Consider the following 115343-nt stretch of genomic DNA (forward strand, 5'->3'; position numbering starts at 1 on the left):
GAACCCGACCAGGATCCGAACTCCGGGGCTTCCATCTCGTATGCCTTCAAGCTATCAAGCCGCTTGACCGCCAGCAAATCGCGCCGTTACCAGCACTTGACCTGCGACCCAGCAACCCACTAGCATTTAGGCCGCCCCGTCTCCAGGGCAACCCCTCTAACTTAGACCAGCGAGTCCCACTTGGCAAGCGAGACCTGGTAGATCTTTTAGAGGGGATCGACGGCACGTCTGGCCGCACCCACGCGTCATCCACCCGGAGGGGATGTGCGGTGGGAAGTGGCCGGTCGATGCCGACACCAAAAGATTAGCAGCCCCCGAGAGCACCGGCGCACACTCCGCGACGACCCCACAGCGGATGCCCGCCTCGGCCGGACCACCCCACGGTCCTCGCTACAAAGGGGCGGCCTCGCGTCAGACCAGATGAGGGCGGGGGGGCGTCCTAGACTCGGCCAGGTGAGCAGCGACACGCCTCCCGTGGCGAAGAAGGTTCCGGCCGAACGTACTCATCACGGCGACACCGTGATCGACGAGTACGCATGGCTGACGAACAAGGACGATCCTGACACGGTCGCGTACCTGGAGGCCGAGAACGCCTTCACCCAGGACCAGACCGGCCACCTCAAGGACCTGCAGGAAGCGGTCTTCCAGGAGATCAAGGCCCGCACCCTGGAGACCGATCTCTCCGTCCCCACGCGCAAGGGCGGCTGGTGGTACTACTCGCGGACCGAGGAGGGCAAGCAGTACGGCGTCCAGTGCCGCCTTCGCTCCGAGGGCGACACGCCGCCCGAGCTGAAGGCCGGCGAGCCGCTGCCGGGTGAGCAGGTGCTGCTGGACGGCAACGTGCTGGCCGGCGACAGCCCGTTCTTCGCCATGGGCACCTCGGCCGTCAGCCCGGACGGTTCGACGCTCGCGTACTCGACCGACTTCAGCGGCAACGAGCGCTTCACGCTGCGGTTCAAGAGGCTGGACACCGGCGAGGTGCTGGCCGACGAGATCCCGAACATCTTCTACGGCGGCGCGTGGGCGACCGACGGTTCGGCGTTCTTCTACACGACCGTGGACGACGCGTGGCGTCCTTACCGCGTGTACCGCCACATGATCGGGACGTCGGCCGACGAGGACGTCCTGGTCTACGAGGAGTCCGACGAGCGGTTCTGGGTCGGCATCGGCCTGACCCGCAGCGAGCGCTACGTCGTCCTGAGCGCGGGCAGCAAGATCACCAGTGAGGTGCGCGTTCTCGACGCCGAGTACCCCACCGGGGAGTTCGCGGTCATCCGTCCCCGCCAGACCGGGGTGGAGTACACCATCGACCACGCGGGCGACCAGTTCTTGATCCTGCACAACGAGGGCGCGCGGAACTTCGAGATCGCCGCCGCGCCGATCGACGACCCCGCCACGTGGACGCCGCTGGTCCCCCACCGGGAGGACACACGGCTGCTGGACGTCGACGCCTTCTCCGACCACCTGGTGGTGCACTTCCGCCGTGACGGCCTCACGGGCATCCGGGTGCTGCCCGAGGACGGCGAGCCGTACGAGATCTCCTTCCCGGAGCCGATCCACACCGCCGAGCCCGCCGGGAACCCGGAGTTCCACACCGGCAGGCTGCGTCTGGCGTACGCCTCGATGGTGACGCCGCCCTCGGTGTACGACTACGACCTCACCTCACGTGAGCTGATCCTGCTGAAGCGGCGGCCGGTGCTCGGCGGGTACGAGCCCGAGGACTACGAGCAGTTCCGCGAGTGGGCGGTCGCGGAGGACGGGACGCGCATCCCGGTCTCCATCGTGACGAAGAAGGGGACGTCCCGTCCCGCGCCCACGGTGCTGTACGGCTACGGCAGCTACGAGACCTCGATCGACCCGTCGTTCTCGGTGGCGCGGCTGAGCCTGCTGGACCGGGGCATGGTGTTCGCCGTCGCGCACGTCAGGGGCGGCGGCGAGATGGGACGCCGCTGGTACGAGGAGGGCAGGCTCACCAGCAAGAAGAACACCTTCAGCGACTTCGTCGCGGTCGCGCGGCATCTGAAGCGCTCGGGCTGGTCGAGCGAGATCGTGGCGCGGGGCGGCTCGGCCGGCGGCCTGCTGATGGGCGCCGCGGTGAACCTCGCGCCCGAGGAGTTCTCGGGCGTGGTGGCCGAGGTCCCGTTCGTGGACGCGCTGAACACGATCCTTGATCCGTCGTTGCCGCTCACGGTCATCGAGTGGGACGAGTGGGGCGATCCACTGCACAACCCGGACGTATACGCCTACATGAAGTCGTACACCCCGTATGAGAACATCGACGACCGGACGTATCCACCCATTCTCGCGATCACCAGCCTCAACGACACCCGCGTCCTGTTCCACGAGCCCGCCAAATGGATCGCCAGGCTCCGCGCCACCGCCGCCGGAGGCCCCTTCCTGTTGAAGACGGAGATGGGCGCCGGCCACGGGGGCAGGAGCGGGCGGTACGACGCGTGGCGCGAGGAGGCGTTCACCCTGTCGTGGATCCTCGACCGGGCCGCTACGGGCGCAACAGAAGACACCGAGGAGAAGAAGTGACGTATTCGGCATCGAGCGACCGTTACGAGCGGCAGCCCTACAACCGGTCCGGCAGGAGCGGCCTGAAGCTTCCCGCGGTGTCGCTCGGGCTCTGGCACAACTTCGGGGACGACAAACCGATCGAGACCCAGAGGGCCACCCTGCGCAGGGCCTTCGATCTCGGCGTGACGCACTTCGACCTGGCCAACAACTACGGCCCCCCGGCCGGCTCGGCCGAGCGGAACTTCGGCCACATCTTCGCGCAGGACTTCCGCCCGTACCGCGACGAGCTGATCATCTCGACCAAGGCCGGGTACGACATGTGGCCGGGGCCGTACGGCGAGTGGGGCTCGCGCAAGTACGTGCTGGCGAGCCTCGACCAGTCCCTCGCGCGCATGGGCCTGGACTACGTCGACATCTTCTACAGCCACCGTCCGGACCCGGACACCCCGCTCGAAGAGACCATGGGCGCGCTGGACACGGCCGTCCGGTCGGGCCGGGCGCTGTACGCGGGGATCTCCAACTACAGCCCCGAGCAGACGCGCCGCGCCGCCGAGATCCTGCGGCAGCTCGGCACGCCGCTGCTCATCCACCAGCCCAACTACTCGATGTTCGACCGCTGGATCGAGGACGGCCTGCTGGACACGCTGGAGGCCGAGGGCGTCGGCTGTATCCCGTTCTCGCCGCTGTCGCAGGGCATCCTCACCAACAGGTACCTCGACGGCATCCCCGACGGCTCGCGCGCCTCCAAGGAACGGTTCCTGCGGCCCAGCCACCTCACCGACGACGTGCTGCGCCGCGTCCGCGCGCTGAACGACATCGCCGCGGGCCGTGGCCAGTCCCTCGCGCAGATGGCGCTGGCCTGGGGGCTGCGCGACGCGCGGATCACCTCGGTGCTGATCGGCGCGAGCAGCGTGAAGCAGCTTGAGGACAACGTCGCGGCGGTGGACAACCTGGCGTTCTCCGCCGAGGAGCTCGCCGCGATCGAGAAGCAGATCGCCGAGCCGGGCGGGAAGATCGTTTAGCCCGCAGGGCAAACCCGGCGAAGCCGGATAGACCAGCTAGAGGGCGTCGTGCCGCTGGAGCCAGGCGAACGACGCCCACCCCGGCAGGACGGGCAGCCAGAACGTCAGCAGCCGGAACAGCAGGACGGCGGACGTCGCGACGGTGCCGGGGAGCCCGGACAGCGTCAGGCCGAGTGAGAGGGACGCTTCGACCGCGCCCAGGCCTCCAGGGGTGGGTGCGGCGGAGCCGATGGCGTTGCCTGCCAGGAACACCACGGCGACGGACGTGAAGCTGAGCGAGCCGCCGAAGGCGCGGACGCAGGCGTCCAGGCAGACGATGAACGCCAGGGTCAGCAGAAGCGTGCCGCTGACGCCCTCAAGGATCTTGCGGGGCGACTGCAGCACGTCCAGCAACCTGGGGATGACCCCGGAGAACAGCGGCCGCAGGCGTTTGGTGACCAGGCGCCGCAGTTGCGGGACGGCCAGCACGAGCAGGACGACCACACCGGCGGAGAGCAGGCCGATGACGATGCCCCGGGACGGGCTCACCGATGGGGCGGCCTTGGTGCCCGTCATGTAGCCGAACAACAGCAGCAGGATCACGTGGAATCCGAGGCCGACGAGCTGGGAGGCGCCCACGCTGGCCACCGCGAGGCCGGGTGCGATGCCGCGTTTCTGCAGGTAGCGGGTATTGATCGCCACACCGCTGACCGCCGCGGGCGCGACGAGCTTCACGAACGAGCCCGCGAACTGCGCCAGAACCGTACGCCCGAGGGGCAGCGTCTCGGGGACGAAGCCGCGCATCATGAGCGCGGCGGCGACGTAGCTGATGCCGGCCGCGGCGAGCGCCACGCCGCCCCAGCCCCACTTGGCCGAGGTGACCACGTCCACGAGGTTCACCCGGCTGAGCTGGGAGAGCAGGAAGTACGCGGCCAGGGCGCTGGCGATGATCGTGACGACGGTGCGCGGCCGGAACCGCTCCAGGCGGACCTCGTCGACCTCGACCTGCGGGGTGAGGGCGACGATGTGCTCCCGCAGCGCGGGCAGAAGTTCCTTGTTCTTGCCGACCTCGGCCCGCGTGCCCCGGGTGAGGGCGATGCGCTGGAGCAGCGGCAGGGCCCCGGCGAGCGCCTGCTTGGGCATGACCTTGGACGCCGACACCACCGAGCGCTCGGGGCCCACCCGCAGCGCGAGGTAGGTGAGCAGCTGGGCGACGTCCAGGCGGAGCAGCAGGTCTCCGGCCGCGATCTCGCCGCTGCGGGCGTCCGTCAGCACGACCTCGTCACCGTACAGGTGGATGCTGTCGCCGGTGAGACGGCGGTGGGCGAGCCGCTGCGCCTGGAGCAGCTCGACCTGCTTCCAGATCTTGACCAGCAGTTCGTCGGTGAGCTCGTCGTCGGCGACGTCCTCCAGCGCGCGGGTCTCCAGGTGCTCGTACGCCAGCAGGGCGGCGTCGGTGCCGATCTCGCTGGTACCGACCAGGCGCGGGGTGTTGGCCCCGGCGGCCTGGGCGGCGTACGCCATGAGGGCCTCGCGCTCCAGCTCGGCCCGCAACGAGCGGATCGCCCGGCGGCGGGTCTCGGAGTTGAGCCGGATGCGCCGCCACAGCCGGTAGATGACGCCGGACACTTGCCGGTCGCGGTCGAGGACGGTGACGTCGAGGCGGCGCTCGTCGGACATCGTCACGGCGTAGCGGCGGCTGCCCTGCGGGTCGTCGTTGATGCGCCGCGCCTTGACGGGGGCGAATCCGAGGCGGCGCAGCGCGGCGATGACCGTGCTGCCGGGCGGGCGGGTGTTGGGGCTGCCGATGACGTACAGCGTGGCGTACCCGACCGCGAGGCCGACGAGGTAGGTGACGAAGACGCCGAGCGCGGTCGCCTCCGCACCGGTGAACAGGGCGAAGACGTCGAGGGCGATGGCCATCCACATCACCGCGCGCCAGGTGGGGCGGCGGGCGAGGCGGACGGCGGTGGCGTAGGCGACGACGGAGGTGAGCAGGGTGTTGATCGGCTCGACCGAGCGGCCGCCCGTGAGGAGCTGGCGCAGGTCGCCGGGGCCGGCCACGGCCAGCCACTCGCCGAGCACGAACGAGGCGAGCATGCCGGTGATGGCCGCGATCAGGCCCTCGGCGACGCGCAGCCCGTCCCGGTGGAAGACCCGTTCGACGGCGTAGGCGGCGGGCACGGCGAGGACCGCGGTGCCCGCGAGGAAGGCGGCCACGCCGATCAGCAGGTCGGGGGCACGGCTCGTGCCGTCGGTGACGTCCTTCTCCAGCCCGTCGAGCGTCTGCTTGGCGACGAGCGCGAGGAGGATCACGGCGGCCAGTGCGGCCAGGGTGGCGAGGAAGCGGAGGGCGTCCGACGGGCGGCGGATGCGCTGGGGCAGCAGCGGCTCGACGACGAGCACGAGAGCGTCGCGGGAGCCGTCGGCGCCCGGGGTGCCCTCCTGGGCTCCGGAGTGGGCGCCGGGGCCGGCGGCGAGGACGGGTGCGGCGTCCGCATGGACTCCCGCGTCGCGCCCCGGCTCACGCGCGGGCTCGTACCCCGGATCGTGCCCAGGATCGTGCGCGGTCATGTCGGCATCGGCCATGGAGGACCCTTCCCCCGCGGCCTCCTCCGCCTCGTCACGTTGCCTGATTTCGGTCACCGCCGACGTCTGCACTCGTCTCGCGTCATATGATCTTCCTAGCCGTAGTTCGCGTCGATCGCGCGGGGCCGACGGAAAACGGCGGCCCTACGTTAGGGCGTACTTGTCGCGCGCCCCGGCAGGCCGCCGGAGTTCGGTCGCCCCCGGCCATTCGGTGACACTCTACGGCGCGTCCGCCGGTGGGGGATCAGCCGGACGAGACATGATCGATGGTGACGGTGCGGACACTGCACGGGGTCCCATGGTTTGGTAATGACCGCCCAGGTAGCGTTCATTCATGACACGTGAGCTGAACGTGCTGGGGGCGTGTCCGCTGGACTGTCCCGACACCTGTTCGTGGGTGGTGACCGTCAAGGACGGCGAGGCGGTGGGCCTGCGGGGAAACCGGGACCAGCCGTACACGCGCGGCGCCCTCTGCGTGAAGGTGAATCGTTATCTTGAGCACACCAAGGCCGCCGACCGCATCCTGCATCCGATGCGCCGGGTCGGGCCGAAGGGGTCGGGGCGGTTCGAGCGAATCTCGTGGGACGAGGCGCTGGACGAGATCGCGACCAGGCTGACGGCGATCGTCGACGAGTTCGGCGGCGAGGCGATATGGCCGTACCAGGGGACGGGGACGCTCGGGTACATCCAGGGCGAGTCCGGACTTGCCGGGCGGCGGTTGTGGAACGCGCTGGGGGCGTCGCGGCACGACCTGAACATCTGCTCCCGCGCGGGGAACCTCGGGCTGGCGCGCACGAACGGCACTCCGGGCGGGATGGACCCCGAGACGTTCGCGCTGTCGAAGCTGATCCTGCTGTGGGGCACGAACACGCTGACGAGCGGCCACCACCTGTGGAAGTTCATCCAGGAGGCGCGGGCGAACGGCGCGCATGTGGTCGCGATCGACCCGATCAGGACCCGCACGGCCGACCAGGCCGACGAACACCTGGCGATCCGGCCGGGGACGGACGCGGCGCTGGCGCTGGCCCTGATGCACGTCGTCCTGGACGAGGGGGCCGAGGACCGCGACTACCTGGAGCACCACACCAAGGGCTGGGAGGACTTCGAGCGAGAAATCCGCAAATATCCGCCAAAGGTGGCCGCCGAGATCACCGGCATCCCCGAGAAGGACATTCGCGCCCTCGGCGTACGCCTGGCGCACACCCGCCCCACCGGGATCCGCGCCACGATGGGCGTCCAGCGCCACCAGGGCGGCGGCACGGCCATGCGCACCATCGCCTGCATCCCCGGCGTCACCGGCGACTGGAAGTACCCCGGCGGCGGCGTGGCGTACTCCACCAGCGCCTACGTGCCGCTGCGTGTCGACCCCCGCCGCGAGCTGCTGCCGAGGCCCGTGCGCACGCTCACGATGACCCGCCTCGCCGAGGGACTCGCGGACACCGAGAAGCCCGTCAAGTGCCTGTGGGTCTACGCGGCCAACCCGATGGGCAGCACGTCGGACCAGAACCGCATCCGCGAGGGCCTGCTCAGGGAGGACCTGTTCACGGTCGTGATGGAGCAGTTCCCCACCGACACCGTCGACTACGCCGACATCGTGCTGCCCGCGACCATGCAGTTCGAGCACATGGACCTGCACCACGGGTACGGCCACATGTACCTGATGTGGAACGAGCCCGCGGTCGCGCCCGCCGGGGAGTGCGCCTCCACCACCGAGACCTTTCGCCGGCTGGCCCGCCGCCTCGGCCTGACCGAGCCGTCCCTCTACGACTCCGACCTCCAGATCGCCGAGGAGCTGCTGTCGGCGGACCACCCGGCGCTGGCCGGCATCACGGTCGAGGGGCTCCGCGAGAGGGGCTGGGCACGGCTCGGCTACCCCGACCCCTTCGTGCCGTTCACCGACGGGTTCCCGACGCCCTCGCGCAGGCTGCGGTTCGTCCCCGAGGGCAAGGGGTACGTCCCGCCCGCCACGGCCCGCGCCGACGGGCCGTACAAGCTCGCGATGATCACCCCGGCGTCGCACGTGTTCCTCAACACGGTGTTCGGCAACAACCCCGAGCTGGCCCGGCGGGCGGGCGCGCCGAAGGTGCTGGTGAACGAGAAGGACGCCGCCGACCGCGGCCTGACCCACGGGCAGCGGGTGCGGGTGTTCAACGACAACGGCGGGATGACCGCCGAGGTGGAGATCACCGACAGGGTCGCCCCGGGCGTGGTCGCCACGCCCAAGGGGAGCTGGCCCAAGCTGAGCCCCGGAGGGACGAACGTCAACGCCCTGGTGGAGGAGCGCGACGCCGACATGGGCAGGGGCGCGGTCTACCACGACAACCTCGTGGAGATCGGCCCGCTCCCCTAGGGGCCACCGGAGGGCCTCAGAGGGCCAGCTTGAAGCCCACGTGGGAGTCGACGAAGCCGAGTGAGGTGTAGAAGCGGTGGGCGTCGGGACGGGCCTTGTCGCTGGTGAGCTGCACCATGCGGCAGCCGCGCTCGCGCGCCCTGTCGACGGCCCACCGGATCATCGCGCGCCCGAGCCCCTGACCGCGCGCGGACGCGCCGACGCGGACGGCCTCGATCAGCGCCCGCTCCCCGCCCCTACGGGACAGTCCGGGGATGTAGGTGACCTGCATCGTGCCCACCACCCGGCCGTCCGCCTCGGCGACGACCAACTCCTGGCGAGGGTCGCGGTCGATGGCCTCGAAGGCGGTCATGTAGACCTCGTCCTGGGGGTCGCCTTCCCTGGCCGCCGCGATGGGGTCGTCGGCGAGCATGGCCACGATGAGGGGGACGTCCTCCCGGCGTGCGGGACGGAAGATCACAGACATGCACCAAAGGTAGCCGGTGAGGCTCAGGCCGGCCGGGCGCACGGGCGGTCAGAGGGAGGAACCGGGGGTCAGGGGAGGATCAGGGTTCTCCCCCGATGTACCGGAGGCGTCACACAGGGCAGTCTTGGTGCCATGAACGAACTGACTCGGCGCGACGAGATGTCGCTCGCCGGCGCCGCCCTGCGGGGCGCGCCTTGGAAGACCGCGGCGATCACCGGTGTGGCGTCCGCGGCGATCAGCTTCACGATGGGGGTCATCCTCCCCGGCCCCGCCGACCTGACCTGGGCCCTGTGCCTCGGCATCAGCCTCTTCAGCCTCGTGGCCGCCGTCGGCGCCGTGCGCAGGCCCGACGTCCCGGACAGGGTGACCCGTCAGGCGCGGCTGTGGTCGCTGCGGCACCCGTGGAGGTTCTCGCTGTACCCGGGCATCGGCGCCGCCGTCCTGATGTACCCGATCCAGCTCATCTTCGACCGGGAAGGCGTGTTCGGCGCCGCCTGGGACGCGCTGTGGGGCGGCGCACTGGTCTACCTGATCGCGGGCCTCGGCACGCTGTCGCTCAAGGGGAAGGCCCAGTCCGCCCGCTGAGCCGGCCGGCGGGGGCCTCGGCCCCCGCGCCGTGCCCCCGGCTGCCATCGGGGCCGGGTCAGCCGGTGGCGTCGCGCTCGGCCTCGCCGCGGCACACACAGAACTCGTTGCCCTCCGGGTCGAGCATGGTGACCCAGCCGGTCCCGTCGCTGTAGCGGTGGTCCTCGTACACCGTCGCGCCGAGGCCGATCAGCCGCCGGACCTCCTCGTCCCGCGTCCCGTCGCCGTGCGGCCTCAGGTCGATGTGCAGGCGGTTCTTGACGGACTTGCCCTCCGGGACGCGGATGAACAGCAGGTGGGGCTCGTTCGGGCCCACGAGCATGATCTCGTCGTCGTCCTTGTCGGTCTCGTCGTCGAAGGGCCACCCGAGCACTTCGTGCCACCATTGGGCGAGTTCGTACGGCTCGTCGCTGTCGACCGTGACCGTGTGGATGCCAATCATGCGGGTCAGCTAAGCGCAACACCGGCAAAAGCGTCAAGCCGGTTTCTCAATGCCGGCGGCCGGGTCCCCGCCGAGGGTCACGCGGGCCAGGCTCACCGCCGAGACCAGGGCCCAGACGCCTTCCAGCAGCAGGAATCCCCAGTCGCGGTTCGCCAGCGCCACCCAGGTGAGCACAGCGGAGCCGACGAGGTTCAGCGTCAGGTAGACGGCCGAGCGCGGCCGGAGGATCTTGAACTGCGCGAGGACGAAGGCGGTCAGGACGGCGATCGCGCCGACGATCTGAATCATCTGTTCCATGTTGATGCGCGCGCCGTCTTCGCTGGGCCGGGTACGGCGTGCCACTCGTCCGGGAGACCCCGGAACGGGGCCTCTGACACCGAAGCTAGCAAATCTCACACACGCCGAACCCGCTTGGTGAGAAACCTCACCACAGCCCGGGTTCCCCCGGCGCCACATCTCCTCGGACGCTCCGGACAGGGTGAGGTTCGTCCCGTTTTCTAGGGGTTACTCGCGGGTAGCATTGGCGGTAAGGTTACTGACCAGTAGTTCTTATGCCGGTTCGAGGAGACGCGCAGCATGGGCCACTACAAGAGCAACGTCCGCGACCTGGAGTTCAACCTCTTCGAGGTGTTCGGCCGTCGTGAGATCCTCGGAACCGGGCGGTTCGCCGAGGTCGACGAGGGCACCGTGCGGAGCCTCCTGGACGAGGTCGACCGCATGGCCACCGGCGTGCTGGCCGACTCCTTCGAGGAGGGGGACCGCACGCCCCCCGTTTTCGACCCCGCCACCAGCACGGTGACGATGCCGCCGCGTTTCCGCAGGTCCTTCGAGACCTTCCGCGACGCGGGCTGGACCAACCTCGACCTGCCCGAGGAACTGGGCGGTCCCGGCGTCCCCCGGTCGGTCGCCTGGGCCATGGCCGAGATGATCCTGGGCTCCAACCCCGCCATCTGGATGTACAGCAGCGGCCCCGCCTTCGCCCACGTGCTCGACGTCATCGGCACCGAGGAGCAGAAGCGCTTCGCCGCGCACGCCATCGAGCGGCAGTGGGGCGCCACGATGGTGCTGACCGAGCCGGACGCGGGCTCCGACGTCGGCGCGGGCCGTACGCGGGCCGTCGAGCAGCCGGACGGCACCTGGCACATCGAGGGCGTCAAGCGGTTCATCACCAGCGCCGAGCATGACATGGCCGAGAACATCTTCCACCTCGTGCTCGCCCGCCCCGAGGGCGCCGGCCCGGGCACCAAGGGCCTGTCGATGTTCCTCGTGCCGAAGTTCCTCGTGGACGAGGAGACGGGAGAGCCCGGCGCGCGCAACGGCGTGTACGTGACCAACGTCGAGCACAAGATGGGCCTCAAGGCGTCCACGACCTGCGAGCTGACCTTCGGCGAGAAGCACCCGGCCGTCGGCACGCTGGTCGGCGGGGTGCACGAGGGCATCAAGCAGATGTTCATGATCATCGAGCACGCCCGCATGATGGTCGGCACCAAGGCGATCGCCACGCTGTCCACCGGCTACCTCAACGCCCTGGAGTACGCCAAGCAGCGGGTGCAGGGCGCCGACCTGACCCGCATGGCGGACAAGTCCGCCCCGAGGGTGGCCATCACCCACCATCCGGACGTCCGCCGCGAGCTCATGCTGCAGAAGGCGTACGCCGAGGGCATGCGCGCGCTGGTCCTCTACACGGCGACCTTCCAGGACGCGGTGCAGATCGCCGCGTTCGAGGGCACCAAGGACGCCGCCGCCGAGGCGATGAACGACCTGCTGTTGCCGCTGGTCAAGGGCGTCGGCTCCGAGCGCTCGTACGAGATGCTCGCCCGGTCGCTGCAGACGCTGGGCGGCTCGGGCTACCTGCAGGACTACCCGATCGAGCAGTACATCAGGGACGCGAAGATCGACTCCCTGTACGAGGGCACCACGGCGATCCAGGGCCAGGACCTGTTCTTCCGCAAGGTCCTGCGCAACCAGGGCGCCGCGCTCGGCGCGCTGCTCGCCGGCATCAAGGAGTTCGCCGCCTCCGAGGCCGGGAACGGCAGGATGAAGGAGGAGCGCCGACTGCTGGACGGCGCCGCCGACGACATCAAGGCGATGGCCGACACCATGGCCGCGTGGGCGATCGCTTCGCTGGAGGACCCCAAGGAGGTCTACAAGGTCGGCCTCAACACCACCCGGTTCCTGCTGGGCCTCGGCGACCTGGTGATCGGCTGGCTGCTGCTGCGCCAGGCCGAGATCGCGCTGAAGTCCCTCGGCGAGTCCGACCGCGACCAGGCTTTCTACCAGGGCAAGGTGGCCGCGGCCTCGTTCTTCGCCCACACCGTGCTGCCCCGGCTCTCCGCCGAGTCGCGCACGCTGTCCGCCACCGACCAGAGCCTGATGGAACTGCCCGAGGAAGCCTTCTGACAGATGGTCCCGCCCGGCGGGACGGCTATATCTGGCCTCTCCGGATGAATCGGTGATCGAGCGCCTTGTGGTGGGTATGACCCTGCCGCGAGGCGCTCTTTACCGTTCTGAGTTCCGTCGAACCCGGAGGTCTAGATGGGCATCGGGGTCAGTCTCTTCCTCCTGACCGTCGGGGCGATTCTCAAGTTCGCCATCGATCCGGACGTGCTGGGCACGTCCGTGCACATCGATGTCATCGGCGTGATCTTCATGGTCGTGGGCGCCGCGGGACTGCTGATCAGCTTCCTGCTGATGTCCCGGCGCGGCCGGACGTCCGAGGACCGCCTGCTGGACCACGAGCAGAACCCGCCCACGATCTGAACCGCACGTGGTCAGTAGCCGTCACGTGGTCAGTAGCTGTACTGCACCGCGACGCGGTTGGCGACGATCGGGGTGATGGTGTCGTCGATCACGGCGCGGTGCGCGGGGTGGTCGCGGTACACGACGTAGCCGTCCACGGAGTCGAAGTCGGCCACGACGGCGAACTCGTAGTTGCCCGGGTTGACGCCGGCGTCGCCGCCGATGTTGTAGGCGCGGATCTCCGGGATCACGCCGGGAAGCTCCTTCAGACTGGCCTCGACGGTGGCCTTCTGCTCCTCGGTGGCGTCCGCGATCCAGGTGAACAGCACGACGTGCCGGAACATGATCTCTCCTTCGCTAGCCTGCGCCGCCAGCGTACGGCCTGAGCCCGCGCCGGGATCACGCACACCGGCGACGGCTTCCGAGGCGTTTGCGAGCGGCCGGGAAACGCCGACCACCGGCCGATCTCGGTGTGTGTCGCGGGATGGCTTCAATGCCGGAGAAAACGGATTTCCGGCGAACGACCCGATGCCCCTCGTGATCGACGTTCGCCGGCCGCCACCATCGTCATTTATCTGAGTTGATGGTTACCGTGAGAGCGTAAACTTGCGCAACGACCGTCGTCAACTGTGATTTCCGAGCCCGAAAGCACCCGTCCACGCCAGCTCATGGACCGGTATGCTCGATTTCACCGGCCCCACATCTGGGGAAGGGGCCGGTCGCATGGAGGCGCAGATGCCCGACACCGCTCCAGGGGACGAGCGGACCCTCGCCGCGAAGCTGAACCACCTTTTCCGTACGATCCACCCCCGTACCGGCGGTGAGTACAGCTTCGAGGAGGTCGCCACGGCCATACGCGACCGCGGGGGGCCCACCATCTCCGCCACGTACATCTGGCAGCTTCGCAAGGGCATCCGCGACAACCCGACCAAACGGCACCTGGAGGCCCTCGCCGGGTTCTTCGGCGTCCCTCCCGCCTACTTCTTCGACGACGCCGCCGCCAAGCGCATCGACGCCGAGCTCGCGCTGCTCAGCGCGCTGCGCGACGCGTCGGTCCGGCAGATCGCGCTGCGCGCCGCGGGCCTGTCCCCGAAGTCCTTGGACGCCATCACCGAGATGGTCGAACGCGTCCGCGAGCTCGAAGGGCTGCCAGGCAATCCTCCCGTGCAAGGAGCCTGACCGTGTCATTCCCCCCCTCGCGGACCACCACCCGGGGGCCCCGCTGATGCGCCGGGCGCGGAGCCTCAGGGCGCTGCGCCGCCGCTGCGAGGCCCGGCTGCGGGAGCTCCCGCTCCCCGCCCCCTTCGACGTGCGGGAGCTGTGCGCGGCGATCGCCGAGCAGCGGGGGCGGCCGATCCGGCTGTTACCCATGACCGGGCAGGCCGGCCTGTGGGGGCTGTGGGTGGCGACCGACACGGCCGACTTCATCCTGTACGAGCAGGCCACCACGCCGCCCCACCAGGAGCACATCATCCTGCACGAGCTGAGCCACCTGCTCTGCGACCACTACGGGGCGTCCTTCCCCGCGGGGGACGGCGGCCGGGAGCTGCTGCCGAGCCTGGACCCCCGGATGGTCCACACCGTGCTGGGGCGCAGCGCCTACTCCGCGGTCGAGGAACAGGAGGCCGAGCTGCTCGCCTCCCTCATCCAGCAACGGGCACGCCGGCCGTCCTCGGCACCCGGCCCGTCCGGCCAGAGCGGCGTGCTCAACCGCCTGCTCGCGGCGCTGGACTGGACGCAGGCCGGCCCGCCCGACCCGCCGCGCTGAGGACCCGATGGGCGACTGGCTGCGCTTCTACGGTCCCCCGCTGCTCGGATGGGCGCTGCTGCTCTCGCTGCTGCCGCACGCGTATCTGCGCCCGCCCGACCTCGCCCGGCGGATGCTCGCCGAGATCCTGCTGGCGGTGACCATCTCGCTGACGGTGCTCACCCCCGCGGTCTACTCCGCGATCGGCCAGTACAGCGGCGTCCCCAACCTCGCCCGGCCGCTCGGCCACGCGAGCATGCTCACGGCGGCCTGGTCGGCCCAGACGCTGCTGCGCCTGCTCAGCGCCCCTCCCTCCCGCCTCACCACGCGGCAGAGGTACGCCCATCTATGGGTGCTGGTCCCGGCCTTCGCGATCCTCGGCGTGCTGTTCGCGCTCGCGCCGACGCCGGTGGACGACGTCCGCTTCGCGGGCCGTTACGCCGCCGCGCCGTGGGTGTTCGAGTACTGGATGGTCTACCTGGCGTTCCTGACGCCGGCGTTCGGCAACCTCGTGCGCTTCGCGTCGCGGTACGCCCGGATGGCCGCCAACTCGACGCTGAGCCTCGGCCTTCGTCTGGCCGCGATCGGCGCGGTGTGCGGGCTGGCCTACCACGTGCACAAGGCGTTCGTCTTCGGCGCCGCGCGGTTCGGGTTCCAGTACCTTCCGCAGGCCGAGAGCCATGTGCTGGACGCGGTGCTGCCGCTCGCCGGGCACGTCCTGTTCCTGGCCGGGGCCACCATGCCGACCTGGGGGCCGCTGCTCGGCCTGCCCGCGCTGCTGGACTGGTTCCAGCGCTACCACACCTACCTGGCGCTGCGCCCGCTCTGGCTCGCGCTCTACAGGGCCAGCCCGCAGATCGCGCTGTCCCCTCCCGCCTCGGCCCCGGCCGACCTGTTGACCGTCCGTGACCTGGGCCTTCGCCTGTACCGGCGGGTCATCGAGATCCGCGACGGCCGGATGACCCTCCAGCCGTACCTCGACCCCGGCGTGGCCGCCGCCGCCCGCGCCGCCGCCGTACGGGCGGGGATGGGCGGGCAGCGGCTGGAGGCGGTCGTGGAGGCCGCCACGCTGGCCGCCGCCCTGCGGGCCAAGGCGCGCGGCGCGGCGGCGGTCGCGCACCCGCCCGCGACGGCGATCCCCGGCGGGGGCGACCTGAACAGCGACATCGCCTTCCTGCTCGACGTCGCGCGGGCCTACCGGCGGCACCGGCCGCGGGTGTCGGTCTCGCGCCCGACCTCGGCGGCGGGCGCGGGACGCTGAAGGCCCGGGGAAACGATCCCCCGGGCCTTCGGGAACGGCGGGTCAGCTCCAGGCGAGCATCCGCAGCGGGTCCTCCAGCATGGCGCCGACGTCGCGCAGGACGTAGGAGCCAAGCTCGCCGTCGATGACGCGGTGGTCGAACGACAGCGCCAGCGTGGTGACCTTGCGCGGCACGATCTGGCCGTCCACCACCCACGGAAGGTCGCGGACCTGGCCGAACGCCAGGATCGCGACCTCGCCGGGGTTGATGATGGGCGTTCCCGCGTCGATGCCGAAGACGCCGACGTTGGTGATGGTGATCGTGCCCCCGGTGAGGTCGGCGGGCTGCGACCTGCCCGCCCGCGCCGTCTCGGTGAGCACCGCCAGGGCCCGGGCGAGGTCCGGGAGCGTCAGCGCCTGCGCGTCCTTGACATTCGGGACGATCAGCCCGCGCTGGGTCGCGGCGGCGATGCCGAGGTTCACGTAGTGCTTGACCACGATCTCGTCGCCGGCCCAGCTGGAGTTGATCATCGGGTAGCGCCTGGCGGCCGTGAGCAGCGCCTTGGCCACGAGCAGCAGCGGCGACACCTTGACCTCGGCGAAGTCGGGCATCTGGCGCAGCCGGCGCACGGCGTCCATGGTGGCGGTGACGTCGACCTGGAGGAACTCGGTGACGTGCGGGGCGGTGAAGGCGGAGGCCACCATGGCCGCCGCCGTTGCCTTGCGCACGCCCTTGACCGGGACGCGCTCCTCCCTGACCCCGGCCGGGACCGCGGCGGCGGGCGCCGCCTCGGAGGCGACGGCGGCGTGCACGTCCTCACGGGTGATCGAGCCGTTCGGGCCCGTCCCGGCGATGGCGGCGAGGTCGACGCCGAGATCCTTGGCCAGCTTGCGCACGGGCGGCTTGGCCAGCACCGCGACCCTGCCGGCCTCGGCGACGGGCGCCGCGGCGGGGGGCGGGGCCTGGACGGGGGCCGAAGCGGCCTGGGCGGGAGCCGGCGCCGAAGCCTGGGCGTCCGCGGGAGCCCGGCCCTTGCGGGGTCGGCGGGTGGTGGCGCCCAGCTTGACGCCGTACCCGACCAGCACCGGCTGGCGCTCGGGCTTGGCCTCGGTGGCCTCGGGCGGGGGCGCGGGCACCATGTCGTCGGCCAGCGCCGTCTCCCTGGTGGTGTCCGCCCCTTCGCCGGTGTCGACGGCGATGATCGGCTTGCCGACGTCCACCGTCTCGCCCTCGGCGGCCATCAGCGAGGCGACCACGCCCTCGTACGGGCACGGCAGCTCGACCACGGCCTTGGCGGTCTCGATCTCGACGATGGTCTGGTTGATCGTCACCTTCTCACCGACGGCGACGTGCCACTTGACGATCTCGGCCTCGGTCAGGCCTTCGCCGACGTCGGGGAGCTTGAACTCGCGAAGCACAGCCCCTCCTAGAAGGTGAAGGTGCGGTCGACGGCGTCGAGCACGCGGTCGAGGTCGGGCAGGTAGTGGTCCTCCAGCCGGGACGGCGGGTACGGGGTCGAGAACCCGCCGACGCGCAGGACCGGAGCCTCCAGGTTATAGAAGCACGCCTCGGTGACCCGGGCGGCGATCTCCGCGCCGAGTCCCGAGTAGACGGGCGCCTCGTGGGCGACCACGCAGCGCCCGGTCCTGCGGACCGACTCGAAGATCAGGTCGGTGTCCAGCGGCGAGAGGGAGCGCAGGTCGACGACCTCCAGCGAGCGCCCCTCCTCGGCGGCCGCCGTCGCGGCCTCCAGGCAGGTCTTGACCATCGGCCCGTAGGCGAGGACGGTGACGTCGGTGCCCGGCCGCACGACCTGACCGCGGTCGAACGGCAGCGGGGTGACGTTCCTGTCGACCTCGGCCTTGTCCCAGTAGCGGCGCTTGGGCTCGAAGAAGATCACCGGGTCGTCGCTGCGGATCGCCTGGCGGATCATGTGGTAGCCGTCGGAGGGGTTCGAGCAGACGGCCACGCGCAGGCCGGACGTGTGCGTGAAATACGCCTCGGGGGACTCGCTGTGGTGCTCGACCGCGCCGATGCCACCGCCGAAGGGGATGCGCACCACGATGGGCAGCTTGATCTTGCCGAGGGAGCGCAGGGGCATCTTGGCGAGCTGGGTGATGATCTGGTCGGCCGCGGGGAAGACGAACCCGTCGAACTGGATCTCGCACACGGGGCGGTAGCCGCGCAGCGCGAGGCCGATCGCCGTGCCGATGATGCCGGACTCGGCGAGCGGGGTGTCGATGACGCGGTCCTCGCCGAAGTCCTTCTGCAGGCCGTCGGTGACACGGAAGACGCCGCCGAGCTTGCCGACGTCCTCTCCCATGATGAGGACCTTCGGGTCGTCCTCCATGGCGGTCCGCAGACCTTCGTTGATCGCCTTGGCCAGCGCCAGGGTGGTCATTTGCCGCCTCCCTCGAAGGTGGAGAGGTAGGCGGCGTACTGCTCCCGCTCTTCTTTGAGCAGGGTGTGCGGCTCGGCATACACGTGATCGAAGATTTCCAATGGATGGGGATCGGGCATTTCCAGACAACGCTTGCGCACGTCACGGCCGAGGTCCGCGGCCTCGGCGTCGACCTTCTCGAAGAACTCCTGGTCGGCGAGCTGGTTCTTGAACAGGTACGCCTTCACGCGCTCGATCGGGTCCTTCAGCTTCCACGCCTCCAGCTCGCCCGCCACCCGGTAGCGCGTCGGATCGTCGGAGGTGGTGTGGGCGCCCATACGGTAGGTGAACGCCTCGATCAGCGTGGGGCCCTGACCCTCGCGCGCGTTCTTGAGCGCCTGGCGGGTCACGGCGAGGCACGCGAAGACGTCGTTGCCGTCCACGCGGACGCCCGGGAAGCCGAAGCCGCTGGCCCGCCGGTACAGCGGAATCCGGGACTGCTTCTCCAGCGGCTCGGAGATGGCCCACTGGTTGTTCTGGCAGAAGAACACGACCGGCGCGTTGAACACCGACGCCCAGATGAACGACTCGTTGACGTCGCCCTGGGAGGTCGCGCCGTCGCCGAAGTAGACGATGGAGGCCGCCTCGGCGCCGTCGCGCTGGATGCCCATGGCGTACCCGACCGCGTGCAGGGTCTGGCTGCCGATGACGATCGTGTACAGGTGGAAGTTGTGCTCGGCGGGGTCCCAGCCTCCGTGGTTGACGCCGCGGAACAGCCCGAGGAGGTTGACGGGGTCGACGCCGCGGCACCAGGCGACGCCGTGCTCACGGTAGGTGGGGAAGGCCATGTCGGCGTCGGTCAGGGCCCGTCCAGAGCCGATCTGGGCGGCTTCCTGTCCCAGCAGAGATGCCCAGATGCCGAGTTCTCCCTGCCGCTGGAGGGCCACGGCCTCCATGTCGACGCGACGCACGAGCACGAGGTCGCGGTACAGGGCGCGCACCTCTTCGGCGGTGAGGTCGATGTCGTAGGCGGGGTGCTCCACGCGCTCACCTTCGGGGGTGAGCAGTTGTACGAGCTCGAAGGGTGCCTCGGCACCAGAGGCGTATGTCACGTGCCGCTCCTGTGCGTTCGGGGCCGTGCCGATGGGGTCGCCATCCACGTTCGGCCAGTTGACACGCTTACGGACCTTCTGGTGGTGGTACGTATGCGTCTGGGGACATCGTGGCAGAACCCACAGGCCATTGCGCAAGGCGGTGAAACGCTCTCATCCACACTCTTATCCACACTTCTCCCGTTCCCGGGTGCGCCTCGACGCACACTCGTCACGCCGGCGGCGCCCAGGGGACGGACGCCCGGCCGGCCACCGTTAGGCTGGTCACGCCTGCCCGGCCGGGCGGCACGAACAGGGAGGAACACGTGGCACGCGTCATCGTCGACGTCATGCTCAAGCCGGAGATCCTCGATCCGCAGGGGCAGGCGATCGCCCGGGCGCTGCCCCGCCTTGGCTTCTCCGGCGTGACCGAGGTGAGGCAGGGCAAGCGGTTCGAGGTCGAGCTCGACGGCCCTGCCGACGAGGCCGCTCTTGCGGACGTCCGAAAGATGGCCGAAACCCTGCTGGCCAACACGGTGATCGAGGACTACGCTGTGCGCGTCGAGCCCTAGGACGGCCCGCGCCGACGCCTCCGAGACTTCGCAAATCACCGCAAAAGTAACTTTGGGCGGACCAGAAAGCAAGCGTCTGACCAACGCTAAATAACAACAGCGTGATTTTGCGGTTAGCCCTGATTCATCGGGGAAACCTCTCCAACGTGACTTTCGGCACCTCGGAGGGGTCCGGTGGATATTGAGTTCTCGTTGGCCTTGCCTCGGGATGCGATCGGCATTCCGATGGTCCGGCGGGTGCTTGGGGACACCCTTCGCTGCATCGGCGTCAGCGAGGACTGCGTATCGGACGTGCTCCTGGCGACCTCCGAGGCCTGCGCCAACGCCGTCCGGCACGGCGGCCCCGCCAAGCGCTACGAGGTGACCGCCGCGATCGGCCAGGGCCGGTGTGAGCTGCGGGTCGTCGACGGCGGCCTCGGCATCGGCGCCGTCCCCCGGCAGTACCCTCCCGGCGACGCCGAGCACGGGCGCGGCATCCTGATCATGCAGTCGGTCGTCGACGAGATCTTCTTCGACATCACCCCTGGCAGCGGCACCACCGTCCTGCTGCGCAAGGAGCTCGACTGGGACGAGGAGTTCCTCGCCCGCCACGATCGCGAGCTGGCGGCCGTCTGACCGCGCTGACAGCCCCGCGCGCCGCCGGTCCCGCATCGAAGTTCCCCCTCGCCTTCCGGCCTATGGCAGAAATCACCCCTCGCGCCGTCCCGGGTCGGTGCCGCCCGTCCGTGACCCGGTCCTCCCCGGGCCGGTCGGCAGGTAGCCTGAATGTACCGCCGCGAGACCGCCGTCCGATCTTGTGTGAGACGTCGGCGCGGCGTTCGCATGTGGAGGGGTACGAGAGCCATGGGTGCTGCCCGCGTGGGCGTGGTCACTTTTCCGGGAACTCTTGACGATCAGGACGCCGCCAGGGCCGTCCGGCACGCGGGCGGGGAGGCCGTCCCCCTCTGGCACGCCGATCATGATCTCAGGGGCGTGGACGCGGTTTTCCTGCCCGGAGGTTTCTCCTACGGCGACTACCTGCGCTGCGGGGCGATCTCCCGCTTCGCGCCGCTGATGGAGGAGCTGATCCCGGCGGCGCGCGCCGGGCTTCCCGTGCTCGGCACCTGCAACGGCTTCCAGATCCTGTGCGAGGCCCACCTGCTGCCGGGCGCGCTCACCCGCAACCAGGGGCTGCACTACGTCTGCCGCGACCAGCGCGTCCGCGTCGAGAACGCGACGACCGCCTGGACGGCCGACTACGCCCCCGGCCAGGAGCTGCTGCTGCCCGTCAAGCACGGCGAGGGCCGTTACGTCGCCGACGCCGCCACGATCGCCGCGCTGGAGTCCGGCGGCCAGGTCGTCTTCCGCTACCTCGGCGCCAACCCGAACGGCTCGATCAACGACATCGCGGGCATCAGCAACGAGGCGGGCAACGTCGTCGGCCTCATGCCCCACCCCGAGCACGCCGTCGAGGAGCTCACCGGAGCGCCCAGCGTGGACGGCCGGGGCTTCTTCACCTCGATCCTGAAGAGGTTCGTCAACCTGTGACCGACGCCACGAGCGCGCCGCGAGGAGCACACATGATCGACTCAGTCGAGCGGGCCGGCCAGACGCCCGACGAGCCGCAGCCGTACGCCGAGCTCGGCATGAAGGCCGACGAGTACGACCGGGTGCGGGCCATCCTGGGCCGCCGGCCCACGTCGTCCGAGCTCGCCATCTACTCGGTCATGTGGAGCGAGCACTGCTCCTACAAGTCCTCCAAGGTGCACCTGCGCCAGTTCGGCACCAAGGCCCCGAAGTCGGACGCCCTGCTGGTCGGCATGGGCGAGAACGCCGGCGTCGTCGACATCGGCGACGGCTGGGCCGCCACCTTCAAGATCGAGTCGCACAACCACCCGTCGTACGTCGAGCCCCACCAGGGCGCGGCGACCGGCGTCGGCGGCATCGTCCGCGACATCATGTCGATGGGCGCCCGGCCGATCGCCGTCATGGACTCCCTGCGGTTCGGCGCCCTGGACGCCCCCGACACCCGGCGGGTGCTGCCGGGCGTCGTCGAGGGCATCAGCTCCTACGGCAACTGCCTGGGCCTGCCCAACATCGGCGGCGAGGTCGTCTTCGACCCCTGCTACCTCGGCAACCCGCTGGTCAACGCGCTGTGCGTGGGCCTGCTGCGCAAGGATCAGATCAAGCTCGCCACCGCGCCCGGCCCGGGCAACAAGGTCGTGCTGTTCGGCGCGCGCACCGGTCCGGACGGCATCGGCGGCGCCTCGGTGCTCGCCTCGGCGACGTTCGAGGACGAGTCACACGCCAAGCGGCCCGCCGTGCAGGTGGGCGACCCGTTCATGGAGAAGCTCCTCATCGAGTGCTGCCTGGAGCTGTTCGAGGCCGACGTCGTCGTCGGCATCCAGGACCTCGGCGCGGCCGGGGTGTCCTGCGCGACGACCGAGCTGGCGGCCAAGGGCACGGGCGGCATGCGCGTCGACCTCGGCCTCGTCCCGCTGCGCGACCCCTCGCTCCTCCCCGAGGAGATCCTGATGAGCGAGTCGCAGGAGCGCATGATGGCCGTCGTGACGCCCGAGGACATCGACGCGTTCATGGCGATCTGCGCCCGCTGGGACGTCCCGGCCACGGTGATCGGCGAGGTCACCGACACCGGGCGGCTGGTGATGACCTGGAAGGACGAGGTCATCGTAGACATCCCGCCGGGCACCGCGGCCGACGAGGGCCCGGTGTACGAGCGGCCGTTCCACGAGCCCGCGGGCCAGGCGGCGCTGAACGCCGACGACGCCGCGCGCCTGCCGCGCCCTGCGGACCTGCGCGCCACACTGCTCCAGCTCCTCGGGTCGGCGAACCTCGCCTCCAAGGAGTGGGTCACCTCCCAGTACGACCGCTATGTCCGGGGCAACACCGTGCTCGCCATGCCGGCCGACGCCGGGGTGCTGCGCGTCGGCGAGGTCATGCCCGGCGCCGAGCAGACCGACCGCGGCCTCGCCCTGGCCACCGACGGCAACGGCAGGTACGCCCGCCTCGACCCGTACGCGGGGGCGCAGCTCGCGCTCGCCGAGGCCTACCGCAACGTGGCCGTCACGGGCGCGCGCCCGCTGGCCGTCACCAACTGCCTCAACTTCGGCTCCCCGGAGGACCCCGAGGTGATGTGGCAGTTCGCCGAGGCCGTGCGCGGGCTCGCGGACGCCTGCAAGACGCTCGGCGTACCGGTGACCGGCGGCAACGTCTCGTTCTACAACCAGACCGGCTCGACGGCGATCCACCCGACCCCCGTGGTGGGCGTGCTCGGCGTGCTGGACGATGTGCGCAGGCGGGTGCCGCACGGCTTCACCGCGCCCGGCCTGAAGATCGTCCTGCTGGGGGACACCGGCGAGGAGTTCGGCGGCTCCGAGTGGGCGCACGTCGCCCATGGGCACCTCGGCGGCCTGCCCCCGGTCGTCGACCTGGAGGCCGAGCGCGCGCTGGCCACCGTCCTGGCCGAGGCGGCCGGGCGCGGGCTGGCGGAGGGCTCGCACGACGTGTCCGACGGCGGCCTGGCCGTCGCCCTGGCCGAGGCCACGCTGGCGCGCGGGGTCGGCGCGACCGTCCGGCTCCCCCTGGAGGACGCCTTCACCGCGCTGTTCAGCGAGTCCACGGCCCGCGCCCTGGTCACCGTACGGCCGGAGGCGTTCGAGGAGCTGGCCGAGCTGTGCGCCCGGCACGAGGTCCCCTGCTACGGGCTCGGCACGACCGGTGGCACGGCGCTGACGGTCGAGGACGTGCTGGAGGTCCCGGTGGACGAGCTGCGCGCGGTGCAGGAAGCGCCGCTTCCGGCGGTCTTCGGGGCCTGAGCGCCGGCGTCGGCCGGGCGTCGGAGTCCGCCTTCGCAAAAGGCGGTGGATCCCCCCACAGATCCACCGCCTTCCGAAACGGGCGTCCGGTATTGGCATTTATCCGGCCGTGCCTGACAAAGTAACGGATGTTTCGGTCGCCCGTTAACGACCGGGCCGCAGGCGTGCAGCCCGCCAGGGCCGCGACTCCGGCGGGGGGACGCTAGTCGCAGGACCTCGACCCGGTGGCGGCGAGTTCGTAGGCCTTTCTCGACGAGGGTCGCCACGGCGCCGCCGTCGTCGCCTGGTTGACGGTGGCGACACAGACGGCAAGTGACAGATCACGCGGTAGGGTCGGCGCGGCAGCGACGCACGCCGCCACGTATCCGTACGAGAACGGCACGATGGACGGTACGGGAGGACTGCCCGTGGACCTCATGGTCTCTATCGTCATCGGCGTGACGATGGTCGTCATAATCGCCGGATTCGCCATGGCGGCCCGGCGGCTGCTCAACCTGCGGTTCGGCTTGTTCCGGGCGTTCCTGGCCGGAGCGCTGGCCTTCCTGCTGGCGGGCCCGCTCGCGCAGGCGCTGGCCGGGTCGGTGTCGCCGGACGACGCCGCCATCACCCCTCTGTGGTTCCTGATCCTGGCCGTGGCCTGCGCCCTGCTCGCGTCGATGGTGTTCCTCGCGGTCGCCGAGGCGCTCGTCCCCACCGGCTCGCTGCCCGGACCCGTCGAGTTCGTCAGGTCGCTGCGCGGCAGGATCGTCCGGTCACGCCGCTACTTCGCGATCATCCGCATCCTGGCTCGCCACGGCCTCGGACCGTACCTGCGCGGGCGCCGGCCGGACGTCGACGCCGCGTCCGGGCGGGCACGGCTCGCGCGGTCGCTGCGCCGGGCTCTGGACGAGGCGGGCGTCACCTTCGTGAAGATGGGACAGATCCTTTCCACCCGGCCCGACGTGCTGCCCGCCGAATTCGTGGACGAGCTGGCCCTGCTCCAGGACAAGGTGGCGCCCGCGCCGTGGGCCGAGGTCGAGCGCGTGCTCGCCGCCGAGCTGTCGGGGCCGGTCGAGGAGGTGTTCGCCGAGTTCGACCGGCAGCCGCTCGCGTCCGCGTCCATCGCCCAGGTGTACGCCGCGCGGCTGCACTCGGGCGCCCGGGTGGTGGTGAAGGTGCGGCGTCCCGGGATCACCGAGGTGGTCGAGCGCGACCTCGACATCGTGGCCAGGCTCGCCCGGACGCTCGACGTCCGTACGCGATGGGGGCGGGCGATCGGCGTCCGCGACCTGGCGCGCGGGTTCGCCGAGGCGCTGCGCGAGGAGCTCGACTTCCGGGTGGAGGCCGCGAACATGGCCGCCGTCGCCACGGGCTCGCGCGACGCGGCGGTTCACGTGCCCTCCTTGTACCCCTCCCTGTGCGGGCGCCGGGTGCTCGTGATGGAACGGCTGGACGGAGCGCCCCTGGGCGCCGCCTCAGTGCCGGGCGAGACCGCACAAGACAAGGCGGATCAGCCGGGGCGCGGGGATCAAGCGGTCCCGATCGATGGGACGGATCGGGCGGCGCTGGCGCGCACGCTGCTGGACGCGCTGCTCCGGCAGATCATGCTGGACGGCGTCTTCCACGCCGACCCGCACCCCGGGAACATCATGCTGCTCGCCGACGGGCGCCTCGGCCTGCTCGACTTCGGTTCGGTCGGGCGGCTGGACGCCTCGCTGCGCGCCTCCCTCCAGCGGCTGCTGCTGGCGATGGACCGGGGAGACCCTCTCGCCGTGTCGGACGCCCTGCTTGAGGTCGTGCCGCGCCCCGACGAGATCGACGAGCGGCGGCTCGAACGCGAGCTGGGGCGGTTCATGGCCCGTCACATGAGCGGCGGCGGGGGGCTGGACGGCGCCCGGATGTTCACCGACCTGTTCCGCATCGTCTCCGGTCACGGCCTGTCCGTCCCGCCGGAAGTGGCCGCCGTCTTCCGCACCCTGGCGACGGTGGAGGGCACGCTGACCCGGCTCGCACCCGGGTTCGACCTGGTCGCCGAGGCGCGGGCGTTCGCCGCACGCCACTTCGCCGAGCAGCGGGACGCCGCGACGCTCAGGCGGGCCGTCACCGACGAGATGGCGGCGCTCCTGCCCATGCTCCGCAGGTTGCCGCGCCGGGTGGAGCGCATCATCGGCGCGGCCGAGCACGGGCGGCTCAGCGTCAACGTGCGGTTGTTCGCCGACGAGCGGGACCGCACGCACGTCACCGGCATGCTGCACCAGGTGCTGCTGACGGTGCTGGCCGCCACCACCGGGATCATGGCGGTGCTGCTCCTCGGCATCGACAGCGGGCCGAAGGTCACCGACCAGGTCACGCTGTACCAGCTCTTCGCCTACAACCTCCTGGTGGTCGCCTCGGTGCTGGCCCTGCGCGTCCTCGTGCTGATCTTCCGCCGCGACCCCTGACCCGCCGCCCGCCGTGAGACGTGCCTCCACCCGCCGCGTCACATGCCTGGTCTCGAATTGGCGGGCGCTCAGGCGGAGTCCCTTCCCTGAGCACCGTAGTAGTGCCCCGCGAGAAAGGTGGTGCGGCCGTCGCTCCGGGTCCTGCGGCGAGCGGGATAATCGCCACATCCGGCAGAACTCGACCGGCTGATGCGGAGGAGAACCGTGCCGTCGACCGATCACGCGGAGGTGTCCCCGACAGGCCACGCGGCCGGGGCTCCCCTCGAGGGCCCCGCGGACGATCCGTATCTGCCACCCGCCACCCAGCCGGTGCGCGGCGTCGTCTGGGCGCTCCACCTGGCGTTCCCGCTGCTCGGGCTGTGGCTGCTGCTGACCTACCCTGACCCGCTGAACATCCGCTGGCAGCACCCGCCGAGCCACTTCCTGCTGATCGTCGCCGTCGCGGGCGTCAACGTGGTCCTCGGCCTGATGATCAGCCAGGCGGCCGCCCGCCGCCAGGACGCCCGGCTGCTGCTCGTCTCGCTCGTCTTCCTCGGCAGCGCCGGGTTCTTCCTGCTGCACGGCCTGGCGACGCCCACGATCATCTTGGAGCGTGGCAGTTACGGCTTCGACATCGGCCAGCCGGTCGGCCTGACGTTCGCCTCGGTCCTGGCGTTCGTCTCCTCCCTGCCGCTCGGCGAGCGGGCGGCGGCCGCGATCCTCGCCAGGGCCGACCTGCTGCGCGCCGGCCTGGTCGTGATCCTGGTCGCCTGGGGCTGGGCCTCGCTGGTCGAGGGCCTGACGCCGCTCAGCGACGTGCCTCCCCCCGGTGGGGCGACCATCGGCTTCTTCTCCTGGATCGGCGCCGCGCTCTACGCCCTGTCCGCCGCGCTGATGTTCCGCATCCACCGCAGCCGCCCCTCGGCCATGCTCGTCAGCCTCGTCACCGCGTACGCGCTGCTGGGCGAGGCGATGGTCGCCGGGTTCTTCCGCCCCAACTGGCTGATGTCGTGGTGGGAGTGGCACCTGCTGCTGACGCTGGCGTTCGTGTTCGTCGCCTACAGCGCCTACATCCAGTTCCGGCGCGAGGGCTCCAGCCAGGGCCTGTTCGACTCGGTGGCGCTGGCGGCGACGATCCGCCGCATCCAGGCGCGGTACGACGAGGCGCTGGAGGAACTCGTCGGCCACCTGCGGCGCATGGGGGAGAGCGGGTCGTCCTCGGGCCCGCCGGTGGCCACCCGGCTGGCGGGCAAGTTCCGCCTGAACGAGGGCCAGGCCGCCGTGCTGGACCGCGCGGGGCAGGCCCTGGCCGCCGAGCGCGAGCTGTCGGCGCGGCTCGGCGCGCTGGTCGACGTCGGACGCCGCGCGCGGGTCGGCCTGGGCGAGGAGGAACTGCTGGCCGGGTCGCTGGAGCGGGTCCGGCAGGCGTACGGGGACGTGCGCATCGGGCTGGTGTCGAACGGGCAGGTGACGGTCGGCGAGCGGCGGTTCGGCGTGGACGACTTCAAGGAGGCCGAGGTGATCAGCGGCGACGGGGCCGTCGTCCACCCGCTGACCGTGAAGGGCGTGCTGGCCGGGGCCCTGGAGGTGCCCGTCGGCACCACCCGCCAGGACGAGGCGCTCGCCGCCACGCTGGCGAGCCAGCTCTCCATCGCGCTGGAGAACGCCCGGCTGTACCGCGAACTGGAGACGCTCTTCCGGCAGTACATGTCGCCGGACGTCGCCGCGTCGCTGCTGGCCGACCCCGACCAGGCCGCGCTCGGCGGGTCGCTGGTCGAGCTGACCGCGTTGTTCGCCGACCTGAAGGGTTTCACGACGTTCTCCGAGCGCGTCGAGCCGGGCGAGATCGTCGAGATGCTGAACCGCTACCACGGGGCCGCCGTGCCGTGCGTGCTTGAGCACGGCGGGACGATCGTGCAGTTCGTCGGCGACGCCCTGCTCGCCCTGTTCAACGCCCCGGCGGCGCAGGAGATGCACGCCGCCCAGGCGGCGCGGGCGGGCCTCGCCATGCAGGCGGCCGCGGAGGAGATCGCGGCGGGCAACCCCGGGTACCCGAGGTTCCGCATCGGCATCAACACCGGCCTGGCGCTCGTGGGCAACATCGGCGCCCCCGAGCTGCGCGGGTTCAACGCGATGGGGGACGCCGTCAACGTCGCCGCGCGCCTGGAGTCCATGGCCGAGCCGGGGACGGTGGTCATCGGGGCCACGACCCATGCGCAGCTCGGCCCTGGCGCCCAGGTCCGTCCTCTGGGGGCGCTGACGCTCAAGGGCAAGGAGCAGAGTGTCGAGGCGTTCGTCCTCACCGCGCTCGACTGAGGGTGCGGTGCGCGTGGTCGCCCACGGGCGGAGGAGGCGGTTTTCCACAGGCTGGGGACGCGGCGCGCGTCCGAACGCGTAGTTGTCCACAGGCGGGAATACGACGTCTCCGCGCGTGAGACCAGCCGGGATAATCGGGAACGTTCCCTCGCCGCGTTCTTTGGAGAACCGATGACGCCCCACCCCTCCCCCGAGCCGGGGGAGTTTCTCTCCCTGCTCACCGCGGACGAGATCGCCGACCTCACGGCCGCGGGCCGTAAGCGCCGGTGGGATCGCGGCGCCACCGTGATGGCCGAGGGCGACACCGCCGACTGGGTGCTCGTGCTGACCTCGGGCCGGGTCAAGGTCTCCTCGCACACCGCCGGGGGCACCGAGGTCGTGCTCGCCATCCGGGGCCCGGGCGCGCTCCTCGGCGAGATGTCCGGCATCAGCGACGAGCCCCGCTCGGGCACGGTCACCGCGCTGGAGCCCGTCGAGGGCGTCGTGGTCCGCGACTTCGCGGCCTTCCTGCACGAGCACGGCCGCGTCGCCGTCCTGCTCCTGCGCCTCCTCGTCGGCCGCCTGCGCGACTCCGACCGCAAGCGCATCGAGTACGGCGCGTTCGACACCACCGGCCGGGTGGCCACGCGCCTGGTCGAGCTGGCCGAGCGCTTCGGCGAGCCGACCAACGGCGGCGTCAAGGTCGCGCTCCCGCTCTCGCAGGACGAGCTGGCGGGGTGGACGGGCGCGTCCCGCGAGGCGGTCAGCAAGGCCCTGCGCTCGCTGCGCGACCGCGGCCTGATCGAGACGGGCCGCCGGCGCGTGGTCATCTACGACCTCGAAGGCCTGCGCAGGCGCGCCCGCTGACCTCTCCGCCCGGTGCGCGGAGCCCAGTGCGCGGAGCCCAGTGCGCGGAGCCCAGTGCGCGGAGCCCAGTGCGCGGAGCCCAGTGGGCGGGCTCAGTGGGCCGAGTCAGTGCGCGGAGTTCAATGAGCCGAGTTCAGGAAGTCAGAGACGTCGAGGCGATCGGGTTCCCCGCTGGTCGCGAGGGGAGGCGGCGTCGCGCGCGGCCTGACCTAGGGAAGGTTTCACCCGCTGCCCCGGGACACGGGTGTGCTGACGTTATATACAGATCGTTGCCCCTATATCTAAGCAATTAGCCGACAAATACGGACGTAAGGCTTACATCAGACTAGGGGCATGGTCGCCCATCCGCTCGAACAGGCCACTCCCCTCGTGCCCGGAACACCCGAGTACGCGAAGAAGCTCCGATACGCCTGGCGGGTGTGCTCGGTCACCAGCCTCGGCCTCGTCCTCATCGGCATCAACGCGAGCACGCTGAACGTCGCCCTCCCGGCCGTCGTGCGGCACTTCGAGGCCGACGCGCTGGCCTCGTCCTGGATCCTGCTGTCGTACCTGCTGATCAACACGGCGACGCTGGTCTTCTTCGGGCGCGTGGCGGACCTGCTCGGGCGGCGCGAGGTCTACCTCGCCGGTTTCGCGCTGTTCATCGTCGCCTCGCTGCTGGCCGGGCTGTCGCCGAACGTCGGCTTCCTGATCGTCATGCGCGGCCTGCAGGCGCTCGGCGCCGCGATGATCCTCGCCAACGGCACGGTCATCATCACCGGCGCCTTCCCGCCGGACCGCCTCAGCCAGGGCATGGGCGTGTACATCGGCACGCTGTCGGTGGCCCAGCTCGCCGGGCCCACCCTCGGCGGCCTGATCGCCGAGGCCGCCGGCTGGCAGTGGGTGTTCTGGGTCAACGTCCCGGCCGGGGTCGTCGGGCTCGTCTGGGGCTGGGCGACGCTGCGCCGCGTCCCCGCGGGCCCGCGCACGCCGGTGGACGCGGCCGGCAACCTCATCGTCTTCGCCGCGCTGTCGGCGGTCCTCATCGCCCTCTCCGACGCCGGCGCGAACGGCCCGGCGAGCCCGGTCTTCCTCACCGGGACACTGATCTTCCTGGTCCTCGTCCCCGTGCTGGTCGTCGTCGAGCGCCGGGCCTCGCACCCGGTGCTCGACGTCCGCCTCTTCGGCGAGCGCATGCTGACGTTCGCCAACCTCGCGTCCTTCTGCGCGGCGCTGTCCCGCTCGGCGCTCGTCCTGCTGGTCGCCCTGTACTTCCAGGCCGCGCGCGGGATGGACGCGTTCACGGCCGCGATGGGCGTGCTCCCGGTGCCCATCGGCATGGCGCTCGCCTCCCCGATCGCGGGCGCCCTCGGACGGCGCGTCTCGCCGTACGTCCTGTCCGTCGGCGGCTGCCTGCTCAACTTCGGCGGCCTGGCCTGCCTGACGCTGTCGGTGGACGCCGCCACGCCGTACTGGATCATCGGCACGGGCCTGTTCCTCTCGGGGTGCGGCAACGGGACGTTCCTCACCGGCAACACGACGCAGGTGATGAGCGCGCTGCCGCCGGGCAGCCTCGGCGTGGTGAACGGCTTCCGGCTCATGATCATGAACGTCGGCATCGTGCTCAGCGTCGCGACCACGCTGAGCGTGCTGACCAGCGCGCTCTCCCCCGCCCTCAGGAACCTGGTGTACGCCGGCACGCTGTCGCGGCTGTCCCCCGTGGCGGTCCAGCACCTCATGTCGGGTTTCCAGCGGACGTACCTCGTGCTCACGACGGTCGCGCTCGCGGGTGTCGTCACGGCCGCCTGCGCCCGCCCGAGCGCGAAGCGCGCCGCGTCCGGCTAGACCTGTTTCACTCCCGGCACCGCGCCAGGGCCTCGACGCCCTCCATCATCAGGTCGACGCCGAACGCGAAGTAGTGGTCGAGGTCGGGCGGCGCGCCCAGCGTGGCGCCGTACTCGACCATGTGCGGGTAGCGGTCGCGCGGCATCGACTCCAGGTGCAGCCTGCGCAGCCGCAGCATCTCGGCCTGCTCGGCCTCCGGCATGCCGACCGGGCACCCCGGCTGGTACTTGACCAGGGCGATCGAGGCGTTGAGCAGGTAGGACGAGATGTAGTAGCCCTCGCTCAGGGTGAACCCGGCCGTGGTGAGCGCGTCCAGGGCCGCCTCGGTCGCGCGCTTGAAGCTCTCCACGTCGCGCTTGTCCTCGACCGCGGTGAGGAAGGCGGGCAGGGAGGGATGCTCGCGCATCGTCCGGACGAGCGCCTCGACCATGCGGCGCAGCCGCTTCTGCCAGGGGTCGCCCGGGGAGACGTCCGCCGTCACGCCGGCGAGCAGATGCTCGGCGAGCGCCCACACCAGCTCGTCCTTGTTCTTGAAATGCCAGTACAGCGCCATGGGAGTGACGCCCAGACGGCCCGCCAGCCGCCGGATCGTCAGCGACTCGACGCCTTCCTCGTTGGCGAGCTCCAAGGCCCGTTCGACCACGCTGTCGCGGGTCAGTTTCTCTGCGGCCACTTGACAACTATACGGGGTACAGGATCTCCTGTACGACGTACATGTACGACGTACAAGTACAGCGTAGAGGAGATTTTCTGTGAATCGCAGATGGTGGGCTCTGGTGGCGGTCTCGCTCGCCACCTTCATGACTTACCTGGACAACAACGTCGTCAACGTGGCCCTGCCGACCATCCAGCGGGACCTCGGGCTGACGATCTCGGGGCTTGAGTGGATCGTCAGCGGCTACATGCTGGTGTTCGCCGGGCTGCTGATGGCCGGCGGGCGGCTCGCCGACGTGTTCGGCCAGCGGCGCGTCTTCCTGACCGGCCTCGCCGTCTTCACGCTGGCCTCGGCGGCGGCCGGCCTGTCGGGGGACGGGACGACGCTGATACTCAGCCGTGGGTTGCAGGGCGTCGGCGCCGCGCTGCTGACCCCCACAGCGCTCGCACTGATCCCCCAGCTCTTCCCCGACCCGCGCGAGCGGGGCACGGCGGTCGGCATCTGGAGCGCCATCGGCGGCCTCGCGCTCGCCCTCGGCCCTCTGACCGGCGGGTTCATCAGCGAGAACTGGCACTGGGGCTGGATCTACCTGATCAACGTCCCGATCGGCCTCATCACCTTCGCGCTCGCCGCCTGGGCCATGCGCGGGTCGAGCCCCACCGTCCGCCACCGCCTGGACGTCCCCGGCCTGCTGGCCTCCTCGCTCGGGCTGTTCGCGCTGACGTACGCGCTCATCGAGGGCGAGAGCCGGGGCTGGACGTCCGCGGTCATCCTCGGGTCCTTCGCGGCGGCGGCGGTCGCGGCGGCGGCATTCGTCCTGATCGAGACCCGCGCCAAGGAGCCGATGATCGACCTGTCGCTGTTCCGGGAACGCGTCTTCAGCGGCGGGCTGCTCTCCATGGGGCTGTGGGCGTTCGGCATCTTCGGCATCTACTTCTTCACCGCCCTGTGGCTCCAGAACGTCCTCGGCTTCACCCCGACCCAGGCCGGCGCGGCGTTCGTCCCCATGGCCCTGCTGATGGCCGCGCTCGCGACCGTCTCACCCCGCATCGCCGGCCGCCTCGGCACCGGCCCGACCGTCGCCCTCGGCCTCGGCCTGATGGCCGTCGCCGTGGTCGCGCTGAGCTTCGTCGGCGAGGGCGGCACGTACGTGCAGATCTTCCCCTGGCTGATGGTGTACGGCGTGGGGGCGGGCCTGCTCGTGCCCCTCACCAACGCGATCCTCGGAGCACTGCCGGAGGGCCGCGGGGGCGTCGCGTCCGGCGTGCTGAACGTCTCCCGGGAGGTGTTCGGCCTGCTCGGGGTCACCCTGCTCGGCGCGATCCTCAGCGCCCGCCAGAGCTCGTCCGCGGCCGGTGGCGCGGGTCCCCTCACGGCGTTCTTGGACGGGTACCAACTCGCGCTCGTCGTCGCGGCCGCGATCGTCGCGCTCGGCGTGCCGGTCAGCCTCATCTCCCTGCGCGCCCGGCGCGCCGCACCGCCCACCCCCGCGGACGCCCCGAAGATCCCCGAGCCCGTGGCCTGAACCTGACGCCGCCCCAGGGGCGAGTGCCGCCCACCCACAGCCGACGCTCGCCTTGACCGGCACGATGTGCACGGTCAGTGATTTGCCGATAACTTACCGTCATGCCTACTGCGCCGCATGAGGCATTGCACAGGATCTTCCAACGACGTACCGACCTGCTCGCTCGCGTCCTACGGAAAGAACTGGGCATGCCCCTGCCCGACCCGGTCAAGGTCGACATCATGAATGTCGACCTCACCGACCTGGAACCCGTCCCCCGCTGGGTCGACACCCTGGTGATGCTCCACTTTCCCGATACCCAGGTGATCGTCGCCGTCGAATCCCAGACCAAGAAGTCGGAGGAGAAACGCCGCCGCTGGGCGCGCTACCTGGCCCACCTGCACGACACCCACAGATGCGACGTGCTGCTGATCGTCACCAGCCGCAACGCCGCCACCGCGCGCTGGGCCCGCGATCCCTATGTGGTCGGCCTGCCCGAGTGGCCCGCCCTGACCGTCCGCCCCCTGGTGCTCGGCCCCGACAATGTCCCGGCCATCACCGACAAGGACAAGGCGGCCGATGACGTCTACTTCGCCATCCTGTCGGCAGTCGTACACGCGAGGTCACGAAACGTTGATGCGATACTGGACGTGCTGTCCGACGCACTTCGCGAAATCGACAAGCAAGAGGCCGCGGACCTGGCCGAGTTCACCGAGTCCGGTCTCGGCAAGGGACACGCACGGGACGTATGGAGGACGCTGATGGACACCAAAACCCACCCCTACATCTCCGAACTCCGCGCCAAAGGCCGCCAGGAAGGCCGCGAGGAAGGCCGCGAGGAAGGACTTGTCAAGGGGGAGGCCAAGTCCGTTCTGCTGGTGTTGGAGGGGCGGGGGCTCGCCGTCACCGACGTGCAGCGCGAGCGCATCTCCTCGTGCACCGACATCGGTCAGCTCGAACAGTGGCTTCGTCGCGCAGGTACCGTCGCGACCACCGACGAGTTGCTCGCCTGACGACCGTCCAGTCCTGACGACCGTCCAGTCCTGACGACCGTCCAGTCCTGACGACCGTCAGGGCCTTCCCTCACCCACGTCTCCATAAGTCCCCTCACCCCACGTCTCCGTAAGACCGCGCCGCCTTCCAGATGGTTCCGGGAGGCGGCGCGGGTGGGTCAGGAGCCGATCTTCTTGCCCTGCTTGTGCCAGGCGACGGCCACGGAGGGGCGGGGCTGGCCGGTGCCGCCGTCGGGCCAGTGGCTGGCGGGGTTGTCCGGGGTGGCGCCGGTGATCTCGCCCGGGTGCTGGACGGCGACGAACACGCTGAGCTGGTCCGGGGTGATCAGCGGGCCGCAGGTCTCGGCGCCGTAGGGCACCGTCAGGAACTGGCGGACGTGACCCCGGTCGGGGCCGGACAGCGGCATCGCGAACAGGCCGTCGTTCTTGCCGAGCGCGTTGCCGTCCGTGGCGATCCAGAGGTTGCCCTCGCGGTCGAAGGTGACGTTGTCCGGGCAGGAGATCGGCGAAACCTGGGTCTTGTCGAACCCGGCGAAGTACGTCGAGGGGTCGTTGGGGTCGCCGCAGACGAGCGGCAGCGCCCAGCGGAAGACCGTCGCGCCGGCGTCGTTCCCGTCCTCGGCGATCTCCAGGATGTGGCCGTGCCTGTTGGAGGCCCGCGGGTTGGCCTCGTCCGCGTTGGCGACGGCCCGGTTGCTGTTGTTGGTCAGCGCGGCGTAGATGTTGCCGTTGACCGGGTTGCGCTCGATGTCCTCCGGGCGGTCCATCTTGGTCGCGCCCACCTTGTCGGCGGCGATGCGCGTGTAGACCAGGACCTCCTGGGCGGTCATCCCGTCGACGAACGACCTGCTCCCGCTGACCAGGGGGACCCACTTGCCGGTGCCGTCGAAGGCGCCGTCGGCGGGGAGCTTGCCGGTGCCGTCGATCTCGGTGGCGGGGCTGTCACCGGTGAAGATCGCCACGTACAGGGTGCCCTCGTCGAGCAGGCCCCGGTTGTGCCGGTCGAAGCCGGGGATGTAGCGGTCCTTGGACACGAACTTGTAGATGTACTCGAACCGCCCGTCGTCGCCCATGTAGACGGCGACGCGGCGGTCCCGGGTCAGCGTGGTGGTGGCGGCCTCGTGCGCGAACCGGCCGAGCGCCGTGCGCTTGATCGGCGTCGAGTCGGGGTCGAACGGGTCGACCTCGACGACCCACCCGAAGCGGTTGATCTCCTGCGGGTGCTTGGCCAGGTCGAAGCGCTCCTCGACCCGGTCGAAGCGCCGGTTGCCGCTCGGGATGGCGGTGGTGGTGCTGATGCCGTACCGGGTGAGGTAGGGCTTCTGGGCGTCGGGGACGCCGTTGCCGCCGACGAAGTACTGGTTCCAGTTCTCTTCGCCGGTCAGCACGGTGTTCCACGGCGTCGTGCCGCCGCCGCAGTTGTTGAGCGTGCCGAACACCGTGGTGCCACGCGGGTCGGCCGCGGTCTTGAGCAGGGCGGACCCGGTGGCGGGGCCGCTGAACCGCATGGGGGTCTGGGCGGTGACGCGCCGGTTGTAGCGGCGGCGGCCGCGGGTGACGAGCTTCCACTCCCCGGACCAGCCGGCGCGCTCGATCTCGACGACGGAGCCACCATGGGCGGCCATGCCGATCTTGACCTGCTCCAGCGGGACGGTGTCGCCGCTGGTCCAGCCGCGGAACATGAGGTTCTCGTCGGTGTACTCGTGGTTGACCCACAGCAGGCCCCGGTCGCGGCCGAGCGGGAAGAAGGTGACGTAGTCGCAGTTGTAGCCGAACTGCTTGGCCTGCGCCGCGGCGGTCTGGTGGTCGAAGTCGAACGCTGGCGCGTCCGGCAGGACCGGGTCGCCCCAGCGGACCACCACCGAGGAGGCGTAGCCGTCGGCGACGGTCAGGGCGTCGGCGGAGTTCGGCGCCACGGGCGTGAACCGCAGGCCGCCCTTCTGGTGCCCCCAGCCGAGGGTCTGCGCGGCGGCCTCGTCGCCGGGGTCGGCGAAGGCGGGTACGGCTGCGCCCGCGACACCCGCGGTGGCGACGAGCGTGCCGAGGGCTCCGGCCCGCAGCGCCCCCCTGCGCGAGAGGGTGTTCGTCAGGATGTCGTTGAAGTAGGGGTTGTCACTGGTGTTGGACACCTCGTGAGCGCAGGCGTTTCCACACCGGAACTGGCATGTCATCGCGTCCCGGCCGCCCATACGCGGTGCCGAGAGCAAAGGCAGCATTCTGCGCGGCGACGGGTTCGCCACTGGTCCCTCCAAGATCTTGCGGTGTATTCCTCGTCGGACCGTACGGCCGTCATCACAACGTGGCATGAACATCGGCTTCCAGCGGGGTGAACGGCGTTTCGCGCCCGGTGCCGTGCACGACAAAGGTCCCGTGCCGGGCAGGATAGAGGGATGCCCGCACGCAAGATCGACCCCGAACTGCTCCGCGCCGCGCTGGACGCGCAGCTGGCCGAGCTGGGCGAGCATCCCTACGACGGCCCCGCGCAGGCCGCCCCCGCCGCGGCCGTGGAGGTCGTCCTCGGCCTGTACGGGCGCGGGCTGCGTCCGGAGAAGGACCTCGCGCGGCTCGCGGTCCGCCACCTTCTGGAGCGCCTCGCCGAGCGGGCCCCCGGGCGGACGGTCGAGGTGCGCGTCCCGCCGTACGCCGCCGTCCAGTGCGTGCCCGGCCCCCGGCACACCCGGGGCACCCCGCCCAACGTGGTGGAGACGGACCCGCGCACCTGGCTGGAGCTCGCGACCGGGCGCGTCACCTGGGAGCAGGCGATGGACGCCGGTAAGATCAGCGCGAGCGGCACCCGTGCCGATCTGTCCGAGTTCCTCCCGCTGACCTCGCCGGAGTGACCCACGTCAGGGCGACGGCGTCTGGACGTTCACGCCGAGCTTGCGCTCGACGCACTGCTGCGCCTCTGCCTGCGTCGGCAGGTTGAAGCACTCCTGGAAGTTCGAGAAGAACCAGGTGAAGCCGACGACCGCGAGGACCAGCGCGAGGCCGCTGAGCACGATGCCGGTGATCGCGCGGCCCCGGTTGGTGTTCCTGACCAGGGCGATGATGCCGAGGATGATGCCGACGATCGCCGTCAGCACGCCGAGGCCGCAGATGAACAGCAGGAACAGGCTGACGATGCCGAGGACCAGCGAGGCGGTGCCGAGCCCGCCGCCGGGGCGGGCTCCGGGCGGCCACCCCCCGGGCGGTTGCCCGTAGGGAGGGCCTCCTCCGTACGGCGGCGGGCCGTACGGAGGCTGCTCACCCCCCGGGGGCCACCCGCCCGGAGGCTGGTCCCGGGGAGGCTGATCTCCGGGAGGCGGCCACCCGTAGGGAGGCCGGCCGCCCTCCCCATGGGGAGGGCGGTCACTCGGGGGCCGCTCGCCGTAGGAGGGTCCGCCGTCGTCGCGGCGACCGTGCTGGTCGCCCCACGGGTCCGGGTTGTTCGGATCGCCAGATGTCGTCACGGTCCGCTCTCTCGACCTGGGCATGCCTGACCCCCCACTCTCCCCCGGATCGGACGGCATGCCTACAGGACACGGCGAAACGGCGGCGAACTTTGCCCGACGACCGGCGTGGGCGCGCCCACGTGTGACCACCTTGGCCCGCCCCGGACGCACCCGGGTTACCAGGTAGTCAAACCCCCAACTTAGAATGAAGCACGTGCTAAAGGGCGACGGCCGGCTAGGCCATGACCTTGACCCCCAGGACCGCGCTCCCCAGGACGCCTGCGGCGTCTTCGGAGTGTGGGCCCCTGGGGAGGACGTCTCCAAGCTCACCTACTACGGGCTGTACGCGTTGCAGCACCGCGGCCAGGAGTCCGCGGGCATCGCGGTCAGCGAAGGCAGCAGAATCCTCGTCTACAAGGACATGGGCCTCGTCGCCCAGGTCTTCGACGAGTCGGTGCTCGGCACGCTGCGCGGGCACCTGGCCATCGGCCACTGCCGGTATTCCACGACGGGTTCGAGCGTCTGGGAGAACGCGCAGCCGACGCTCAGCTCCAGCGACGGAGGCGGCCTGGCGCTCGCCCACAACGGCAACCTGATCAACACGCCCGACCTGATGGCACGCCTGCCGTCGGGCGCCACCCGGGCGACCACCGACACCGAGGTGCTCACGTCGCTGCTGGCCCGCGACCCGGGCACGTCCATCGAGGACGCCGCGGCCGACCTGCTGCCGGAGGTCAAGGGCGCCTACTCGCTGGTCTTCATGGACGAGAAGACGCTGTACGCCGCCCGCGACCCGCAGGGCATCCGCCCGCTGGTGCTCGGCCGCCTGGACCGCGGCTGGGTGGTGGCCTCCGAGACGGCCGCGCTCGACATCGTGGGCGCCGTGTTCACCCGCGAGATCGAGCCGGGCGAGCTGCTGACGATCGACGAGCGGGGCGTGCGCTCGCGCCGGTTCGCCCTCGCCGAGCCCAAGGGCTGCCTGTTCGAGTACGTCTACCTGGCCCGTCCCGACACCACGATCGCGGGGCGCGGCGTGCAGGCGACGCGCGTGGAGGTCGGCCGCAAGCTGGCCCGCGAGCACCCTGTGGAGGCCGACCTGGTCATCCCGACCCCCGAGTCGGGCACGCCCGCCGCGATCGGCTACGCGCAGGAGAGCGGCATCCCGTACGGCCAGGGCCTGGTCAAGAACTCCTACGTCGGCCGCACGTTCATCCAGCCCTCGCAGACGATCCGCCAGCTGGGCATCCGCCTCAAGCTGAACCCGCTGCGGGAGGTCATCGCGGGCAAGCGCCTGATCGTCGTGGACGACTCGATCGTGCGCGGCAACACCCAGCGCGCGATCGTCAAGATGCTCCGCGAGGCCGGCGCGACCGAGGTGCACGTGCGCATCAGCTCGCCGCCGGTGTCCTGGCCGTGCTTCTACGGCATCGACTTCGCCACGAAGGCCGAGCTGATCGCCGGGTCGCTGGAGGTCGAGCAGATCCGCGAGTCCATCGGTGCCGACTCGCTCGGGTTCATCTCGCTCGACGGGCTGACCGAGGCCACCACGCTGCCCGCCGAGCGGCTGTGCCGCGCGTGCTTCGACGGCTCGTATCCGATCCCGATCGACCGCGACAACGTGGGCAAGTTCGTCCTCGAGGCCAAGGCGTGACGGGCCAGGTGGCCGGGGGCGACTCTGGCGTGAGCAGCTACGCGGCGGCCGGCGTCGACATCGAGGCGGGCGACCGCGCGGTCGAGCTGATGAAGTCGCGGGTGGCGCGGTCGCGGCGGCCCGAGGTGGTGGACGACGCCAGCGGGTTCGCCGGCCTCTTCGACGCCTCGGCCTTCCTGCGCTACACCCGTCCCCTGCTGGCGACCTCCACCGACGGCGTCGGCACCAAGGTCATGCTGGCCCAGGCCCTGGGCAAGCACGACACGATCGGCATCGACCTGGTCGGCATGGTCGTGGACGACCTGGTGGTGTGCGGGGCCGAGCCGCTGTTCATGACCGACTACATCGCCTGCGGCAAGGTGGTGCCCGAGCGCGTCGCCGAGATCGTCGGCGGGGTCGCCGAGGGCTGCCGCCTGGCGGGGTGCGCCCTGGTGGGCGGCGAGACGGCCGAGCACCCCGGGGCCATGGGGCCGGACGAGTACGATCTGGCCGGCGCGGGCACCGGCGTGGTCGAGGCGTCCGAGCTGCTCGGGCCCGCCCGCGTGCGGCCGGGCGACGTCGTGCTGGGCCTGGCGTCGTCCGGGGTCCACTCCAACGGCTACTCGCTGGTGCGGCACGTGCTGCGCACGGCGGGCCTGGAGCTGGAGGGGTCGCTTCCCGAGCTCGATCGCACGCTGGGCGAGGAGCTTCTGGAGCCGACGCGCATCTACTCGCTCGACTGCCTGGAGCTCACGCGGCGTACGGAGGTCCACGCCTTCGCCCATATCACAGGGGGCGGGCTGGCCGCGAACCTCGCACGGTCGCTGCCCGGCTCGGTGGACGCGCTGCTCGACCGCGCGTCGTGGACGCCCCCGGCGATCTTCGAGGTCATCGGGGGGTACGGCCGGGTGCCGGCCATCGAGATGGACCGGACGTTCAACCTCGGCGTGGGCATGTGCGCGGTCGTGCCGGCCGAGTCGGCCGACCAGGCGCTCAAGGTCCTGCGCGAGCGGGGGCAGGACGCCTGGGTGCTGGGCGAGATCGTCCCGGGCACCGGCGAGGCCCGCTTCACGGGCTGACGGCCTTCGGCCCCGCCCGCATGGCCGGGGCCGTCGAGCCCATGATCAAGGTGGCAGGGGTCCAGGGCGGCGCATGGCCGCGATCTACGCGAATGTGTTCGGGCACGACGAAGAGCTCCTCGCCATCCAGGATGACAAGGAGCTCTTCAGGCGCGCGAAGGAGGCACTCGGCGAGCCATCGTTCACCGGGTGCCCTACCAGCGTCAACCCGAAAATCGCCTATCGGCGGCGGGACCTGTCGTCCTCGTCGTCATCGCCGATCTCGCTGGCGTAATCGGCGTACCGATCGGCCAGTTCGTGGTCGACGTCGTCATCATCGTGTCGGTTGGAGTCGTGATTGACTCCGAGCTCCTCGCGAAGACGGTCAAGATCGGTGCCGCCACTGTTGTACTTGAGCTGGCGAGCAACCTTCACCTGCTTGGCCTTGGCTCGGCCGCGCCCCATCGGCTCGACCCCCTCATGCGGGGTCGTGCCCGACCCCTCGTCGCTAACGCATCACGCGCTGATGCCGCCTGACTTCCGGCGTCAGCTCTCGTTCGCCTACAACCGTACCTGTTTTGCGCGCCTCTCGGTACGCCGTATGGGCGTCCACAGTCAGCGGCCCAGCCAAATACCCCTAAGCCGACCGACTTCCGACATTCTGCGCTCCGCCAGCCTATCGGCCGCCGCCGCCGGTGGAACCCCTTCCTCTTCGGCGATCGTAAAGATCTTCAACGTCGTGTCGAAGATCTGCGTCGCCTTTGCCCTGGCGCGCTCCATGTTGAAGCCTTCGATCTCGTCGGCCACCTGGATCACGCCGCCGGAGTTGACGACGTAATCCGGAGCGTAAAGGATGCCTCGCTCCGCGAGCTGCTTCTCCACGCCGGGATGGGCGAGTTGGTTGTTGGCCCCACCGCACACGATCTTGGCGTGCAGCCCGGCGACCGCCGCGTCGTCGAGCGCGCCCCCCAGCGCGCACGGCGCGTAGACGTCGATGTCGGCCCGCTTCATCGCCGCGGCGTCCGCCACGACCTCGACCTCGGGGTGCACCTTGCGGACCCGCTCGACGGCCTCGGCGCTCACGTCGCAGATCACGACCTCGGCGCCGTCCGCCAGCAGGTGGTCGACCAGCCGGTACCCGACCTTTCCGACACCTTCCACGCCGACGCGCCTGCCCCGCAGCGTGGGGGAGCCGTAGACGTGCTCGGCCGAGGCGCGCATGCCCTGGAACACGCCGTACGCCGTGAGGATGGAGGAGTCGCCGGCGCCGCCGTGCGCGGGGGTGCGCCCGGTGACGTAGGGGGTCTCCCTGGCGATGATGTCCATGTCCTCGCTGTAGGTGCCCACGTCACAGGCGGTGAAGTAGCGGCCGCCCAGCGACTGGATGAAGCGGCCGTAGGCGCGCAGCAGCGCCTCGCTCTTGTCCTTGGCCGGATCTCCGATGATCACGGCCTTGCCCCCGCCCAGGTCGAGCCCCGCCAGGGCGTTCTTGTACGCCATCGCCCGCGAGAGGTTGAGCACGTCGGCGAGGGCCGTCTGCTCGTCCTCGTACGGGTAGAAGCGCGTGCCCCCGAGCCCGGGGCCGAGGGCGGTGTTGTAGATGGCGATGATCGCGCGCAGACCGCTGCGGTCGTCCGCGCAGAAGACGACCTGCTCGTGCCTGGCCTGTCCGATCGAGGGGCCTGCGTCCTGGTGGGACGGCCCGAAGACGTCGGTCACTGTGGTGACTCCCGGTCATTCCCGTCCGCCGCCTCGTCGCGGCGAATCCTGGAAAACCACATTATCCATCCGGCCTCGCCGGGACCATGATCGTCCATTTGCCGGAACTTCTGTCCCACCCATCGGGCGGTGAACCCCCGCGCGCCGGTGGTCGTCCCAGGCCGCGGCGGCGCCACTGAACGTGGTCGACCTCGCTCGCTCGCGTCGGCTCGCCGCTCCATGGCACCATTCGAGATGTGCTGCCCTACGCCGCCTATCTCCGTGTCTACGAGCCGTTGTCCGCGTTCACCGAGCGCGAGCGCACCTTCTGGGCGGCGTACGCCGACTCCAAGGACCGGCCGCGCCGCGCGTTCGCCCTGGAGGCCGAGCACGCGGAGGCCGTCCGGCGGCTGCTGGGCGTGCCACCGATGCCCGCGCCCGGGGCCGAGAGCGGTAACGCCTACCTGCGGCGCATCGAGGAGACCCTCTACGTCTGCCCCTGGCAGAGCAGGCTGAGGTCCTGGCTGGCCTTCGCCCGGTTCCGGGGCGCCACGCCGATCAAGCTGGCCGACCGCTTCGTGCCGAGGGCCATCGCCGAGCAGACCGCCGACGACTTCGACCGGTACAAGCAGAAGGGCGGCTCCTCCGCGCTGCGCACGCATATCCGCACGAGCACGTGGCACGTCCCGACGTCCTGGTTCGTGCCGTTCGACTCCGCCGAGCGGTGGCTCGTCCTCGGTCACCGTGAGGAGCCGTCCGCGGAGCCGTCCACCCCCACCACACCGACCACGACGGCCCCGGCCAGGAACCTGCTGTACGTGACGTCCATGGCGCAGGCGCGCCGCAGAGTCGCGCGGGCGCTGGTCGTGATCCGCAGGCACGTGGGCGAGGTCGGGACGCTGACCGACGTGGAAGAGGTCGGGCGCTGGCTGGAGGAGTTCCACCCGCACTCGCTGGTCGAGCTGGACTACGGCGGCCTCGTCCACGTGATGGACGACGCGACGCTCCAGGCCGACCAGTCGGCGGCCGAGCTGGCGGCGGCGCTCACCGGGTTGGACACGGGTCAAGAAGAACTGGCCTACGCCATGTATCAGCGCGTGATCGTCCGCTGGAAGTCAATACAAGCCCTCGAATCGGCGAACTGAACCGCAAATCATGCACGTGACCTGCAAAAGTAGGTAACGGGAGTCACCAGCTCGCTTCTGCGAACTGAGTAGTTTGCCGTTTTCACTGCGATACCACGAAACGTGTCGCTAGAATCACCGAGCGTGACATCAACCCGTGGACAAGGCGTTGTACTTTGAGGGCTCGCCAATCGCTCTACGTGGCTGTATGGTCACATCGGGTGATACCGCATACGGTCCAGAAAAATCCGTACGAACTGGATCATTGTGGGACATCCATGACAAGCGCCAACACAAGTCGCAGGATCGCTGTCGCCGGTCCACGGAGGAGAGGCCGCACAAATGTCAGCTCGTACACCCGAGGCCGAGCCACTGCTCACCCCGGCGGAGGTCGCCACCATGTTCCGCGTCGACCCCTCGACCGTTACTCGGTGGGCGAAGGCGGGCAAGTTGACGTCCATCCGCACCCTCGGAGGTCACCGGCGTTACCGGGAGACCGAGGTCCGTGCGCTGCTCGCGGGCATCCCGCAGCAGCGATCGGAGTGAGGGCGGGACCGTCAAGGACCTAGGGGGGAGAACCGGCGCGCTCGCGTCCCGTATGTGAGCGCGTCCACCACACACCCATGGCCGCGTGGGGGCGGGCCGGGGCTGTAGCGGTGGGCCACGTTGCCTCATCGCATGCCCTGGAGCCGCGAACAAGGCCATGGGACCGGCGTGGGGAGGCGCCGCCCGCCCGGCGCCGGTCCACGGAAAGCCAGGCGGATACGTCCCGGTGGATAACGGATCTAGGGCCTCCACCGCACGGAAGCCCTATCCACCGTTCCCTGGGCGAAGATCCACGGATGTCCACCCGCGGCCACCCCGGCCGCGGCGGTACGAAGTCGTAACCGTTCCGCCACATCGGCCCCGCGCACCCTCACGGAGCGTCACCACCCGGCGGGGGCTGCCGCCCGAGATCGGCGAGCAACCGGCCGATCTGACCGTCCTGGCCGGCGGCGACCTTCAGTAACGCGACCATCTGGTCGAGCAGCAGACGTTCGAGGACCGTGCGATCGATGTCGCGTACCTCCAGCCAGTCGAGCCCGGCCGTCTCGACGCAGGCGATCCAGGACCTCAGCGTGATGCGCAGCGCCGGGCTCGGCTCGCTCACGCGCATCTGGATGAGGATCATCTTGGTCAGGCGCCTGCGGACGCCCTCGACGATCACCCCGACCTCGCCCGCCCGATTGGCCGGTCCGCCGCGCAGCAGGGCCGCGAACCCGGCCGCGTGGTCCTCCACGAAGTCGAAGTAGCGCGTGAGGCCCGCCGCCAGCTCCTCGGCCAGCGTGCCGCCCGCCACGGGACGCAGCCGCTCCTCCAGCTCCAGCGCCGCGCCGCGCAACGCGGCGACGTACAGCTCGTGCTTGCCGCCGAAGTAGTGGTAGACCAGCGCGCGAGAGGCCCCCGCCGCGGCGGCGACATCGTCGATCGAGACGTCCTCGACATCATGCTTGCTGAAGAGCTCCAGGGCGGCGGCCATCAGCTCTTCACGGCGGCGGTCGACGGTCAGCCTGCGCCGTGCCGGGCGCGCGCCGCCGGGACCGGCGTTCTCGCGCTCACCTGGGGCCCTTGATGTCGCACCCACACTGCGCACACTATCGGAGGGCGTGCCCAATAAGGGGCGGCCCAGAGGACCATGCAGCGAGGCGCACAAACACCCGTACCCTCAGCGCGACTCGATCGTTTGGTCTGACAGGTGCACATCCACTCAGCGTGGGGAGAACCATGTCAGGACCGTCCATCCAGACGACCGCCCGGTACCACTCCGAGGTCGGCACGACCGAGCCCGGCCTCGGTGACGCGCACGGGCCGCGTCCCCGGCCGACGATCCGGAACGTTGCAGAACGCGCGGGCGTCTCAAAGTCGCTGGTGTCCCTGGTGCTGCGAGGGTCCCCGCACGTCAGCGAACACCGGCGCGAGGCGGTGCTGCAGGCGGCCAGGGAACTCGGCTACCGGCCCAACGCCGTCGCGCGCAGCCTCGTCGAGGGACGTACCCATCTGGTGGGAGCACTGGTCGCCGACCTGCACAACCCGTTCTACGCCGAGTTCCTGGACGGCCTCCAGGAGAGCCTCCACGGTGACGGGCTGCGGCTGCTGATCGGAAGCGGGCGCTGGGATCCCGCCTTCGAGGAGGAAGCGGTCGAGGCGTTCCTGGAGCTCCGGGTCGACGGATTGGTGCTCCTCGGGGTCGCGCCGTCGAGCGAGACCCTGGCCGAGGCCGCGGCGTACACGCCGACGGTGGTCGTCGGCGAGCGGGACGTCGAGCTCGAAGGCGTGGACATCGTCGTGGACGACGACCAGCTCGGCGCGCGGCTTGCGGTCGATCACCTGGTCGAGCTGGGGCACAAGCGGATCGCCCACATCGAGGGCACGCCGTCGTCCTCGGCCAGGTTCCGGTGCGAGGGCTACCTCGTGGCGATGCGCCGGCACGGGCTGGCCCCGCACATCATGGTCGAGCACGGGGACTTCACCGAAGAAGGCGGGCGCAGGGCGGCACGCGCTCTGTTGGAACGTGACCCCCGTCCCACGGCGATCTTCGCGGCCAACGACGTCGTCGCGCTCGGCGTGCTGGTGGCGGCGAGCGAGCTCGGGCTGCGCGTCCCCGAAGACCTGTCGGTCGTGGGGTACGACAACACTCACTTGGCCGCCGTGCACCACATATCGCTGACCAGCCTTGACCAGCCCCGCCGCTCGATGGGCAGGTCGGCCGCCGCGCTGCTGAGCGACCGCATCGGCGACCCCGGGAAGGTCGCGCGGCTGCGGCAGGTCACGCCGAAGCTGGTCGTGCGGCACAGCACCGGCCCGGCTCCAAGTGATCCCCAAGGGTAGGTCAACCTCCACGGGATCGGCGCACCTCCCGTGTTGACTCGGAGCATGGCGCCGGCCCTCCGGCGTGCCGGACCGGACCGATCTGGAATGGTGCGCCCGCGTGTCGCGGGGGCAGCGGGTGGGCAGGCGGTGCCCGCCGGACCAGGTGGCCGGTGCCCTGACCGGGGGTTGTCATGCGTGATCCGGAACTGGTGTCGTGCGCGCAGCGCGCGGCGGCCGAGCTCGAGCGTGCGTGGGCGCACTGGCGGGCCGCCCGGGGCAAGGACGACGAGGGCGCGAGCGAGTCCGTCGCCAGCTACGTCGCCCATTCCATCGACCACCCGTGGGGACGGCCGCGCGTCGTGCTCGGCCTTGACGCCGAGGACGCCCGGGAGCTGGCCGCCCTCCTCCAGAAGCAGGACCTCGGGGAGCCCGCCTGGTGACCTCGCCTTCGTAGGGCCTGGTATGGATGGACCTGTCCCTCCTGCCTCCCTATAGACCGATCCCTCCGGCCTCCGTGTGAACGAGGCGGCCGTCGGCCCTGCCTGTGGATGAACCGGCCTCGGCCCCGCCTGTGGATGGAGCGGTCCCTTCCGGTCCTCCTGTGGATAACGTCCAGGTCACCTCGCGGGTCCGCGTAGGTTGGAGCCGAGACGTCGTATTGCGAAGGGGATCATCGTGACCAGTCGAGCACTGGCCGTCACGCTCCTGGCCTTGTGCGGGCTGGGCGCTTCGGCCTGCGGGGCCGCGGCGGGCCAGGACGCCGCCGACGCCGGCTCCGCCCGCACCGCCGAGATCAGGAGCGCGTCCGCGCGGCCCGCGTCCACGGAGGTCCGCACGGCCGGCGAGGCGACCACCCATACGGCCGCCGAGGCGGCCGCCGCCGAGGCTCCGACGCCGGCCAAGCCCCTGGCCGGCAAGGTCATCGTGATCGATCCGGGCCACAACGGCGGCAACTACCGCCACCCGGAGATCATCAACAAGAACGTCAACGTCATCACCGAGTCCAAGCCCTGCGACACGACGGGCACCGCGACCGACGACGGCTACTCCGAGGCCGCCTTCACGTGGGACGTCGCCAAGCGCATGGTGAAGGTCCTGAAGGCCAAGGGCGCCACCGTCAAGCTGACCCGCACGGACAACACCGGCGTCGGCCCGTGCATCACCCAGCGCGCCGCCATCGGGAACAAGGCGCACGCGAACGCGGCGGTCTCCGTCCACGCCGACGGCGCGCCGGCCTCGGCCAGGGGCTTCCACGTGATCATGCCGAAGAAGATCGGCGGCCCGGTCGACCCGGTGGTGGGCAAGTCCGCCAAGCTGGGCCTCGCGCTGCGTGACGCGTACAAGTCGGGCACCGGCATGCCGTACTCGACCTACATCGGCAAGAACGCGCTCGACTACCGCAGCGATCTGGGCGGCCTCAACCTGTCGACCGTCCCCAAGGTCTTCATCGAGACCGGCAACATGCGCAACCCGAGCGACGCCGCCAAGCTGAAGGACCCGGCCTTCCGCCAGCGCATCGCCGACTCCCTGGCCAAGGGCCTCCAGGACTACCTGGGCTGACCGCCACCAACCGAACCCCAGCCACCGCGAACAGCCCGCCCCGCAGACGTCGCGCGATCCATCTGGGGACTTTGGCATGATCTGTAGTTATGAGTGACCTGATCCCGCGTCCTCGCGTCGTCGAAACGGCTTCCGGCTCGTTCGAGTTCCTCCCCCGGACCTCCGTATCGGGGCCGGCCGATCTCGTGGACGCGCTGCGGGTGGCGCTGGCCGTACTCGACCTCGGGCACGCCGATCCAAGGCCCGCGACTTCCCCGGCGGTCGCGGAGGCAGGCACAGAGGGGCTCTCAGAGACACGTACCGGGCCGATCACCGTCGAGATGGACGAATCCCTCGGCGTCGAGGGATACGCCCTCACAGTGACTCCTGAGGCCGTACAGATCGTCGCGGGGGGCGCGGCGGGCGCGCTGTACGCCGGGCAGACCCTGCGGCAGATGCTGCCGGCGGAGGCGTTCCGGTCCGTGGCCGTCCCAGGCGTGCGGTGGACCGTCCCGTGCGGGCGGGTGGAGGACTCGCCCCGGTTCGCATGGCGGGGCGCCCACCTCGACGTGTCCCGACATTTCATGCCAAAGCGTGAAGTGCTCCGCATGATCGACCTGCTTGCCGCGCACAAGCTGAACCGCCTCCACCTCCACCTGGCCGACGACCAGGGCTGGCGCGTCGAGAGCCGGGCGTACCCGCTGCTCCACGAGGTCGGCTCCCACCGGGCGCGCACCACGACCAAGCCCTTCCGCGGCGAGTCCGCGTTCGACGACACCCCGCACGGCGGCTACTACACCCTGGCCGACCTCGGCGAGATCGCCGCCTACGCCCGCACCCGCGCGGTCACGCTGGTGCCCGAGATCGACGTGCCCGGCCACGCCTCGGCCGTCCTCGCGGCGTACCCGCACCTCGGCGCCGACCCCTCCCAGCGCCACGACGTGCTGGACCGCTGGGGCATCTCCCCCGCGATCCTCTCCCCGCTGCCGGAAACGGTCGACTTCCTCGCCACGGTGTTGGCGGAGATCATCGAGGCGATCGGCTCCGTGCCGTACTTCCACATCGGCGGGGACGAGTGCGTGCTCGACGCCTGGGCGTCCTCCGCCGAGATCACCGCCTACCAGCGCTCGCTGGGGCTGGACGCCCCCTCCGACCTGCACGCCTGGTTCCTGCGCGCGCTGGCCGACGTGCTGGCCGGGCTCGGCTCGCGCGCGGTGGTCTGGGACGAGGCGTTCGTCAGCGGCCGGCTCCGTCAGGACACGATCGTCATGCCCTGGCGCGGCGTCGAGGTCGGCCGCCAGGCCGCGGCGGCGGGCCACGACATCGTGGCGACCTCGGTCTTCCCCCTGTACTTCGACTACGCCGAGTCGTCCTCCCCCGAGGAGCCGGCGGCGATCGGCGACACGATCACGCTGGACGACGTCACCGCGTTCACGCCCGCGCCGCCGTCCTTCCGCCCGGAGGAGTCCGCGCACGTGCTCGGCGCGCAGTTCCAGCTCTGGACCGAGCGCATCCCCGACGCCCGCACGCTGGACTACCGCGCCTGGCCCCGCGGCTGCGCGGTCGCCCAGATCACCTGGTCCGGCGACGCCGACGGCTTCGCGTCCGCGCTACCGGCCCACCTCCGCCGCCTGGACGCCTACGGCGTCGAGTACCGCCCCCTCACCGGCCCCCTCCCCTGGCAACGCGGCGGCACCGGCGACCGCATGCACCAGCCCGGCAAGGTCCAGGTCCGCGACGTCATGCGCCACCTCGAAGAACTGACCCAAGAGGCAGACTCCACCCGCCCCAGCCTCAGCTAGCCCTTACTGAGGCACCGCCACACCCAGAAACGTCCTCGCTCAGCTCGGGCTGTTCTTCCAGGCTGAAGCATGGCTGAGCACCTGCTCGATGGCCAACTCACACCTGCAGATCCAGAGATGGCGGCCCGGTGGCCTCTCAGGGAGTTCACGCCTCGTCGGGAAAGCGGCCGTTCTGCTTGGCCCAGATGAGGAACCCACCGGGGCCGAAGGGAAGACGGTACTCGCTGGAAAGAAGATCATCGGCCAGCGCGCTTACGAGGGCGAGGGTCAGCAGTCCGTTGTCGACGGCATCGCACAGCAGGGCCAGGGTCGGACGGTACGTGATCTTGTAAGTCTCCGCGGCCTTGCGGGCGGCGCCGTCATCCACGACGGCCACACCGTTCAGTGTGTGCGCGAGCGCGAGGACACCCGCCTCGCCTCGATTGCGATCTCCTCTTACAAGCAGTTCCGAGAATCGTCCGAAGGCGACCATCTCTTCAGGACTGCACAACTCCCGGTGCTCGATCCAGTTCGCCGTCAACGCGGGCGCGATCCGGCTGTCGCGGTTCTTCCCCTGCTCCAGTTCGTCTACGACCACGTCGGGGATCACGGCCCGGCGGTCGCCGACCACGGCCTTCAGCACGCCGAGCCAGTTGTTGATGGCGAAATGGCTGAGCGGGCCCGTGTCGAAAACCAGTACCTGAGAAGCGTCCATCGGCTAGGAGACAAACTTCCAGATTGCGCTCTCCGGGAGTGGGTCGAGTGCCGGGAGATCGTCTTCGCACCAAGTATCCACGAGCAGGTCCATCGCACGGGCTGCGGAGATGGTGGTGCTCCGGTAGAGCCGCAGCACCGACTCCACGTACCGCTTCGCGAGGTGCGGAGGAGTGAGCTCTTCGGCGACGACCAGGTTGAACTCGACGATGTCGGCCTTGGTAGTGCGAACCGCGCGGATGTCGTGGGCGTTCGACGGGCTCACCAGATCGAGTTCCAGCAATCGGCGCGCCAGCGTGGACATGTCGACCTGGTACCAGCTGCCAATCTTCACTGCCGCCGCGCGCAGGTTCGCCTTCGCGTTGGCCGCGCTCCAAGCAGCTTTCAATCCCTGAGGCGGCAGCAGAAGGGCGCGGGCGAACCGATCGAGCCGTGATTCCCACGCTTCGTCCCCGTCGCGCTCGGCGACACGCCAGTCGACGGTGTACTCGTCGGCGAACAGGTAGTGCCCCAGCTCATGGGCCAGGGCGAGACGGCGGCGTCCGACCCGGAGATTGCCGTTGACGAGGGCCACGCCTCCCGTCCTCAGGAGCAGGGACGCGGCGTCGGCCGCCTCGGGGCCGAGGTCGATGCTGAAGGGGAGCAGTCCGATCTCGGAGGCGCGAATGGACAGACCGGCGCATGGTTCGCCGGTATTGAGCCCGATCAGCTTGCGGGCCTCCTGAGCCGCGAGTTCCGCGGCGGCCGCCGAGTCCGGGCGCGGGAGTTGCCGGGACTCAAGGCGTAGCTTGTCATCATGGCCGACCGTGAACTCGACGTTGCGGGCCAGATGTTCGACCAACCTGTCGATCTGGGGGCTCACCGCGCCGGGATCCTGGAGGTTGCGATGAGAGACGATCGCGGCCGGCGCTTCCTTGATGAACCACTCGATCCGCTCCCCGAGCGTGTCAGCGATACGAGACAGCTCCAGCGCGGTGACACGCCGCGAGCCGCTCTCGATCTTCGCGAGCGCGGAACGGTCGATGGAGATCGCCGCCGCGAGCTGAGCCTGCGTCAGCCCCACGCGGTGCCGGGCATCGGTGATGCGCCGCCCGATCCGGTCGCTCTCCTCTACCGCCACGCGTGCGATTCTAGAACAATGCGTTGGCCTAACTCAACGTCCCTACCGTGTACAACCTGGTCAGGGGCATATTCGCCTGATTCGCGCAGATCACCATTCATCAGTTTCGGTCGGTACTACGAACATGGCGGAATGATCGCACCCCCGGCGACAAGCGCTTTCCCGATCTGGCGGATGCCCACTGCTTCACCTATGTCCGCGACCTGACCCCCGAGCAGCTGGTGACCCGGCTTGGCGTCCGGGCCGAAGACTGCTTTCGCACGACGCTCGGCGAGGGCGACGTACAGAGCGGCCGTCCGTCGTCTCGGCGTGAGTGCCGCGACGCTGAACAAACGCTTCCGGGGCGACGAGGACTTCCGTTCCACAGCCCGCCGAACGCGGCGATGGTGGCTGATGGGCCCGCTTCCGACACCAGTTGGCATGCCACCGTTGATCGCTTCTGGGGTGACGTTAGATCAGGCGGCCGCTCAGGTCGGCAGGTCTCCGGTCACCGTTCGCACGCATCTGCGTCGGTTCGCTCGTTTACGCGACGCCGTGAACGCCGCGCTGCAGTCAGCGGGCAGGAGAGAACTTCGGTTGCCACCCGGGCCTGGGCCTTCGGTCGACGCCATGGCCGATCTTGAGAGGGAGAATCCGGGGCCGATCCGGCTGGCGTGGCATCTCGTAGACACCGGCATTCTCGCGGTTCCACTGGTCGAAGATCTTGTCCAGCGGAAGGCCACGGTCCGGCAGTGGGCCAAGATCCTCGGCCTTCCGGTCGAACCACGTGACGGCGGCCTGGTGGTCACGGTGATCAGGCACGGCGTGCGTGTCCGTATCTCGACATCGGTGGAGACGTGCCATCCGGCAGGAACTCACGCATCCGAAACTCGGTGGGAGCCGCCAGGCGGGGCATCAAGGTTTGCGCGGGCGAGGAGGTGGTCCGCGTCAGTACGTCCCGCGTTGTCGCGGTCTGGTCGGTAGTGGTCCGGAGGGGACGCGGGGGTGGCATGCTAGGCGGACGGCGATCAGGAGGAGATCCAGGATGAGCCACCCGCTCGACACGCAGGCCGCGGCGCGGCGCACCCCACTGAGTGCGGAGGAGAAAGTCCGGGCCGAGGTGAACTTCGTCCCGCTCGTCGCCCAGCATCTTGTCGAGAGCGGGCGGTTCAGGGTGACCGCCGACACTCCGGAGATGGTGGAACTCTTCCAGCGGGTCGCCCACAGGGTGAGCGCCACGCTCCAGCGACCTGTGGTCAGCTACGCCAACGGCAGAGACATCGTGATCACCTTCGGCCAGGAGCAGGCCCTCGGCCAGGAGAGGGCCCCTGGCCTCACCTCCTGAGGCGCCCGCTCACCCCAAGGGTTATCGCCTGGCGCCCTCCATGGAGCCGAACGCTCCCAGCCGGTGGCCGGCTCCGCTGGAGCCTTGGTGAACCCTTCCGCCCCTCGCCGCCCGTAGCGCGGGCCCGATCCGCTCATGGTCTTCGGTGAGGAACGTGTCAGGCGCGATCTCCGCCGCCCTGGCGTACTCGGTTCGCAGGCGATCTGTCACCGATCGGCGGGCGATGGTGAACAGCCAGGGTGTGAATCGGCCGGGTGCCCGGAGCCCGGGCAGGCCGCGGATCACGGCCGGCCAGATCTCCTGGCTCACGTCGTCGGCCCGTTCGGCATCCAGCATGCGCCGCACGTACGTCCACAGCGGCACCCTCCAGCGAGCCACCAGTTCGGCCAGCTCCGTCCGCTCGCCCAACTGGGCACGTACCACCAGCAGTTCATCGGTCATCGCGTCCTCCGTCACCCTGCACAGTCGGAGGGGAGGGGGATGGGGTTAACGGATGCCGAAAGTCGCGCACGCGCCGAAGTGAGAGGCCGACGGCACGCAGCCGGCGTCTGGAGTGAAGGGAGCCGGGTTCGAAGGAGGTCAGGCCACCTCGTAGCCGACTTCGGCTATCGCGGCGCGGATGGCCTCGTCGTCCAGAGGGGCGGTGCCGGAGACCTCGACGCGGCCCGTCGGGAGGTCGACGTCCACGGTCGTGACACCGGGGACCTCGCCGACCTCCTCCTTGACCGAGCGGACGCAGTGGTCGCAGGTCATTCCGGTGACGGTGTACGTGCTGGTGGTCATTCGCCCATCCTTCCGGCCCAAGGTACCTAGCCAGGGTATGGTACGACGGCCGTCAATCGGCGACGCGGCCGACCAGGTCCTGCACCGACTTGTACCCGTGGCGCCGCAGCCGCCGCGACAGGCCTCGGTTGATGCGCCACGCCCACAGGGGCCCCTCGTAGATCAGCCCGGTGTACCCCTGGACCAGCGTGGCGCCCGCCAGCAGGCGCTCCCACACGTCGTCGACGTCCTCGACGCCCCCGACCGACACGAGGGCGACGCGGTCGCCCACGCGGGCGCGCAGCCGTCTCAGGACCTCCAGCGAGCGGGCCTTCAGCGGCCGCCCGGACAGGCCGCCGGTCTGGGCGGCCCCCGCGGCCTCGGCCTTGGACAGGCCCTGCCTGCCGATGGTGGTGTTGGTCGCGATGATCCCCGCCAGCCCGAGCTCGACCGCCAGGTCCGCGACGGCGTCGACGTCCTCGTCTGCCAGGTCAGGGGCGATCTTCACGAGCAGCGGGGTGCGCCCGGCCGCCTGGAGCACTTCCTTCAGCAGGGGCCTGAGCAGCTCGACGGCCTGAAGGTCGCGAAGCCCCGGCGTGTTGGGAGAGCTGACGTTCACGACCAGGTAGTCGGCCAGAGGGGCGAGCTTGCGCGCGCCCGCGACGTAGTCCCGTACGGCCAGCTCCTCCGGAATGACCTTGGTCTTGCCGATGTTCACGCCGACGACCGCGGGCACGCTCCGGGGACGGCGCAGCCGGCGAGCGGCCTGGTCGGCTCCCTGGTTGTTGAAGCCCATGCGGTTGACGATCGCGTGGTCGGTCACCAGCCGGAACAGCCGGGGCCGGGGGTTGCCCGGCTGGGCGTGCGCGGTGATCGTGCCCACCTCGACATGCCCGAAGCCGAACGCGGCCAGCGCCTCCACGCAGCCCGCGTCCTTGTCGAACCCGGCCGCGAGCCCGAAGGGGCTGGGGAAATGGACGCCGAATGCCTTCACCCGCAGCGCCTCGTCCCGCGGCGCCAGCCATTGGTACAGGCGCCGCTTGGCCACGGGCGCGACCGAGAGCACCCGGAGCGCGCGGATGGTCACGTGATGCACGGTCTCGGCGTCGAAGCGGCGGAGCACCTGTGCGAAGAGCAGTCGATACATTACGGATCAGCGTAGCCGGGATCAGTTGGGGCTCTGCGCGAGGTCCGGGCACATGTGCCGCAGGCGGGTGATGCGCCAGCTCGCCTGCGCGACGTCGCCGGCGTCCTCGTCGTGGACGATCGGCAGCCCGTGGTCGAACTCCAGGAGCCTGAGCAGGCGCAGCACCCGCGCGGACGGCCGGACGATCGTGAACGTGCCCCCGTGCCCGCGTACGCAGAGGTCCAGCCAGCGCAACATGCGGGCACCCGAGCAGTCGAGGAACGTGACATCGGCCAGGTCGAGGTCGACGTGGAGGGGGTGGGCGGGGGCATGGTGGCCGGCACGGTGGCGGGCGAGCAGCACGGGCAGGTGGCGGCGCAACTCGGCGGCGCCCTCGACGTCGAGGTCGCCGTGCAGAGTCACCCTCATCGCCCCGTCCGCCGGGGGACGGTACGGCGTCACCATGATCACGATCGGCCGGTCCTTCAGCCCGGGGGCGCCTGTTCGCCCAGGATCTCGGCCGCCAGGTCGGCCACGCGGCGCCGGCTGTCACGGGCCCGCTTGCGCAGGCCGGTGAACGCCTGGGCGGCCGTGAGGTCGTGTTTGCCCATGAGGTAGCCGATCGCCCGTTCGATCACGATGCGGTAGTCGAGTGCGTACTGCAGCTGGTCGGCCAGCGCGCTCTTCTCCTCGGCCTTCACCGCCGCCGCCAGGACCTCCTCTATGACGTGGGCGTAGGCGAGCAACGCCTGAGTGTCCGACTCCTCCCAATCGTGCGGCTCGGCCTGGTAGACGTTCAGCGTGCCCACCGGGCCGTCCCCCAAGCGCACGGGCACCCCGGCGACCGCGCGCACCCTCGGGTCCAAGAGCGGGGCCAGTTCAGGCCATCGCTGGTCGTTCTGGACGTCTCTCGTGGTCACCGCATTGTTGTTGAAATATGCCGACACGCACGGCCCGCGACCCAAGGCCGCCTGCGCGTGCTCAAGGCTGCGTCCGGCCTCGTCGGTCGTCACGAGGTAGCGCAGCGTCTTCCCTTCGTCGGCGAACATCAGGCCGGCCCCGGCATAGCCGAACAGGCGGTCCACCACCTGGACGATGCGCTCCAAGTGGTGCACCACCCCGGTGGCCTCCGAGGCTTTCTGCAGGCCCCTCAGACTCGCGACGAGGGCCTCCGGATCAATACGTGTCATATTCCATTCCTCTTGCTGAACCCTCACCCCAGTGCCGGCGCGGTCATGGAGAGGCATGCGTTTCCGCCATGCTTCTGCCCGAAATCGGGCACGATAGTCCCCTTCTCGGGGGCATCCGGGGAGAGGCAAGCCGAACAGCCCGGATCGCGCGGCGTTCCGGGGGGCGAAAATCGGACACCGACGGCACCGGGCACGCCGGCCACACCGTCCGGGGAACGGCGGGGTTCGGCGAGCGCGGCCGACGATATGCGAAGCCACAGCGCGCTAGACGTGCGCTTGACATGGTCAACGCCCGTGCCAATGGCGGTGCCACCTCCGTTTGAGGAAGCTCCGCGGACACAGGGCGGAATGATCTGCGACAAAGCGTAGTGCGGCGCGATGACTGGGGCCAAGTGGTTGACCCACCTGGTCCACCCAAAGCGCGCGCCGACGGGTCGGCCGCGCTCCCGTACGGGCTCACGCGCCCGTGCGAGGAGGCACGGACGGGGCCGGACGAATCCGGACCGCCACTACATGATGAAGTTGGACGCCACGGCGGCGCACGGGGGTGCGATGCCGACGACGTGGAGAGCCCGCCTGGTCAGGGAACCGTTCGGCGATTCACCTGGCCGTGGAACTCCCTGCCAGCCTATGCCCTCGAAGCCCCTCACGGGCCCGCGGACGGTCCGTCACAGGAACAGGTCGCCCTGCGGGTCCTGGTGGCCGTCCGCGACGTGCCAGTAGTCGCGGACCTCCACCGCCAGGCCGTCCTCGCCGAAGCGGACGACGGCGCAGCCCGCCAGCGTCACCGGTTTGTCCCCTTCGCTCTCGACGAGGAAGACGCGATACTCCACGAAGGCGCGGTCCCCGTCCACGATCGGGACGCCGAAGCGGACGTCCGTGGCCCTTTCACTCGCGAAGGACCATCGGATGTAGTCCAGGACCTCCACACGGCCCCGGTGGACCGGGCGGAACGGCATCGAGCGATGGACACAGCCCTCGGCGAAGAGGGTGCCGATGAGGCCGGCGTCGTGGGCCGCCCAGCCGCTCTGCCACGTGCGCGCGAACCGCTCGGCCGCTTCCCGGGTGTCCATGCGGCCATCCTGGCCCATAGCGCTTGATCACACGCGCGCCGACCGTTGTCCACAGGTCCGGGCCTCTTTTCTGGATATCCACAGATTCGGTCCGGGCGTGCGCGCGGGGTGCCGGGGGCCGGAGATGATTGGGACGGGGCCCGCGTGCGGGGTGGGCCACGACGCAGGGAGGAGCGAGCCGTGACGAACGCAGCGACCGTCGCGAGCCCTGTGGACTTCGCCGTCCACGGGGATTACGGAGATTACAAGAGCAAGGCGCCGGCCGCCGCCGACGGGGCGTTCAACCGTCCGACGTACCGGTTCCAGGGGCGCGTCACGGCCGACGGCAGTAGCGGCTATCCGGCCGAGCCCGGCCGCTACCACCTGTACGTGTCGCTGGCCTGCCCGTGGGCGCACCGCTCCGTGATCGTCCGGGCCCTGAAGAAGCTGGAGGACGTCGTCTCGCTGTCGGTGGTCGATCCGGTCCGCGACGGGCGGGGGTGGGCGTTCCGGGAGGGGCGGGGGTTCGGCGCCGATCCGGTCAACGGGTTCACCCTGCTGAGGGAGGCGTATGAGGCCAGCGAGCCCGGGTACGACGGGCACGTGTCGGTGCCGGTGCTCTGGGACCGCGAGACGGGCCGCATCGTCAGCAACAACTTCCCCGACATCACGATCGACCTCGGCACGCAGTTCGAGCGGTGGGCCGACACGAGCGTCGACCTCTACCCCGTCGACCTGCGGCCGGAGATCGACGCGCTGAACGACCTCGTGTACCGCACGGTCAACAACGGGGTGTACCGCTGCGGGTTCGCGACGAGCCAGGAGGCCTACGAGGAGGCCGTCACGGCGCTGTTCGCGACGCTGGACGAGCTGGAGGAGCGCCTCGCCACCGGGCGCTACCTATTCGGAGACCGGCTCACCGAGGCGGACGTGCGGCTCTGGGTGACCTTGGCGCGCTTCGACGCCGTCTACGCCACCCACTTCAAGGCCAACCTGCGCCGCATCGCGGACTACCCCAACCTGTGGGCGTACGCCAGAGATCTCTACCAGCGCCCGGCCTTCGGGGGCACGACCGACTTCGATCACATCAAGCGGCACTATTACACGACGCACCCGCAGATCAACCCCACGCGTATCGTCCCGGCCGGCCCCTTACTGGACTGGAACGCCCCGCACGGCCGGGACAGGTGACCGCTGAGACGGCTTTGGCAGCAACGAGCTCACGGACCGGAGGAGGCGGGGCCGTCCGAACCGCCTCTGCGGGGGTCGCCGGGCCACCAGAAGCGGTCGCCGAGCAGGGTGACCAGTGCGGGGACGAGGACGCTGCGGACGAGCAGGGTGTCCAGCAGCACTCCGAAGCCGACGATCACGCCGATCTGGGTCAACGTGATCAGCGGCAGCACCCCGAGCACGGCGAACACGGCCGCGAGCAGTATTCCGGCGCTGGTGATCACGCCGCCGGTGACCGCGAGGGCGGTGACGATGCCCTGGCGGGTGCCGTGGCGTGACGTCTCCTCCCTCGCCCTGGTCGTGAGAAAGATGTTGTAGTCGACCCCGAGCGCGACGAGGAACAGGAAGGCGAGCAGCGGGACGGAGAGGTCGAGCGCGGGGAAGCCGAAGAAGTGGGTGAAGGCGAACCACCCGGCCCCGAACGCGGCGGCGAAGCTGGCGACCACGGTGAGCACCAGCGTGACGGCCGCCACGACCGACCGTAGGAGCACCAGCAGGACGGCGAGTACCACCGCGAGCACCAGCGGCATGATCAGCTTCTGGTCGCGGACGGCGGCGTCCCGCTCGTCCAGGTCTGCGGCGTCGGTGCCACCGACCACCGCGTCCGCGCCCGGGACGGCGTGCACGGCGGTCCGCACCTCCCTGATCGTCTGGAAGGCCGCCTCCGTACCGGGGGGCGCGGCGAGCACGACGTCGACCCGGGTGTACTCGGGCGTGCGCTCCCCCAGGATCACCCGCGTACCCGAGACGCCCGAGGCCGCGGCGCGCACCCGCTCCGCGGCGGCGGTACGGGCGATCACGACCACGGGCTGACCACCCCCGACCGAAACGGGCTGAGCACTCCCGACCGGGGTCGGCTGAGCGCTGCGAGCCGGGACGGGCCGGGCGCTCTCAGCCGGGGCCGCCTGAGGGCTGTCAGCCGGGACGGGCTGGGGGCTTTCGGACGGGACGGGCTGAGCATTGCCGGCGGGGAAGGCGCGGGTCAGGGTTTCCTGGCCGGCCATGGCCTCTACGCGCTCGCGGAACTGTTCGGTTTGGGAGAGGCCACTGTGGATGCCGGTCACGCCCAGCGTCAGCACGGCGAGTACGGCCATGCTCCCCAGGGCCATGACGAGCGGTCGGCGCGAGACGGCGGTTCCCACGCGGGACCACAGGCCGGTGCGCGCGGGATCGGGCCGGCCCAATCTCGGGGCGAACGGCCAGAACAGGGCCCTGCCGAAGATCACCATCGCGGCGGGGAGAACGAGCAGGGCGTACACGACCGCGGTCACGATGCCGACGGCGCCGGCCAGGCCGATACCGCGGTTGAACGGTGACAGCGCGAAGACGAGCGTCCCGAGCGCGAGGGTGACCGTGGCCGAGCTGGCGAGGATCGCCGGGGCGGCCGAGCGGACGGCGGCCGTCATCGCCACGTGGCGATCGTCGTGGACGCGGAGCTGCTCGCGGTAGCGGGCGATCAGAAGCAGCGCGTAGTTGGTGCCGGCACCGAAGACCAGAACGGAGGTGATGCCGAGCGTGGAGTCGTCGACGGTCAGGCCGGTGGTCCGGGTCAGGAATGCGACGATCTTGGCGGCGGCCTGGTCGGCGACCCCGATCACGGTCAGCGGCACCAGCCACAGCCAAGGGCTCCGGTAGGTGAGCAGGAGCAGGAGGGCGACCACGCTCGCCGTGACGGCGAGCAGGGTGACGTCGGCCCCGGAGAAGACGGCGGTCAGGTCCGCCTTGAAGCCGGCCCCACCCGTCACCTCCACGCGCGCGCCCGGTGGCAGGCCGGCCCGGGCCTCGGCGCGGATCCGGCCGACCGCGTCGGCCAGCCGGACGTTCGGCAGGTCGGCGGAGAGCGGGACGATCACCAGCGCCACGTCGCCGCGCGGGGAAAAGACGGGCGGCGCGACCCGCCCTTCGGGGGCGACCTCACCCTCCTCCCCACGCGCAGAGAAGGTCGGCGACGGCACCCGTCCCCCGGGACCGACCTTCCCCTCCCCGCGCGGGGGCATGACGGGCGACGGCACCCCTGTCCCAGCGGTGTCCTCCCCTGTCTGAACGCGCGGGGGCATGGCGGGTGGCGGTACTCGTTCCTTGGCAGCGAGGTCGGACAGTCGGGCGGCGTCGGTTCGGATGGCGGTCTTGTCCTCGGCGGTCAGGGTTCCCGGGCGGCTGTAGACCACCAGGGCGGGTAGGAGCCTCCCGCTTGGCAGCTTCTGTTGCAGCCGTAGGACGGTGGCCGACTCCGCGCCGTCCGGCAGGGCGGCGGCCGGATCCGTCGCCACCTTCGCGGCCCCGCCGAAGGAGAGCGCGAGACCGGAGAGCACCAGGGCCACGGCGATGGTCGCCCACTTGCCACCCGCGCTCCACAGGGCCGCCCACCTAATATGCTCGGCTCGTCTCATCGCGACTCTTTCCATCATGGAATATTTCTACGGCGGAAAGAGTAGGTCGCGACCGCGCGGTTCGGCAACATGGAGGAGGGCGACGTGCCGGCGCACCCGCCAGACGAGGACGGCGTGAGCGCGTTCGAGCTGATGACGCTGATGCGACGCCTCAACGTGGAGCTCGACCGGTTCGTCGAGCGGTTCGCCGAGGACCACGGCCTGCATCGCACCGACCTCAACGCGGTGGTCGTCATCATGGACGCGATCACGGAGGGCAGGCCGCTCACGCCCGGAGGTCTCGGGGCCGCGCTCAACCTCAGCGCGCCGGCCACCACCGCCCTGCTCAATCGGCTGGAGCGGGCGGGGCACGTCGAACGGCACCGCAGCGCCACCGACCGCCGCAAGGTGGAGCTGGCCCTGCACGATCAGGCCGTCACGCTGGCGGGACGCTTCTTCTCCCCGCTCGCCCGCCACCTGTCCGCGGCCTTCGAGGGGTTCACGGACGAGGAGCGCGTGGTGATCCGGCGTTTCCTCACCGGCAGCATCGACGCCACCATCACGGCGCGCGACGCGACCGGGACGGCGGAAGACGGCCCCACCGGCCCCTGATCGGGGTCAAGGACCCAAGTGGCGAGAGACGACCCCTCTGACCCATCCCACCCCGACCCGGAGGAAGAGGCGGGGAGGCGGCTCTCTGGCGCATCCGGTTTTCGACCGGGCTGAAGAGCGCGGAGGCAGGGAGAGGGCCCCTCTGGCCCGTCGAGCCTCCGACTCGGAGCGGGACGTCGCAGAAGCCGGAGGGTGGTCCTCTGGTTCATCCGGTCGCCGAGCAGGAGGAGGGGCGGAGATGGGGGAGATGGGGGTCTGGTCTGTCTGGGCGGTGAGGTGAGGCAAGTGTCGTGCTAGCGCGTCGCAATGTGCTTCAAGGGGGTTGAAAGCGGGGCGGGCCACACTGTGGTCATCGAGAAAGAGCACGAAAGGACCGCTCCGATGACGATCACCCGCACCCTCACCGGCCTGGCCATAGCCGCCGCCATCGTCGCGATCGCCCCCGCCGCCGCGCAGGCCGCGACCGGCGCGTCGGACGCTGTCACCGCCGGAACCGCCACCCAGAGCACCACCGCCCAGAACTCCCCCGCCCAGAGCGCCGCCGCCAAGAACTGGGGTGCGTACTACGCGCCGGGCAAGCGGGCCAAGGCGCTGGGGGTGCTGGCCTTCACGGGCGAGGACCACGAGGTCATCCCCACGGCCGACACCGTGAGGATCTCGGGCAAGGTCTACGACCTCAGCCGGTCGTCGAGCTGCGGGTGGGCGGTCTTCCGCATCACCTACCGGGACGACACGGGCAACCTGCCCTTCAAGCACCGCAGCATCCTCGACTGCTCGTACGGCTCGCCGAAGTCCTTCTCGTTCACGTCCCACGACGTGTACCAGGTGGAGCTGAAGGTCTGCTCCGAGCGCAAGGCCTCCAAGCCCTCCCTCAACTGCCTCTACGCCGGAAGCTGGAAGACCCTGTACCTGTCCAAGTGACACGCCACGGCGGCGGCGCTCCGGCGCCGCCGCCGGTGACGCACAATAATGTTCCGGTCATCGCACGCAATCATTTCGGCGATATTACCGACGTTCGTGAATGGATATAGGGTGAACGGTCGCGGACTGCAGGGCGAGGACTTCGGCGCCTTTAGTCGCGGGAAAAGCGTGGACGGTCACCCACGATCACGATAAACTCCGTGGTGACGAACTCGACCCGACCTGACGCAATGTCATCAAATATGGTCACGGCCGATCTGGCCGCCGAACGGTGAATGATAACAATGAAGCGCGTCCTCCTCATCACCGTTCTCAGGGGGCACCATGGCGCACCCGCCCGCAGCGTCCGCACCGAGCCGGAGCGGCGCCCCGGCCGGCGACACACCGCCCACCACACGAAGCCGCCGACGTAACGCGCTCCCGCCCGGGGGCTTGGGTGTCTGAGATCACCGGAATAGCCCTGGCAGGGGGCAGAGGCGTGCGCGCCCGCCCGCTGACGCTCGAAGGCCCGGGATACCTGCGCAGCAAGGCGACCGTCCCTTTCATCGGGCGTCCGCTCATCGAATGGCAGATCAACTCTTTTCACCAGCAGGGCGTCGAGAATTTCTATATCGCGGCCAACGGCCGCGAGAATCGGTATCAGGTCAAGGAGGCGCTGGGTTACGGCGAGACGCTGGGCGTCCGCGTCCAGTATTCGAGGGCCCGGGCCGACAGGTGCAACACGGGATCGGGCCAGGCCACGCTGAGCGTCGCGGAAGAGTGGAATCTCAAAGGGCTCGCCGTGGTCTTCCCCACCGACTCCCTCTTCGAGTTCGACCTGGCCGAACTCGTGGAGGGTCATCTGCGCAGCGGCGCGCTGGTCACGGTCGCCACGGTGCACCGGCCGGCCCGCGAGGTGGCGGGCACCTACGGCACGATGGTCGCCGACGACGAGGGATGGATCCGCGAGTTCGTGGAGAAGCCACCGCTCCAGGTGATCAACGCCATGGTGACCGACCCGTCCCGGGTGCCGATCAGCACCGGTCTGTACGTGATCGACTGCCGGCGGCTGCGCGAGCTGGCCGCCACACCCGCGCTCGCGGCGCTGGTCCGTCTCCGGCTGGACTGGGGCAGGGATCTGCTGCCGTGGCTGGTCTCCAACGACCATCCCGTGCGGCACAGCCCGATCGCCAAGGTCGGCGACCTGGGCAACCCGCGCGACTACCTGATGACCCTGGTGGACGCGCTGTCCGGGGGGTACCCGAGCCTGCGCGGCACCGGCACCCCCACCATCCACCCGTCCTCGCTGGCGCGCCGCGACGAGGTGAGCGGCATGACGCTGGCCGCCAAGATCGCCACCGGCCTGGTCCGGATCGGCCCGAACGTGTGGATCGGCAGGGACGTCGAGATCGGCCCGGGCGTGGTGGTGCGGGACTCGTACGTCGGCGACGGCGTCGACCTGCACGCGTGGTGCCATCTGGAGCGGGTGGCCTGCCTGGACGGGGCGATCATCGGCCCCGGTGCCCGGCTGTTCGACACCCACGTCGGGATGATGGCGTGCGTGGAGTCCTCGCTCCAGGCCGTGACGGCGCTCGACGGCTTCACGGCGCTCGGCCACGAGGCGATCGTCCAGCCGGGGACGCGCCTGACGGGCGTCACCGTCGACCCGCGGCTGACCGTCCGCAGCGGTGACGACGTGCCCGCGGGCACGCAGCTCACCACGGTCGGCGATCTCGTGGACTGACGACCCGTACCGCCGATCCCGCCGGCCTCGCCATGGCGCCTCAGCAGGCGGGACCGGCGGGCGGGGCGGCCGCCTTCACGTCAATTGTCGTCGCGCCGGGCCTTCGGCGCCGTCTCCGGCTTCCAGTCTTCCCCTCCGGGTCCGTTCGCGCGCATCCGTACGAGGGCGCCGTCAGCTACGGGCCGTGTCCTTGCCGTTGTCCGGCCACCGGGGCGTCACCCCACCGCCGTCGCCCTCTCTGCCGTCGTACCGGCCGAACTCGGTGACACCTGTGACACCTGTGTCACCGTCCTCGGCGAGGTCTCCGAGATCGTCGTCCGCCCAGGCCATGCCGATCTCGTCGTACAGCAGGTGGGTCTCCATCGCGTGGGCGTGCGGCGCGTAGCGGGTGCGCAGGCTCTGGAAGACCAGCCACGCCTCCTGCTCGTCGCGCTCGGCGGGCAGCCCGACGTTCTGCGCCGCGCGCAGGGTGTCGGAGAAGCTGCGTTCCTCGCGCCCCTGCAGGCTGACGCTGGCGCGCGGCAGCACCAGGCAGAACTCCGCGGCCAGGCGCTGCATGCACCGCGAGCCGGTGGTGAGCAGCGCCCGCGTGCAGGGCGGCGCCCAGTACGGCGCCACGGCCTCGGTGACCGCGGCGATGTCGAGGACGGTCACCGCCGCCTCCAGCCAGCACAGATCGCCGACCGGGCGGGAGAACGTCAGGGCCGGGTAGGCGACGTGGGTGGTCTCGACGTCGGTCATCCAGTCGGTCCACTGGCCGAACATCGTGTCGAGGTGGTCGCGCGAGCCGGTGCGCAGGTAGGCGACGAGCAGGGCGTCGGCGTCCTGCGGCTTGACGACGCGGCCCGCGAGCCGTGCGACGGCCCGCTCACGGCGGCCGTAGGCGTCGGTGAAGCGCATGATGTAGGTGGTGATGGCGGCGAGCAGCAGCGCCTCGGAGACCCAGACGAGCCCGGCGAGCGGACCGCCCCGCCAGCGGGCCACGTGGAATTCCGACCACGCCACCGTGCCCGTCGCCAGGCCGTGCAGCGCCCATCCGAGCAGGGAGAACCCGAGCAGGGACGCGCCGACCCAGACGCCGGCGATGCCGAACAGCGTCACCGGCGCGCACATGTCGAGGACGCGCTCGCGGGAGTCGCGGCGGGGCAGTCGCTTGGCGACGGCGAGGACGCAGGGGGCCACCACGCGGAGCGTCGCGCGGGCGACCTGTGAGGACCGTGCCCGGGGCGTGAGCACGGTACGCAGCACGCTGAGCCAGACCATCAGGACCAGGACGGCTCCGACGACACCGGCGACGATGACGATCACGTGCATCGCGCCGCCCCCGAACACGGGGTCATGCGGCGCGCGTAGGTGTTACCGGTCCCCATCAGGTGTCCCTCCCCTTACCGATCCCCAGTGTGCGCTGTGAGGAGGAGGAGTCCCAGAGAGCGTTGATGATGGCAGTGGTAGTGCCACGCAGCCCCCTCAGTCGTCCCCCAGCTCGGGGTACAGGTAGCGCGAGCGGTTCGCGACCGTCTCCTGCACCCACCTCTGGAAGTCGGCCCGCGTCATTTCGGCCCAGCGCGGGGTGTCCTCGACCTGGGCGCGTCCGATGCGGCGGCCGAGTTCGACGGTCGCGTTGCCCTCTCGGGAGCGTTCGGCGTCGTAGGCGGCCAGCACGGACTCCCAGGTGTCGTGCTCGCCGGCGATGCGTTCCAGGGCGAGGGCGTCGCGCAGCGCCTTGACGGCCCCGGCGCCGGTGTGCGGGCGGGCGACGGTACCGGCGTCCCCCATGAGCACGACCCGGCCCGAGACGTACGTGGGGGTGGTGACGTCGAAGATGGGCTGGATGGCCATGCCCGGGGTGCCGGTCCTGCGGACGAGCTCGCGCCAGCCGCCGGAGAGGCGTTCGTCGACGAGCCCGAGCAGGTGGCGGGCCAGGTCGTCGGTCACCCGTCCCGGCGGGATCCAGGCCTCGCCCTCCAGCCGGAACCAGTCGGGGAGCCCTCCGTAGACGCCCCAGTTCAGCAGGCGTCCGCCCGGAGTGGCGCCGCCCTCGAAGCCCGGGATGCGGTACAGGATGGCGTGGCCGCCGTCGAAGCACGCGGTCACGGCGCCGCGCCGGGTCAGTTCGCGCAGCACCGGGTCGGTGAGCAGGTTCTCGTCGCAGGTGCCGCGCCACAGGACGTATCCGGCGTAGCGCAGCCGAGCCTCGGGGTGGACCAGGCGGCGTAATCGCGACTGGTGGCCGTCGGCGCCGACCAGCAGGTCGAACCGCTCGGTGGATCCGTCGGCGAAGCCGAGCTCGCCGCCCTCCGCGTCCGCGCGCACGGTGGTGACGACCGTGCCGGCGCGGTAGGCGTCGTCGGGGACGCCGGCGCGCACGCCCTGCCACAGCAGACCCCAGTTGGTGAAGACGGCGGGCAGCGCCTGGCGCCAGATCAGCCTGCTTTCCCCTCCTCCCAGCTCCACCATCCAATTGCGCTCCGCATTGGAAACGAATGGTACATTTTCCAGAACGTAACCGCCCGAAACAAGCTCGTATTGCATTTCGATCGGCAGCGCAATACCCACGCCCCGGCCCCGCAACTCGCCCCGGGTCCTTTCATAGACCGTGACCTCACAGCCCATGCGGCGCAGCACCGCGGCGGCGGCGCAGCCGGCGAGGCTGCCGCCCACGATGCCCACCCGACTTCCAGCCAGAGCCAAAACTCCACCTCCGGATACCACTCGATGACGATATGCCGGTTAGTGACCTACAGTCGTAGCGACGTGCGCACGACCGGCACGTATCACGTCAGGTGCAGGGGAGATTTCGTGGCCGGCAGTAGCGAGAGAAGGCAGGAGCTCGCCCGGTTCCTACGCAACCGCCGGGCACGCATCACCCCAGAACAGGTCGGCCTTCCCGCCGGCGCCCGCAGGCGTACCCAGGGGCTGCGCAGGGAGGAGGTCGCGGTCCTCGCGGGTCTGAGCCCGACTTGGTACACCTACCTGGAGCAGGGGCGGGACATCCACCCGTCGCCGCAGGTGCTCGACAGCCTGGCGAACGTTCTGTGCCTGGAGGAGGACGAGCGGAAGTACATCCATCAGCTCGCCCTCGGCCGGACCACCGAGGTTCCGAGCGATCTCGATGACGAGGGCCGGCATCTGGTAACCCAGGTGACCCGGATCACGGGATACGGCCCCTTTCCCGTCTACGCGGCGAATCAGTACGGCGAAGTCGTCGCCTGGAACAAGGCCACGGTCGACTGGTACACCGACTTCGGGAAGCAACCGGAGGGGCGCAGGAGCATGCTGAGGTGGATGCTCACGGCGCCGGAGGCACGGGAGCGGATCATCGACTGGGCCGAGGACACCCGCGACGTCGTGGCGCGGTTGCGGGCGGCCTACGCGAGCAGGGCGGCCGACAGGAGGATGAACCAGCTCGTGCGCGAGCTGGAACGGGAGAGCCCGGAGTTCCGGCTGTGGTGGAACGAGCAGCACGTCCGCGAGCAGCACGTCCGCCCCCGCACCCTCGACGTGCCGGGGCTGGGAACCTGCACTTTCCAAATCGCGGTGCTGCGCGTCATGGACAGTCCATTCCATTCCATCGTGGTGCATCTGCCCATCGACGGTGCTCCCAATAGCTCTGTATAGCATTTGTCCCGAATCGGCGTAGGATTCCGTCATCTCTGGATTGACGCCATGATTCCGTCTGGTTGATCGTGGGACGCGCGACAACGACGACCGAGCAGTCACGGAGCCGGACGTTTCCAATGTCGTCTGCCCTGATTAACGTCCAGGCCATGAGCCGCTCGATCGGCCTTGCCGTCCCCTGGCGAGTCCGGCGTGTTAACGCGGCCTGGGGAATAAGGGGGACCACAATGCACTGGAATTTCGTGGGCCGGAATGAGCAGCTCGAAAGCATCCGCGCGTCGTTGCGCGCCCGGGTGGCCGGCCCGATCATCATCGAAGGCGAACGGGGCATGGGCCGCACGGCGCTGCTCGAGCGCGCGCTCGAGTCCGAGGAGGCCGCGTCCTTCGAGGTCGTCCGCTTCGAAACCTCGGGCCCCGCGTCAGGGGTCGCCGCCCGCATCCCGGCGAACGGGCGTGGCCTGCTCCTGGTGGTGGACGACGCTCACCTGAGCGACCACGCCACGCTGCTCAGCCTGCGGGAACTGTGCCGGCGGGGAGCTGGAACGCTCCTGGTGACCACCGCCCCCGGGGGCTCGGTCCCGCACCCGGACCCGGCCGACAGCCTGCGGTTCGAGCCGCACCGGCGGAACGTTCACCTGCCGCCGCTGGCTCTGGACGACGTGACGACGCTGCTGGCCGACGTCATCGGCGGCCACGTCCGGCACGCCACCGCCGAGGCGCTGCACGCGGCCTCGGGAGGAAACCCGGCGCTGCTGCGTGAGCTGATCACGTCGTGCGACCTCGGCGTCCATTTCGTCCGCCGTAACAACCTCTGGGAGTTCCGCGAGGTGAGCACCTGGACCTCGGGGGGCACCCGCAGGTCGCTCGAACTCCTTTCCAAGGCCACGACGCAGGCGTGGTACGAGCTCTCGCTCGAACGCACCCACGAACTGTGCAAGGCGGCCGTGTGGTGCGGCGCCGGGGAGATGGTCGCCCCGGTGCTCGCCCACCTGCTGCTGCTTCACGGGCGGGCCCAGGCAGTCGTCGGCTTCCTGGACTCGCTGCCCGACGACACCGTCGAAACGACGCCGCACCTCGCGCTGGCGAAGGCGATGGCCATGGCCTTCGGGCTCGGCCAAGCCATGGGAGCCGAGGATTTCCTGCTCAAGGCCGCGCTGCTGCGCGGTCCCCGTCCCGGCGGGCGCTATCTCGCTTACCGTTCCTGGATCCAGGCCCTCACCGGCCGCGGGTCCGACGGCTCGGCCGGCATCGGGAATGTCGACCGCGACGACAGGGAGACGGCCCTGTTCGTGCATGCCGCGCGGGCGACGGCGACGATCGCCGCCGACCCGCACGAAGCGGTGTTCCATCTGCGACGCGCGCTGGCGCTCGGCAACGGCGGCGTTGACGCCGGGCCCCCGTGGCTGTCGCCCTACATCACGGCGTGTCTCATCGACGCGCTCCTGCTCGCCGGCAGGTCCGGCGAAGCGACTCTTCTGGCGAGCGACTTCCACGGCGGCGAGCAGAACTCCGGCTGGGACGTCGCGGTCGCGATATCAACGCTGACCGGCCACGGGAGAACGAACGTCACAGGCGGAGTGGAGGCCGCATGAACACCACCCCCAGCCCTAGAGATCCCATAGCCATCATCGGCGCCGCGTGCCGGCTGCCGGGCGCGTCCAGCGTCCCAGCGTTCTGGGACGTCCTGGTCGGAGAGTGCGACACCGTCGGGGAGATCCCCGTGGACAGGTTCGCCTCCAGCGACACCAACCAGGCGACGGCGCAATGGTGGAACCGCATCGCCGCCCGTGCGGGCGGATTCCTTCAGGACATCGACCAGTTCGACGCGTCGTACTTCTCGATCTCTCCTCACGAGGCGCTGCGCATCGACCCGCAGCACCGCCTCCTCATCGAGGTGACCGCCGAGGCCATCGACGACGCGGGCATCCCCCTGCCGGACCTGGCCGGGAGCAGGACCGCCGTCTACACGAGCTGCCTGCCGTCCGACTACTGGGACATCCTGCGCAGGGCAGGCCTTTACGACATGCACGCCGCGGTGGGCGCGGGCAACTGGGGAACGCTCGCCGGACGTCTCTCCTACCTCTTCGACCTGCGCGGACCGAGCATGGGCATGGAGGCCACCTGCTCGACGTCCCTGCTCGGCGTTCACCTCGCGTGCAGGGAGCTGTGGAGCGGCAACAGCACGCTCGCCATCGTGGGCGGCGTCAACCTGCTGCTGGCCTCCGACCTCTACCTGAGCCTCGCCGACGCCGGGGTGCTCTCGCCGTCCGGCCGGTGCAGGTTCGGCGACGCCGGAGCCGACGGGTACGTGCGCAGCGAGGCGGCGGTGAGCATCGTGCTCAAGCCGCTCTCGCGCGCCCTGGCCGACGGCGACCAGGTCTACGCGACGATCATCGGGACGGCCGTCAACAGCAACGGGCGCGGGTCGGGCACCCTCATCGCGGCGGGCGTGGACGGCCAGGAGGCCATGCTGCGCGACGCCTACGAGGACGCGGGCGTGGCGCCGGGCCAGGTCGCCTACGTCGAGGCGCACGGCCCGGGAACGCCCCGGGGCGACCTGACCGAGCTGGCCGCGCTCGGCCGCGTGATGGGCGAGGGCCGCAAGGCCGGGCACGCCTGCCTGGTCGGCTCCGCGAAGTCGAACATCGGCCACGGGGAGGGCGTCGCCGGGCTGATCGGCCTCGTCAAGGCCGCCATGGCGCTCAAGCACAAGATCATCCCCGCCACGCTCCACGTGAAACAACCGCATCCGCTGTTCGACGAGCCCGGCATGCCGCTGAGGCTCGCCAGGCGCACCCAGCCCTGGCCCGAGCGGCCCGGCCCCGCCATCGCGGGCGTCAGCTCGTTCGGCCTGTCGGCGACGAACGCGCACGTCGTGCTGGCCGAGCCACCCGCGGTGTCGGAGGCACCACGGCGCAAGCCCGGCTCGGCCCCCTTCCTGCTCCCCCTGTCGGCGCGGGACTCCCAGGCGCTCCCGGAGATGGCACTGCGGTACGCCGACGCCCTCGACACCCCGGGGACCGACCTCTACGACATCTGCTACAGCGCGGGGGCGCGCAGGAGCCACCACGAGCTGCGGCTCGCCGTCGTGGGCGGCGGGCACAGGCCGGCCGCCTCGCTGCGCGCCTTCGGAGCGGGGGCCCTCCCCCAGTCGGTGGTCGGCGGGAGCTACCGGGCGTCCGGGCCGTCCCGGGTCGTGTTCGTCTTCCCGGGACAGGGCTCGCAGTGGGTCGGCATGGGCCGCGAGCTGATGGACCAGAACCGGGTCTTCGCGCGGCGCATGCGCGAGTGCGACCGGGCGATCAAGGCCGAGATGGGCTGGTCGGTCATCGACCGGCTGCGCGACGACGCCCCGCTGACGGCGACCAGCGAGGTGCAGCCCGCGCTGTGGGCGATGCAGGTCTCCCTCGCCGCGGTGTGGCAGGACTGGGGCGTCACCCCGGACCTGCTCATCGGGCACAGCATGGGCGAGGTCGCTGCGGCGACCGTCTCCGGGGCCCTGACCGTCCGCCAGGGCGCCGCGGTGATCTGCCGCAGGAGCGCGCTGCTGGACGGGCTCAGCGGCTCGGGCGCGATGTGGGTCGTCCATCTGGACGAGCAGAAGGCGCAGGAGGCGATCGGCGAGCGCTCCGGCCAGGTGTGCGTGGGCGTGGTGAACAGCTCCCGCTCGTGCGTGCTCGCGGGCGACCCGGACGCGATGGCCGAGGTGATCGAGCCGCTGCGCCGTCAGGGGGTCTTCTGCCGGCAGGTGCAGGTGGACTACGCCTCGCACGCGCCGCAGGTCGAGCCTGTGCGGACTGCCCTGCTCAACGCGCTCTCGTCCCTGCGCCCCCGGGCCGGGACGGTGCCGATGCACTCCACCCTGCTCGACCGGGTGATCGACGGCGCCGTGCTCGACGGGGACTACTGGATGGAGAACCTGCGGCGCCCGGTGCGCTTCGCCTCCGCCGTCCGCGCCGTGCTGGCCGACGCGAGCCCCACCCTGTTCGTGGAGATCAGCCCGCACCCTCTGCTCAGCGCCGTAATCGAGGACGAGATCGCGGTCTCGGGGACGGACGCCACGGCGGTGCCGTCGCTGCACCGCGAGGAACCGGAGCTGGAGTCCCTGCTGCACGGGCTCGCGCATGCCTACGTGCGGGGCTGTGATCCCGCCTGGGAGCGCATCTACCCGGGCGGGCGGTACGTCCCGCTCCCGTCCTACGCCTGGCAGCGTAAGCGCTTCTGGGTCGACCTGCCCGAGGACACGCTGCCGGCGCCGGTGTCCGAGCCGGTCTTCGAAGAGAGCGCTCACCCGGAGGCGACCTACGACGGCGCGGACCTGGCGACGTCCTCGCCGGAGGCGTTCAGCCAGTACCTGATGCTGCGGTTCGCCGAGTTCCTGGGCCTGCCGCCCGACCAGCTCGACCCGGAGGTCCCGCTGACCCTGCACGGCCTGGACTCGGTGCTCGCCGCCAAGCTCAGCGCCCGCGTCAAGACCGACCTGGCCGTGGAGGTGCGCATCGGCGAGCTGCTCAGCCCGCGGCCGCTGGGCCGCCTCGCCGGGGAGCTGTACAAGACGGTTACGGCCGTCCCCGTCGAACAGCCCTGACGGCCGCAGGCAAAGGCCCGGCGCCGGACGCTGATCGCGTCCGGCGCCGGGCCGTTTTCGGCGGACTCTCGGATGTTGTGTTACGGTCCCGCGAAACCCGCGGGCGTGCGGCGCAGAGCCAGCGTGGTGATGTCGTCGCTCTGCTCGGCGTGCCCGGCGAAGTGCCGCACCGAGGCGTCGACCTCCTCCAGCATCGTCTCCGCGTCGCTGCCCCTGTTGCTCTCCAGCAGGTCCACCAGCTTGGGCATTCCGTACAGGTGTCCCTGGATGTCGCGGGCCTCCACCACTCCGTCGGTGTAGGCGAACAGCGTGTCGCCCTGGTCGAGCTGCACGTACCCCAGGGTGTAGGAGCTGTCGGGCAGGATGCCCACCGCGGGGCCGGTCGGCGGGAGCAGCGTGCGCCTGCCGTCGGCGTGGACCACCACCGGCGGGTTGTGCCCGCCGTTGATGTACAGCACGACGCCCGAGACCGGGTCCAGGACGCCGAAGAACATGGTCGCGAAGTACCCCTGCTTGAGGTGGTTGCGGGCCATGTACCTGTTCGTCCCGAGGATGGCCTGCACCAGCGGGCCCGCCCCGAGCGACAGCAGCGGCGCGGCCGACCCGCCGGCCCCCTCGCCGTCGACCGACAGCAGGAACTCGTCCTCCACAAGCCGGGACGCGCCCGTGTGCTCGGCCGTGTGCCGCAGCAGGGTGCGGATCAGCGCCATGAACAGCGCCGCGCCGATCCCCTTGTCGCACACGTCCGCCACGACGAAGGCGAGCCTGCGGCCGTTGACGATCGTGAACACGTCGTAGAAGTCACCGGCGACCTGCTTGGCCGGGCGGAAACGCGCCCCGACCTCCCAGCCCGCCGGCACGGGAAGGTTCTCGGGCAGGAACCCCGACTGGATCTCGTGGGCGATGTGCAGCTCCCGCTCGTACTCCCGCAGGCTCGCGAGCGCCGCCATCTCCTCCACCGTGGTGGTGAGCTCCGACTTCTCCTGGCACGAGTTCATCCGGCTGCGCAGCAGGGTGCGCCGGAAGGGCGGGGTCACGTAGTCGAACCCGCCCTCGACGCACTCCTCCAGCGCGGACAGGTCGTCCTCGGGGAAGGAAATGATGGTGGGCACCCGCCCGTCGACCATGAAGTGCTGGCCGACCAGCGCCACGCGTTGCAGGCCGAGAGAGGCGGACACCATCAGCAGGTCGGGCTGCGGCGACGCCTCGGTGCGCATCGTCAGATCGTCCGGGGTGCTGAACGCGACGTCGAACCCGTCCGCGCGCAGCACCTCGTCAAGCTCGGCCACCACGTTCGGCACGGCCGACTCGGCCTCAAACACCACCAGCGCGTTCGGCATCGACTCCTCCATGAGCCTCGCCGGAGGTGGTCAGCCGCATGATCAACGTATTGCGGTTGCGCCCCCCGACGTATTGATATCTGAACTCGTCCACCTTGCCGAGCGCGAGCATCAAGCCGTACCCGCCCAGCTCACGGACGCTGGGCGGGACGGCGAGACGGGGCGCGGGGTCGTACGCCCGGGGGTCGAAGGCGGGGGCGTCGTCCTCGATGCGCAGGTACACCCCGCCCGCCTCGACGCCGCCCTCGAGATCCACCACACCGCCGCGCCCCCGATATCCGTGGATGACGATGTTGGTGGTGATCTCGTCGGCGGCCAGCCGGAGCCAGTAGGCCGGGCGTGTCGCCAGTCCGGCCCGTTCCGCCAGCGCGCCGACGAAATCGCCGACCGGCCCGGCGATGGACGCGCCCGAGCCATCGACCTTGAGCCGGCACGCGAACATCAGGCCTCCAACGTTTCCCGCATGACGATGCTGCGGTCGAAGCCCGTCAGGCGGATCGTCTCCGCGACGTCGGGCCGGGTGCCGACCAGCAGGATCTCCGTCTCTTCCGGCATTTTCTGGTGCGCGAACACCAGCGAGCGGATACCGGCCGACGACATGTACGAAAGGTCTTCGAGCAGCAGCACGAGCCTTTCCACACGCTGGTCCGCGGCCCGGACGACGAGCTCGTTGAGCTCGGGTGCCGAGCGGCCGTCGAGCTCACCTTCGAGCCTGACGGTGGCGGTGCTGCCCTCGATCCGCATTTTCGCCTTGAACGCCATCACTCCTCCTTCCCGTTGTCTCGTTGCTCCGCCTGGCCGCCGGCGCCCGCGGCGCCGTGAGCGACCAGGACGACGACGCTGCGCGGGCCCACGTCCACGCGGGACTGGTCCTGGAGCGGTGGCTCGGCGCCCGGCTCGTGCGCGTCCAGCGGCGTCGGCGCCGCGGTGTCGGCGAACACGTGCCAGACGGTGCCGGCGGGGGGCGCCGGCAGCTCCAGGCTGTGGCCCTCCCAGTGCGAGTTCGCGGCGACGTACACGCAGTCGTCCGCGCCGGCGTCGAACATGCCGGCCAGCACCCGGCAGCCCTCCGACCAGTCCGCCGTCCAGGGGCGGACGCCGTGCCAGCTCACCGCCGAGGCGGGGCCGCGCCGGAGCACCGGGTGGGCCTGGCGGAAGCGGATCGCCTTCCGCACGAAGCGCAGCAGGTCGGCGTTGCGGCCGACCAGGTCCCAGTCGAACCACGTCATCGGGCCGTCGTGGCAGTATGCGTTGTTGTTGCCCTGCTGGGTGCGCCCGACCTCGTCACCGGCGAGGATCATGGGCACGCCCTGGCTCGCCAGCAGGATCATGAGGACGTTGCGCATCTGGCGGCCGCGCAGGGCGAGCACCTCGGGGTCGTCGGTCGGCCCCTCGTGCCCGCAGTTCCACGACTGGTTGTTGTTGTCGCCGTCCCTGTTGTCCTCGCCGTTGGCGTAGTTGTGCTTCTCGTTGTAGGACACCAGGTCGTTGAGCGTGAACCCGTCGTGGCACAGGACGAAGTTGATGGTGGCGGAGGTCCCGCGCTGGGCGTACAGGTCGGGCGAGCCGACCATGCGGGTGGCCAGGTCGCCGGCCACGCCCGTGTCGCCCTTGACGAACCGGCGCACGGTGTCGCGGTAGCGGCCGTTCCACTCCGACCAGCGGCAGTAGTTGGGGAAGCTGCCGACCTGGTACAGACCCGCGGCGTCCCACGCCTCGGCGATCAGCTTGCAGTCGCGCAGCACGGGGTCGTAGGCCAGGGACTCCAGCAGCGGCGGGTTCCACAGCAGCGAGCCGTCGGGCCCGCGGCCGAGGATGGCCGCCAGGTCGAACCGGAAGCCGTCGATGTGGTACTCGGAGGCCCAGTAGCGCAGGCAGTCGAGCACGAACCCGCGGACCACGGGATTATTGCAGTTCAGCGTGTTGCCGGTGCCGCTGAAGTTGTAGTAGTGCCCGTCCGGCGTGAGCATATAGTAAGTGGCGTTGTCGAGGCCCTTGAACGAGATCGTGGGCCCGTGCTCGTTGCCCTCGGCGGTGTGGTTGAAGACCACGTCCAGGATGACCTCGATGCCGGCCTTGTGCAGGTGTTTGACGAGGTTCTTGAACTCGTCGGCCTGCATCCCGTACCGGCCCGTCGAGGCGTAGGACGCCTTGGGCGCGAAGTACGCCACCGTGTTGTAACCCCAGTAGTTGGACAGCGGCTCCCCGGTGACGGGGTGAGAGCGGGGGTTGTCGTTCTCGTCGAACTCGAATATGGGCAGGAGCTCGACGCAGTTCACGCCGAGCTCGCGCAGGTAAGGGATCTTCTCGATCAGGCCCGCGTACGTGCCCGGCGCCGAGACCCCCGAGGAGGGGTCCTTGGTGAAGCCGCGCGCGTGCAGCTCGTAGATCACGAGATCCTCGTGGGGGAGGCGCAGCGGCCTGTCGTCCTCCCAGTCGAAGTCGTCCAAGGCCACCCGTGACCGCCGCGGCCCTGTCGAGGCGTCGCTCATGAGCCGCGCGTACGGATCGGCCAGCACGACGGAGGGGTCGAACCTGTGGCCGCGCTCGGGATCGAACGGGCCGTAGGCGCGGTAGCCGTATTCGATGTCCTCGACGTCGAGGTCGAACACGGTCATGGAGTAGACGCCCCCAATGACGTAGGAGTCGGGGAAGGGCAGCTCGGCCATCGGCTCGGACTCGCCCGCCCGGTACAGCACCAGGGTCATCGCGGTCGCGTTGTTGGAGTAGACGGAGAAGTTGACGCCCCCCGGCACCGGGGTCGCGCCGAACGGCAACGGCCGCCCGGCGCGGACGGAGAACCCGCCGATCGTGCGCGTCGGATACGCGTCAATGCGTTCTATGGTCGGGCGTGCGGTCATACCGTCAACGCCTTGACGCCGTCCTCCACCGACCCCGCGACGGTGAAGAAGTCGAGGAAGCCGGTGGCCGCCATGATGTCGTGCACCTCTTCGGGCACCCCTGTGAGGGCGAGGCGCGCCCCGCCGTTCTGCGACCTGCGGTAGATCAGGAGCAGGACGCGCAGCCCGGCGCTGGACATGTAGGTCGTGCCGCTGAGGTCCAGCAGCACCAGCCCCTCTTCCGGGAACAGCGCCTCGATCTCCTGCTGGGCCTGGGGCGCCGTACGGCTGTCCAGCGAGCCTTCCAGCGCGATGACGGTGACGTCACCGCGTACCTCGGTACTGAGTCGCATGACTCCTCCTAGTTGCCGATCGGCGACAGGTGAGCGCGGACCCTCAGGGCGGTCTTCGAATCGGGGAGCTTCACGGTCAGCGCCGTGGCGTCGAAATCCTGGTAGGGCTGGCCGTCGATCTCGACCCAGTCCAGCCGCACCCGGCCGGGCGGCAGCGCGTCCGGCGCGACCCGCAGGACGCGGTCCGCGAACCCGTCGGGGTTGGGGCGGAAGTGCAGGGTGAGCGGCTCGTCGTCCAGGAGCAGGCGCTCGTACACGGTGGCGAGGAAGCACAGCTCCGCGCCGTGGTACATGCTCATGGAGTGGCTGCCCTTCGACCGCTCGTTGCCGAGCAGGTAGGGAAGCCCGTTGGCGAGGACGTTGAAGTAGACGCCGCCCTCGTCGTGGTCGAGGAAGAAGCTGTTGTAGAACGCGGCCGACTCGCGGGCCCGGCGGCGGAACTCGGCGTCCCCGGTGTGCCCGGCCAGGATCTGGTAGGCGAGGATCGCCTGCTCCTGCTGCCACCAGGCCTTGCGGTCGTGCCAGACGAACCTGTGGACCTCCTGGCCCTCCTGGAGGTGCTGCTCGACGACGTCGTACCAGCCGCCGCGCTGCGGGTCGGCGCCGACCTGCGGCATCTTCCTGCCGATGTCGACGGCGAGCTGCCGGTAGCGGTCCTTGGGGCGCACCGCCATCATCCGCATCAGGTTCCAGGCGATCTTGAGGTTGTGCCCGACGACGGCGCGGTCCTGCTGCCAGTTCCAGGAGCGGTCCGCCGACCAGTCGGCGTGGAAGCGCTCCTGCACGAACGGGCTGCCCTCCTGGGGGAAGTGCCCGACGATCAGGTCGAACGTCTCCTCCAGCATCTCCGCGTGGCGCGGGTCGCCGGTGCCGAGGTACAGGTTGGTCAGGTACGCCGGCGCGTGGTCGCCCACCGAGTTCCAGTTCTTCCTGGAGCGGTTCGGGCCGAGCGACTCGTGGTGCGGGCTGAGCAGGATCGGGTCGATGTGGGAGTACCAGCCGCCCTGCTCGGGGTCGTGGTAGAACTTCCGGAACAGGCGAAGCGTGCCCTCGGCGTCGTCGAGGATCTTCGGGTCGCCGGTGAGCCGCCAGAGCTGGATCGGCCCGGCGAGCGCGTAGATCTGCTCGTACATCGGGATGGCGTCGTAGTCGTCGCCGAACTCCGAGGTGAACAGCTTGTGCTCGGTGCCGTCGCGCACCTCGATGCCGTGGTACCAGTACACGACGTCCTCGTCGCGGTCGACGAACCGCATGTGGTCGCGCAGGTACGCGGTGCCCTGCTCGGCGACGTCGAGGAAGTCCTCGTCGCCGGTGAGCATGTAGGCCGAGGCCATGCCGTAGACGAGGCGCGAGATCGTGTCGGTCTCCTGCACGCCCTTCAGGCCCGAGGTCTTCTCGCCGCCGAGCCGCAGCGCGGTGCGGTAGTTCGTGTAGTCGATCGGCGCGCCCTCGCCGAACTGCGCCTTGCGGTAGAACTTGGCCAGCGCGCTCAGCTGGCGCACCCACCAGTCGGGACGCTCGAAGTTGTACTCGTCGGCCTGCCGGCCCAGGAACACCAGGCGCTTGGCCTCGAAGGTGTAGGCGCCGTTCTCGGGATAGTAGATGCCGTACGCGAACAGGTACCCGCCGGGCTTCAGGAGCTCGTCCAGGTGGCCGGTGGCGTCGACGTACGGCTCGCCGAGGTTGCGCAGGAACTCCGCGGAGGTCGTGGAGGTCAGCCGCGCCTGGATCGCCTTGCCCTCGTTGGTCTTGAGGTCGATCGTGTCGCTCGCGGGGTCGTAGCCGGTGATGTAGCCGGCCACGAGGTCCGAGAAGGTGAAGTCCGGCTGGTAGCCGGGGGGACGCGGCGGGGCCACCGGCTCCAGCGCGGCCGCCGCGCGGCCGTTGCCGTTGGCCGGCGGGGCGACGAGCCCGGAGATCACCGCGGTCGCGCCGTTGCCATTGCCATTGCCGTTGCCGTGCCCGTTGGAGCCGTTCCCGGCGATCTCCGGGAGGGCGCCCATCGTCGCGCCGGCCGCTCCCGCTCCCGCCGCGACGAGCTGGCGGGCCCTGGGCGCGCGGGCGGCCGCGACCAGGTCGATCATCATGCGGGCGAACTCGTGGCAGTGGTTGAAGCTGCGTCCGGTCACGAGGTCGCCGTCGACGACGACGTCCTGGTCGGTGTAGATCGCGCCCATGTTCCGCGCGTCGCCGACGAGGTTGTTGTGGCACGTGAGCCGGCGTCCCCGGACGACCTCGGGGATCGGCGCGGCGAGCCACAGGCCGTGGCAGATGATGCCCTTGAGCAGGTTGGGCCGCTCGAACGCCCGGCGCAGAAGCTGGACGGCGGGCGCGAGCTGGTTGACGTCGTCGGTGTAACGCAGGCGGTCCGACACGATGCCCGAGGGCACGATGAACATGTCGTACCCGTCGAGCTTGTCGTCGTCGACCGCTTCCAGGTCGCCGGACACCGTGAACGGGTTGCCGTACTCGTGCCCGTGGAAGGTGATCGACTCCTGGCCCCACAGGCGCGTGAGGAACTCGACCCGCGCGCCCTCCTCGGTGAACCTTCGCTGGTAGTAGTGGATCTCGGGCTCGACGAAGTCGCTCTCCATCAAGATCGCGACCGTGCTGCCGGCCAGTCGCTTTTCACTCACGTTGCACCTCACGTCATCACAAGATGGACGAGGAACGGCGCCGGGGGCGTCATCAGGTCACCAGCCGTAGCGCCGCAGGCCGGACTCCAGGACCTCGACCAGCTTCTGGCCCGAGAGGAACGAGTCGGGGGTCGAGCGTCCCGTCACGAACGGATAGTCCACGATGACCGACGTCTCTTTGCCCACGTTTCCGTGGTAGCGCCCGTCGGGGCCGGTGGCGTCGCGCAGGATGTACTCCAGCGGGTACGGCGGCGGCCCCATGTTGAAGTCGACGCCGATGAAGCCGGTGCCGTCCTTGTAGTCGTACTCCTTGCAGTGCCCGGTGACGTGCTTGCCCCAGATGACGCTCTCGCGGTTCTCCCAGTCACGGGCGAACGCGAGGCAGGCGACGCCGTAGCACTCGGCGAGGATCGGCTTGCCGGCCCGCAGGAAGGCGAGGATCAGCTCGTGCACCCGCCCGTTGTTGGCGAGGTCCACGATGGGGCCGCTGCCGCCGACGATGGTGAGGGCGTCGTAGTCCTCGATCTGCTCGTCGAGCCGGGCGATGTCCCGGTAGTACGCCTCGATCTTGCGGATGAAGCCGTCCTCGCTGAAGTACGGCCTGTCGGGGATCCACTCGGCCAGGCTCGTCGGGGTGTCCAGCCGGTCGGACTCGTCCAGCCGGCGCGCGGCCACCGCGACTTCGGGGGTGGTCACCGCACGGCCCAGCGGCGGGTCGATGTACCCGGGGTCGAGGCTCGGGGGCAGCGCCTTCGGGCGCTTTCCCGTGGCGGTGGCGAAGACGCTCTGATATCCCCGCTCGTCGAAAGCGGTCAGCGGTCCCAGGAGTTCCTCTCCCCAGTAGCCGTACTCCGAGAGAAGGATAAGAATATTTCGCGGCATCGATGGCTCCTGTCGATCGACAATCGTCCGCGACCGGATTCAAACAAATTTGGATATTTCACTACAAGACCGCCCGACCGGGCGGAGCTCACTTCCTGAAGTCGGGTTATTCCGTCAAGTCCTGAAAGTCGACGGGAGAATCTGACGATACTTCGTCATGTGTCAGAACGTCTTCTCTGAAATGCGGGTTAAAGTGACGTGGCTAGGCCGAAATCATGGCCCGCCGACGCGCGCGCGGAAACGCCCAGCCCCTCTCTGCCTTCAGCGATCGGAGACGCCCTGATGCCTGAGCCGCACCGCCCGGTCGTGCTCGCCGTGGACGACGACCCCCACGTGCTCCGAGCGATACGACGTGATCTCATCCGGGCCTACCAGGGCCGGTACAGGGTCCTCACCTCCGGGTCGGGCGCCGAGGCACTCGAGATCCTCGACTCCCTCCGCGACCGCAACGAGGAGCCCGCGCTGATCCTTTCCGACCAGCGCATGCCCGAGCTGACCGGCATCGAGCTGCTCGCCGCGTGCGCCGACCGCTTCCCCTCGGCGCGACGGGTCCTGCTCACGGCCTACGCCGACACCAGCGTGGCCATCGCCGCCATCAACGAGGTCCGCCTCGACCACTACCTCGTCAAGCCCTGGGACCCTCCGGAGGAGCGGCTGTACCCGGTGCTCGACGAGCTGCTGTCCGACTGGCAGTCCGGCTACGAGGCGCCCTACGGCGGCATCACGGTCATCGGCCAGCCCTTCGCGCCGGCCACCCACCGGGTGCGCGACTTCCTCACCCGCCACCGTCAGCCCTTCAAGTTCACCGACGCCGCCGAGGCGGCGCCGGACACGCCCGTGACCGACCTCCCGGTGGTGCAGCTTCCCGACGGACGGCGGCTCGTCCGGCCCGCCACCAGCCGGCTCGCCACCGAGCTGGGCCTCGCCATGCAGACCAGGCACCCGCACTACGACGTGGCCATCGTGGGCGCCGGCCCGGCCGGGCTGGCCGCGGCCGTCTACACCTCCTCCGAGGGCCTGTCCACGCTGCTGCTGGAGGCGTACGTCCCCGGCGGCCAGGCGGGCTCCTCCAGCAGGATCGAGAACTACCTGGGGTTCCCTTCTGGCATCTCCGGCGTGGAGCTGACCAGCCGGGCGGTGTCCCAGGCCCGCCGGTTCGGCGTCGACCTGCTCTCCCCCGTCGAGGCCGTGCGGCTGCGCAGGGACGGGCGCGCGGGCGTCCTCCACCTGGACGACGGCAAGGAGATCAGCGCATCGACGATCCTGCTGTGCCCTGGCCTGTCCTACAGCCGGTTCGACGCGACCGGCGCCGAGCGCTTCGAGGGCGCGGGCATCTACTACGGCGCCACGCTGTCGGAGACCACCCTGTGCGTCGGCCAGCACGTCTGGATCGTCGGCGGGGCCAACTCCGCCGGCCAGGCCGCGCTGCACTTCGCCAAGCACGCGCGCCACGTGACGATGCTGATCCGCGCCGACGGCCTGGAGGCGCGGATGTCGCAGTACCTGATCGACGAGATCAGGCGCAAGGACAACATCGACGTCCTGACCCGCACCATCCTCGTCGCCGCGGACGGCGGCGACCGGCTGGAGAGCATCACGCTGCGCGACCTGTCCTCCGGCGAGGAGAGGACCGAGGACGCGGAGTACGTCTTCACCTTCATCGGCGCCCGGCCGCGCACCGAGTGGCTCGACGGCACCGTGGTCCGCGACGAGCACGGCTTCCTGCTCACCGGCCCCGACCTCGGCCCCCGCAAGGGGATCGAGGGCTGGGACCTGCCGCGCGAGCCGCTGCCGCTGGAGACGAGCATGCCCGGGGTGTTCGTCGCCGGCGACGCCCGGGCCAAGTCCATCAAGCGCATCGCGTCCAGCGTCGGAGAGGGGGCGATGGCGGTGGCGATGATCCACCGCTACCGCGCCGAAGTCTGACCCCGCGTCAGCGGCAGCCTGACCAGGAACCGCGTGTCCCCCGGCACGGACGTCACGTCGATCGTGCCGCCGTGCCGGTGGGACACGATGTACCTGCTGAGGTGCAGGCCGAGGCCCGTGCCGTGCCCGGTGTCCTTGGTGGTGAAGAACGGCTGGAACAGCAGGGACAGCACGGACTGGGGGATGCCGGGACCACTGTCCCTGATCTCCACCAGCGCGTGGTGGCCCTCGACGCGGGTGCTGATGCGCAGCTCGCCGATGCCCTCCATCGCGTCCACCGCGTTGTCGATGAGGTTGGTCCACACCTGGTTCAGCTCGCTGGGATAGGCCGTGACGAGCGGGACGTCCCCGTAGTGCCTGCGCACCCGGACGCCGCTGAGCCGGGGGGCCAGCATCGCCAGCGTCGCCTCCAGCCCCTCCCACAGGTCCACGTCCCGCACGGGGGCGCGGTCGAGGTTGGTGTAGGCCTTGGTGGTGTCCACCAGCGCCTCTATGCGCCGGCCCGCCTCGGCGACGTCCTCGACCATCGTCCGGGCCTGGACGATCTGGCCGAGACAGCAGATCGCCGCCTCCAGCACCTCGGGCCGCACGCCGGCGGCGATCTCGTCCAGCGTCTCGGTGTCCAGGCCGCGGTCGACCAGCGCCGTGCCGACGTCCGAGTACTGCTCGATGCCGTGGTCGAACAGCCAGTCCATGACCGCGTCGGCGGCCTCCGCGGCCTCCAGGACGTCCAGCGGCTTCCCGGCCGGGACGGCCTCGTGCAGGCTGTCGCAGATGCGGTTGAGCAGCCGGGCCTCGGGCGGCGTCGCGACACGTCCCCAGCGCATGGAGGCCTCCGTGAGCTCCTTCACGGTCCCGCGCAGCTCGCCCGCCGCCCGCACCATCGCGGCCGTCGGGTTGTTCAGCTCGTGCGCCAGCCCGGCCGCCAGCGTGCCGAGCCCCTCCAGCATGCGGTTGCGCCCGGCCTCCAGCTCGACCGTGCGGATGCGCCAGGCCAGCACCGGCAGCAGCACCCGGCTGACCTGCGGGCAGCGGGTCAGCATGTTCAGGAACGTCTGCTTGTCGTAGGCCATGAGCTCGGTGCCGCCGGCAGAGATGGCCGTGGCGATGTACCCGCTGTCGGTGAGCAGCGGAAGCTCGCCGGTGAACTGGTGCGCCGCCCGCCGCTTGCCGTCGTACTGGACGAGCAGCGGCTCGGGGACGTGCTCGGCGATGTGCTTGGTCAGCACGTGCTCCTGGCCGCCGAACACCTTGGTGAACAGCAGCTCGCCGCCCAGCAGGACGTAGAAGCGGTTCGCGGGCTCGCCCTCGCTGAACAGGATGTCGCCGTCGGCCAGGCACATGTGCGAGCCCACCTCGGCCAGCCAGCTCAGCTGGTCGTCGGTGAGGTCGGCGAACAGCTCGATCTCCCTGAGCCGGGCGGTCAGGCCAGGCGGCGCGTCAGCCGTGGGACCCACGGGAACCTCCCGCCCGCGCGTAGGCGAGCTCGTCGTGGTCGAGCCCGCGGAGCAACCGGTAGCCGTGGGCGGCCGACACCAGCGTGACGTGGTGGTGCCAGCCGCGGAAGGACCGGCCCTCGAAGTGGCGCAGCCCGGACTCCGCGTCCATCAGGGCGAGCTGGGCGACCGCGCGGCACCGCAGGTGGATCAGGTCGGCGACCTCCGACAGGCGGGAGTCGCCGAGGTCGGTCAGCCACATGCCCTTGGGGCCGCCCTTGCCCGGCGCCCATTCGACGCTCACGAACCGCCGGGCCGGGCGTCGCGGGCGAACCTCCGGCGGGCCTGGGCCCCAGCCCGCCGCGCGCCCGCCGAACGGTGCGCTCTCGCCGACCCGGGCCACGTAGTGCAGGCCGCGTTCCTCAAGCCCTCGCAGCAGCGGCTCCACCCGCGGTGTCACCCGCGTGTCCACGACGACGGGCGCCGGAGACAGACCCCAGTCGAGGATCATCTCGTCGATCGCCTCCAGCAGGTGGTCCCACCGTGATCGGTGACGTTCGTGCGCGGGGATGCGCGTCCTCGCCCGGCGGGCGGGATCGTCGTCCCAGCTCCTCGGCAGCAGCAGCCGCCAGTTCACCGGGCACCCCCCGCTCTCGCCGACGAGCATCACCGCGAGGCCGAGCTGGCAGTTGATCAGGCGGCCCGCCGAGTGGGCGAACTGCCGGGCGACCCCTACGGAATTCGCCCCGTTCTTGGGAAAGGCGACCTCCTCGACCACCCACGCCGTCGCCCGGAAGGCCGCGGCGAGATGCCAGGCCAGCCTGCGCCGGACGGGCTGCCAGTCCCAGGGGCTCTGGTTGACGAACTGCTGGAGACACTGGTCCACCGGGCGGCCCACGACCTGGTCCGATATCCGGCGGATCGACTTTCTGCCCGGCACGGTGAGAAGCCCCTGGAGGTAAACGTCGCCCCAGCGGCGCTGGTCCGCACGCGCGAAAGAGGAGAAAAGGTCTTCACAGAACGGCGACAACCACGCGTCGCGGAACAAGAAATCGGTACTTTCCACCATCCGAGCACCCCAATGGAATTGCCGACCGTCCCGTGCGCACCGAATTCGTTCCTCTCCTGATCCCCGCGGTTCCTTGCGGATCCGCCGGGACGGGGAAGGCCGAGGCGTACGGACGGCGTCAGTGCCGGCACGTAAGTTCCGGCACCGGGGCCGGCGCCGCCGGCCGCGCCAGGTGAGGCGCGCCGACGGCGGTCGAGCGGGCGGCCGTGCGGCCGCCGTCGTGGTCCGGTGTCACACGCGCGACCACAGGCGCAGATCGGCCTCATCACGCTCCTCCAGCCGCCGCAGGAGGCGGTAGGCGAAGGCGACCGAGACGAGGGTGACGTGGTGGTGCCAGCCGCGGAACGACCGGCCTTCGAAGTGCCGCAACCCGAAGCCGTCGCCGAGCGTGGCGAGGTCGTTGTCGGCGCGGTGGCCGAGGCGCAGCAGGCTGATGAGATCGAGCAGTCGCGAGCCGCTCAGGTTGGTGAGCCAGATCGCCCGCAGGTCCGGCTGGCTGACCGGCCACTCGGCCAGCACCCGGCGCGAACCCCGGTACGGGCCTCCGGGCCCGATGTCGTACAGCCCCGCCAGCTCCGTCAGGGGCAGCGCCACGAACCGTGACGTGGTGGCGTTCAGGTCGTCCCTGCGGCTCAGCATGACGGCGTCGTGCCTGGCCCGCTGCGCGACCAGCTCGCCGAGCGTGGCCGACCACCGGGCGCGCGGCCCGCAGGCCACCCGGGTGCCCTCGGTGACCTGGACGACGTAGCGCAGGCCGCGCTCCTCCAGACCCGCCAGCAGCGGCTCGACCTGAGCCGTGTGGCAGGCGTTGACGAGGATCGGCGCGGGGGTCAGGCCCCACGTCCCGGTCATCTCGTCGAGGGCGTCCAGGAGCAGGTCCCACCGCGAGCGGTGCCGTTCGGCCGCGGGCAGGTGCGCGCGGCTGCGGCGGGCGGGGTCGTCGTCCCACGAGCGTGGCAGCAGGAGCCGCCAGTTCACCGGGATGGCGCCCGAGTCGCCCGCCAGGAACACCGCGAGCCCCATCTGGCAATTGATCATCCGTCCCATGGAGTGGGCGTACTGCTTGTCCACGCCGACGGAGCTGGATCCGTTCTTGGGCATCACCGCCTCCCGGACCACCCACGCCTTCGGCTGGATGGCCGGCATCGCGTGCTCCACGAGGCGGCGCCGCACGGGCACCCAGTCCCAGGGGCTCTGGTTCACGAACTGCTGGAGGCACTGTTCGGCCTCCCAGCCGACGACCTGCTCGGCCATGCGCCGGATGGACTTCCTGCCCTGCACCGACAGCAGCCCGCGAACGTACACCTCCCCCCAACGTCGCTGATCAGACCTGGTGAAAGAGGAGAAAAGATCCCGGCACAAGGAAGCCAGCTCCACAACGTGTGCCGGCGATGCCTCTCTAGTCGATATGGCAGTGGCTGAGGTCATTGCGTACACCCCCATCCGCTTTCGAAGCGCGTTCGCCACAAGCCTGTGGCAGCGGGACAGGGGTGGACAGAGCCTGTTTGTGGTGGCACTCCGGATGCCACTTGCGACCGTGACCAATCCTTGACCAGGACAGTACGAGCGTGAGCCGGGCAGGAGAGCCGGTGCGCGCCGCTCTCCTGCCCGGCGAACACCGGGTCAACCCCTATCTATTGAGTTAACTCGGCGCCGGCCCGGCCGCCGGGAGGTGGGTCACTCCGTGAGGTCCACCCACACCGACTTCGTCTGTGTGAAGCTCTCCATGGTCTCCGGCCCGAAGTCGCGGCCGAACCCGGACGCCTTGTACCCGCCGAACGGGATCGCCGGATCGAACTGGTTGTAGGTGTTGATCCAGCACGTGCCCGCCCGCAGCGCCCGCGCCATCCGGTGGGCGCGCTTGACGTCGGAGGTGTGCACGCCGGACGCCAGGCCGTACTGCGAGGCGTTGGCGATCTCGACGGCCTCCTGCTCGGTGTCGAACGGGATGACGGCGAGGACCGGGCCGAAGATCTCCTCCTGCGCGATGCGCATGGAGTTGGCGACGTTGCCGAAGATCGTCGGCAGGTAGTAGAACCCGTCCTCCAGCCCCTCGGGGTGGTACGGGGAGCCGCCGGCGAGCAGTTCGGCGCCCTCGCGCAGGCCGATCTCGACGTACTCCTGCACGCGGGTGTACTGGCCGCGGTGGGCGAGCGGCCCGAAGACGGTGCCCGGGTCGAGCGGGTCGCCCGGCAGGAGGTCGGCGGCCATCCGGGTGAGCCGCGCGGTGACCTCCTCGTAGATCGGGCGCTCGACGAGCAGCCGCGACCCGGCCGTGCAGATCTCGCCCTTGTTGTAGAAGATGCCGAAGAACGCGTGCTGGACGGCCTGGTCCAGGTAGGCGTCGGCGAAGATGATGTCGGCCGACTTGCCGCCGAGCTCCATCTGAAGGCGCTTGAGCGTGTCGGCGGCCGAGCGGATGATCGCCCGGCCCACGCCGGTGGACCCGGTGAAGGCGATGATGTCCACGGCGGGGTCCGCCACGAGCCTCTGGCCGAGTTCCGGGCCCGGCCCGGTCACGACGTTGAGCACGCCCTCGGGCAGTCCCGCCTCGGCGGACAGCTCCGCGATCTTCAGGGCGGACAGCGGGGTCGTCTCGGCCGGCTTGTGGACGACGGTGTTGCCCGCCGCCAGCGCGGGCGCGATCTTGGCCGTGGACAGGATCAGCGGGTAGTTGAACGGCGTGATCGCCGCGACCGTGCCGACCGGCTCGCGCAGCGTGTACGTGAACGTCGGGGTCGCCGTGCTCCGGGTCGCGCCGGACAGCTGGGAGGCGATGCCCGCGAAGTAGCGGTAGACCATCGAGACGAACGGCCCGTCCTCCTGGCGGGCGAACGCGATGGGCTTGCCCATGTCCACGGTCTCGCGGAGGGCGAGCTCCTCGGTGTCCCTCTCGATCAGGTCGGCCAGCCGGTACAGGACGCGGGCGCGCTCGTGTCCCGGCATCCGGGGCCATGGTCCGTTGTCGAAGGCCTGGCGCGCCGCCGCCACCGCGGCGTCCACGTCCGCCGGCGTCCCCCATGCGACCCGGGTGGCCTCGGAGCCGTCCGCCGGATCGACGGTCGACATGAGCCTGCCGTCCGCCGCGTCCCGCCATCGGCCGCCGATGAAGAGGCGGCCTGTGGCGATGGACGGCCGCGTGAGGGCCCGGGGGTGTGTCGGGGTGACATGCACGTCGGTTCATCTCCTCTTGGAAGGAAGGAACTCGTTGCGGGACGCCTCTAGGGCGCCTAGGACTCGGGCGCGGACGGGACGGGGGTGGCGAACGGCCGGGCGGGGACCACGGCGGTCCGCCGTGCCGCCATGGCCGAGGCGGCCAGGGCCAGGACGGCGAGCACCTCGCAGGCGGCGGCCGCGAGGGCGAGCCGGCCGGGGCCGTGGCTGAGCATGAGCCCGCCGATGACACCGGCGACGGCCTGCCCGGTGTAGAGGGCCGACGCGTTCAGCGAGAGCGCGATCGTCCCCTGCGGGCCCGCGGCCGTGAGCAGGCGCTGCTGCTGGGAGGGGTTGAACAGCCAGCCGATCACCGACCACACGGCGACGAGCCCGCCGAGGGTGACCGCCGCGGCGGTGCCGGAGATCCCGGCGCCCGCGAACACCGACAGGCCGGTGTAGACGACGGCCAGCCCGGTGATCGAGAGCAGCGCGACGCGCGTCGGGGAGGTGCGGTCGATGAGCACCCCGGCCGTGAGGTTGGACACCACCGCCAGGAGGCCGAAGACGAGGTAGATGACGGTGATGGCGCCACCGCCGACGCCGGCGCTCTGGTCGGCGAACCACGTCAGGTAGGTGTACAGCGTGAAGATGCCGCAGATCGCCAGGGAGGTGCCGAGCAGGGTGGTGGGCACCCCGGGCAGTGTGGCCACGGCGATGCGCCGGCGCAGCGACGCGACGCCCGGCGAGGGCATCGTCTCCAGGGCGCGGGCGAGACCCACGTAGGCGACCACGCCGAGGATCGCCACGAACACGAACGTCATCCGCCACTGCACCGCGTGTCCGATCAGCGTGCCGAGCGGCACGCCGAGCGCGTTGGCGACGGTGAGGCCGGCCGCCACCGCGGCGAGGGCGCGGCCCCGCTCGGACGGCGCGGCGAGCGTCGCGGCGACGCTCACGGCCACCGGGGTGTACATCGCGCCGCCTATCGCGGCGGCCACCCGGGCGATGACCATCACCGTGTAGTTGGGCGCCGCGGCGGCGAGCACATTGGCCGCGATGAACACCGCGAGGCTCAACAACAGCACCTGCCGGCGGCACATATTCCCGGTTAGTACCGCGAGTATCGGAGCGGACACCGCGTAGACGCCGGAGAACACGGTGATGAGCAGTCCGGCCACTCCGAGTGAAACGCCGAGATCGCGTCCGACCTCGTTCAGCACACCGCTGATCACGAAGGCGTCCGTGCCCAGGGCGAAGGTGCCCAGGGCCAGCAGAAGCACAGGGTGACGGGCCTCACCCCCAGGCAGCACGGCCGCGATCGATCGAGCTCGCATGGGCGGTCTCCCTCGTTAACGGACATTCACCTACGCGCCGAGGCTATGGGGACCCGTATCGGCGGGAGAACCGGATTCACGGAAACGCAAGGGCACTGTGTCAAGTCACCGCGCGGCACTACGTGCATTGATCCGAGTGCGCTCCCGCTTTTCTGTCGGGACGCCCCAAAGGCGCAATTCCGACTTAATAATCAAATTCCGTTCTAATCAAGGGAGTGGCATAATGCCAGCCAATCAGTTCGCGCTGGACGCGGAGACCGCCGAGTTCGCGCGGCAGTGGTTCGACCGGCTGAGCGCCCACGAGCCGGTCGAAAGGCTGCTTCCCCTGGTCGTCGACCGGGACCTCGAGATGGCCTTCCCCGAGCGCACGCTACGCAGCCACGACGACTTCCGCGACTGGTACGCCGTCGTCGGCGAGTCCTTCACCGATCAGACCCACGTGGTCGAGCGGCTCGACGCCCGTGACGACGGCGACACGGTCCACGTCGACGTCCAGGTCGTCTGGACGGCCACCTCGACCTCCGACGGGAGCCGCAGCAGCTTCCGCGTCACCCAGGTCTGGGAGCTGGCGAAGACGCCGGACGGCCTGGCCATCGTCAAGTACTACGTCGGCGCGCTGAACCCGCTGTCGCCGGCGGAGAAGTGAGGTAGCGACGTGACGACCTACGACTACATCGTGGTGGGCGCGGGCGCGTCCGGCTCGGTGATCGCCAACAGGCTCAGCGAGACGCGGGACGCGACGGTCCTGCTGCTGGAGGCCGGCTCGGACACCATCCCCACCACGGTCGACATTCCATACCGCTGGGCCGAGCACCACTTCACCCCCATCGACTGGGTGTACTGGACCACCGAGCAGGAAGCGCTCGGCGGGCGCAAGGTCTACCAGGCCGCCGGCAAGGGCATCGGCGGCTCCAGCAACCTATACCACATGATCCATCTGCGTGGTCACCAGATGGACTACGACAACTGGGCCTACCACGGCGCCACCGGCTGGTCCTGGAAGGAGGTCCTCCCGTTCTTCCAGAAGCTGGAGAACCAGGAGGACCGGACCAACCCGACCGCCGGCACCGGCGGCCCCGTCAACGTCATCAACGCGGGCAGGCACGGCCCCAACCCGCTGTCGCAGACGTTCCTCGACGCGGCCGCCGAGCTCGGCCACCCGTCCACCGAGGACTTCAACGCCGACCTGACCGGCGCCGGGTGGCACCACCTGGACATCAAGGACGGCAAGCGGTTCGGCGTGCGCCAGGCGTACCTGCTGCCCGCCCTCGGACGCCCCAACCTGACCCTCAGCGCCGACTCGCGCGCCACCAGGCTCATCTTCGAGGGCGACCGCGCGGTCGGCGTCGAGTACGTGCGCGGCGGCGAGACCGTACAGGCCCGCGCGAACTCCGAGGTCATCCTCTGCGCCAACGGCCTGGAGACCCCCAAGCTCCTCATGCTGTCCGGAATCGGCCAGGAGAGCCACCTCAAGCAGTTCGGCATCGACGTCCGCCTGAACCTTCCGGGCGTCGGCGAGAACTACCACGACCACGTGCTGATCGTCGCGCCGGTCAACATGACCGACCGGGCCGCGCCCGACCCCGCGATGAACATGTCCGAGGTCTGCCTGTTCGCCAACTCCGGCGGCTGGCCCCTGCCGGACCTGCAGATCGGCTTCGTCCACAGGGCGCAGTTCCAGCCCGAGCCGAACCCGCAGCTCGTCACCATGATCCCGGGCCTGGTCCGCCCTCTGGCGCGCGGCACGCTGCGGCTGGCGAGCGACGACCCGCTCGCCGCCCCCCTCGCCGACCCCCGCTACCTGTCGCACCCCTCGGACCGGGAGCGCATGGTCGACGCGTTCGAGCTCGCGCGCGACCTGTTCCGCACGCGCGCGTTCGCCGAGTGGGGCGTCAAGGAGGTCACCCCCGGCGACTCCGTGTCCAGCCGCGAGGACGTCACCGAGTTCGTCAAGCAGAACCTCGGCTCGTACTACCACTACGTCGGCGCCTGCAAGATGGGCACCGACGAGCTCGCGGTCGTCGACCCCGAGCTGCGCGTGTACGGCGTCGAAGGGCTGCGCATCGCCGACGCCTCCGTCATGCCCGAGGTCACCACCGGCAACTGCCACACCGCCGTGGTCATGGTCGCCGAGCGGGCCGCCGACTTCATCAAGCGGGACGCGGGAGCATGAGCGGGGACGCGTACGACTACATCGTCGTCGGCGCCGGCTCGGCCGGAGCCGCCCTCGCCAACCGGCTGGTCACCGGCAGTGACGCCACGGTGCTGCTGATCGAGGCCGGAGGCCCCGACGACAGGCCGGAGATCCACGACGAGAAGGTGCCCTCCACCGTCTCCCTCTGGGGCCCGAGCGAGATCGACTGGGGCTACGTCACCGCCCCGCAGCCGGCGCTCCACGACCGTACGGTGCCCATCGCGCGCGGCAAGGTGTGGGGCGGCTCCAGCTCGCTCAACGCCATGCTGTACGTGCGGGGCAGCCGCCTCGACTACGACAACTGGGCCGCGCTCGGAAACGAGGGCTGGTCGTACCAGGAGCTGCTGCCGTACTTCAAGAGGCTGGAGGACTTCGAGGACGGCCCCTCGGAGTACCGCGGCGCCGGCGGCCCGATCAGCGTCCTGTACCACAACCGCCCCAGCCCGGTCTCCACCCGGCTCTTCGCCGCCGGGAGCGAGGTCGGCCTCAAGGACAAGGGACCGCGGTTCGACTACAACGCCGCCGCCGACCAGGACGACACGATCTTCTACTACCAGACCAGCAAGACCCACGACCTCCAGCGGTCGAGCACGGCCACCGGCTACATCCGGCCCGTCCTCGGCCACGAGCGGTTCACGATGAGCAGCGACAGCCTCGTCACCAGGGTCCTGGTCGAGAACGGCCGCGCCGCCGGCGTCGAGTACGTGACCGGGGGGACGACGCGGCAGGCGTACGCCGGCAGTGAGGTGATCCTCTGCGGCGGCGCGTTCAACTCCCCGCAGATCCTCATGCTCTCGGGCATCGGCCCGGCCGCGCGGCTGCGCGAGCACGGCATCGAGGTCGTCTCCGACCTCTCCGGAGTCGGCCAGAACCTCCAGGACCACATGGTCGTCGGGGTCTGCTACCTCAGCAGGAAAGAGCACCCGTTCGTCCCCACGCTGATCGCCGAATCCGGCTTCTTCACCCACACCGGCGGACAGCCGAGCGAGCGCCCGCCGGACCTGCAGATGGCGTTCGGCAGCATCAAGTTCGTCTCCCCCGCGTACGACCGCGAGGGGCCGGGCTTCACCTTCGCCCCGGTCATCATCCAGCCGCGCAGCACGGGAACCGTGTCGCTGAGGTCCGGCGACCCGTCCGAGCTGCCGATCGTCCAGCCCGGCTACCTGACCGACCCGGCCGACCTCGAGTGCTTCCTGGAAGCCATCGAGCTGTCCCGGGCGCTCGCCGCCACCAGCGCCATGTCCGGGCTGGTCAAGGAGGAGATCGCCCCCGGGCCCGGGGTCACGGGACGGGCCGAGCTGGCCGAATACGTCCGCCGGAACGCCGGGACGCTCTGGCACCCCACCGGCACCTGCCGGATGGGCTCCGGCGACGGCGCCGTGGTCGACGACCAGCTGCGCGTCTACGGCGTGGAGGGGCTGCGCGTCGCCGACGCCTCGATCATGCCGCAGATCGTCGCGGGCAACACGAACGCGCCGTGCATCATGATCGGCGAGAAGGCCGCCGACCTCGTGCTCGGCAGGACGGAGTCGGCATGAGCGAGCTTCTCTACCAGCGTTTCGCGCAGCTCTTCAACGCGCGGGAACTCGACCGGCTCGACGAGGTGATGACCGAGGACTTCGTCGACCACCACCCCGGGCTCGTCGACGTCGAGGGACTGTCGATCTACCAGGCGAACCTCGGCGCGGTGATCGACGCCCTGCAGATGGTCGCCCACCCCGAGGAGATCGTCGCCACCGGGGACCGCGTCTTCACCCGGATCCGGCTCACCGGCCGCCACGTGGGCGACTTCCTCGGCGTCGCCGCCACCGGCAACGCCCTGGAGTGGTACACCCACGAGCTCTGGCGCGTGGAGGACGGCCGCTTCGCCGAACGCTGGGCGGTCGACGACCTGCTCACCCTGCTCCGCCAGATCGACGTCCCTCTCCCCACCTGGGTGCAGGACAGCGCCCCCGTCTCCTGAGGGAACACCGTGGAAACCAGAGAAGTGATCACCCGTTACTACGAGCTCGCCAACGCCGGCGAGTGGGACACCTGGTGCGACCTGTTCGCGCCCGACCAGGTGATGGACGAGCAGCTCGCCGGGCACGTCGAGGGCCGCGAGACCCTGCGCGGCATGATGAAGGGCTTCCCCGAGACGTACGCCTCCTTCGCCAACAAGCCCGTCCACGTCGTCGTGGAGGGGGAGCAGGCGGCCGTCGTCTCCCACATCTCAGCCATGACGGTCGGCGGGGAGTCCATCGAGGCCGGAGTCTGCAACTACTTCGTCGTCACCGACGGCCTCATCTCCTACATGTCCAACTTCCACGACAGCGTGCCGTTCGCGCCCATCCTCGGCAAGTGAGGCGGTGACCATGCCCGATATGGCGCCCGACACGCCGCCCGGCACGATGCGCTGGTCGCACGTGGGACTGAACTGCCGCGACCAGAAGGCCACGGAGGAGTTCTACACCCGCTACTTCGGGTTCCGGCGGGCCAGGGTCGCGGACGCGGAGGGCACGCGCATCATCTTCCTGCGCCGCGGGGAGGCCCTGCTCGAACTGTTCCCCTCCGCGGCCGCCCCCGCCCCCGAGGCGGAGAACGACGGCCCGGCGACTCCGGGTGTCGCCCGCCACCTGGCGTTCCAGGTGGACGACGTGGACACCTTCCTCGCCCTCGCCGGCGACGACGCCCACATCACCCTGGGCCCCCTGAAGTTCGACGAGTACATCCCCGGCTGGAAGACCGTCTGGGTCCGCGACCCCGACGGCGTCATCCTCGAGGTAAGCCAGGGCTACGTGGACCAAACCCCCGAAGAACTCGAACAGTACGCCTGACGATCGACCACGGCGGGGGAGGAACCACCTCCCCCGCCTTGTCATAGGCGAAGCCGTGAAGGCAATGAGCGGCCCTGAGTACTTCCCTGTTCGTGAGCAGGCCAGGCTCGCTTTCCCGCCCCGGAGACCCTCGTCTGAGCGCTCGGTTCGCTACCGTGAACGGTTTCCGGCGGCGGCGGAGGGGCCATGGCAGGTACGTACGAGGACAGGGGCGCGGGCGTCGAGGAGGCGCTGGCCGGGGACGGTGTCACGCAGGGCATCGTGCGCGTGGCGGGGACCGTCCGGCGCCCGGTCCGGCCCTTCACGGCGACGGTCCAGGCATACCTGGCGCACCTGCGCGCGGCGGGCTTCGCGGACGCCCCCCAGCCGCTGGGCTACGACGACCAGGGACGCGAGGTGCTCTCGTTCGTCCCCGGAGACGTCCCCCGGGAGCCCCTCACGGAGGACACCGCGCGCGAGGAGGTCCTGGTGGAGCTGGCCCGGCTCGTCCGCCGGCTCCACGACGCCGCGCAGGGGTGGACGCCGCCCGGGGACGCCGTCTGGGGAGGAACTCCCGGGAGGCGCAACACCAACGCCACCTCCGACGGGGAGCCCCAGGTGGTCGGGCACCGCGACTACTGCCCCGGCAACGTCGTCTTCCGCGGCGGGCTGCCCGCGGCGCTGATCGACTTCGACCTCGCCAAGCCGACGAGCAGGGTCGACGACCTGGCCAATGCCCTCTACTACTGGGCGCCGCTGCTCGACCCGCTCGACAGGTCGCCCGCGTACGCGGACCTCGACGTCCCCCGCCGCGTCGCCCTGTTCGCCGACGCCTACGGCATGACCGGGCGTCAGCGCGAGGTGCTGGTGCCGGCGGCGGCTCGTATGATCGGCCGGTTCCACGTGAACATGCGGGCCGCCGCCGAGGTGGACCCGGTCTTCCGGCGGTTCTGGGACGAGGGCGCGAAGGACCGGCTGCCGAGGGCCGAGGCCTGGATCCATGAGCACGGGCCCGCCATCACCGCGCGGCTCGTCGCCTGACACCGAACGTCCCAGCGGGACGCGACGGGGAGGCACGCCTAGGCTTAAGGAATGACCGATCATGCGTTCCAGATCGTATGTGAGATCGAGCCTCCCACCCGGCCGGACCTGATGCACGTCCGGCACCAGATCGGCACTCTGAGCAAGGTCGCGGACACCTTCCTCGTGCCCGACAACCACATCGGGCGTGCCACGGTGTCCAGCGTGGCGGTCGCGCACGAGGTCGGGGCGATGGGAGGGCGCAGCATCGCGTGCCTCAACGCGCGGGACCGCAATTTGCTCGGCTTCCGGCGCGACCTGCTCACCGCGGCGGCCTACGGGGTCGACCGGTTCCTGTTCGTCTACGGCGACAAGCCGGCCGCGGGCGGCAGGACGGGCGAGCTGAGCGTACGGGCGATGATCGACGAGGTGCGCGGGCTGCCGGACGATCCCGCGTTCGCGGGCATCGCGCCCTTCCAGGCCGGGGCGGCGGCGGGCCTGCGGACGCTGCCGGCGTGGAAGCGCAGCGCCGACTTCCTGTTCGTGCAGGTCAGCTACTCGCTGGAGGCGTTGCTGCGGTGGCGCGAGGCCAATCCGGTGGACGTTCCCGTGTACGCGGGGGTGATGGTCCTCGCCAGCGAGGCGCACGCGCGACGTCTGGCGGCGGCGATCCCCGACATCGACATCCCGGACGATCTTGTGCGTAAGGTCGCCGCCGACCGGCTCGCCGGAGTCGAGGCCACCTGCGAGCACATCCTGGCCATCCGTGACTCCGGGGCCTTCGACGGGGTACATCTGGTCCCCGTGTCCCGGTACCGCGAGGTCGCCGCCCGCCTGGAGCCCCTGCTCGCCTGACGGGTCCTCGGTGTTCTGCCGTGGGACCCCCAGCGTGGGCGACATGTCTGGAATGTCATGATGCGTAGTGGATTGGGAGGCTTGGTTTCATGGACAAGCGTGTTCTCGGTGACGGCGGACCCGAACTGTCGGTGGTCGGCGTCGGGTGCAACAACTTCGGGTCCCGTCTCGACGCGGACGCCGCCGCCGCGGTCGTGCACGCGGCCCTGGACGCCGGCATCACCCACTTCGACACCGCCGAGATCTACGGCGGCGGCAGGTCGGAGGAGTACCTCGGCGCCGCCCTCGCCTCCCGCCGCGACGACGTCGTGATCGCCACCAAGTTCCCGCCCCGGGAGGGCCAGTACCGGCCGGGGGCGCTCGCGGACCATATCCGCAGGTCGGCGGAGGGCAGCCTGCGCCGCCTCGGCACCGACCGCATCGACCTCTACTACCAGCACTTCCCCGACCCTGACGCGCCGATCGAGGAAGTGCTGGAGACGCTGGACGAGCTGGTGCGCGCGGGCAAGGTCCTGCACGTCGCGTCCTCGAACTTCTCGGCCCGGCAGATCCAGCGGGCGCAGGACGTGGCCACCGGCAAGGGATGGACGCGGTTCACCGGCACCCAGATCCACTGGAGCCTGCTGTCCCGCGACGTGGAGGAGTCGGTCGTGCCGGCGGCCACGGCGGCCGGCGTCGGGGTCGTCCCGTACTTCCCGCTGGCCTCGGGGATGCTGACCGGCAAGTACCGCCGTGGTGAGGAGCTTCCGGCCGGCAGCCGCCTCGCGGGCAACGCCGACCGCGCCGCCCGCCTCGCGACCGGCGAGAACTTCACCAAGGTCGAGGCCTTCGAGGCGTTCGCCGCCGAGCGCGGGCACACGGTGGTCGAGCTGGCGATCGGCTGGCTGCTGGCCCAGCCGTCCGTGGCCTCGGTCATCGCGGGCGCCACCAGTCCGGAGCAGATCACTGCGAACGCGGGCAGGGTCTGGACGATGACCTCCGAGGAGGCCGGCGCCATCTCCTCCCTCGCCGGCTGACGCCCCCCGGCGTGGGCCCGGTGGTCCGGGCCCACGCCGGTCCGCGTCTCAGCCGCGCGGCGCGTACATGATGACGAGGACGCCGAGCACGCAGACGGCCGCTCCGATCACGTCCCAGCGGTCGGGCCGGAACCCGTCCACGACCACGCCCCAGACGAGCGACCCCGCCACGAAGACGCCTCCGTAGGCGGCGAGGATGCGCCCGAAGTGGGCGTCCGGCTGAAAGGTGGCCACCAGCCCGTACAGCCCGAGCGCGACGAACCCGGCGCCTGCCCACAACAGCCCGCGATGCTCCCGCACCCCCTGCCAGACCAGCCATGCCCCGCCGATCTCGGCAACGGCGGCCACCAGGAACAACAGAAGCGAACGCGCGACGGTCACCGGCAGACTCTAGACCAGCCGGCAAGGGATCCGACGGGGCTCAGGGCTTCCAGGAGCGCGGGCTGATGCCGTAGAGCTGGCCCGCGGAGCTTCTGATGGTGATGCTCGTGTAGTAGTCGACGCCCCGGACGATCCGCGCCGTCGACCGGCTCCTCCCCCGGGTCGACGCGCGTCTCGCCGCCGGATGACACGCGGCGGACGCCTTCGCCGGACGACACGGGCGGTCGCAGCCGGTCACGAGAGCGTCCCGGCCCGTCTGACCGCCGCAGGAGCACGGCGTGGGATCCGGGACGTGGAGTGATCGTCTGCATGATAATTCCCCCGTGGGCTGGTACTCCAGGCGGGTTTTCCTCCAGGTCAGCGGGGTCGCGGCTGTTGGAGGGCTGCTCTCGGGGCGGTCCTCGGCAGAGCCGCGGGCCGCGGGGGGCGTGCCGGACGGCGCGTTCGAGCTGTTGCGGCGTCGGTGGCGGGAGGTCAGTGCGGGGACGGGGTTCGACGCGGCCCGGGAGCCGTACCGGAGCAGGCTGGCGGAGATCGGGGCCAGGGCGGCGGCGTACCGGGACGCCATGGAGCCGGGGGCCGGGTTCCTCTGGCGTGACCAGCCGTTCCCCTCGTTCGTCGCCACACCGGGGCGGTTGCGGGCCATGGCCCGCGCGTACGTCCTGCCGGGGACCGGGGTGACCGGTGACGCGACGCTGGCGGCGGCCGTGGCGACCGGGGTCGACCATTACCGGCGGCGGGTGTACGCGGCCGGCGCGGAGCCGTACGGGAACTGGTGGCACTGGCGGATCGGCGTCCCCGGGAAGCTCCTCGACGCGGTCCTGCTCATCGGCCCGCACCTGTCGGACCGGCGGCGCGACGCATTGCGGGACGCGGTCGACCACTTCGTCCCCGAAAGCGTCCTCGACCGCTACAGCGACAGGAGCACCGGCGCCAACCGCGTGGACCTGTGCGTGGTGACGCTGCTGCGCGCCATGCTCACCTCCGACCCCGGCAAGGCCGCGCTGGCCGTCTCCGCGCTCTCCCCCGTCTTCCCGTACGTCACCGAGGGCGACGGGTTCTACCAGGACGGCTCGTTCATCCAGCACACGACCGTCCCCTACCAGGGCGCGTACGGCGTGTCGCTGCTGTCGGGCGTCGCGAAGCTGCTCGCGGTACTGCGCGGCACGCCCTGGCAGGTCACCGACCCGCACCGGCAGGTCGTCTTCGACGCCGTCGAGCGGTCGTTCGCCCCGTTCGTCCACGACGGCTTCTGCATGGACCTGGTACGCGGCCGGGGACTCTCCCGGGCCCCGTACGGCGACCACGAGAGGGGACGCGAGATCGCCGCCGCGGTCCTGCTGCTCGGGGACACGGCCTCCGCCGCCGAGCGGGCCCGCTGGCGGGGCATCGTGAAGGGGTGGGCGCTGCGGGACACCGACCTCCCGATGCTCGCGGCCGCCGAGTCCACCGACCTGGCGTTCCACGCCCGCCTGGCCGCGATCCTGGACGACGGCGCCGTCCCCGCGTCCGCCGAGCCCACCGGGCACCGGCTGCTCACGATGAGCGCCCGCGCCGTCCACCGCCGGCCGCGCTGGTGCGCGGCGCTCAGCATGGCCTCGCACCGGATCGGCCACTACGAGCACGGCAACGGCGAGAACCTGCGCGGCTGGCACACCGGCTCGGGGATGCTCTACTGGTGGGCCGAGGGGCACGGCGCGCAGTACTCCGACTCCTTCTGGACCACCGTCGACCCGTACCGCCTGCCCGGCACGACCGTCTCCACCCTGCGGCTGCCCGACGGCGCCGGCGAGGGGTGGGGTGACACGTGCCCGCCCGGCCGCTGGGTGGGCGGCGCGACCGACGGCGTGTACGCGGCCGTCGGCCAGCACCTGAACGGCCTCGAAAGCACGATGGAGGCCTTCAAGTCGTGGTTCTTCCTGGACGACGCGGTGGTCTGCCTGGGGGCGGGGATCACCGGCGCGGACGGCGTGCCCGTGGAGACCATCGTGGACAACCGCAGGACCGGCGCGCTGCTCACCGTGGACGAACGGGAGGGGTGGGCGCATCTGGACGGGCACGGCGGCTACGTCCTGCTCGCGTGCCCGGGCCTGCGCACCCTGCGCGAGGAACGCACCGAACCCGCCCCTGTGACGCCACCGGAGCAGCGCCCCGGCCCCGGCCGCGTCACCCGGAGCTATGCCACGCTCTGGCTGGACCACGGCGTCGATCCGGTGTCCGCGAGCTACGCGTACGTCCTGCTGCCGGGCGCCGGGCGGGCCGAGACCCGGGCCCGCGCCACCACCGGCGGCTGGGTGCGCGTGCTGGACAACACCGCCCGGCGGCAGGGCGTCCACGTGCCGTCGCTCGGGATCACGGCGGTCAACTTCTGGAACGGCGGCGCCACCGGGGCCCTGACCGCGTCCGCCCCGTGCGCCGTCCTCGTCCGGGAGTACGGCGACGGCACCGCCACGATCACCGTGTCCGACCCCCGCCGCACCCTCGACGAGCTGACCGTCACCTGGCACCGCCCCGTGGCCGCTGTCCTCCTGCGAAGCCCCAACCTCACCACCGCCACGACCGGCCGCGCCCTGAGCCTCACCTTCGAGAACCTGGCAGACCGGTCCGGCCTCGCACAGACCGTCACCGTCCGCCTCGGTTAGGCGAGCGGAGCACCGGTCGCGCGCGCGTACCGGGCCGTGATGTCGCGCATGTGCTCGACCAGTTCGGGCGGATCGGTGACCTGGAAGTCCAGGTCGAGCATGCCGAGGTACACGGCGATGGTGTGCAGGCTGTCCGCGCCCGTGTCCAGCACGCAGGTGTGCGCGTCGACGGCCTCCACCACGCCGACCGCGGGGTTGATCCGCTCGGTCACGACCTCGGCGGGCGCGTGCACCAGGACGCGGGTCCGGTAGCGCCACGCCGCCGCCGAGACTCCCCGGGCGACGTGCGCGGCCGCGCCGCCCTCCGGCGGGTCCCGGGGCGGGAAACGCGGGCCGGTGGGCGTGCGCGGTTCGACGCGGTCCGCCCGGAAGGTACGCCAGTCCTGCCGGTCGACGTCCCATGCGACGAGATACCAGCGGCGGCCCCAGGACACGAGCCGGTGCGGCTCGACGGTCCGGACGGTGGCCGACCCGTCGTGCGCGCGGTAGTCGAACCGCAGCCGCTCCCGGTCGCGGCAGGCCGCGGCGAGGACGGTCAGCACGCGCGGGTCGGCCTGCGGGCCCAGACGGTCCGCGGGCACGGGCTCGGTGTAGGTCTGGAGCGCGTTGACGCGGTGGCGCAGCCGGGACGGCAGCACCTGCTCCAGCTTCGCGAGCGCCCGCATCGACGTCTCCCCGATGCCGGCCACGCCGCCCCCGGCGGCCGTCCGCAGCCCGACCGCCACGGCCACCGCCTCGTCGTCGTCGAGCAGCAGCGGCGGCATCGCGGCGCCCGCGCCCAGGCGGTAGCCGCCATCGGTGCCCCGCGTCGCGTTCACCGGGTAGCCCAGCTCGCGCAGCCGGTCGACGTCGCGGCGGACGGTGCGCTCGCTCACGTCGAGCCGCTCCGCGAGGGCCGCGCCGGTCCAGTCACGTCTGGCCTGCAACAACGACAGCAGGCGCAGCAGGCGCGCCGAGGTCTCCAACATGTGCGCAAGCCTGCCAGTTCTATAGGACAGAGGTTGACCGGAAGGGTCCGTAACGTTCCTTCCATGAGCGAGAACACCGAGATCAGGCCCTTCCGCATCGACGTCCCCCAGGCGAAGCTGGACGACCTGAACGACCGGCTCGACCGCACCCTCTGGCCGGACGAGCTGCCGGACGCGGGCTGGGACTACGGCGTGCCGGTCGGGTATGTGCGGCGGCTGGCCGAATACTGGCGAAGCGGGTACGACTGGCGGGCCCAGGAGGCGAAGATCAACCGGTACCCGCAGTTCACCACCGAGATCGACGGGCAGAACATCCACTTCCTGCACGTGCGCTCTCCGCACGAGGACGCCCTGCCGCTGGTCCTCACGCACGGCTGGCCTGGCTCGATCGTGGAGTACCTGAAGGTCATCGACCTCCTCACCAACCCGGAGGACCCGTCGCGGGCGTTCCACGTGGTGATCCCGTCACTGCCCGGCTTCGGCTTCTCCGGTCCCACGAAGGAGAAGGGCTGGAACCGGTACCGCACCGCGAAGGCGTGGGCGGAGCTGATGCGGCGCCTCGGCTACGACCGCTACGGCGCGGCCGGCAACGACGGCGGCTCGTTCGTCTCCCCCGAGGTCGGCCGGCTCGACCCCGGGCACGTCGTCGGCGTGCACGTCACGCAGATCTTCTCCTTCCCCTCCGGCGACCCTGCCGAGTTCGAGAAGATCACCCCCGAGGACCAGAAGGCGCTCGAAGTGCTCCAGTGGTTCCACGACAACAAGATGTCCTTCAACACGCTGCTCTCCCAGCAGCCGCAGACGCTGTCGTACGCCATCTACGACTCGCCGGCCGGGCTGCTCGGCTGGAACGCGCAGCTCTTCGGCGACGCCGCCGACGTCGACGACGACTTCGTGTTGACGAACACGATGCTCTACTGGCTGACCGGCACCGCGACGTCGGCGACCCGCTTCTATTACGAGGACGCGCACGCCGAGCACCCCAAGGAGCCCACCACCGTCCCCCTCGGCCTCGCGATGTTCGACGGCGACTTCGTCTCCATGCGCACGTTCGCCGAACGCGACCACAAGAACATCGTGCACTGGAGGTCCTACGAGCGCGGCGGCCACTACGCCGCCCACCTCGTCCCGGACGTCCTCGCCGAGGACCTGCGCGAGTTCTACTCCGGCCTGCGCTGACGGGACGGCGTGCCCACTCGCCCGCCCGGCGCCGGCACCGAAGCGCCGTGACCGGGCGGGCGAGGCGACCACGGCTCGACGGGCGGCTCGTCCGTCAAGGTGCCGTTGGTCGTGGCCGCCCACCAGGTGGCGGTGCCGGCCGAGCGAGAGAACCGGCGGTACTCGAACGGGGTCAGAAGCCGGGGAAGACCGCGCGCAGGTCGTCCAGGGTGAGCGCGTCCCCGGTCAGCCGCACCCCGTCCGGGGTGTGCTCGGGAGCGTGGCGGCCGGAGACCAGGCGCAGCCACCACTCGGCGGGAGCGGTGAGGACCACGTCCGGTGCGCCGGGAGCGTCCGTGAGACGCACCGCGTCGCGGATCTCCAGCCCGAAGGCCCGCTCCGGCGCGGTCGTGCGCACTTCCACGACCGCCTCACGCCCGCCGAGCCTGTCGGCCTTGCCGAGAAAGCCCAGCAGGCGGTCCAGGCCGTCGAGCAGCAGTTCGACGGCCTCCGGGTTCAGCGTCGCGGCCGGATCGAACGCGGCCCTGACGTCCCAGGTGTGGTAGGCGAACTCGCTGAGCCGCATCCCGGCGAATCCGGCCACGTCCGGCGCGGGGGCCGGGAACCACAGCTCGATACGGAGGTCCCGCCTCGCCGTCGCGTCCAGGTCCTCGAAGCAGCGTACCAGCGCCTCGTTGGCGCCGACGACCTCCGCGGCCCGCTCGGCACGCGACATCCCATCCCATCGCGCCCACACGCCCCTGATGAAGTCCATCTGAGGCGTGCCGGTGCCGTTCAGCGCCCCGTCGAGGGCGGCGAGGCTGATCTCCGCGCCGCTGCCCAGGTGGCTCAGCACCTGCGAGACGTCCCACTCCGAGGCGCCCGAGCGGCGGGCGAGGTCCTCCTCGGTGAAGCCGTCCACCAGCGCGGCGAGCTCGTCGTGCCCGGCGCGCAACACTTTGATCGTCTGATCGGCCCGGTCGGTCATCGTGGTCTCCTGTGCGGTCGTTCCGTCACCCACCGCCGGACATCATCGCGACGTCCGTCCGGTCGGTTCGCCTCACAAGAACCACTGAGCCACGCCGGTCATTTCCGGATACCGAACCGCGTTGGCCCGCGTGGGAGAGCCCCGGCGCTCGCACGCCGGGCACTCACCGCGCGAGGTCACCTGGACAGCCGACAGGATGCCCCGTCCTGCCTGCCGACGGGCGCGGCCTACTTCTCGGCGACCGTCCGGTAGGTGCACACGTTCACGCCCTTGTCGCTGGTGACCGTGGAGACCAGCTCCAGCGTGCGCAACGCGCCGTCCTCGGGGAAGATCGTCTTGCCGCCGCCGAGGATCACCGGCATGATCATGAGCCGGAGCTCGTCGGCAAGCCCCTCGCTCAGGAGCGTGCGCGCGAGCGTCGGGCTTCCCATGACCACCAGGTCGCCGCCGTCGGCCTTGTGCAGCTCCCGGATGCGGTCGACGGCCTCCCCGCCGGGGATGCGTGTGGTGTTGTTCCACGTCAGCTCGTCGTCGCCCAGCGTGTCGGAGACGACGTACTTCTTGACGGAGTTCATCTGGTCGGCGAACGGGTCACCGGCGCGCCCCGGCCACGCCTCCGCCATGCCATTCCACGTGCGGCGGCCGAACAGCAGCGCATCGGCCGTGGTCATCGAGTCGGTGAAGGCACCACCCACCACCTCCACGTCGAAGAACAGGTGCGACCAGCCGCCGTGGGCGAAGCCGCCGTCGGTGTCCTCGTCCGGTCCGCCCGGGGCCTGCACGACGCCGTCCAGGCTGATGAAGTCAATGATCACGATACGCATGGGATTCGCTCCTGTGGGGGGTGTCGCGGTCAATTCGGGCACCACGAAGACGGTCGTGGCGCGGAGAGGTGGTGGTGCCGCTCGGCCTGAGGCCCGCGCGTGCCGCGGGCCTCGCCTTGGACGGCCGGTCAGCCGAAGCGCTCGGCCATCCAGGCCTCCCACGCGGCCTGCTCGTCGCGGCCCGCGAAGTTCTGGTGGCCGAGCACGAGGGCGTCGCCGCGCTCGCTACCGGAGTGGATGAACCGGTACAGACCCTGGTCGGTCCGGACGCCGAGGTTGGCGGGCAGGTTCGCGTAGTAGACGACCCCGGCGGACCCGTCCGGGAGCCGGACGCCGTCGCCCTCGCCGACGTCCGGTGTGACGCCCAGCGAGTCCGTGACGATCTTCCAGACGTCGTCCGGGCCGCCGGCGCCTGGCCGGAAGACCGTCGTGACCGACGGGGTGCGGCCGTTGAAGTGCGCGAGGTACTCCTTGAGTGTCACCAGGTAGATGGGCCAGCCGGCCTTCATCGCCTCGAACTCGGTCTCCCAGTCGTCGCCGAGCACGCCGCTCTGCACGAGCCGCAGGACGGTCGTCCCGCCGCCGCGCCCCTCGATGAGGTACTCGAACGCCGAGAACCGGCCGTCCGGGGCCTCCGGGGTCCGGGTGGCGAGGCGGTTGCCCGGCTCGTAGGCGGTGATCGTCGCGTGCTCCGTGTGGCCCAACATCGTGAGGGACACAGGGCCGCCGACGGACGTGCCGAACTCGTTGCGTCCCATGAACCAGGAGTCGACGCCTGGCCCGGTCGCGATCGCGTCCCATACCTGCTCGGGGGTGGCCTCCAGCTCGATCTCCTGACTCAGCTCGAACGGGTGTGTCATGGGGCTTCCTTCATGCTCGGGTGGACGGCGACGACGATGCGGTGGTCGCGTCCCTGCTCGGCCGACTCGTCGTGGTACTTGGACACCAGCGCCGCGACCGTTTGGGCGAGCTCCTGGGCGAACGCGGCCCGGTCGGCGGCCGAGGCGAAGCGCACCTCGCCGTCGATCGCGAAGGTCGCGAGACGCTTGCGCGCCCGCGCGGCGCCGGTGATGAGCGCCCCGACGTCGCGGACCAGCCGGGCCGCGACGGCCAGCAGCCAGCTCGCGGACAGTTGGTCCGGGGAGCGGGCCGGGTCGGGCTCGACCGACGCCAGCGCGGTCGGGGAGATCACGTAGGAGGCGGCGGTGGCGCGCATGATGCGCTCGTTGACGTTGCCCTTGCGCCGCTCCTCGATCATCTCGACGAGCCCGTGCGCCTCGAGCGTCTTCAGGTGGTAGTTGACCTTCTGCCGGGGAAGGCCGACCTTGGCGGCCAGCATGGTCGCGGAGCCGGGTTCGCTCAGCTCCGCCAGCAGCCGGGCCCGGATGGGGTCCAGCGAGACCTCGGCGGCGGCCGGGTCCTCGATCACGGCGATGTCCTGCATGCCTGAAGACTAGCTTCCGAAAAATTAAATTGTCAAGAAAGTCTTAGTTGCCTAGATCTCTCCCAGGTAGAGCCGAGCGAGGCGTTCGGGGCCGGCCGGCACGCCGATGCCGACGATCTTCCCCTTCGTCAGGTGAAGGCCCGGTCCACGTGCACGAACTCGGCGCGAGGGCCGAACGTGCCGTCCAGCGCGTTGGCCCGAACGCGCCGGCGTTGAGCGGACCGGAGACGGCGGATGCTCGGGGCGTTTGGCTGTTCGGGTGATGCGGTCAGGGGCGGGGTGGAACCGCCGACCTTCCGCTTTTCAGGAGTAAGGCACCATGATCGCCTACCTCGACGCTATGGCCTGACCTCGGCTCCACGTGATCGCTGATGTGTGGGCGCGTGGGCTGGCGTGAGCCCGGGTTGATGTAGCGCAGAGCATCAGCAGCTAGTGATCACATCGCGTTGATCCGGGCTATGGTTGTGGGCAAGCTCCCGAGAGGCGCATTCGCCTCTGCGTTGGTCCGGTAAGGGTCACAACTGTGAGGTGACTGATCTGGAAGGCATCTTATGATCCGGGTCATCGCTCGGGTTCGCAGCCTGCCGACGGCCATGATCGTGTGTGCGTACGCAGCGGCCGTGCTCACGCTGACATGGCTGACTCAAGATGGCTACCTTGGTGATGCTGCCTACGGAGTCATGGCCATGATTCTTCTGGCCTTCCCTCTCTCCCTTGTCGGAACCTCGCTGTATGGCATGCTGAAGGATGCCATCATCGGCCAGAAGCACGATGATCCTACCTACGGCTGGAACTACGACTACAGCTGGGACTACGTCCTGATGGCCTGGCCGGGGATCGTCACGGCCGTGGCCCTGGCCCTCCTGTTGACGCAGAGGCGGACCCGCCCGGCGGCGACGACCGTGGGCTGGGGGCTGACTGCTCTCGTCATCTTGGTGGGAGTGGCGACGACCTTCGACGGGTGGGCACCTCGCCGGCCGTACGGCTGGCCCTTCCTCGTGTATGGGCTGATCATGGTCATTGGGTTGATCGCCCTACGTAGGTCCGCACTAAGGGATGCTGTTGCCAGCGGGGCCTAACGTGTTCCTGCCTTTGGTAGATTCGTAATCTGCGGTGGCGGGCGGCTCAGTACGACGGGCCGGGATGAGCCCCGCGCCCGGCTGCCGATCCGGCGGACCTCGTTCCGCGACGTCCACTCGTCGATCATCGCGTTGAGAGCCTGAACCGACGGCAGGTCCGGAACCGGGACAAGATGGTTGCGGCGAAACCAGCCGATCTGCCCCTCCACCCCGCCCTTCTCATGGGCACCCTTGATACCAGGCCGGCAATAGAACGCGTCCGGGCTTAGTGCCACCGAAACGCGGTCCACCGGTCGGTCTCCACCCGGGCACGGCTGAACCCGATCACCAACTCAGGAACAACGCCTTCACCGCAACAGGACCGCAGTCTGACGAGCAAGCGCGGTCAACTCTCACGAACACAACCATCCGGCACACGGCCGTCTCGCTCCTCCTGGACCTGGGCGTGCCTCCGCACGTACTGCGCGAAATCGCCGGACACAGCGCCATAGAGGTCACAATGGACGTGTATACGCGGGCGCCGTTGGGAGAAAAGACGAAGGCACTCAAACGGCTAGGAAAGAGATCAACCAGCGGGTTGATGTACCGGCTGATGTAAAAACCCCGAACCGTGATCATGGCTCGGGGTTTCGCTGATCAAAAGGTGGTCAGGGGCGGGGTCGAACCGCCGACCTTCCGCTTTTCAGGCGGACGCTCGTACCAACTGAGCTACCTGACCCGGCGGTGAGATGACACCTACCAGAGCGGTCCTGACGGGACTTGAACCCGCGACCTCCACCTTGACAGGGTGGCGAGCACTCCAAACTGCTCTACAGGACCTTGCTCGTTGCCAGGAGCGTGTGCCCCTGGCCTCTTTGCGCTCGCTTAGCCTACCAGTTCTCCGGAGGTCTTCGACCTTCCGTCGTGCCGGTGAGCCTTCGCTCGCGCGTGCCCCCAACGGGATTCGAACCCGTGCCGCCGCCTTGAAAGGGCGGTGTCCTAGGCCGCTAGACGATGGGGGCTCAGGACTCTCGCCCTGGATCCGTGACGCCTTCCGTCGGGGACTTCTGAAGCATAGGGGACTTCGCACCCCGATGCCAAAGCGGTCATCTTCTGGACGGTGTCGCGGTGGCGCCGCCCCCTCCCGTCGGTGACGGGGTGGGAACCGGCTCCGGAGAAATTGTACGACCTGGTTCGGCTTCCAGGTGACGCTGTATCTGTACCCATTGCTCGCCGAGGCCGCCCAGCGTGACATCGTCCCAGGCCTGGAGCCGGTGGGTGGTCCGGTCGAAGTACAGCACGGACGCCTGGATGGGCGTGGGTTCGTCATGTTCGAGCCCCCGCAGGCCCGCACCGCCGGTGGATCCCTGGATCATCAGCCGCGTACCCGACCCGAGCATCTCGGTGGACCGCTGGTGGACGTGGCCGGCGAGGACCAGAGGGGTGGCCCCGACGAATCCCCGTCCGACGGTGGGGTCGTGGACGGCGACGAGGTCGACGACGATCTTCTGAGCGGCCGGGCCGGGCCTCGCGGAGGAGGGTGCGGGGGTCGGCGTGACCTTGTTGGGGGTCTTGGACGATCCCGGTGTAGGGGTTTGCGGGGGTTTGCGGGAGGTCTTGGAGGACGAGGCGTTGCGCGCGATCAAGCCGGCGGTCAGGCGCTGTGCGTGGGTTCGCCCGAGTTCGGCCAGCATCTCGGCGTCGGACTTGACGTCGACCGTCTTGTCGGGCGTGAACCTCGGGTCGCCCACCCCGTAGATGCGCAGGCCCTCCACGGTCTGCGCGGCGCCGTCCAGCACGACGGCGTTCTTCTCACGGGCGACGGCGTGCTCGGTGCCGATGGAGTCGTGGTTGCCGCGCACGTAGACGTACGGGATGCCGAGCTTGCCGATCTCTTCGACGAACTTGTTCTCGGCCTTGGTCCCGTGGTCGGCGATGTCCCCGGTGTCGATCACCATATTGATCTTGAACTGGTCCTTCAGGGAACGGATCGTGTTCCACGCGAGAGGGTTGAGGTGGATGTCCGATACGTGCAGGACCCGCAGCGTGTTCGGGTCCGGCGAGTACACCGGCAGCGTCGTCCCCGCGTGATAGAGCTGGGAGACGTTGGTCACCAGCTTGGCGAGCTGGTTCCGGTACTCCGAGAAGCGCGTCACGATGGACTCGGCGCTGCCGATGAGTGAGGGCACGCCGGTGAGCAGCCCCGTGTAGCGCGGCTCGGAGATGGACGCGGGGTTGAAGGTCGTGACCGAGACGGCGGCGACCAGCCCTACGGTCAGCAGGCTCCCCAGCGACGTCCACAGGGCCCGCCGCCAGCGGCGGAAGACGACGAGCCCGGCCAGGAAGCCGCCGGCCACCGCGCACACGGCCGCTCTGATGAGCAGTTCGCGCAGGCCGGCCTGGAGGTCGGCCTCGATGAGGTCGGGGAGGGTCTCGGCCCAGCGCGGGCTTTCGAGGAGTTGCTGGGCCACATCGGCGTGGATGCCGTCCAGGCTCAGGCTCAGCCGGATCGGACCGTGGTGGGAGTCGAATCTGAGGGTGCCGAGAGGGCGGATGTCGAGCACCGTCTGGCCGCCCCAGGACGGCTGCAGGCTCATCCCGATCTGAGCGGGCCCCACGGCGGTGCTGACGTTGGCGCCGAGCACGATCCCGAGCCAGGCCCCGGCCAGCGCTACCAGGCCGATCACCAGGACGCGGGCGGTCCGGCGCGCGGCGCGTCGTTCGCTCAGCCGCCTAGCGGCATTCCTCCAGCGCGTGACGTTCATCGTCGTCATGCCTACCCGAATTCGCGTGAACTCTCATAGCGCACGGGAGTCAGTGGGAGTGTCGTACACAGTCAGGACGCGTCCGGGCCGGTCAGGACGTAGTACGCGCGGCCGGTTCGCGTACTGTCGTGCCGCGGTGACACGATTGACCGGTGATCGAGGTTTCGCGGGAGAAGTTCGAGGAGCTTGTGGCCGAGGCGCTGGACACGATCCCGCCCGAGCTGGCCAAGGTCATGCAGAACGTGGTGATGGTGGTGGTGGACGATCCGCCCGAGCCGGGGCTTCTGGGACTGTACACGGGCATCCCGCTGACCGAGCGCGGCGAGTGGTACTCAGGGGTCCTGCCGGACAGGATCGAGATCTACCGGAACTCGATCTGCGAGATCTGCGAGACGGAGGAGGACGTCGTCGAAGAGGTTCAAATCACCGTGATCCACGAAATAGCGCATCATTTCGGCATTGATGATGACCGTCTACACGAGCTCGGTTGGTGAATCCGTACCCGCGCGAGCTTAGGGCTCCAACCTTCACCGTCAGCACCGGCGCAGGCCGCCGTCCAGAGCCCTGATTTTTCACGCTATAGCAGGTCAGAACGGAACGGCCGCGTAATTCTCCATGCCTTCTGGGTTGGCCAACCGCGAGCGGGCCCGGCACCCTAGGTGACATACTGAACACGGTGTGTCAGTACGGCCCAGCGAGCCCAGCGGAGACATATGGCGGCGACGAGGCCAGGTCGGCTGCCGGGGCGGCACCGCCGCGCATCCGAAAGCCAGGCCACGTACAGCGAGGTCATCGCCATTGGCGAGTTCCGTTCGCTATGGGGCGGTCAGTGCCTCTCTCTCCTGGGTGACCAGCTCGCGCAGGTGGCCCTCGCCATCCTCGTCTTCGAAAGGACGCATTCCGCGCTCGCGACCGCCGCGGTGTACGCCCTGACCTACCTCCCGCCGATACTCGGCGGCCCCCTGCTCGCAGGGCTGGCCGACCGGTTCGCGCGCCGCCGCGTCATGATCATATGTGACCTCGTGCGGGCGCTGCTGGTCGGTCTCATGGCCGTGCCGAGCATGCCGTTCCCGGTGCTGTGCGCCCTGGTCTTCTGCGTGGTCCTGCTCAGCTCGCCCTTCACGGCCGCGCGGGCGGCGCTGCTGCCCGACATCCTGGAGGGAGACCGCTACGTAGCAGGCTCCGCGCTGCAGAACATGACGAACCAGGCGGTCCAGATGCTCGGGTTCGCCGCCGGGGCCGGGGTGATCGCGACGATCGGCACGCACCGCGGCCTGGCCCTGGACGCGCTCACCTTCCTGATATCCGCCCTGATCCTCGCGGTCGGCGTACGCCGCCGTCCTCCGCCCGATCCCGAGGACGGCGTCCACGCCTCCATGTGGAGCTCCACCAAGGCCGGCGCCCGCCTCGTCTTCGGCGACCGACGGCTCAGGACGCTCGTGATGTTCGCGTGGCTCTGCGGCTTCTACGTGCTCCCCGAGGGCATCGCCGTGCCGTACGCGGCCACGCTGGGCGACGATCCGCGGGATGTCACGCTGATCAGTGGGCTCCTCATGGCCGCCATGCCGACCGGGACGGTGATCGGGGCCTTCGTCTTCAGCCGCCTGGTGACCCCTACCGGACGTCTGCGCGTCATGGGGTGGATGGCGATGCTCAGCTGCGCCCCGCTCATCGGATGCGCGCTACGGCCGCCGCTGGCCGTCGTCCTCGCGCTGTGGGTCCTCGCCGGGATGGGCGGGGCCTACCAGCTCGCGGCGAACGCCGCTTTCGTCCAGTGCGTGCCGGCGAACCGGCGGGGACAGGCCTTCGGGCTCGTGCAGTCGGGTCTGCTGGCGGCCCAGGGAATCGGAATCCTGATCGGAGGCGCCGCCGCCCAAGCTCTCGGCCCAGAGCCGGTGGTCGCGCTCGCCGGAGCCTCCGGGCTCACGGTCGCCGCGCTGCTGGCCATGCTCTGGACCGAGTCTCGTGCCGAGATAATCACCAGGGTCCGCACCCAGGTGAGCTAGACGGTCGTGGGGGGCTCGTCCACGGGGGACGCCGGGCGGGCGGCCGGCTGCTGCGGAGCCGGGGCGGGAGAGGACGGGGCCTGGTCCCGCGGTCCCCACTCCTTGCGGACGTTCTGCACACCCTGGTCCCAGTACGACTGGGCCTGGTGCCAGGTCGACCGCGGGTCGCTCTTCTGCTTGCCGATCAGGTCCTGGACGATCGAGGTGCGCTTGGTCTCTTCGGGGATCAGCAGCCACGCGACGGCGTAGATGCCCACCCCGAGGCCACCGAAGAAGGTGGCGACGGCGAGCCCGATGCGGAGGATGTTGGCGTCGATGCCGATGAATTCGGCGGCGCCGGAGCAGACACCGGCGACGATCCTGCCCTCGCGGGTGCGGCGCAGTTCTTTGACTGTGGAGTGGCCGTGGATGTTCATCTCGTTCATGTCTCAAGACTGCCCTCAGGGCCTCTGATCGCACATCGGGATTCCCCCTGGCCCTACCCTGGTGACGCCCTGAAGCCTCATTGCCTTCCCCCCACGCTTGGACCCTCCCCTGTCAGGGAACGAGGACCAGGGACGCCCTCTGCCGAGCGGAACGACGCACTCTGCCCCGAGGCACCAAATACCTGACGTGGGGACGTGACGGACACGAACCCGGCCACCGGAGGTACACCACCATCGACCCGGCAACCGGCTAGCCAGTCGCGTAAGGCACGGTACTCTCAGTACCCTGCAATCCAACTGGGCCGCTAGCTCAATGGCAGAGCTGCGGACTTTTAATCCGTAGGTTCAGGGTTCGAGTCCCTGGCGGCCCACCAGCCAACCCCTTGATCACCGGCCCCGCCCCAGGGGCCCTTTTGATCTCCTGCCGGACCATTGCCAGACCATCCCGCAGACGATCATGGACGAACCGCACCCTCGTGGACCGCGCCGCCATCGAGGAGGGCGTCACGCTCGTCCACAAGTCCCAGCACGGCCGCTACGATGAGCCACGCGCGGTCGGGTACGAACCGCGAAGTGAGGCCGGGCTTCCCGCCGGATGACGGGCACCCGGCCATCGCGTTTTCATCCCTGGAAGCAACGTGCGAATCGACGCCATCATGCTTCCTGCCGACGGGGAATGATCGCCACCGTGGCCTCGGCGGCCGCCTCGGCGAGCTCGGGCACGACGTTGGTGTAGGTGTCGGCGGTGAACCAGTACTGCCGGTGTCCCAGGGTCGCGCTGACCACCTTCATGTCGACGCCGGCCGCGAGCATGATGGTGGCCGCGGCGTGCCTCATGTCGTGCAGCCGCACCGGCGGCAAGCCGGACTTCTTCACCAGCCACTCGGTGTGGTCGGTCAGCCCGTTGAGGTCCAGCGGCCGGCCCAGCCGGTCGGTGAACACGCGCCCGGAGTTGGCCCAGTCCTCGCCCGCCGCGAGCTGGTCGGCGGCCTGCACCTTGCGCCAGGCCTTGAGCAGCCGCACGTTGATGTCGTCGAGATGGACGACGCGCCGCGAGCTGTCGGACTTGATGCCGGCGTCGGCCTCGGCCTCCTCGTCCTCCAGGACGCTGATGGTCTTGGTGCCGTCCAGGTCGGTGTCCGACCACTCCAGGCAACCGGCTTCACCGCGCCGTAGTCCGCGGGTGATAACCAGGTGGTACAGGGCGTAGAGCCGTTCGTCCCACTCCACAAGCAGGTCCAGGAACTGCCCCGCCAGCGCGGGCGTCCAGACCATGACCGGGCTCGGCCGCGGCACCGGCCGCCGGTCAGCCGGCTCCTTGGCGGCCTCGTCGGCGACCAGCTCCCGCCACCGCGCGACCCGCTCCGGGGTCCACAGGAGCGGACGCCTCTTCTTGGCCGCCGTCAGCTCGATGTGCTTGCTCGGGTCATGGGTGATCTTCTTCTGGCGTCTGGCCGTCGATAGGGCGCTGGACAGCGTCGCGTGCACGCGTCGGATGCGCGCTGGGGAAAGCGGCTTGCTGATGTGCAACTGGCCCGGCCTGGCGCCTTCCCATGCGGCGACGGTCCGCACGGCCAACAGCCTGCGCAGCATTTCGCTCGGCGGGCCTTCCAGCGGCCGGTTGATCTGCTCCATCGCCTGGTACAGCTTCTCCAGGTGCTCATCGCTCAGGTCCGCCAGATACAGATGCCCAAGCCCAGGCTCCAAGTAGAGGTCGATGTGCTCGAGGTATCCCGCCCGGGTCGACTCGGCCAGGCTCTTCTTCCCGGCCACCCACTGGCGCAGGAACGGCCCGACCTTCAGGCGCCGGTCGGCTATCGGGCTGCCGGTGTTCCCCTCGGCCTCCAGGCGCACGGCCGCGTCGTCGGCGTCGCTCTTCTTGGTGAACGGGCCAGCCCACGGGCGGCGCCGCTTGCCGTCCGGGCTTGCCGGTGCCTCGTAGCGCACCCACCAGGCGCCATGAGACCGCCTGGCCAGATTGGGACATGCCTGTCCGAGTTTCTTGCCGTCACCTCCTCGGCAGTTGCACCGTTTGCCGACCCAGGCCATGCCCCCTCCTACAGGTGGCGGAGTATGTACGCCGTACTGCCGGCCAGTCCGTCGGCGACGTCCTGGGGCATCGTGCCGTGCTGCACGTACAGGCTGATCAAGTACGGGGAGGTGTCGGCGTCAACGATTTGCCCGTCGAGTTCCTCCAGGTGGCAGGCCACCGTAGGCGTGACGCCGGGGATGAGAATGCCGGACAGTGCGGACAGGGTTCGGTGGATCAACTGCTCAAACGGCACCAACACCGCGGGGTCCAACCCGCAGGCCTCGTCGATGAGCACCCTGAATCGACGGCCCCGGCGCCAGGTGATGACATGGTCATGTGCCAAGCGGGCGACCGGGACCATCGCATATGTGAGCGTGAGTAACTGAGACACGAGTACCAACCTGAAGACGTCGGTTGTCACTGAGTGATTAGAACTTTACTCACAGTCGAATGATGATTCCTCATCGTGGCCGGACCGATACGGGCTGCTACGTCTCCATGTGCCGCGCCAGATCGACCGCCATCCGCCTCAGCCGCTCGCGTCCTTGCTCGTCGAGGCCGGGTGGCACCCGTACCGCCAACCACTCGTCCGAGTCCACCGGTACCTCTGTGACCTCCACGCCCAGCCACTGCGCCGCCGCCAGACGTGCCAGGTTTTCCACCGGCTCTCCCATGGCCGCCGCCAGCGCGCGCAGCCGGCGCAGGTCGGGGGCCCGCTCCATCGCGTTGCTCACGATGTCGTTGACCCACCCATGGCTCGGGCTGAGCCCCGAGATCGGATCTCTGGCGCGGCGAGCGAGCTCTCGAACACTTAACCCGGTCCGCTCAAGATATGCGACCACATATCGGGTCAAATTGTCACGCAGCACGTCGCCGGTCCCACCACTCGGCATCGTGGTCCTCTCACCTCGCCGGTCGCTGGACTTCCAGGCACCATTCGTTCACGACCGGTATCCAGCGTCAATCGGGAGGGTACTGCATGTCAGGCGCCGATCTCCGAGGACCGGACACAATCACTAGACACTGAACGTCAACGTGCGTTACTGTGCGGTGCTGTACGGAGAATAAGTCAACGACAGGAGGTCCCGTCATCCCTTGGATGACGCTTGACGACCCGGAAGCGGCGCCCGTGCACGGAATTCGCAGTACACGCAATCCGTCTGTCAGCCAGCCATTTCCACTCTCAGCCTGACTGGAGGATAAGTCAACACCATGCCGAACAGGAAGCCGAAGACGGCGCCCCCACGCGCTCCCGCCACGGCTAGCGCGCCTGGCGACGATCCGTGGCTGTACTTCGAGGACGTCTGCGCCCTGCACGAGATCGAAGTTCGGACGCTGCGTCACCTGCGGGCCCACGGAGAGGGCCCGCCCTTCATCAGGGTCGGCCGCCGTCTGCGTATCCGCAGGTCCCAGGCCCAGAAGTGGTTCACCGACAAGTACGAGCGCGCCGGCCAGTGACAACGGCGCCCCCGGCCGGGTGCACGGCGCGGGGGCGACAGCCTGAACCCCCAGGAGGGATCAGTACATGAAGCGTAACGCCATCCCACCCCCCGAAACCGAGGCCCTTCTCACCCCGGGCGAGGTCGCCAAGATGTTCCGCGTCGACCCCTCGACCGTCACCCGGTGGGCGAACGCGGGCAAGCTGGCGTCCATCCGAACCCCCGGCGGTGTCCGGCGCTTCTACGAGGCCGAGGTCCGGGCCCTGCTGCACGGCAAGCCGAGCGACATGCACGGCGTGGAGCAGGCCGCCACGGACTGGCCCCGGCACAGCGTCGGTGTCGAGCCCGTCACCGCCGAGCTGCGCCAGGCCGACCCCTCGGTGCCTCTCGCCGCGCGGAAGGCGGTCGTCGAGCGGCGCGAGGGGCGGTTCGGCAAGGTGTGCACGACCGACCTCGACATCGCGGACATGGGCCTGACCGACCTGGAGGCCGCCGCCAGCAGCTACGCCCGCACCTACGGCGCCACCTACCTGCCCGCCGGTGGCGCCCGATGATCGACCACGCAGACAACACCACGATCCTCGGCCGCCAGCAGCGCGCCGCCGTCGTCATGCTGCGACTGCTCGCCCACGACCTGCCCGCCGTGAGCTGGGGCATCAGCAGCGTGGGCAGCATTCGCCGCTCCGACCGCGACGCGATCGAGCTGGAGGGCCAGCTGGGATCGGACTACCAGGAGGACATCCGCCGGCAGGCCGCGCTGGAGGCATGGGCGACCGAGCTCGGCGTCTCGCCACGGTGGACGTCGT

101 protein-coding genes, 4 tRNA genes, 2 pseudogenes and 1 riboswitch (1 of these 108 running past the window's edge) are annotated in these 115343 nt (G+C 70.3%); of the genes and pseudogenes, 55 read left to right on the forward strand and 52 right to left on the reverse strand.

The genetic code is table 11. From position 1 onward, the window contains the following. The first annotated feature begins 453 nt into the window (after positions 1-453). The gene (locus DQ384_RS35820; protein WP_114033329.1) at positions 454-2538 is read left to right on the forward strand and encodes a S9 family peptidase; all 2085 of its coding nucleotides are present in this window, start codon (positions 454-456) and stop codon (positions 2536-2538) included. Further along, a complete protein-coding gene (gene mgrA / locus DQ384_RS35825) occupies positions 2535-3542 on the forward strand; it encodes an L-glyceraldehyde 3-phosphate reductase (RefSeq protein ID WP_114033330.1) in 1008 nt (335 codons plus the stop codon). Before DQ384_RS35820 ends, mgrA begins: the two co-directional genes overlap by 4 nt. 36 nt (positions 3543-3578) lie before the next feature. On the opposite strand, the gene DQ384_RS35830 is transcribed toward mgrA, so the two are convergent. Continuing rightward, complete coding sequence (locus DQ384_RS35830; protein ID WP_245967028.1) at positions 3579-6110, reverse strand: lysylphosphatidylglycerol synthase transmembrane domain-containing protein; 2532 nt, start codon at positions 6108-6110, stop codon at positions 3579-3581. A 334-nt stretch (positions 6111-6444) separates the two neighbouring features. Here DQ384_RS35830 and DQ384_RS35835 point away from each other — a divergent pair, with 334 nt between their 5' ends. Continuing rightward, on the forward strand, positions 6445-8460 hold the full coding sequence (locus DQ384_RS35835) for a molybdopterin-containing oxidoreductase family protein (protein WP_114033331.1): 2016 nt from the start codon (positions 6445-6447) through the stop codon (positions 8458-8460). A 16-nt stretch (positions 8461-8476) separates the two neighbouring features. Here DQ384_RS35835 and DQ384_RS35840 read toward each other — a convergent pair whose 3' ends face one another. Then, positions 8477-8926: a GNAT family N-acetyltransferase gene (locus tag DQ384_RS35840; protein ID WP_114033435.1), complete on the reverse strand. Its 450-nt coding sequence runs from the start codon at positions 8924-8926 to the stop codon at positions 8477-8479. Between the two features lie 132 nt (positions 8927-9058). Between DQ384_RS35840 and DQ384_RS35845 the strand changes: the two genes are divergently transcribed. Further along, positions 9059-9511 carry a hypothetical protein gene (locus DQ384_RS35845; protein ID WP_114033332.1) on the forward strand — a complete coding sequence of 151 codons (453 nt, stop codon included), beginning with the start codon at positions 9059-9061 and terminating at the stop codon, positions 9509-9511. A 58-nt stretch (positions 9512-9569) separates the two neighbouring features. Here DQ384_RS35845 and DQ384_RS35850 read toward each other — a convergent pair whose 3' ends face one another. Both DQ384_RS35850 and DQ384_RS35855 read right to left on the reverse strand, forming a co-directional pair. Then, positions 9570-9953 (reverse strand): VOC family protein, encoded by a 384-nt coding sequence (locus DQ384_RS35850; protein ID WP_114033333.1) that lies wholly within the window; start codon positions 9951-9953, stop codon positions 9570-9572. Positions 9954-9986: 33 nt separating this feature from the next. Then, on the reverse strand, positions 9987-10241 hold the full coding sequence (locus DQ384_RS35855) for a CBU_0592 family membrane protein (protein WP_245967029.1): 255 nt from the start codon (positions 10239-10241) through the stop codon (positions 9987-9989). Between the two features lie 16 nt (positions 10242-10257). After that, positions 10258-10327, reverse strand: a riboswitch (guanidine-III (ykkC-III) riboswitch). Positions 10328-10529: 202 nt separating this feature from the next. On the opposite strand from DQ384_RS35855, the gene DQ384_RS35860 reads away from it, so the two are divergent. Next, positions 10530-12353 (forward strand): acyl-CoA dehydrogenase, encoded by a 1824-nt coding sequence (locus DQ384_RS35860; RefSeq protein WP_114033335.1) that lies wholly within the window; start codon positions 10530-10532, stop codon positions 12351-12353. 135 nt (positions 12354-12488) lie between these two features. Continuing rightward, on the forward strand, positions 12489-12713 hold the full coding sequence (locus DQ384_RS35865) for a hypothetical protein (RefSeq protein ID WP_114033336.1): 225 nt from the start codon (positions 12489-12491) through the stop codon (positions 12711-12713). A 29-nt stretch (positions 12714-12742) separates the two neighbouring features. Here DQ384_RS35865 and DQ384_RS35870 read toward each other — a convergent pair whose 3' ends face one another. Next, positions 12743-13036 (reverse strand): Dabb family protein, encoded by a 294-nt coding sequence (locus DQ384_RS35870; RefSeq protein ID WP_114033337.1) that lies wholly within the window; start codon positions 13034-13036, stop codon positions 12743-12745. A gap of 391 nt (positions 13037-13427) precedes the next feature. Here DQ384_RS35870 and DQ384_RS35875 point away from each other — a divergent pair, with 391 nt between their 5' ends. The 3 genes from DQ384_RS35875 to DQ384_RS35885 are packed head-to-tail and all read left to right on the forward strand — an operon-like array spanning position 13428 to position 15700. After that, the gene (locus DQ384_RS35875; RefSeq protein WP_114033436.1) at positions 13428-13871 is read left to right on the forward strand and encodes a helix-turn-helix domain-containing protein; all 444 of its coding nucleotides are present in this window, start codon (positions 13428-13430) and stop codon (positions 13869-13871) included. A gap of 46 nt (positions 13872-13917) precedes the next feature. After that, positions 13918-14460: a hypothetical protein gene (locus DQ384_RS35880; RefSeq protein ID WP_181871597.1), complete on the forward strand. Its 543-nt coding sequence runs from the start codon at positions 13918-13920 to the stop codon at positions 14458-14460. A 7-nt stretch (positions 14461-14467) separates the two neighbouring features. Further along, positions 14468-15700: an MAB_1171c family putative transporter gene (locus tag DQ384_RS35885; protein ID WP_114033338.1), complete on the forward strand. Its 1233-nt coding sequence runs from the start codon at positions 14468-14470 to the stop codon at positions 15698-15700. 42 nt (positions 15701-15742) lie between these two features. Here the strand turns inward: DQ384_RS35885 and DQ384_RS35890 are convergent, their stop codons facing one another. From DQ384_RS35890 to pdhA, 3 genes are read right to left on the reverse strand one after another with little or no spacing between them, the layout of a single operon-like run. Then, positions 15743-17098: a dihydrolipoamide acetyltransferase family protein gene (locus DQ384_RS35890; protein ID WP_114033339.1), complete on the reverse strand. Its 1356-nt coding sequence runs from the start codon at positions 17096-17098 to the stop codon at positions 15743-15745. An 8-nt stretch (positions 17099-17106) separates the two neighbouring features. Continuing rightward, positions 17107-18081 (reverse strand): alpha-ketoacid dehydrogenase subunit beta, encoded by a 975-nt coding sequence (locus tag DQ384_RS35895; protein WP_114033340.1) that lies wholly within the window; start codon positions 18079-18081, stop codon positions 17107-17109. Beyond that, entirely contained in the window at positions 18078-19172 is a 1095-nt protein-coding gene (pdhA, locus tag DQ384_RS35900) for a pyruvate dehydrogenase (acetyl-transferring) E1 component subunit alpha (protein WP_114033341.1), read from the reverse strand. The genes DQ384_RS35895 and pdhA overlap by 4 nt, the downstream gene beginning before the upstream one ends. Positions 19173-19477: 305 nt before the next feature. Between pdhA and purS the strand changes: the two genes are divergently transcribed. The 8 genes from purS (at position 19478) to DQ384_RS35940 (ending at position 30923) form a co-directional block, all read left to right on the forward strand. Then, positions 19478-19723: a phosphoribosylformylglycinamidine synthase subunit PurS gene (purS, locus tag DQ384_RS35905; protein WP_114033342.1), complete on the forward strand. Its 246-nt coding sequence runs from the start codon at positions 19478-19480 to the stop codon at positions 19721-19723. A 225-nt stretch (positions 19724-19948) separates the two neighbouring features. Next, the gene (locus DQ384_RS35910; protein WP_281274177.1) at positions 19949-20338 is read left to right on the forward strand and encodes an ATP-binding protein; all 390 of its coding nucleotides are present in this window, start codon (positions 19949-19951) and stop codon (positions 20336-20338) included. A gap of 228 nt (positions 20339-20566) precedes the next feature. Further along, positions 20567-21250: a phosphoribosylformylglycinamidine synthase subunit PurQ gene (gene purQ / locus DQ384_RS35915; RefSeq protein WP_114033344.1), complete on the forward strand. Its 684-nt coding sequence runs from the start codon at positions 20567-20569 to the stop codon at positions 21248-21250. A 32-nt stretch (positions 21251-21282) separates the two neighbouring features. After that, complete coding sequence (purL, locus tag DQ384_RS35920) at positions 21283-23538, forward strand: phosphoribosylformylglycinamidine synthase subunit PurL (RefSeq protein ID WP_114033345.1); 2256 nt, start codon at positions 21283-21285, stop codon at positions 23536-23538. 443 nt (positions 23539-23981) lie between these two features. Then, positions 23982-25958, forward strand: a complete 1977-nt coding sequence (locus DQ384_RS35925; RefSeq protein WP_245967036.1) for an ABC1 kinase family protein — start codon at positions 23982-23984, stop codon at positions 25956-25958. Between the two features lie 204 nt (positions 25959-26162). Further along, positions 26163-28253, forward strand: a complete 2091-nt coding sequence (locus DQ384_RS35930) for an adenylate/guanylate cyclase domain-containing protein (protein ID WP_245967031.1) — start codon at positions 26163-26165, stop codon at positions 28251-28253. Positions 28254-28424: 171 nt separating this feature from the next. After that, complete coding sequence (locus tag DQ384_RS35935; RefSeq protein ID WP_114033346.1) at positions 28425-29099, forward strand: Crp/Fnr family transcriptional regulator; 675 nt, start codon at positions 28425-28427, stop codon at positions 29097-29099. Between the two features lie 333 nt (positions 29100-29432). Continuing rightward, complete coding sequence (locus tag DQ384_RS35940; protein WP_114033347.1) at positions 29433-30923, forward strand: MFS transporter; 1491 nt, start codon at positions 29433-29435, stop codon at positions 30921-30923. Positions 30924-30930: 7 nt separating this feature from the next. On the opposite strand, the gene DQ384_RS43865 is transcribed toward DQ384_RS35940, so the two are convergent. Continuing rightward, a complete protein-coding gene (locus tag DQ384_RS43865; RefSeq protein WP_281274174.1) occupies positions 30931-31596 on the reverse strand; it encodes a TetR family transcriptional regulator in 666 nt (221 codons plus the stop codon). 79 nt (positions 31597-31675) lie between these two features. On the opposite strand from DQ384_RS43865, the gene DQ384_RS35950 reads away from it, so the two are divergent. Together DQ384_RS35950 and DQ384_RS35955 are read left to right on the forward strand one after the other, a co-directional pair. After that, positions 31676-33103, forward strand: a complete 1428-nt coding sequence (locus tag DQ384_RS35950) for a DHA2 family efflux MFS transporter permease subunit (protein WP_114033349.1) — start codon at positions 31676-31678, stop codon at positions 33101-33103. A gap of 188 nt (positions 33104-33291) precedes the next feature. After that, positions 33292-34095, forward strand: coding sequence for a hypothetical protein (locus DQ384_RS35955; RefSeq protein WP_114033350.1), 804 nt, complete (start codon positions 33292-33294; stop codon positions 34093-34095). A gap of 158 nt (positions 34096-34253) precedes the next feature. Here DQ384_RS35955 and DQ384_RS35960 read toward each other — a convergent pair whose 3' ends face one another. Beyond that, positions 34254-36311, reverse strand: a complete 2058-nt coding sequence (locus DQ384_RS35960) for a PhoX family protein (RefSeq protein ID WP_245967038.1) — start codon at positions 36309-36311, stop codon at positions 34254-34256. A gap of 174 nt (positions 36312-36485) precedes the next feature. Here DQ384_RS35960 and DQ384_RS35965 point away from each other — a divergent pair, with 174 nt between their 5' ends. Next, the gene (locus tag DQ384_RS35965) at positions 36486-36935 is read left to right on the forward strand and encodes a sterol carrier family protein (protein WP_114033351.1); all 450 of its coding nucleotides are present in this window, start codon (positions 36486-36488) and stop codon (positions 36933-36935) included. 6 nt (positions 36936-36941) lie between these two features. On the opposite strand, the gene DQ384_RS35970 is transcribed toward DQ384_RS35965, so the two are convergent. After that, positions 36942-37544 (reverse strand): DUF4190 domain-containing protein, encoded by a 603-nt coding sequence (locus DQ384_RS35970; protein ID WP_114033352.1) that lies wholly within the window; start codon positions 37542-37544, stop codon positions 36942-36944. 187 nt (positions 37545-37731) lie between these two features. On the opposite strand from DQ384_RS35970, the gene purF reads away from it, so the two are divergent. Continuing rightward, complete coding sequence (purF, locus tag DQ384_RS35975; RefSeq protein ID WP_114033353.1) at positions 37732-39177, forward strand: amidophosphoribosyltransferase; 1446 nt, start codon at positions 37732-37734, stop codon at positions 39175-39177. A 29-nt stretch (positions 39178-39206) separates the two neighbouring features. Further along, positions 39207-40235, forward strand: coding sequence for a phosphoribosylformylglycinamidine cyclo-ligase (purM, locus tag DQ384_RS35980; protein ID WP_114033440.1), 1029 nt, complete (start codon positions 39207-39209; stop codon positions 40233-40235). A gap of 219 nt (positions 40236-40454) precedes the next feature. On the opposite strand, the gene DQ384_RS35985 is transcribed toward purM, so the two are convergent. After that, a complete protein-coding gene (locus tag DQ384_RS35985; protein ID WP_114033354.1) occupies positions 40455-40679 on the reverse strand; it encodes a DUF3073 domain-containing protein in 225 nt (74 codons plus the stop codon). Positions 40680-40829: 150 nt separating this feature from the next. Beyond that, complete coding sequence (locus DQ384_RS35990; protein ID WP_114033355.1) at positions 40830-41933, reverse strand: Leu/Phe/Val dehydrogenase; 1104 nt, start codon at positions 41931-41933, stop codon at positions 40830-40832. Between the two features lie 236 nt (positions 41934-42169). Here DQ384_RS35990 and DQ384_RS35995 point away from each other — a divergent pair, with 236 nt between their 5' ends. Together DQ384_RS35995 and bldC are read left to right on the forward strand one after the other, a co-directional pair. Beyond that, a complete protein-coding gene (locus tag DQ384_RS35995) occupies positions 42170-43057 on the forward strand; it encodes a DUF8083 family protein (protein WP_114033356.1) in 888 nt (295 codons plus the stop codon). A gap of 321 nt (positions 43058-43378) precedes the next feature. Then, complete coding sequence (bldC, locus tag DQ384_RS36000) at positions 43379-43582, forward strand: developmental transcriptional regulator BldC (protein WP_114033357.1); 204 nt, start codon at positions 43379-43381, stop codon at positions 43580-43582. Positions 43583-43952: 370 nt separating this feature from the next. On the opposite strand, the gene DQ384_RS36005 is transcribed toward bldC, so the two are convergent. Further along, positions 43953-44660, reverse strand: a complete 708-nt coding sequence (locus DQ384_RS36005; protein ID WP_245967032.1) for a TetR/AcrR family transcriptional regulator — start codon at positions 44658-44660, stop codon at positions 43953-43955. Positions 44661-44800: 140 nt separating this feature from the next. On the opposite strand from DQ384_RS36005, the gene DQ384_RS36010 reads away from it, so the two are divergent. From DQ384_RS36010 to DQ384_RS36025, 4 genes are all read left to right on the forward strand, one after another. Further along, a complete protein-coding gene (locus DQ384_RS36010; RefSeq protein ID WP_114033359.1) occupies positions 44801-45904 on the forward strand; it encodes a LacI family DNA-binding transcriptional regulator in 1104 nt (367 codons plus the stop codon). A gap of 173 nt (positions 45905-46077) precedes the next feature. Next, on the forward strand, positions 46078-46326 hold the full coding sequence (locus DQ384_RS36015; protein ID WP_114033360.1) for a hypothetical protein: 249 nt from the start codon (positions 46078-46080) through the stop codon (positions 46324-46326). 235 nt (positions 46327-46561) lie between these two features. Further along, on the forward strand, positions 46562-47446 hold the full coding sequence (locus DQ384_RS36020; RefSeq protein WP_114033361.1) for an N-acetylmuramoyl-L-alanine amidase: 885 nt from the start codon (positions 46562-46564) through the stop codon (positions 47444-47446). A gap of 89 nt (positions 47447-47535) precedes the next feature. Continuing rightward, on the forward strand, positions 47536-49227 hold the full coding sequence (locus DQ384_RS36025) for a beta-N-acetylhexosaminidase (RefSeq protein WP_114033362.1): 1692 nt from the start codon (positions 47536-47538) through the stop codon (positions 49225-49227). Between the two features lie 145 nt (positions 49228-49372). Here DQ384_RS36025 and DQ384_RS36030 read toward each other — a convergent pair whose 3' ends face one another. Further along, the gene (locus tag DQ384_RS36030; protein WP_114033363.1) at positions 49373-49921 is read right to left on the reverse strand and encodes a PIN domain-containing protein; all 549 of its coding nucleotides are present in this window, start codon (positions 49919-49921) and stop codon (positions 49373-49375) included. Between the two features lie 3 nt (positions 49922-49924). After that, the gene (locus DQ384_RS36035; RefSeq protein ID WP_114033364.1) at positions 49925-51040 is read right to left on the reverse strand and encodes a helix-turn-helix domain-containing protein; all 1116 of its coding nucleotides are present in this window, start codon (positions 51038-51040) and stop codon (positions 49925-49927) included. A gap of 1024 nt (positions 51041-52064) precedes the next feature. On the opposite strand from DQ384_RS36035, the gene DQ384_RS36045 reads away from it, so the two are divergent. After that, on the forward strand, positions 52065-52364 hold the full coding sequence (locus tag DQ384_RS36045) for a hypothetical protein (RefSeq protein WP_114033366.1): 300 nt from the start codon (positions 52065-52067) through the stop codon (positions 52362-52364). 21 nt (positions 52365-52385) lie between these two features. Here DQ384_RS36045 and DQ384_RS36050 read toward each other — a convergent pair whose 3' ends face one another. From DQ384_RS36050 to DQ384_RS36075, 6 genes are all read right to left on the reverse strand, one after another. Next, positions 52386-52805, reverse strand: coding sequence for an RNA polymerase sigma factor (locus DQ384_RS36050; RefSeq protein WP_114033441.1), 420 nt, complete (start codon positions 52803-52805; stop codon positions 52386-52388). 138 nt (positions 52806-52943) lie between these two features. After that, positions 52944-53147 (reverse strand): heavy-metal-associated domain-containing protein, encoded by a 204-nt coding sequence (locus tag DQ384_RS36055; RefSeq protein WP_114033367.1) that lies wholly within the window; start codon positions 53145-53147, stop codon positions 52944-52946. Positions 53148-53199: 52 nt separating this feature from the next. Then, positions 53200-54273 (reverse strand): quinone-dependent dihydroorotate dehydrogenase, encoded by a 1074-nt coding sequence (locus DQ384_RS36060; protein WP_114033368.1) that lies wholly within the window; start codon positions 54271-54273, stop codon positions 53200-53202. A 21-nt stretch (positions 54274-54294) separates the two neighbouring features. Beyond that, positions 54295-54717: an STAS domain-containing protein gene (locus DQ384_RS36065; protein ID WP_245967040.1), complete on the reverse strand. Its 423-nt coding sequence runs from the start codon at positions 54715-54717 to the stop codon at positions 54295-54297. A 20-nt stretch (positions 54718-54737) separates the two neighbouring features. Then, on the reverse strand, positions 54738-55442 hold the full coding sequence (locus DQ384_RS36070) for a GAF and ANTAR domain-containing protein (protein WP_181871599.1): 705 nt from the start codon (positions 55440-55442) through the stop codon (positions 54738-54740). 668 nt (positions 55443-56110) lie between these two features. Further along, positions 56111-56515, reverse strand: a complete 405-nt coding sequence (locus tag DQ384_RS36075; RefSeq protein WP_114033371.1) for a nuclear transport factor 2 family protein — start codon at positions 56513-56515, stop codon at positions 56111-56113. Between the two features lie 180 nt (positions 56516-56695). Here DQ384_RS36075 and DQ384_RS36080 point away from each other — a divergent pair, with 180 nt between their 5' ends. After that, positions 56696-57685 (forward strand): glutathione S-transferase family protein, encoded by a 990-nt coding sequence (locus DQ384_RS36080; RefSeq protein WP_181871600.1) that lies wholly within the window; start codon positions 56696-56698, stop codon positions 57683-57685. Positions 57686-57714: 29 nt separating this feature from the next. Here DQ384_RS36080 and DQ384_RS42460 read toward each other — a convergent pair whose 3' ends face one another. Continuing rightward, positions 57715-60114: an MMPL family transporter gene (locus tag DQ384_RS42460; RefSeq protein WP_220183320.1), complete on the reverse strand. Its 2400-nt coding sequence runs from the start codon at positions 60112-60114 to the stop codon at positions 57715-57717. 84 nt (positions 60115-60198) lie between these two features. Here DQ384_RS42460 and DQ384_RS36090 point away from each other — a divergent pair, with 84 nt between their 5' ends. The 3 genes from DQ384_RS36090 (at position 60199) to DQ384_RS36100 (ending at position 63349) form a co-directional block, all read left to right on the forward strand. Beyond that, positions 60199-60705: a MarR family winged helix-turn-helix transcriptional regulator gene (locus tag DQ384_RS36090; RefSeq protein WP_220183321.1), complete on the forward strand. Its 507-nt coding sequence runs from the start codon at positions 60199-60201 to the stop codon at positions 60703-60705. A 381-nt stretch (positions 60706-61086) separates the two neighbouring features. Continuing rightward, positions 61087-61626, forward strand: a complete 540-nt coding sequence (locus DQ384_RS36095) for a hypothetical protein (protein WP_114033375.1) — start codon at positions 61087-61089, stop codon at positions 61624-61626. Positions 61627-62062: 436 nt separating this feature from the next. Further along, on the forward strand, positions 62063-63349 hold the full coding sequence (locus DQ384_RS36100; RefSeq protein WP_114033376.1) for a sugar phosphate nucleotidyltransferase: 1287 nt from the start codon (positions 62063-62065) through the stop codon (positions 63347-63349). Between the two features lie 171 nt (positions 63350-63520). On the opposite strand, the gene DQ384_RS36105 is transcribed toward DQ384_RS36100, so the two are convergent. The 3 genes and pseudogenes from DQ384_RS36105 to DQ384_RS44335 all read right to left on the reverse strand — a co-directional run. Further along, positions 63521-64663 (reverse strand): hypothetical protein, encoded by a 1143-nt coding sequence (locus DQ384_RS36105; RefSeq protein WP_147269011.1) that lies wholly within the window; start codon positions 64661-64663, stop codon positions 63521-63523. 153 nt (positions 64664-64816) lie between these two features. Beyond that, entirely contained in the window at positions 64817-65806 is a 990-nt protein-coding gene (locus tag DQ384_RS36110) for an FAD binding domain-containing protein (protein WP_245967033.1), read from the reverse strand. Between the two features lie 132 nt (positions 65807-65938). Beyond that, positions 65939-66061: pseudogene (locus DQ384_RS44335) on the reverse strand (NAD-binding protein); the annotation flags it as partial. A gap of 87 nt (positions 66062-66148) precedes the next feature. Between DQ384_RS44335 and DQ384_RS36115 the strand changes: the two are divergent. The 3 genes from DQ384_RS36115 to DQ384_RS36125 all read left to right on the forward strand — a co-directional run bounded on the left by DQ384_RS36115 (position 66149) and on the right by DQ384_RS36125 (position 71555). Then, the gene (locus DQ384_RS36115) at positions 66149-66967 is read left to right on the forward strand and encodes a helix-turn-helix transcriptional regulator (RefSeq protein ID WP_181871602.1); all 819 of its coding nucleotides are present in this window, start codon (positions 66149-66151) and stop codon (positions 66965-66967) included. 227 nt (positions 66968-67194) lie between these two features. Beyond that, complete coding sequence (locus DQ384_RS36120; RefSeq protein ID WP_147269012.1) at positions 67195-68559, forward strand: hypothetical protein; 1365 nt, start codon at positions 67195-67197, stop codon at positions 68557-68559. Then, a complete protein-coding gene (locus DQ384_RS36125) occupies positions 68556-71555 on the forward strand; it encodes a type I polyketide synthase (protein WP_114033381.1) in 3000 nt (999 codons plus the stop codon). Before DQ384_RS36120 ends, DQ384_RS36125 begins: the two co-directional genes overlap by 4 nt. Positions 71556-71635: 80 nt before the next feature. On the opposite strand, the gene DQ384_RS36130 is transcribed toward DQ384_RS36125, so the two are convergent. Genes DQ384_RS36130 through DQ384_RS36165 form a run of 7 tightly spaced genes read right to left on the reverse strand, consistent with a single transcriptional unit; the run spans position 71636 to position 79606 of the window. After that, positions 71636-72895, reverse strand: coding sequence for a PP2C family protein-serine/threonine phosphatase (locus DQ384_RS36130; protein WP_181871603.1), 1260 nt, complete (start codon positions 72893-72895; stop codon positions 71636-71638). Continuing rightward, the gene (locus DQ384_RS36135; RefSeq protein ID WP_114033383.1) at positions 72870-73337 is read right to left on the reverse strand and encodes an ATP-binding protein; all 468 of its coding nucleotides are present in this window, start codon (positions 73335-73337) and stop codon (positions 72870-72872) included. The genes DQ384_RS36130 and DQ384_RS36135 overlap by 26 nt, the downstream gene beginning before the upstream one ends. Then, positions 73337-73657, reverse strand: coding sequence for an anti-sigma factor antagonist (locus DQ384_RS36140; protein WP_114033384.1), 321 nt, complete (start codon positions 73655-73657; stop codon positions 73337-73339). The genes DQ384_RS36135 and DQ384_RS36140 overlap by 1 nt, the downstream gene beginning before the upstream one ends. Next, the gene (locus DQ384_RS36145) at positions 73657-75756 is read right to left on the reverse strand and encodes a glycogen debranching protein (RefSeq protein ID WP_220183322.1); all 2100 of its coding nucleotides are present in this window, start codon (positions 75754-75756) and stop codon (positions 73657-73659) included. Before DQ384_RS36145 ends, DQ384_RS36140 begins: the two co-directional genes overlap by 1 nt. After that, entirely contained in the window at positions 75753-76088 is a 336-nt protein-coding gene (locus DQ384_RS36150; protein WP_114033385.1) for an STAS domain-containing protein, read from the reverse strand. The genes DQ384_RS36145 and DQ384_RS36150 overlap by 4 nt, the downstream gene beginning before the upstream one ends. 8 nt (positions 76089-76096) lie before the next feature. Beyond that, the gene (locus DQ384_RS36155; RefSeq protein WP_220183323.1) at positions 76097-78724 is read right to left on the reverse strand and encodes an AGE family epimerase/isomerase; all 2628 of its coding nucleotides are present in this window, start codon (positions 78722-78724) and stop codon (positions 76097-76099) included. A gap of 57 nt (positions 78725-78781) precedes the next feature. Beyond that, positions 78782-79606 (reverse strand): type 1 glutamine amidotransferase domain-containing protein, encoded by an 825-nt coding sequence (locus DQ384_RS36165; protein ID WP_114033386.1) that lies wholly within the window; start codon positions 79604-79606, stop codon positions 78782-78784. 282 nt (positions 79607-79888) lie between these two features. Here DQ384_RS36165 and DQ384_RS36170 point away from each other — a divergent pair, with 282 nt between their 5' ends. After that, on the forward strand, positions 79889-81532 hold the full coding sequence (locus tag DQ384_RS36170; protein WP_114033387.1) for an NAD(P)/FAD-dependent oxidoreductase: 1644 nt from the start codon (positions 79889-79891) through the stop codon (positions 81530-81532). On the opposite strand, the gene DQ384_RS36175 is transcribed toward DQ384_RS36170, so the two are convergent. The 5 genes from DQ384_RS36175 to DQ384_RS36195 form a co-directional block, all read right to left on the reverse strand. Beyond that, positions 81514-82989 carry an ATP-binding protein gene (locus tag DQ384_RS36175; RefSeq protein ID WP_114033388.1) on the reverse strand — a complete coding sequence of 492 codons (1476 nt, stop codon included), beginning with the start codon at positions 82987-82989 and terminating at the stop codon, positions 81514-81516. The two genes, DQ384_RS36170 and DQ384_RS36175, sit on opposite strands and share 19 nt — an antisense overlap. Continuing rightward, positions 82973-84037 (reverse strand): IS701 family transposase, encoded by a 1065-nt coding sequence (locus DQ384_RS36180; protein ID WP_220183324.1) that lies wholly within the window; start codon positions 84035-84037, stop codon positions 82973-82975. Before DQ384_RS36180 ends, DQ384_RS36175 begins: the two co-directional genes overlap by 17 nt. A 231-nt stretch (positions 84038-84268) precedes the next feature. Beyond that, the gene (locus DQ384_RS36185) at positions 84269-85465 is read right to left on the reverse strand and encodes an IS701 family transposase (protein ID WP_114033389.1); all 1197 of its coding nucleotides are present in this window, start codon (positions 85463-85465) and stop codon (positions 84269-84271) included. A 249-nt stretch (positions 85466-85714) separates the two neighbouring features. Then, positions 85715-87211, reverse strand: coding sequence for an aldehyde dehydrogenase family protein (locus DQ384_RS36190; protein ID WP_220183326.1), 1497 nt, complete (start codon positions 87209-87211; stop codon positions 85715-85717). Between the two features lie 56 nt (positions 87212-87267). Continuing rightward, on the reverse strand, positions 87268-88527 hold the full coding sequence (locus tag DQ384_RS36195) for an MFS transporter (protein WP_114033390.1): 1260 nt from the start codon (positions 88525-88527) through the stop codon (positions 87268-87270). A 223-nt stretch (positions 88528-88750) separates the two neighbouring features. Between DQ384_RS36195 and DQ384_RS36200 the strand changes: the two genes are divergently transcribed. From DQ384_RS36200 to DQ384_RS36240, 9 genes are all read left to right on the forward strand, one after another. Beyond that, positions 88751-89173, forward strand: coding sequence for a nuclear transport factor 2 family protein (locus DQ384_RS36200; RefSeq protein ID WP_114033391.1), 423 nt, complete (start codon positions 88751-88753; stop codon positions 89171-89173). A 9-nt stretch (positions 89174-89182) separates the two neighbouring features. Then, positions 89183-90700: a GMC family oxidoreductase gene (locus DQ384_RS36205; protein WP_114033392.1), complete on the forward strand. Its 1518-nt coding sequence runs from the start codon at positions 89183-89185 to the stop codon at positions 90698-90700. Next, positions 90697-92259, forward strand: coding sequence for a GMC family oxidoreductase (locus DQ384_RS36210; RefSeq protein ID WP_114033393.1), 1563 nt, complete (start codon positions 90697-90699; stop codon positions 92257-92259). Before DQ384_RS36205 ends, DQ384_RS36210 begins: the two co-directional genes overlap by 4 nt. Further along, complete coding sequence (locus tag DQ384_RS36215) at positions 92256-92684, forward strand: ester cyclase (protein WP_114033394.1); 429 nt, start codon at positions 92256-92258, stop codon at positions 92682-92684. Before DQ384_RS36210 ends, DQ384_RS36215 begins: the two co-directional genes overlap by 4 nt. Before the next feature lie 9 nt (positions 92685-92693). After that, complete coding sequence (locus tag DQ384_RS36220) at positions 92694-93065, forward strand: nuclear transport factor 2 family protein (protein WP_114033395.1); 372 nt, start codon at positions 92694-92696, stop codon at positions 93063-93065. Between the two features lie 19 nt (positions 93066-93084). Then, positions 93085-93537, forward strand: coding sequence for a VOC family protein (locus DQ384_RS36225; protein ID WP_220183327.1), 453 nt, complete (start codon positions 93085-93087; stop codon positions 93535-93537). A gap of 186 nt (positions 93538-93723) precedes the next feature. After that, positions 93724-94557 carry a phosphotransferase enzyme family protein gene (locus DQ384_RS36230; RefSeq protein WP_114033396.1) on the forward strand — a complete coding sequence of 278 codons (834 nt, stop codon included), beginning with the start codon at positions 93724-93726 and terminating at the stop codon, positions 94555-94557. Between the two features lie 51 nt (positions 94558-94608). After that, positions 94609-95391: a methylenetetrahydrofolate reductase gene (locus DQ384_RS36235; RefSeq protein WP_114033397.1), complete on the forward strand. Its 783-nt coding sequence runs from the start codon at positions 94609-94611 to the stop codon at positions 95389-95391. An 89-nt stretch (positions 95392-95480) separates the two neighbouring features. Next, complete coding sequence (locus DQ384_RS36240; protein ID WP_114033398.1) at positions 95481-96407, forward strand: aldo/keto reductase; 927 nt, start codon at positions 95481-95483, stop codon at positions 96405-96407. 48 nt (positions 96408-96455) lie between these two features. Here the strand turns inward: DQ384_RS36240 and DQ384_RS36245 are convergent, their stop codons facing one another. Then, positions 96456-96788 (reverse strand): YnfA family protein, encoded by a 333-nt coding sequence (locus DQ384_RS36245; RefSeq protein ID WP_114033399.1) that lies wholly within the window; start codon positions 96786-96788, stop codon positions 96456-96458. A 323-nt stretch (positions 96789-97111) separates the two neighbouring features. Between DQ384_RS36245 and DQ384_RS36250 the strand changes: the two genes are divergently transcribed. Then, positions 97112-99430 (forward strand): polysaccharide lyase 8 family protein, encoded by a 2319-nt coding sequence (locus DQ384_RS36250; RefSeq protein ID WP_114033400.1) that lies wholly within the window; start codon positions 97112-97114, stop codon positions 99428-99430. Here DQ384_RS36250 and DQ384_RS36255 read toward each other — a convergent pair. Continuing rightward, positions 99427-100398 (reverse strand): helix-turn-helix transcriptional regulator, encoded by a 972-nt coding sequence (locus DQ384_RS36255; RefSeq protein ID WP_181871604.1) that lies wholly within the window; start codon positions 100396-100398, stop codon positions 99427-99429. The genes DQ384_RS36250 and DQ384_RS36255 overlap by 4 nt on opposite strands. A gap of 63 nt (positions 100399-100461) precedes the next feature. Here DQ384_RS36255 and DQ384_RS36265 point away from each other — a divergent pair, with 63 nt between their 5' ends. Beyond that, positions 100462-101577: an epoxide hydrolase family protein gene (locus DQ384_RS36265; RefSeq protein ID WP_114033402.1), complete on the forward strand. Its 1116-nt coding sequence runs from the start codon at positions 100462-100464 to the stop codon at positions 101575-101577. Positions 101578-101749: 172 nt separating this feature from the next. Here DQ384_RS36265 and DQ384_RS36270 read toward each other — a convergent pair whose 3' ends face one another. From DQ384_RS36270 to DQ384_RS36285, 4 genes are all read right to left on the reverse strand, one after another. After that, on the reverse strand, positions 101750-102577 hold the full coding sequence (locus DQ384_RS36270; protein ID WP_245967034.1) for a maleylpyruvate isomerase family mycothiol-dependent enzyme: 828 nt from the start codon (positions 102575-102577) through the stop codon (positions 101750-101752). Positions 102578-102771: 194 nt separating this feature from the next. Next, entirely contained in the window at positions 102772-103368 is a 597-nt protein-coding gene (locus DQ384_RS36275; protein WP_114033404.1) for a dihydrofolate reductase family protein, read from the reverse strand. A 128-nt stretch (positions 103369-103496) separates the two neighbouring features. Continuing rightward, positions 103497-104228 carry an SRPBCC family protein gene (locus tag DQ384_RS36280; protein WP_114033405.1) on the reverse strand — a complete coding sequence of 244 codons (732 nt, stop codon included), beginning with the start codon at positions 104226-104228 and terminating at the stop codon, positions 103497-103499. Beyond that, a complete protein-coding gene (locus tag DQ384_RS36285) occupies positions 104225-104812 on the reverse strand; it encodes an ArsR/SmtB family transcription factor (RefSeq protein WP_181871605.1) in 588 nt (195 codons plus the stop codon). Before DQ384_RS36285 ends, DQ384_RS36280 begins: the two co-directional genes overlap by 4 nt. Positions 104813-105363: 551 nt before the next feature. Here DQ384_RS36285 and DQ384_RS36290 point away from each other — a divergent pair. Beyond that, positions 105364-105891, forward strand: coding sequence for a hypothetical protein (locus DQ384_RS36290; RefSeq protein WP_114033406.1), 528 nt, complete (start codon positions 105364-105366; stop codon positions 105889-105891). Positions 105892-106535: 644 nt separating this feature from the next. On the opposite strand, the gene DQ384_RS36305 is transcribed toward DQ384_RS36290, so the two are convergent. From DQ384_RS36305 to DQ384_RS36320, 4 genes are all read right to left on the reverse strand, one after another. Next, a tRNA-Phe gene (locus tag DQ384_RS36305) sits at positions 106536-106609 on the reverse strand. A gap of 26 nt (positions 106610-106635) precedes the next feature. Then, a tRNA-Asp gene (locus DQ384_RS36310) sits at positions 106636-106710 on the reverse strand. Between the two features lie 109 nt (positions 106711-106819). Next, positions 106820-106892: transfer RNA gene (locus DQ384_RS36315), tRNA-Glu, on the reverse strand. An 84-nt stretch (positions 106893-106976) separates the two neighbouring features. Continuing rightward, positions 106977-108635 (reverse strand): metallophosphoesterase family protein, encoded by a 1659-nt coding sequence (locus DQ384_RS36320; RefSeq protein WP_114033447.1) that lies wholly within the window; start codon positions 108633-108635, stop codon positions 106977-106979. Between the two features lie 152 nt (positions 108636-108787). On the opposite strand from DQ384_RS36320, the gene DQ384_RS36325 reads away from it, so the two are divergent. Together DQ384_RS36325 and DQ384_RS36330 are read left to right on the forward strand one after the other, a co-directional pair. Further along, complete coding sequence (locus tag DQ384_RS36325; RefSeq protein WP_114033408.1) at positions 108788-109129, forward strand: metallopeptidase family protein; 342 nt, start codon at positions 108788-108790, stop codon at positions 109127-109129. A 219-nt stretch (positions 109130-109348) separates the two neighbouring features. After that, positions 109349-110641, forward strand: coding sequence for an MFS transporter (locus DQ384_RS36330; RefSeq protein ID WP_114033409.1), 1293 nt, complete (start codon positions 109349-109351; stop codon positions 110639-110641). Here DQ384_RS36330 and DQ384_RS42470 read toward each other — a convergent pair. Then, positions 110638-111066: a PspC domain-containing protein gene (locus tag DQ384_RS42470; protein WP_245967035.1), complete on the reverse strand. Its 429-nt coding sequence runs from the start codon at positions 111064-111066 to the stop codon at positions 110638-110640. The genes DQ384_RS36330 and DQ384_RS42470 overlap by 4 nt on opposite strands. A gap of 299 nt (positions 111067-111365) precedes the next feature. On the opposite strand from DQ384_RS42470, the gene DQ384_RS36340 reads away from it, so the two are divergent. After that, positions 111366-111440 (forward strand) — tRNA-Lys (locus DQ384_RS36340). Between the two features lie 280 nt (positions 111441-111720). Here DQ384_RS36340 and DQ384_RS36345 read toward each other — a convergent pair. The 3 genes from DQ384_RS36345 to DQ384_RS36355 form a co-directional block, all read right to left on the reverse strand. Beyond that, a complete protein-coding gene (locus DQ384_RS36345; RefSeq protein WP_114033410.1) occupies positions 111721-113013 on the reverse strand; it encodes a tyrosine-type recombinase/integrase in 1293 nt (430 codons plus the stop codon). A 110-nt stretch (positions 113014-113123) separates the two neighbouring features. Continuing rightward, the gene (locus DQ384_RS36350; RefSeq protein WP_114033411.1) at positions 113124-113519 is read right to left on the reverse strand and encodes a hypothetical protein; all 396 of its coding nucleotides are present in this window, start codon (positions 113517-113519) and stop codon (positions 113124-113126) included. A gap of 67 nt (positions 113520-113586) precedes the next feature. Then, positions 113587-113832, reverse strand: coding sequence for a hypothetical protein (locus DQ384_RS36355; protein WP_114033412.1), 246 nt, complete (start codon positions 113830-113832; stop codon positions 113587-113589). Positions 113833-114310: 478 nt separating this feature from the next. Here DQ384_RS36355 and DQ384_RS36360 point away from each other — a divergent pair, with 478 nt between their 5' ends. The 3 genes and pseudogenes from DQ384_RS36360 to DQ384_RS36370 form a co-directional block, all read left to right on the forward strand. After that, a complete protein-coding gene (locus DQ384_RS36360) occupies positions 114311-114556 on the forward strand; it encodes a helix-turn-helix domain-containing protein (protein ID WP_114033413.1) in 246 nt (81 codons plus the stop codon). A 67-nt stretch (positions 114557-114623) separates the two neighbouring features. Further along, positions 114624-114818, forward strand: a pseudogene (locus DQ384_RS43415) (BldC family transcriptional regulator); the annotation flags it as partial. A 269-nt stretch (positions 114819-115087) separates the two neighbouring features. After that, positions 115088-115343, forward strand: partial view of a hypothetical protein gene (locus DQ384_RS36370; protein WP_114033415.1) — the 5' portion only. It continues 188 nt past the right edge of the window; the window shows 256 of its 444 coding nt (coding positions 1-256); it begins with the start codon at positions 115088-115090; its stop codon lies beyond the right edge, outside the window.

The sequence above is a fragment of the Sphaerisporangium album genome, assembly GCF_003323745.1.
In the GTDB taxonomy this organism is placed as follows: Bacteria; Actinomycetota; Actinomycetes; order Streptosporangiales; family Streptosporangiaceae; genus Sphaerisporangium; species Sphaerisporangium album.

Coding starts and splice junctions, on each gene's coding strand:
- DQ384_RS35830 (WP_245967028.1), bottom strand. CDS start 6,110: ATGGCCGATGCCGACATGACCGCGCACGATCCTGGGCACGATCCGGGG.
- DQ384_RS35835 (WP_114033331.1), top strand. CDS start 6,445: ATGACACGTGAGCTGAACGTGCTGGGGGCGTGTCCGCTGGACTGTCCC.
- DQ384_RS35840 (WP_114033435.1), bottom strand. CDS start 8,926: ATGTCTGTGATCTTCCGTCCCGCACGCCGGGAGGACGTCCCCCTCATC.
- DQ384_RS35845 (WP_114033332.1), top strand. CDS start 9,059: ATGAACGAACTGACTCGGCGCGACGAGATGTCGCTCGCCGGCGCCGCC.
- DQ384_RS35850 (WP_114033333.1), bottom strand. CDS start 9,953: ATGATTGGCATCCACACGGTCACGGTCGACAGCGACGAGCCGTACGAA.
- DQ384_RS35855 (WP_245967029.1), bottom strand. CDS start 10,241: ATGATTCAGATCGTCGGCGCGATCGCCGTCCTGACCGCCTTCGTCCTC.
- DQ384_RS35860 (WP_114033335.1), top strand. CDS start 10,530: ATGGGCCACTACAAGAGCAACGTCCGCGACCTGGAGTTCAACCTCTTC.
- DQ384_RS35865 (WP_114033336.1), top strand. CDS start 12,489: ATGGGCATCGGGGTCAGTCTCTTCCTCCTGACCGTCGGGGCGATTCTC.
- DQ384_RS35870 (WP_114033337.1), bottom strand. CDS start 13,036: ATGTTCCGGCACGTCGTGCTGTTCACCTGGATCGCGGACGCCACCGAG.
- DQ384_RS35875 (WP_114033436.1), top strand. CDS start 13,428: ATGCCCGACACCGCTCCAGGGGACGAGCGGACCCTCGCCGCGAAGCTG.
- DQ384_RS35880 (WP_181871597.1), top strand. CDS start 13,918: ATGCGCCGGGCGCGGAGCCTCAGGGCGCTGCGCCGCCGCTGCGAGGCC.
- DQ384_RS35885 (WP_114033338.1), top strand. CDS start 14,468: ATGGGCGACTGGCTGCGCTTCTACGGTCCCCCGCTGCTCGGATGGGCG.
- DQ384_RS35895 (WP_114033340.1), bottom strand. CDS start 18,081: ATGACCACCCTGGCGCTGGCCAAGGCGATCAACGAAGGTCTGCGGACC.
- DQ384_RS35910 (WP_281274177.1), top strand. CDS start 19,949: ATGGTCCGGCGGGTGCTTGGGGACACCCTTCGCTGCATCGGCGTCAGC.
- purQ (WP_114033344.1), top strand. CDS start 20,567: ATGGGTGCTGCCCGCGTGGGCGTGGTCACTTTTCCGGGAACTCTTGAC.
- purL (WP_114033345.1), top strand. CDS start 21,283: ATGATCGACTCAGTCGAGCGGGCCGGCCAGACGCCCGACGAGCCGCAG.
- DQ384_RS35925 (WP_245967036.1), top strand. CDS start 23,982: ATGGTCGTCATAATCGCCGGATTCGCCATGGCGGCCCGGCGGCTGCTC.
- DQ384_RS35935 (WP_114033346.1), top strand. CDS start 28,425: ATGACGCCCCACCCCTCCCCCGAGCCGGGGGAGTTTCTCTCCCTGCTC.
- DQ384_RS35940 (WP_114033347.1), top strand. CDS start 29,433: ATGGTCGCCCATCCGCTCGAACAGGCCACTCCCCTCGTGCCCGGAACA.
- DQ384_RS35955 (WP_114033350.1), top strand. CDS start 33,292: ATGCCCCTGCCCGACCCGGTCAAGGTCGACATCATGAATGTCGACCTC.
- DQ384_RS35960 (WP_245967038.1), bottom strand. CDS start 36,311: ATGCTGCCTTTGCTCTCGGCACCGCGTATGGGCGGCCGGGACGCGATG.
- DQ384_RS35965 (WP_114033351.1), top strand. CDS start 36,486: ATGCCCGCACGCAAGATCGACCCCGAACTGCTCCGCGCCGCGCTGGAC.
- purF (WP_114033353.1), top strand. CDS start 37,732: ATGAAGCACGTGCTAAAGGGCGACGGCCGGCTAGGCCATGACCTTGAC.
- DQ384_RS35985 (WP_114033354.1), bottom strand. CDS start 40,679: ATGGGGCGCGGCCGAGCCAAGGCCAAGCAGGTGAAGGTTGCTCGCCAG.
- bldC (WP_114033357.1), top strand. CDS start 43,379: ATGTCAGCTCGTACACCCGAGGCCGAGCCACTGCTCACCCCGGCGGAG.
- DQ384_RS36010 (WP_114033359.1), top strand. CDS start 44,801: ATGTCAGGACCGTCCATCCAGACGACCGCCCGGTACCACTCCGAGGTC.
- DQ384_RS36015 (WP_114033360.1), top strand. CDS start 46,078: ATGCGTGATCCGGAACTGGTGTCGTGCGCGCAGCGCGCGGCGGCCGAG.
- DQ384_RS36025 (WP_114033362.1), top strand. CDS start 47,536: ATGAGTGACCTGATCCCGCGTCCTCGCGTCGTCGAAACGGCTTCCGGC.
- DQ384_RS36030 (WP_114033363.1), bottom strand. CDS start 49,921: ATGGACGCTTCTCAGGTACTGGTTTTCGACACGGGCCCGCTCAGCCAT.
- DQ384_RS36045 (WP_114033366.1), top strand. CDS start 52,065: ATGAGCCACCCGCTCGACACGCAGGCCGCGGCGCGGCGCACCCCACTG.
- DQ384_RS36050 (WP_114033441.1), bottom strand. CDS start 52,805: ATGACCGATGAACTGCTGGTGGTACGTGCCCAGTTGGGCGAGCGGACG.
- DQ384_RS36055 (WP_114033367.1), bottom strand. CDS start 53,147: ATGACCACCAGCACGTACACCGTCACCGGAATGACCTGCGACCACTGC.
- DQ384_RS36060 (WP_114033368.1), bottom strand. CDS start 54,273: ATGTATCGACTGCTCTTCGCACAGGTGCTCCGCCGCTTCGACGCCGAG.
- DQ384_RS36065 (WP_245967040.1), bottom strand. CDS start 54,717: ATGGTGACGCCGTACCGTCCCCCGGCGGACGGGGCGATGAGGGTGACT.
- DQ384_RS36070 (WP_181871599.1), bottom strand. CDS start 55,442: ATGACACGTATTGATCCGGAGGCCCTCGTCGCGAGTCTGAGGGGCCTG.
- DQ384_RS36075 (WP_114033371.1), bottom strand. CDS start 56,515: ATGGACACCCGGGAAGCGGCCGAGCGGTTCGCGCGCACGTGGCAGAGC.
- DQ384_RS42460 (WP_220183320.1), bottom strand. CDS start 60,114: ATGAGACGAGCCGAGCATATTAGGTGGGCGGCCCTGTGGAGCGCGGGT.
- DQ384_RS36095 (WP_114033375.1), top strand. CDS start 61,087: ATGACGATCACCCGCACCCTCACCGGCCTGGCCATAGCCGCCGCCATC.
- DQ384_RS36105 (WP_147269011.1), bottom strand. CDS start 64,663: ATGCACGTGATCGTCATCGTCGCCGGTGTCGTCGGAGCCGTCCTGGTC.
- DQ384_RS36110 (WP_245967033.1), bottom strand. CDS start 65,806: ATGGTGGAGCTGGGAGGAGGGGAAAGCAGGCTGATCTGGCGCCAGGCG.
- DQ384_RS36120 (WP_147269012.1), top strand. CDS start 67,195: ATGCACTGGAATTTCGTGGGCCGGAATGAGCAGCTCGAAAGCATCCGC.
- DQ384_RS36125 (WP_114033381.1), top strand. CDS start 68,556: ATGAACACCACCCCCAGCCCTAGAGATCCCATAGCCATCATCGGCGCC.
- DQ384_RS36130 (WP_181871603.1), bottom strand. CDS start 72,895: ATGCCGAACGCGCTGGTGGTGTTTGAGGCCGAGTCGGCCGTGCCGAAC.
- DQ384_RS36135 (WP_114033383.1), bottom strand. CDS start 73,337: ATGTTCGCGTGCCGGCTCAAGGTCGATGGCTCGGGCGCGTCCATCGCC.
- DQ384_RS36140 (WP_114033384.1), bottom strand. CDS start 73,657: ATGGCGTTCAAGGCGAAAATGCGGATCGAGGGCAGCACCGCCACCGTC.
- DQ384_RS36145 (WP_220183322.1), bottom strand. CDS start 75,756: ATGACCGCACGCCCGACCATAGAACGCATTGACGCGTATCCGACGCGC.
- DQ384_RS36150 (WP_114033385.1), bottom strand. CDS start 76,088: ATGCGACTCAGTACCGAGGTACGCGGTGACGTCACCGTCATCGCGCTG.
- DQ384_RS36165 (WP_114033386.1), bottom strand. CDS start 79,606: ATGCCGCGAAATATTCTTATCCTTCTCTCGGAGTACGGCTACTGGGGA.
- DQ384_RS36170 (WP_114033387.1), top strand. CDS start 79,889: ATGCCTGAGCCGCACCGCCCGGTCGTGCTCGCCGTGGACGACGACCCC.
- DQ384_RS36180 (WP_220183324.1), bottom strand. CDS start 84,037: ATGGTGGAAAGTACCGATTTCTTGTTCCGCGACGCGTGGTTGTCGCCG.
- DQ384_RS36185 (WP_114033389.1), bottom strand. CDS start 85,465: ATGACCTCAGCCACTGCCATATCGACTAGAGAGGCATCGCCGGCACAC.
- DQ384_RS36195 (WP_114033390.1), bottom strand. CDS start 88,527: ATGCGAGCTCGATCGATCGCGGCCGTGCTGCCTGGGGGTGAGGCCCGT.
- DQ384_RS36200 (WP_114033391.1), top strand. CDS start 88,751: ATGCCAGCCAATCAGTTCGCGCTGGACGCGGAGACCGCCGAGTTCGCG.
- DQ384_RS36210 (WP_114033393.1), top strand. CDS start 90,697: ATGAGCGGGGACGCGTACGACTACATCGTCGTCGGCGCCGGCTCGGCC.
- DQ384_RS36215 (WP_114033394.1), top strand. CDS start 92,256: ATGAGCGAGCTTCTCTACCAGCGTTTCGCGCAGCTCTTCAACGCGCGG.
- DQ384_RS36225 (WP_220183327.1), top strand. CDS start 93,085: ATGGCGCCCGACACGCCGCCCGGCACGATGCGCTGGTCGCACGTGGGA.
- DQ384_RS36230 (WP_114033396.1), top strand. CDS start 93,724: ATGGCAGGTACGTACGAGGACAGGGGCGCGGGCGTCGAGGAGGCGCTG.
- DQ384_RS36235 (WP_114033397.1), top strand. CDS start 94,609: ATGACCGATCATGCGTTCCAGATCGTATGTGAGATCGAGCCTCCCACC.
- DQ384_RS36240 (WP_114033398.1), top strand. CDS start 95,481: ATGGACAAGCGTGTTCTCGGTGACGGCGGACCCGAACTGTCGGTGGTC.
- DQ384_RS36255 (WP_181871604.1), bottom strand. CDS start 100,398: ATGTTGGAGACCTCGGCGCGCCTGCTGCGCCTGCTGTCGTTGTTGCAG.
- DQ384_RS36265 (WP_114033402.1), top strand. CDS start 100,462: ATGAGCGAGAACACCGAGATCAGGCCCTTCCGCATCGACGTCCCCCAG.
- DQ384_RS36275 (WP_114033404.1), bottom strand. CDS start 103,368: ATGCGTATCGTGATCATTGACTTCATCAGCCTGGACGGCGTCGTGCAG.
- DQ384_RS36280 (WP_114033405.1), bottom strand. CDS start 104,228: ATGACACACCCGTTCGAGCTGAGTCAGGAGATCGAGCTGGAGGCCACC.
- DQ384_RS36285 (WP_181871605.1), bottom strand. CDS start 104,812: ATGCAGGACATCGCCGTGATCGAGGACCCGGCCGCCGCCGAGGTCTCG.
- DQ384_RS36290 (WP_114033406.1), top strand. CDS start 105,364: ATGATCCGGGTCATCGCTCGGGTTCGCAGCCTGCCGACGGCCATGATC.
- DQ384_RS36320 (WP_114033447.1), bottom strand. CDS start 108,635: ATGAACGTCACGCGCTGGAGGAATGCCGCTAGGCGGCTGAGCGAACGA.
- DQ384_RS36330 (WP_114033409.1), top strand. CDS start 109,349: ATGGCGGCGACGAGGCCAGGTCGGCTGCCGGGGCGGCACCGCCGCGCA.
- DQ384_RS42470 (WP_245967035.1), bottom strand. CDS start 111,066: ATGAACGAGATGAACATCCACGGCCACTCCACAGTCAAAGAACTGCGC.
- DQ384_RS36360 (WP_114033413.1), top strand. CDS start 114,311: ATGCCGAACAGGAAGCCGAAGACGGCGCCCCCACGCGCTCCCGCCACG.